106 protein-coding genes, 1 tRNA gene and 6 pseudogenes (1 of these 113 cut by a window edge) are annotated in these 111,003 nt (G+C 65.4%); 40 read left to right on the forward strand and 73 right to left on the reverse strand.

Going from position 1 to position 111,003, the window contains the following annotated elements:
• The 4 genes from galU to cysQ all read right to left on the reverse strand — a co-directional run.
• Positions 1 to 632 carry the 5' portion of a UTP--glucose-1-phosphate uridylyltransferase GalU gene (galU, locus tag C4S70_RS09035; RefSeq protein ID WP_104007792.1) on the reverse strand. 262 nt of this gene lie to the left of the window's left edge, so only the first 632 of its 894 coding nucleotides appear in the window; its start codon is at positions 630 to 632; its stop codon lies off the left edge, out of view.
• A 132-nt stretch (positions 633 to 764) separates the two neighbouring features.
• Positions 765 to 2,030: a glycosyltransferase family 2 protein gene (locus C4S70_RS09040; protein WP_104007793.1), complete on the reverse strand. Its 1,266-nt coding sequence runs from the start codon at positions 2,028 to 2,030 to the stop codon at positions 765 to 767.
• Entirely contained in the window at positions 2,027 to 2,827 is an 801-nt protein-coding gene (locus tag C4S70_RS09045; RefSeq protein ID WP_104007794.1) for a 3-deoxy-manno-octulosonate cytidylyltransferase, read from the reverse strand. The genes C4S70_RS09040 and C4S70_RS09045 overlap by 4 nt, the downstream gene beginning before the upstream one ends.
• Entirely contained in the window at positions 2,827 to 3,624 is a 798-nt protein-coding gene (gene cysQ / locus C4S70_RS09050) for a 3'(2'),5'-bisphosphate nucleotidase CysQ (RefSeq protein WP_104007795.1), read from the reverse strand. Before cysQ ends, C4S70_RS09045 begins: the two co-directional genes overlap by 1 nt.
• A gap of 120 nt (positions 3,625 to 3,744) precedes the next feature.
• Between cysQ and C4S70_RS09055 the strand changes: the two genes are divergently transcribed.
• On the forward strand, positions 3,745 to 4,566 hold the full coding sequence (locus C4S70_RS09055) for an ABC transporter permease (RefSeq protein WP_104007796.1): 822 nt from the start codon (positions 3,745 to 3,747) through the stop codon (positions 4,564 to 4,566).
• Between the two features lie 9 nt (positions 4,567 to 4,575).
• Here C4S70_RS09055 and C4S70_RS09060 read toward each other — a convergent pair whose 3' ends face one another.
• Entirely contained in the window at positions 4,576 to 5,193 is a 618-nt protein-coding gene (locus tag C4S70_RS09060; RefSeq protein ID WP_104007797.1) for an alpha-ketoglutarate-dependent dioxygenase AlkB family protein, read from the reverse strand.
• 198 nt (positions 5,194 to 5,391) lie between these two features.
• Between C4S70_RS09060 and dnaK the strand changes: the two genes are divergently transcribed.
• From dnaK to radC, 3 genes are all read left to right on the forward strand, one after another.
• Entirely contained in the window at positions 5,392 to 7,320 is a 1,929-nt protein-coding gene (gene dnaK / locus C4S70_RS09065) for a molecular chaperone DnaK (protein ID WP_104007798.1), read from the forward strand.
• A gap of 80 nt (positions 7,321 to 7,400) precedes the next feature.
• Entirely contained in the window at positions 7,401 to 8,543 is a 1,143-nt protein-coding gene (dnaJ, locus tag C4S70_RS09070; RefSeq protein ID WP_104007799.1) for a molecular chaperone DnaJ, read from the forward strand.
• A gap of 107 nt (positions 8,544 to 8,650) precedes the next feature.
• Positions 8,651 to 9,412 (forward strand): RadC family protein, encoded by a 762-nt coding sequence (gene radC, locus C4S70_RS09075; RefSeq protein WP_104007800.1) that lies wholly within the window; start codon positions 8,651 to 8,653, stop codon positions 9,410 to 9,412.
• A gap of 107 nt (positions 9,413 to 9,519) precedes the next feature.
• On the opposite strand, the gene C4S70_RS09080 is transcribed toward radC, so the two are convergent.
• The 3 genes from C4S70_RS09080 to secA all read right to left on the reverse strand — a co-directional run bounded on the left by C4S70_RS09080 (position 9,520) and on the right by secA (position 14,880).
• Entirely contained in the window at positions 9,520 to 11,079 is a 1,560-nt protein-coding gene (locus C4S70_RS09080) for a substrate-binding domain-containing protein (RefSeq protein ID WP_104007801.1), read from the reverse strand.
• 22 nt (positions 11,080 to 11,101) lie between these two features.
• Positions 11,102 to 12,046: a hypothetical protein gene (locus C4S70_RS09085; RefSeq protein WP_146064190.1), complete on the reverse strand. Its 945-nt coding sequence runs from the start codon at positions 12,044 to 12,046 to the stop codon at positions 11,102 to 11,104.
• Between the two features lie 98 nt (positions 12,047 to 12,144).
• Positions 12,145 to 14,880: a preprotein translocase subunit SecA gene (secA, locus tag C4S70_RS09090; RefSeq protein WP_104007803.1), complete on the reverse strand. Its 2,736-nt coding sequence runs from the start codon at positions 14,878 to 14,880 to the stop codon at positions 12,145 to 12,147.
• Between the two features lie 177 nt (positions 14,881 to 15,057).
• On the opposite strand from secA, the gene C4S70_RS09095 reads away from it, so the two are divergent.
• The 4 genes from C4S70_RS09095 (at position 15,058) to C4S70_RS19315 (ending at position 17,797) form a co-directional block, all read left to right on the forward strand.
• Positions 15,058 to 15,906, forward strand: a complete 849-nt coding sequence (locus tag C4S70_RS09095) for a peptidylprolyl isomerase (protein WP_104007804.1) — start codon at positions 15,058 to 15,060, stop codon at positions 15,904 to 15,906.
• A gap of 2 nt (positions 15,907 to 15,908) precedes the next feature.
• The gene (gene argJ, locus C4S70_RS09100) at positions 15,909 to 17,135 is read left to right on the forward strand and encodes a bifunctional glutamate N-acetyltransferase/amino-acid acetyltransferase ArgJ (RefSeq protein ID WP_104007805.1); all 1,227 of its coding nucleotides are present in this window, start codon (positions 15,909 to 15,911) and stop codon (positions 17,133 to 17,135) included.
• Entirely contained in the window at positions 17,132 to 17,530 is a 399-nt protein-coding gene (gene mutT / locus C4S70_RS09105) for an 8-oxo-dGTP diphosphatase MutT (protein WP_104007806.1), read from the forward strand. The genes argJ and mutT overlap by 4 nt, the downstream gene beginning before the upstream one ends.
• Positions 17,531 to 17,662: 132 nt before the next feature.
• On the forward strand, positions 17,663 to 17,797 hold the full coding sequence (locus tag C4S70_RS19315; protein ID WP_268807780.1) for a hypothetical protein: 135 nt from the start codon (positions 17,663 to 17,665) through the stop codon (positions 17,795 to 17,797).
• Positions 17,798 to 17,867: 70 nt separating this feature from the next.
• On the opposite strand, the gene infB is transcribed toward C4S70_RS19315, so the two are convergent.
• From infB to pip, 6 genes are all read right to left on the reverse strand, one after another.
• Positions 17,868 to 20,354, reverse strand: a complete 2,487-nt coding sequence (gene infB, locus C4S70_RS09110) for a translation initiation factor IF-2 (protein WP_104007807.1) — start codon at positions 20,352 to 20,354, stop codon at positions 17,868 to 17,870.
• Positions 20,355 to 20,362: 8 nt separating this feature from the next.
• A complete protein-coding gene (locus tag C4S70_RS09115) occupies positions 20,363 to 20,986 on the reverse strand; it encodes an RNA-binding protein (RefSeq protein ID WP_104007808.1) in 624 nt (207 codons plus the stop codon).
• Between the two features lie 24 nt (positions 20,987 to 21,010).
• The gene (gene nusA / locus C4S70_RS09120; RefSeq protein WP_104007809.1) at positions 21,011 to 22,693 is read right to left on the reverse strand and encodes a transcription termination factor NusA; all 1,683 of its coding nucleotides are present in this window, start codon (positions 22,691 to 22,693) and stop codon (positions 21,011 to 21,013) included.
• Positions 22,693 to 23,298, reverse strand: a complete 606-nt coding sequence (rimP, locus tag C4S70_RS09125) for a ribosome maturation factor RimP (RefSeq protein WP_104007810.1) — start codon at positions 23,296 to 23,298, stop codon at positions 22,693 to 22,695. The genes nusA and rimP overlap by 1 nt, the downstream gene beginning before the upstream one ends.
• A 189-nt stretch (positions 23,299 to 23,487) precedes the next feature.
• Positions 23,488 to 24,333, reverse strand: a complete 846-nt coding sequence (locus C4S70_RS09130; protein ID WP_104007811.1) for an ABC transporter substrate-binding protein — start codon at positions 24,331 to 24,333, stop codon at positions 23,488 to 23,490.
• Positions 24,330 to 25,307: a prolyl aminopeptidase gene (pip, locus tag C4S70_RS09135; RefSeq protein WP_104007812.1), complete on the reverse strand. Its 978-nt coding sequence runs from the start codon at positions 25,305 to 25,307 to the stop codon at positions 24,330 to 24,332. Before pip ends, C4S70_RS09130 begins: the two co-directional genes overlap by 4 nt.
• A 49-nt stretch (positions 25,308 to 25,356) precedes the next feature.
• On the opposite strand from pip, the gene ubiG reads away from it, so the two are divergent.
• Positions 25,357 to 26,103 (forward strand): bifunctional 2-polyprenyl-6-hydroxyphenol methylase/3-demethylubiquinol 3-O-methyltransferase UbiG, encoded by a 747-nt coding sequence (ubiG, locus tag C4S70_RS09140; protein WP_104007813.1) that lies wholly within the window; start codon positions 25,357 to 25,359, stop codon positions 26,101 to 26,103.
• A gap of 160 nt (positions 26,104 to 26,263) precedes the next feature.
• On the opposite strand, the gene C4S70_RS09145 is transcribed toward ubiG, so the two are convergent.
• The 4 genes from C4S70_RS09145 to C4S70_RS09160 are packed head-to-tail and all read right to left on the reverse strand — an operon-like array spanning position 26,264 to position 28,574.
• Positions 26,264 to 26,707 carry a MarR family winged helix-turn-helix transcriptional regulator gene (locus C4S70_RS09145; protein WP_104007814.1) on the reverse strand — a complete coding sequence of 148 codons (444 nt, stop codon included), beginning with the start codon at positions 26,705 to 26,707 and terminating at the stop codon, positions 26,264 to 26,266.
• A gap of 13 nt (positions 26,708 to 26,720) precedes the next feature.
• On the reverse strand, positions 26,721 to 27,551 hold the full coding sequence (locus tag C4S70_RS09150; protein WP_104007815.1) for a carbon-nitrogen hydrolase family protein: 831 nt from the start codon (positions 27,549 to 27,551) through the stop codon (positions 26,721 to 26,723).
• Positions 27,551 to 27,808 carry a glutaredoxin 3 gene (gene grxC / locus C4S70_RS09155; RefSeq protein ID WP_104007816.1) on the reverse strand — a complete coding sequence of 86 codons (258 nt, stop codon included), beginning with the start codon at positions 27,806 to 27,808 and terminating at the stop codon, positions 27,551 to 27,553. The genes C4S70_RS09150 and grxC overlap by 1 nt, the downstream gene beginning before the upstream one ends.
• A gap of 37 nt (positions 27,809 to 27,845) precedes the next feature.
• A complete protein-coding gene (locus C4S70_RS09160; RefSeq protein WP_268807781.1) occupies positions 27,846 to 28,574 on the reverse strand; it encodes a ComF family protein in 729 nt (242 codons plus the stop codon).
• 17 nt (positions 28,575 to 28,591) lie between these two features.
• On the opposite strand from C4S70_RS09160, the gene C4S70_RS09165 reads away from it, so the two are divergent.
• A complete protein-coding gene (locus tag C4S70_RS09165) occupies positions 28,592 to 29,410 on the forward strand; it encodes a methyltransferase domain-containing protein (RefSeq protein WP_104007818.1) in 819 nt (272 codons plus the stop codon).
• 55 nt (positions 29,411 to 29,465) lie between these two features.
• Complete coding sequence (gene hemH / locus C4S70_RS09170) at positions 29,466 to 30,515, forward strand: ferrochelatase (protein WP_104007819.1); 1,050 nt, start codon at positions 29,466 to 29,468, stop codon at positions 30,513 to 30,515.
• Positions 30,516 to 30,599: 84 nt separating this feature from the next.
• Here hemH and C4S70_RS09175 read toward each other — a convergent pair whose 3' ends face one another.
• Together C4S70_RS09175 and C4S70_RS09180 are read right to left on the reverse strand one after the other, a co-directional pair.
• Positions 30,600 to 30,782 (reverse strand): hypothetical protein, encoded by a 183-nt coding sequence (locus tag C4S70_RS09175; RefSeq protein WP_104007820.1) that lies wholly within the window; start codon positions 30,780 to 30,782, stop codon positions 30,600 to 30,602.
• Positions 30,783 to 30,918: 136 nt separating this feature from the next.
• Positions 30,919 to 31,539, reverse strand: a complete 621-nt coding sequence (locus tag C4S70_RS09180; protein WP_104007821.1) for a L,D-transpeptidase — start codon at positions 31,537 to 31,539, stop codon at positions 30,919 to 30,921.
• Positions 31,540 to 31,711: 172 nt separating this feature from the next.
• Between C4S70_RS09180 and dalA the strand changes: the two genes are divergently transcribed.
• Positions 31,712 to 32,224 (forward strand): divisome-associated lipoprotein DalA, encoded by a 513-nt coding sequence (gene dalA, locus C4S70_RS09185; RefSeq protein ID WP_104007822.1) that lies wholly within the window; start codon positions 31,712 to 31,714, stop codon positions 32,222 to 32,224.
• Positions 32,225 to 32,234: 10 nt separating this feature from the next.
• Here the strand turns inward: dalA and C4S70_RS09190 are convergent, their stop codons facing one another.
• The 6 genes from C4S70_RS09190 to hslO form a co-directional block, all read right to left on the reverse strand.
• The gene (locus C4S70_RS09190) at positions 32,235 to 32,735 is read right to left on the reverse strand and encodes a L,D-transpeptidase family protein (protein ID WP_104007894.1); all 501 of its coding nucleotides are present in this window, start codon (positions 32,733 to 32,735) and stop codon (positions 32,235 to 32,237) included.
• A 68-nt stretch (positions 32,736 to 32,803) separates the two neighbouring features.
• Complete coding sequence (locus tag C4S70_RS09195) at positions 32,804 to 33,607, reverse strand: ion transporter (RefSeq protein WP_104007895.1); 804 nt, start codon at positions 33,605 to 33,607, stop codon at positions 32,804 to 32,806.
• Positions 33,608 to 33,638: 31 nt separating this feature from the next.
• Positions 33,639 to 34,859, reverse strand: a complete 1,221-nt coding sequence (locus C4S70_RS09200) for a class I SAM-dependent RNA methyltransferase (RefSeq protein WP_104007823.1) — start codon at positions 34,857 to 34,859, stop codon at positions 33,639 to 33,641.
• A gap of 43 nt (positions 34,860 to 34,902) precedes the next feature.
• On the reverse strand, positions 34,903 to 36,069 hold the full coding sequence (locus C4S70_RS09205; protein WP_104007824.1) for a CCA tRNA nucleotidyltransferase: 1,167 nt from the start codon (positions 36,067 to 36,069) through the stop codon (positions 34,903 to 34,905).
• Positions 36,066 to 36,674 (reverse strand): CoA pyrophosphatase, encoded by a 609-nt coding sequence (locus tag C4S70_RS09210; RefSeq protein ID WP_235003770.1) that lies wholly within the window; start codon positions 36,672 to 36,674, stop codon positions 36,066 to 36,068. The genes C4S70_RS09205 and C4S70_RS09210 overlap by 4 nt, the downstream gene beginning before the upstream one ends.
• Positions 36,667 to 37,653, reverse strand: coding sequence for an Hsp33 family molecular chaperone HslO (hslO, locus tag C4S70_RS09215; protein WP_104007826.1), 987 nt, complete (start codon positions 37,651 to 37,653; stop codon positions 36,667 to 36,669). The genes C4S70_RS09210 and hslO overlap by 8 nt, the downstream gene beginning before the upstream one ends.
• A gap of 77 nt (positions 37,654 to 37,730) precedes the next feature.
• Here hslO and C4S70_RS09220 point away from each other — a divergent pair, with 77 nt between their 5' ends.
• Positions 37,731 to 38,174 (forward strand): NUDIX domain-containing protein, encoded by a 444-nt coding sequence (locus C4S70_RS09220; RefSeq protein ID WP_104007827.1) that lies wholly within the window; start codon positions 37,731 to 37,733, stop codon positions 38,172 to 38,174.
• 15 nt (positions 38,175 to 38,189) lie between these two features.
• Here the strand turns inward: C4S70_RS09220 and C4S70_RS09225 are convergent, their stop codons facing one another.
• Positions 38,190 to 39,410: a PP2C family protein-serine/threonine phosphatase gene (locus tag C4S70_RS09225; RefSeq protein ID WP_235003771.1), complete on the reverse strand. Its 1,221-nt coding sequence runs from the start codon at positions 39,408 to 39,410 to the stop codon at positions 38,190 to 38,192.
• A 232-nt stretch (positions 39,411 to 39,642) separates the two neighbouring features.
• Between C4S70_RS09225 and C4S70_RS09230 the strand changes: the two genes are divergently transcribed.
• Positions 39,643 to 39,963 (forward strand): Hpt domain-containing protein, encoded by a 321-nt coding sequence (locus C4S70_RS09230; RefSeq protein ID WP_104007829.1) that lies wholly within the window; start codon positions 39,643 to 39,645, stop codon positions 39,961 to 39,963.
• Between the two features lie 7 nt (positions 39,964 to 39,970).
• Here C4S70_RS09230 and ilvA read toward each other — a convergent pair whose 3' ends face one another.
• On the reverse strand, positions 39,971 to 41,206 hold the full coding sequence (gene ilvA / locus C4S70_RS09235; RefSeq protein WP_104007830.1) for a threonine ammonia-lyase IlvA: 1,236 nt from the start codon (positions 41,204 to 41,206) through the stop codon (positions 39,971 to 39,973).
• 107 nt (positions 41,207 to 41,313) lie between these two features.
• Between ilvA and C4S70_RS09240 the strand changes: the two genes are divergently transcribed.
• The gene (locus C4S70_RS09240) at positions 41,314 to 42,540 is read left to right on the forward strand and encodes an argininosuccinate synthase (RefSeq protein WP_104007831.1); all 1,227 of its coding nucleotides are present in this window, start codon (positions 41,314 to 41,316) and stop codon (positions 42,538 to 42,540) included.
• 4 nt (positions 42,541 to 42,544) lie between these two features.
• Complete coding sequence (locus C4S70_RS09245; protein ID WP_104007832.1) at positions 42,545 to 42,970, forward strand: DUF1810 domain-containing protein; 426 nt, start codon at positions 42,545 to 42,547, stop codon at positions 42,968 to 42,970.
• 68 nt (positions 42,971 to 43,038) lie between these two features.
• Here C4S70_RS09245 and C4S70_RS09250 read toward each other — a convergent pair whose 3' ends face one another.
• The 4 genes from C4S70_RS09250 to C4S70_RS09265 are packed head-to-tail and all read right to left on the reverse strand — an operon-like array spanning position 43,039 to position 47,829.
• Positions 43,039 to 43,758: a sulfotransferase-like domain-containing protein gene (locus C4S70_RS09250; protein ID WP_104007896.1), complete on the reverse strand. Its 720-nt coding sequence runs from the start codon at positions 43,756 to 43,758 to the stop codon at positions 43,039 to 43,041.
• On the reverse strand, positions 43,755 to 44,666 hold the full coding sequence (locus C4S70_RS09255; RefSeq protein WP_104007833.1) for a D-amino acid aminotransferase: 912 nt from the start codon (positions 44,664 to 44,666) through the stop codon (positions 43,755 to 43,757). The genes C4S70_RS09250 and C4S70_RS09255 overlap by 4 nt, the downstream gene beginning before the upstream one ends.
• A gap of 28 nt (positions 44,667 to 44,694) precedes the next feature.
• The gene (locus C4S70_RS09260) at positions 44,695 to 45,570 is read right to left on the reverse strand and encodes a ribokinase (protein ID WP_104007834.1); all 876 of its coding nucleotides are present in this window, start codon (positions 45,568 to 45,570) and stop codon (positions 44,695 to 44,697) included.
• 3 nt (positions 45,571 to 45,573) lie between these two features.
• Positions 45,574 to 47,829, reverse strand: coding sequence for an NADP-dependent malic enzyme (locus C4S70_RS09265; RefSeq protein WP_104007835.1), 2,256 nt, complete (start codon positions 47,827 to 47,829; stop codon positions 45,574 to 45,576).
• Positions 47,830 to 47,984: 155 nt separating this feature from the next.
• Between C4S70_RS09265 and mutS the strand changes: the two genes are divergently transcribed.
• On the forward strand, positions 47,985 to 50,606 hold the full coding sequence (gene mutS / locus C4S70_RS09270) for a DNA mismatch repair protein MutS (RefSeq protein WP_200822747.1): 2,622 nt from the start codon (positions 47,985 to 47,987) through the stop codon (positions 50,604 to 50,606).
• A gap of 76 nt (positions 50,607 to 50,682) precedes the next feature.
• Here mutS and C4S70_RS09275 read toward each other — a convergent pair whose 3' ends face one another.
• Positions 50,683 to 51,246 (reverse strand): nucleotide exchange factor GrpE, encoded by a 564-nt coding sequence (locus C4S70_RS09275; protein WP_104007836.1) that lies wholly within the window; start codon positions 51,244 to 51,246, stop codon positions 50,683 to 50,685.
• A gap of 9 nt (positions 51,247 to 51,255) precedes the next feature.
• Positions 51,256 to 52,320 carry a heat-inducible transcriptional repressor HrcA gene (gene hrcA, locus C4S70_RS09280; RefSeq protein ID WP_104007837.1) on the reverse strand — a complete coding sequence of 355 codons (1,065 nt, stop codon included), beginning with the start codon at positions 52,318 to 52,320 and terminating at the stop codon, positions 51,256 to 51,258.
• A gap of 115 nt (positions 52,321 to 52,435) precedes the next feature.
• Here hrcA and rph point away from each other — a divergent pair, with 115 nt between their 5' ends.
• Genes rph through C4S70_RS09295 form a run of 4 tightly spaced genes read left to right on the forward strand, consistent with a single transcriptional unit; the run spans position 52,436 to position 55,262 of the window.
• Positions 52,436 to 53,149 carry a ribonuclease PH gene (gene rph / locus C4S70_RS09285; protein WP_104007838.1) on the forward strand — a complete coding sequence of 238 codons (714 nt, stop codon included), beginning with the start codon at positions 52,436 to 52,438 and terminating at the stop codon, positions 53,147 to 53,149.
• Positions 53,146 to 53,757: an RdgB/HAM1 family non-canonical purine NTP pyrophosphatase gene (rdgB, locus tag C4S70_RS19070; protein WP_146064191.1), complete on the forward strand. Its 612-nt coding sequence runs from the start codon at positions 53,146 to 53,148 to the stop codon at positions 53,755 to 53,757. The genes rph and rdgB overlap by 4 nt, the downstream gene beginning before the upstream one ends.
• The gene (gene hemW / locus C4S70_RS09290) at positions 53,750 to 54,907 is read left to right on the forward strand and encodes a radical SAM family heme chaperone HemW (RefSeq protein ID WP_235003772.1); all 1,158 of its coding nucleotides are present in this window, start codon (positions 53,750 to 53,752) and stop codon (positions 54,905 to 54,907) included. Before rdgB ends, hemW begins: the two co-directional genes overlap by 8 nt.
• Position 54,908: 1 nt before the next feature.
• Positions 54,909 to 55,262 (forward strand): YbaN family protein, encoded by a 354-nt coding sequence (locus C4S70_RS09295; protein ID WP_104007840.1) that lies wholly within the window; start codon positions 54,909 to 54,911, stop codon positions 55,260 to 55,262.
• On the opposite strand, the gene C4S70_RS09300 is transcribed toward C4S70_RS09295, so the two are convergent.
• The 7 genes from C4S70_RS09300 to hemJ all read right to left on the reverse strand — a co-directional run bounded on the left by C4S70_RS09300 (position 55,252) and on the right by hemJ (position 62,643).
• On the reverse strand, positions 55,252 to 56,136 hold the full coding sequence (locus C4S70_RS09300; protein ID WP_104007841.1) for a ParB/RepB/Spo0J family partition protein: 885 nt from the start codon (positions 56,134 to 56,136) through the stop codon (positions 55,252 to 55,254). The two genes, C4S70_RS09295 and C4S70_RS09300, sit on opposite strands and share 11 nt — an antisense overlap.
• Before the next feature lie 20 nt (positions 56,137 to 56,156).
• Positions 56,157 to 56,966, reverse strand: coding sequence for a ParA family protein (locus C4S70_RS09305; protein WP_104007842.1), 810 nt, complete (start codon positions 56,964 to 56,966; stop codon positions 56,157 to 56,159).
• Positions 56,959 to 57,579 (reverse strand): 16S rRNA (guanine(527)-N(7))-methyltransferase RsmG, encoded by a 621-nt coding sequence (gene rsmG / locus C4S70_RS09310; protein ID WP_104007843.1) that lies wholly within the window; start codon positions 57,577 to 57,579, stop codon positions 56,959 to 56,961. Before rsmG ends, C4S70_RS09305 begins: the two co-directional genes overlap by 8 nt.
• On the reverse strand, positions 57,576 to 59,444 hold the full coding sequence (gene mnmG, locus C4S70_RS09315) for a tRNA uridine-5-carboxymethylaminomethyl(34) synthesis enzyme MnmG (protein WP_104007898.1): 1,869 nt from the start codon (positions 59,442 to 59,444) through the stop codon (positions 57,576 to 57,578). Before mnmG ends, rsmG begins: the two co-directional genes overlap by 4 nt.
• 12 nt (positions 59,445 to 59,456) lie before the next feature.
• Positions 59,457 to 60,743: a tRNA uridine-5-carboxymethylaminomethyl(34) synthesis GTPase MnmE gene (mnmE, locus tag C4S70_RS09320; RefSeq protein WP_104007844.1), complete on the reverse strand. Its 1,287-nt coding sequence runs from the start codon at positions 60,741 to 60,743 to the stop codon at positions 59,457 to 59,459.
• Between the two features lie 28 nt (positions 60,744 to 60,771).
• Positions 60,772 to 62,043 carry a transcription termination factor Rho gene (rho, locus tag C4S70_RS09325; RefSeq protein WP_104007845.1) on the reverse strand — a complete coding sequence of 424 codons (1,272 nt, stop codon included), beginning with the start codon at positions 62,041 to 62,043 and terminating at the stop codon, positions 60,772 to 60,774.
• A 150-nt stretch (positions 62,044 to 62,193) separates the two neighbouring features.
• Positions 62,194 to 62,643 (reverse strand): protoporphyrinogen oxidase HemJ, encoded by a 450-nt coding sequence (gene hemJ / locus C4S70_RS09330; RefSeq protein ID WP_104007846.1) that lies wholly within the window; start codon positions 62,641 to 62,643, stop codon positions 62,194 to 62,196.
• Between the two features lie 393 nt (positions 62,644 to 63,036).
• Here hemJ and C4S70_RS09335 point away from each other — a divergent pair, with 393 nt between their 5' ends.
• Genes C4S70_RS09335 through dnaQ form a run of 4 tightly spaced genes read left to right on the forward strand, consistent with a single transcriptional unit; the run spans position 63,037 to position 65,741 of the window.
• Entirely contained in the window at positions 63,037 to 63,636 is a 600-nt protein-coding gene (locus C4S70_RS09335) for a Maf family protein (RefSeq protein ID WP_104007847.1), read from the forward strand.
• The gene (locus C4S70_RS09340) at positions 63,633 to 64,466 is read left to right on the forward strand and encodes a shikimate dehydrogenase (protein ID WP_104007848.1); all 834 of its coding nucleotides are present in this window, start codon (positions 63,633 to 63,635) and stop codon (positions 64,464 to 64,466) included. The genes C4S70_RS09335 and C4S70_RS09340 overlap by 4 nt, the downstream gene beginning before the upstream one ends.
• The gene (gene coaE / locus C4S70_RS09345) at positions 64,463 to 65,062 is read left to right on the forward strand and encodes a dephospho-CoA kinase (RefSeq protein ID WP_104007849.1); all 600 of its coding nucleotides are present in this window, start codon (positions 64,463 to 64,465) and stop codon (positions 65,060 to 65,062) included. The genes C4S70_RS09340 and coaE overlap by 4 nt, the downstream gene beginning before the upstream one ends.
• Positions 65,055 to 65,741: a DNA polymerase III subunit epsilon gene (dnaQ, locus tag C4S70_RS09350; RefSeq protein WP_104007850.1), complete on the forward strand. Its 687-nt coding sequence runs from the start codon at positions 65,055 to 65,057 to the stop codon at positions 65,739 to 65,741. The genes coaE and dnaQ overlap by 8 nt, the downstream gene beginning before the upstream one ends.
• Before the next feature lie 33 nt (positions 65,742 to 65,774).
• Here dnaQ and secB read toward each other — a convergent pair whose 3' ends face one another.
• Positions 65,775 to 66,272 carry a protein-export chaperone SecB gene (gene secB, locus C4S70_RS09355; protein WP_104007851.1) on the reverse strand — a complete coding sequence of 166 codons (498 nt, stop codon included), beginning with the start codon at positions 66,270 to 66,272 and terminating at the stop codon, positions 65,775 to 65,777.
• Positions 66,273 to 66,326: 54 nt separating this feature from the next.
• Positions 66,327 to 66,827 carry an FxsA family protein gene (locus C4S70_RS09360; protein ID WP_104007852.1) on the reverse strand — a complete coding sequence of 167 codons (501 nt, stop codon included), beginning with the start codon at positions 66,825 to 66,827 and terminating at the stop codon, positions 66,327 to 66,329.
• Positions 66,828 to 66,938: 111 nt separating this feature from the next.
• Between C4S70_RS09360 and C4S70_RS09365 the strand changes: the two genes are divergently transcribed.
• Genes C4S70_RS09365 through C4S70_RS09375 form a run of 3 tightly spaced genes read left to right on the forward strand, consistent with a single transcriptional unit; the run spans position 66,939 to position 69,240 of the window.
• The gene (locus tag C4S70_RS09365; RefSeq protein WP_104007853.1) at positions 66,939 to 67,595 is read left to right on the forward strand and encodes a Tim44/TimA family putative adaptor protein; all 657 of its coding nucleotides are present in this window, start codon (positions 66,939 to 66,941) and stop codon (positions 67,593 to 67,595) included.
• A 41-nt stretch (positions 67,596 to 67,636) separates the two neighbouring features.
• The gene (gene mltA, locus C4S70_RS09370; protein WP_235003774.1) at positions 67,637 to 68,647 is read left to right on the forward strand and encodes a murein transglycosylase A; all 1,011 of its coding nucleotides are present in this window, start codon (positions 67,637 to 67,639) and stop codon (positions 68,645 to 68,647) included.
• Entirely contained in the window at positions 68,644 to 69,240 is a 597-nt protein-coding gene (locus C4S70_RS09375; RefSeq protein WP_104007855.1) for a Smr/MutS family protein, read from the forward strand. The genes mltA and C4S70_RS09375 overlap by 4 nt, the downstream gene beginning before the upstream one ends.
• 7 nt (positions 69,241 to 69,247) lie before the next feature.
• Here C4S70_RS09375 and C4S70_RS09380 read toward each other — a convergent pair whose 3' ends face one another.
• The 11 genes from C4S70_RS09380 to regB all read right to left on the reverse strand — a co-directional run bounded on the left by C4S70_RS09380 (position 69,248) and on the right by regB (position 84,318).
• A complete protein-coding gene (locus C4S70_RS09380; protein WP_104007856.1) occupies positions 69,248 to 70,339 on the reverse strand; it encodes an alpha/beta hydrolase in 1,092 nt (363 codons plus the stop codon).
• A gap of 54 nt (positions 70,340 to 70,393) precedes the next feature.
• Entirely contained in the window at positions 70,394 to 71,701 is a 1,308-nt protein-coding gene (gene hslU, locus C4S70_RS09385; RefSeq protein ID WP_104007857.1) for an ATP-dependent protease ATPase subunit HslU, read from the reverse strand.
• Positions 71,698 to 72,255 carry an ATP-dependent protease subunit HslV gene (gene hslV / locus C4S70_RS09390; RefSeq protein ID WP_104007858.1) on the reverse strand — a complete coding sequence of 186 codons (558 nt, stop codon included), beginning with the start codon at positions 72,253 to 72,255 and terminating at the stop codon, positions 71,698 to 71,700. The genes hslU and hslV overlap by 4 nt, the downstream gene beginning before the upstream one ends.
• A 217-nt stretch (positions 72,256 to 72,472) precedes the next feature.
• Complete coding sequence (gene trxA, locus C4S70_RS09395) at positions 72,473 to 72,793, reverse strand: thioredoxin (RefSeq protein WP_104007859.1); 321 nt, start codon at positions 72,791 to 72,793, stop codon at positions 72,473 to 72,475.
• Between the two features lie 37 nt (positions 72,794 to 72,830).
• Positions 72,831 to 76,205, reverse strand: coding sequence for a double-strand break repair helicase AddA (gene addA, locus C4S70_RS09400; protein ID WP_104007860.1), 3,375 nt, complete (start codon positions 76,203 to 76,205; stop codon positions 72,831 to 72,833).
• On the reverse strand, positions 76,202 to 79,132 hold the full coding sequence (gene addB / locus C4S70_RS09405; RefSeq protein WP_104007861.1) for a double-strand break repair protein AddB: 2,931 nt from the start codon (positions 79,130 to 79,132) through the stop codon (positions 76,202 to 76,204). The genes addA and addB overlap by 4 nt, the downstream gene beginning before the upstream one ends.
• On the reverse strand, positions 79,125 to 79,817 hold the full coding sequence (locus C4S70_RS09410; protein WP_104007862.1) for a nucleotidyltransferase family protein: 693 nt from the start codon (positions 79,815 to 79,817) through the stop codon (positions 79,125 to 79,127). Before C4S70_RS09410 ends, addB begins: the two co-directional genes overlap by 8 nt.
• Positions 79,814 to 80,821 carry an aminoglycoside phosphotransferase family protein gene (locus C4S70_RS09415; RefSeq protein WP_104007863.1) on the reverse strand — a complete coding sequence of 336 codons (1,008 nt, stop codon included), beginning with the start codon at positions 80,819 to 80,821 and terminating at the stop codon, positions 79,814 to 79,816. Before C4S70_RS09415 ends, C4S70_RS09410 begins: the two co-directional genes overlap by 4 nt.
• 1 nt (position 80,822) lies before the next feature.
• Positions 80,823 to 81,290: a tRNA (adenosine(37)-N6)-threonylcarbamoyltransferase complex ATPase subunit type 1 TsaE gene (gene tsaE / locus C4S70_RS09420; RefSeq protein WP_104007864.1), complete on the reverse strand. Its 468-nt coding sequence runs from the start codon at positions 81,288 to 81,290 to the stop codon at positions 80,823 to 80,825.
• Positions 81,291 to 81,331: 41 nt separating this feature from the next.
• Positions 81,332 to 82,834, reverse strand: coding sequence for a PAS-domain containing protein (locus C4S70_RS09425; protein ID WP_235003775.1), 1,503 nt, complete (start codon positions 82,832 to 82,834; stop codon positions 81,332 to 81,334).
• 86 nt (positions 82,835 to 82,920) lie between these two features.
• Positions 82,921 to 84,318 (reverse strand): sensor histidine kinase RegB, encoded by a 1,398-nt coding sequence (gene regB / locus C4S70_RS09430; RefSeq protein ID WP_104007866.1) that lies wholly within the window; start codon positions 84,316 to 84,318, stop codon positions 82,921 to 82,923.
• An 89-nt stretch (positions 84,319 to 84,407) separates the two neighbouring features.
• Here regB and C4S70_RS09435 point away from each other — a divergent pair, with 89 nt between their 5' ends.
• From C4S70_RS09435 to C4S70_RS09445, 3 genes are all read left to right on the forward strand, one after another.
• A complete protein-coding gene (locus tag C4S70_RS09435; RefSeq protein WP_104007867.1) occupies positions 84,408 to 85,040 on the forward strand; it encodes an SCO family protein in 633 nt (210 codons plus the stop codon).
• 79 nt (positions 85,041 to 85,119) lie between these two features.
• Positions 85,120 to 85,674 carry an ActR/PrrA/RegA family redox response regulator transcription factor gene (locus tag C4S70_RS09440; protein ID WP_104007868.1) on the forward strand — a complete coding sequence of 185 codons (555 nt, stop codon included), beginning with the start codon at positions 85,120 to 85,122 and terminating at the stop codon, positions 85,672 to 85,674.
• Between the two features lie 3 nt (positions 85,675 to 85,677).
• On the forward strand, positions 85,678 to 86,871 hold the full coding sequence (locus C4S70_RS09445) for a glycosyltransferase 61 family protein (RefSeq protein ID WP_104007869.1): 1,194 nt from the start codon (positions 85,678 to 85,680) through the stop codon (positions 86,869 to 86,871).
• A 189-nt stretch (positions 86,872 to 87,060) separates the two neighbouring features.
• On the opposite strand, the gene C4S70_RS09450 is transcribed toward C4S70_RS09445, so the two are convergent.
• Positions 87,061 to 87,660 carry an HD domain-containing protein gene (locus C4S70_RS09450; protein ID WP_104007899.1) on the reverse strand — a complete coding sequence of 200 codons (600 nt, stop codon included), beginning with the start codon at positions 87,658 to 87,660 and terminating at the stop codon, positions 87,061 to 87,063.
• Between the two features lie 350 nt (positions 87,661 to 88,010).
• On the opposite strand from C4S70_RS09450, the gene ahcY reads away from it, so the two are divergent.
• The gene (gene ahcY, locus C4S70_RS09455) at positions 88,011 to 89,405 is read left to right on the forward strand and encodes an adenosylhomocysteinase (protein WP_104007870.1); all 1,395 of its coding nucleotides are present in this window, start codon (positions 88,011 to 88,013) and stop codon (positions 89,403 to 89,405) included.
• A 165-nt stretch (positions 89,406 to 89,570) separates the two neighbouring features.
• On the forward strand, positions 89,571 to 90,206 hold the full coding sequence (locus C4S70_RS09460; RefSeq protein WP_235003776.1) for a transporter: 636 nt from the start codon (positions 89,571 to 89,573) through the stop codon (positions 90,204 to 90,206).
• A gap of 50 nt (positions 90,207 to 90,256) precedes the next feature.
• Here C4S70_RS09460 and C4S70_RS19075 read toward each other — a convergent pair whose 3' ends face one another.
• Positions 90,257 to 90,448 carry a hypothetical protein gene (locus tag C4S70_RS19075; protein WP_235003777.1) on the reverse strand — a complete coding sequence of 64 codons (192 nt, stop codon included), beginning with the start codon at positions 90,446 to 90,448 and terminating at the stop codon, positions 90,257 to 90,259.
• 36 nt (positions 90,449 to 90,484) lie between these two features.
• On the opposite strand from C4S70_RS19075, the gene C4S70_RS09465 reads away from it, so the two are divergent.
• A complete protein-coding gene (locus tag C4S70_RS09465) occupies positions 90,485 to 90,826 on the forward strand; it encodes a DUF2853 family protein (protein ID WP_104007871.1) in 342 nt (113 codons plus the stop codon).
• A gap of 240 nt (positions 90,827 to 91,066) precedes the next feature.
• On the opposite strand, the gene C4S70_RS09470 is transcribed toward C4S70_RS09465, so the two are convergent.
• The 5 genes from C4S70_RS09470 to tsaD are packed head-to-tail and all read right to left on the reverse strand — an operon-like array spanning position 91,067 to position 94,259.
• Positions 91,067 to 91,462: a DUF1761 domain-containing protein gene (locus tag C4S70_RS09470; protein ID WP_104007872.1), complete on the reverse strand. Its 396-nt coding sequence runs from the start codon at positions 91,460 to 91,462 to the stop codon at positions 91,067 to 91,069.
• A gap of 42 nt (positions 91,463 to 91,504) precedes the next feature.
• On the reverse strand, positions 91,505 to 91,927 hold the full coding sequence (locus tag C4S70_RS09475) for an EVE domain-containing protein (protein ID WP_104007873.1): 423 nt from the start codon (positions 91,925 to 91,927) through the stop codon (positions 91,505 to 91,507).
• The gene (locus tag C4S70_RS09480; RefSeq protein WP_104007874.1) at positions 91,927 to 92,199 is read right to left on the reverse strand and encodes a YciI family protein; all 273 of its coding nucleotides are present in this window, start codon (positions 92,197 to 92,199) and stop codon (positions 91,927 to 91,929) included. Before C4S70_RS09480 ends, C4S70_RS09475 begins: the two co-directional genes overlap by 1 nt.
• A 3-nt stretch (positions 92,200 to 92,202) precedes the next feature.
• Positions 92,203 to 93,165, reverse strand: coding sequence for an NAD(P)H-dependent glycerol-3-phosphate dehydrogenase (locus C4S70_RS09485; protein WP_104007875.1), 963 nt, complete (start codon positions 93,163 to 93,165; stop codon positions 92,203 to 92,205).
• Positions 93,162 to 94,259, reverse strand: coding sequence for a tRNA (adenosine(37)-N6)-threonylcarbamoyltransferase complex transferase subunit TsaD (tsaD, locus tag C4S70_RS09490; RefSeq protein ID WP_104007900.1), 1,098 nt, complete (start codon positions 94,257 to 94,259; stop codon positions 93,162 to 93,164). The genes C4S70_RS09485 and tsaD overlap by 4 nt, the downstream gene beginning before the upstream one ends.
• 76 nt (positions 94,260 to 94,335) lie before the next feature.
• Between tsaD and C4S70_RS09495 the strand changes: the two genes are divergently transcribed.
• The 4 genes from C4S70_RS09495 (at position 94,336) to C4S70_RS09515 (ending at position 98,161) form a co-directional block, all read left to right on the forward strand.
• Positions 94,336 to 95,064 (forward strand): uroporphyrinogen-III synthase, encoded by a 729-nt coding sequence (locus tag C4S70_RS09495; protein WP_104007876.1) that lies wholly within the window; start codon positions 94,336 to 94,338, stop codon positions 95,062 to 95,064.
• A 54-nt stretch (positions 95,065 to 95,118) separates the two neighbouring features.
• Entirely contained in the window at positions 95,119 to 96,447 is a 1,329-nt protein-coding gene (locus C4S70_RS09505) for a COG4223 family protein (protein ID WP_160114861.1), read from the forward strand.
• Positions 96,448 to 96,457: 10 nt separating this feature from the next.
• Positions 96,458 to 97,966 carry a heme biosynthesis protein HemY gene (locus tag C4S70_RS09510; RefSeq protein ID WP_104007878.1) on the forward strand — a complete coding sequence of 503 codons (1,509 nt, stop codon included), beginning with the start codon at positions 96,458 to 96,460 and terminating at the stop codon, positions 97,964 to 97,966.
• Between the two features lie 119 nt (positions 97,967 to 98,085).
• Positions 98,086 to 98,161 (forward strand) — tRNA-Ala (locus tag C4S70_RS09515).
• A 178-nt stretch (positions 98,162 to 98,339) separates the two neighbouring features.
• Here C4S70_RS09515 and C4S70_RS19525 read toward each other — a convergent pair.
• The 12 genes and pseudogenes from C4S70_RS19525 to C4S70_RS09575 form a co-directional block, all read right to left on the reverse strand.
• A pseudogene (locus tag C4S70_RS19525) lies at positions 98,340 to 98,546 on the reverse strand (IS256 family transposase); the annotation flags it as partial.
• 303 nt (positions 98,547 to 98,849) lie between these two features.
• A complete protein-coding gene (locus C4S70_RS09525; RefSeq protein WP_235003778.1) occupies positions 98,850 to 100,787 on the reverse strand; it encodes a multiheme c-type cytochrome in 1,938 nt (645 codons plus the stop codon).
• A gap of 112 nt (positions 100,788 to 100,899) precedes the next feature.
• Positions 100,900 to 102,075 (reverse strand): BatD family protein, encoded by a 1,176-nt coding sequence (locus tag C4S70_RS09530; RefSeq protein ID WP_160114862.1) that lies wholly within the window; start codon positions 102,073 to 102,075, stop codon positions 100,900 to 100,902.
• Complete coding sequence (locus C4S70_RS09535; protein WP_104007881.1) at positions 102,072 to 103,607, reverse strand: vWA domain-containing protein; 1,536 nt, start codon at positions 103,605 to 103,607, stop codon at positions 102,072 to 102,074. The genes C4S70_RS09530 and C4S70_RS09535 overlap by 4 nt, the downstream gene beginning before the upstream one ends.
• Complete coding sequence (locus C4S70_RS09540) at positions 103,604 to 104,587, reverse strand: VWA domain-containing protein (RefSeq protein WP_104007882.1); 984 nt, start codon at positions 104,585 to 104,587, stop codon at positions 103,604 to 103,606. The genes C4S70_RS09535 and C4S70_RS09540 overlap by 4 nt, the downstream gene beginning before the upstream one ends.
• Positions 104,584 to 105,066 carry a DUF4381 domain-containing protein gene (locus tag C4S70_RS09545; protein WP_104007883.1) on the reverse strand — a complete coding sequence of 161 codons (483 nt, stop codon included), beginning with the start codon at positions 105,064 to 105,066 and terminating at the stop codon, positions 104,584 to 104,586. Before C4S70_RS09545 ends, C4S70_RS09540 begins: the two co-directional genes overlap by 4 nt.
• Positions 105,063 to 106,042 (reverse strand): annotated as a pseudogene (locus C4S70_RS09550) (DUF58 domain-containing protein). The gene C4S70_RS09545 and the pseudogene C4S70_RS09550 overlap by 4 nt, the downstream one beginning before the upstream one ends.
• Positions 106,043 to 106,052: 10 nt before the next feature.
• Positions 106,053 to 107,047: pseudogene (locus C4S70_RS09555) on the reverse strand (AAA family ATPase).
• Between the two features lie 14 nt (positions 107,048 to 107,061).
• On the reverse strand, positions 107,062 to 107,523 hold the full coding sequence (locus C4S70_RS09560) for an alkaline phosphatase family protein (RefSeq protein WP_104007884.1): 462 nt from the start codon (positions 107,521 to 107,523) through the stop codon (positions 107,062 to 107,064).
• Between the two features lie 182 nt (positions 107,524 to 107,705).
• Complete coding sequence (locus C4S70_RS09565) at positions 107,706 to 109,175, reverse strand: arylsulfatase (protein WP_235003781.1); 1,470 nt, start codon at positions 109,173 to 109,175, stop codon at positions 107,706 to 107,708.
• A gap of 425 nt (positions 109,176 to 109,600) precedes the next feature.
• Positions 109,601 to 109,774, reverse strand: a pseudogene (locus C4S70_RS09570) (transposase); the annotation flags it as partial.
• A 159-nt stretch (positions 109,775 to 109,933) separates the two neighbouring features.
• A pseudogene (locus tag C4S70_RS09575) lies at positions 109,934 to 110,164 on the reverse strand (transposase); the annotation flags it as partial.
• A gap of 366 nt (positions 110,165 to 110,530) precedes the next feature.
• Here C4S70_RS09575 and rpmG point away from each other — a divergent pair.
• Together rpmG and C4S70_RS09585 are read left to right on the forward strand one after the other, a co-directional pair.
• A complete protein-coding gene (gene rpmG / locus C4S70_RS09580; protein WP_039682682.1) occupies positions 110,531 to 110,698 on the forward strand; it encodes a 50S ribosomal protein L33 in 168 nt (55 codons plus the stop codon).
• Positions 110,699 to 110,816: 118 nt separating this feature from the next.
• Positions 110,817 to 111,003 (forward strand): annotated as a pseudogene (locus C4S70_RS09585) (hypothetical protein); the annotation flags it as partial.

Consider the following 111,003-nt stretch of genomic DNA (forward strand, 5'->3'; position numbering starts at 1 on the left):
AGAATATAGCGCCCGATCACCGCGAGGTTCGACGGCGCCTCGCCGGGATCGGGCTTTTCCACCATGCCCTTGGCCGACAGCACCGACCCCATGTCCTGATCCACGTCGAGGATCCCGTATGAACTGGCCTTTTCCGGTGGCACCTCCATCGCCGCGACCATGTTGCCGCCGGTTTCCTCGTAGGCCTCGACCATCTGCTGCAGGCAGGGCTTGTCGGCGGCAATCACGTCGTCCGGCAGGATCACCGCGAAGGGTTCGTTGGCGATCAGCCGCCGAGCGCACCAGACCGCGTGGCCCAGGCCCAGCGCCTGATGCTGGCGGATATAGGCAATCGCCCCGCTTTCCATGTTGGTGGCCTTGAGAACCTCCAGAAGCTCGGTCTTGCCCTTCTTGCGCAGTTCCTGTTCGAGGTTCGGGGACTGGTCGAAGTAATCCTCCAGCGCGCCCTTGCCGCGCGAGGTGACGAAAATGAACTCCTTGATGCCGGCGGCGCGGGCCTCGTCGATCGCATATTGGACCAGCGGGCGGTCGACCAGCGTCATGATTTCCTTGGGAACCGACTTCGTCGCCGGCAGGAACCGCGTTCCCAGACCCGCAACTGGAAAAATCGCCTTGGTAACTTTCTTTCTCATTTTTCACCCAATAATCCGGGAAACATGCCGCCGCATGCAGTTTTCGGGGTAATACAAATGCCCCGCGGAAACAATGTGCGCCGCAGAGAAAAGCGCCCCGCTGTTTCGTTTTCGGCAACAGGGCGCCAACCCCTACAGCACCGCCCGCCTTTCGCCGACATATTCATCCAGCCCGCGCACCAGACGCACGCGTTCGGCCTCGGCATGGACCCGGGCCGCGAAGGTCCAGAAGGTGAAAAGGCGCTGGTCGCGGTCGCTTCGGCCGAACAGGCCGCCGGTATGTTCCCAGAATCCTTCGTCGCGGAACCTGACGGTGTGAAACAGGGCCGTGTGGGTGAAACGCATGACGGTGACGATATTGCCCGCCTCGACCGCGGCACGGGCGCGGGCGCGCTGGCGGCGTCGGGTCCAGAACCGGCCCGAGATCAGCACGGGGCGCGCGCCGTGGCGGCCCGGAAAGGGGCGGAACGGCTGTTCTGGCCGTGGCGGCAACGCGACCGGAACCTCGACCCGCGCAAGACCCTCGGCATGGCCTTCGCGCAGCCCACGCAACAGGCACCTCACGTCCCTGGGCTCGAGCGTGCCGGCCACCATGTGCTCGACCAGCCTTTTGCGCTGTTCGGCCTGCACGCGCCGCCATGCGGCTTCGCGCTGACCGGTCGCGGCGTGCTCATGCAGGAACACCGCCCAGCTGGCTCCGATCTGGCGCAGATCTGTCGGCGTCCGGTCCGCTCGGCGCCGCCGGCTGGGGGCAAAGCCGTGATGCACCTCCGCCAGCGGCGCGACCGCGGTGACATGCGCGCGGGCCGCCAGCCGGAGGTTCAGGTCGGTTTCGTCCAGAAAGAACCGGAACCGGGGATCGAACCCGCCGATATCCACGAGGCAGGCCCTGCGAAAGGCCATGTTGGTGCCCTCGGTCTTGACCGCGTGATCGTCGGGCAGCTCGGGGATCGACATCCGGTTGGGCGGCACCCGCAGCGGGGTTTCCCGGCCGGTCCGGTCCACCATCGCCGCGCGCGACTGGAAGGAAATCCCGTTTCGTCCGCGCACATAACCACCCACGGCCATCACGACCGGTTCGGCGAACGGCTCGGTCAGGTAGTCCAGCCAGGTCGGTTCGGGCACCGCGTCGTCGTCGATGAAGGCGACGATCTCGCCGGCGGCATAGGCAATGCCTGCGTTGCGCGCGGCCGAAATGTTGGCCTCGCCGAACTCGACGATCTTGGTATGCGCCGCCTGCGGCAGGCCGCGCAGGGCGGTGCACGAGGCATGATCGGCAACCACCACCACCTCGAACCGCGGGTAGCAGAGCTGCGACACGCCCAGGATGCAGCGGCGCAGATATTCGGGCCGGTCCCGGCTGACGATCACCACGCTGACCGCCAGCGGATCTCTCATTCCAGCCCCATGCCGGCCATCATGGCCTCGATCCGGGCGACGTCCTCGGGGTTGTTGAGCTCCCAGAACTGGCGGCCGCGCGCCTCGACCTCGACGCACAGCACCTTGCGGCCGTTTTCCATGAAGCGCAGCTGTTCCAGGCCTTCGAGCTCTTCCAGTGGTCCGATCGGCCATCCGGGGTAGGCGGCCAAGGCGTCGGGGCGGTAGGCATAGACGCCCACATGGTGAAAGACCGGGGTCGGTTCGTCGTCGGCATATCTCCGCGAAGTGAAGGGGATCACCTCCTTGGAAAAATAGAGCGCCGTCCGGTCGGCGGCAAAGACGGCGGTGGTGCCGCCCACGCGCCCGTGCCGGCGGTCGTTGAGAAACCCGTTCAGAGCAGCCCCGTCGCAGCGCAGCACGGGCGTCGCCACGCCCGCATCCGGCGCGCAGCGCAGGCCCGCCACCAGATCCTCGATGAACCAGTGCGGGGTCAGCGGCGCATCGCCCTGCAGGTTGACCACGATATCGTAACCCCCGCCCAGGCGGTCATGGGCCTCGGCGCAGCGTTCGGTGCCGTTGCGGCAGTCGGACGAGGTCATCACCACTTCGGCGCCGAAGCCTTCGGCCGTCTCGCGGATGCGGTCGTCGTCGGTCGCCACGACCACCCGGTCGATGCCGGACACCGACATCGCCGCGCGCCAGGACCGTTCGATCAGCGTACGGCTTTCCCCCGTCGCGCCGGACAGCGCGACCAGCGGCTTGCCCGGATAGCGGGTCGAGGCATAGCGGGCGGGGATGACGATCAGGACCGGCATCAGGCTTCCTTCAGTTCCACGCCCGGAGCATAGGCGATGAAATAGGGATTGGCATAGCCGTCCTTGCCATAGGTAAGGGGGGTATGATCATCGAACCGCACAACCTGCCCGCCCGCGCCCAGAAGCACGGCATGGCCGGCGGCGGTGTCCCATTCCATCGTGCGGCCGACACGGGGATAGAGGTCGGCTTCGCCAGAGGCCACCAGGCAGAATTTCAGCGACGACCCGGCGCTCTTGAAATCCTTGACCCGGTATTTCGCGATATAGTCCTTGGTCTCGTCGGTCAGATGCGACTTGGAGGCCACAACCATCAGCGCATCGTTGTCCGGGGTCGAGACATGGATTGGGCGCAAGTTGCCGGGGCGGTCCTTGTCGAACGGGCCATCCTCTTCGACCGACTGGCCGTCGGCCAGGGTGTAGAACATGCGCCCCTTGGCCGGGGCATAGACCACCCCGCGCGTGGGCACGCCGTCCTCGACCAGCGCGATGTTCACGGTAAAATCGCCGCGACGGTGGATGAACTCCTTGGTGCCGTCCAGCGGATCGACGATCAGGAAGGTATCGCCGGTCGTGGAATGCGACGCGGCCTGTTCCTCGGTCACCAGCATGATGTCGGGAAAGGCCGCGCGCAGCCCGGCCGAGATGATCGCGTCCGCGGCCTCGTCGGCCTCGGTCACGGGACTGTCGTCCGACTTTACCTTTACCTCGAAATCATCCGAGTTGTAGATCTCCATGATCCTTTCCCCGGCTTCCAACGCCAGCCTGCGGATCACGGGAACGAGCTGCTCGTAGGTCACAAAAAAGCTCCAATTCCTTGCAATGTTGATTAGGCGTCCGCCGCTTCTTATGGTGTGCGGGAAACGGAACGGCAAGAAATCCGTGCGAAATCGGGCAAAGTTGACGGGACTGCAGGCGAGATGTTCGGTTACAGACACGCAAATTCCAGACTGGGCGCGGCGCTGGCAACCGGCGAGGTGATCTTTCACAACGCCGCCCGCAAGGTCCGGGCAAAGCACAACAACGCAATTCTGTCGCTGGTCATCAGCGTCCTCCAGTCGCTGATCCTGATCGCCGTGTTCTATGGCATGTTCGAACTGCTGGGGATGCGGCGCACGGCCGTCCGCGGCGATTTCCTTCTTTATTTGATGTCGGGCGTTTTCCTGTTCCAAGTGCATATCAAGGCGGTGGCCGCGGTCCAGGGGGCCGAGGGACCGACCAGCCCCATGATGCTGCACGCGCCGATGAATACCTTCATCGCGATCGCCGCTGCCGCGCTTTCTGCATTGTATCTCCAGATACTGACCGTGGCCGTGATCCTGTTCTTGTATGATGCGCTGGTGAACCCGATCACGATCGAACAGCCGGTCCCGGCGCTGGGCATGCTCTTGCTGGCCTGGTTTTCGGGGATCGGCGTCGGGCTGGTCTTTCTGGCGATCAAGCCCTGGTTCCCGACCGCCTCCGGCATTTTGTCCACCATCTACCAGCGCGCCAACATGCTCTTTTCCGGCAAGATGGTGCTGGCCAATTCGCTGCCGGCCTACATGCTGCCGGTGTTCGACTGGAACCCGCTGTTCCACGCCATCGACCAGGCGCGCGGCTTCGTCTTCATCAATTACTACCCGCATGTCACCAGCTGGCACTACACGCTGTGGGTCGGCCTCGCGCTCTGCATGATCGGGCTGATGGGCGAATTCTACACCCGCCGGCACAGCTCGCTCAGCTGGTTTGCGCGGCGCTGATCGCCGGGATCAGTCCACGACGCGCAGGGTGAGGTTGATCCGGCCACCCTTGGGCAGCAGGTCCGACGATCCGAAGCGAATCCGATCGATGCCGTGATAGGCCAGCCGGGCCGCGCCCCCGAGAACCGCCAAGTCCCCCGATTGCAGCCAGATCGATTCGGTGGAGCCCCCGCGCTCGGCGCCGCCGACCCGAAACAGCGCCGCGTCCCCCAGCGACACTGAAACCACCGGCCAGTCGAAATCGGCTTCGTCCCTGTCCTGGTGCAGCCCCATCCGGGCGCCCTCGCCATAATAGTTCACCAGACAGCAGTCGGGCGCCCTGTCCAGCCCGGCGATGGCGCGCCAGATCTCCAGCACCGGCGCGGGGATTGCCGGCCAGGGACGTCCCGAAGGATGACGGTCCACATAGCGATAACCGCGCCGGTCGGAAAACCATCCATAGCGTCCCGCCGCCGTCATCCGCACCGACATCGGCCGCCCCCAGCGGGTAACCGGCGAAAACGGCGGAGCGGCGCGCGCGAGCGCGCGGATCGCCTCGACCAGCGCCTCTTGCGATGGCCGGTCAAGGGCGCCCCTGAACACCCGGACACCCCTGATTTCCAACGCCTCGGACAGGTTCAGCCTCATCGCTCTCGGCCCGTTGACAAAATAGGCACAGTTTCGTGAAAACCGGCTGTTTCGTATGGTTGCAGGCGGTTTCGCGTCTCCCTATATACGCCGGGAAGCGCCGACATGCAGTCATGAAAGCGCGCAAAGAGTCGGGGCCGGGATGCCGCAACGGGTCCGGGTCTCGGGAAATCGCCTTGAATTGAAAGGGATCGAAAAATGAGCAAAGTCATCGGCATCGACCTTGGGACGACCAACAGCTGCGTTGCCATCATGGACGGGTCGCAGCCGCGCGTGATCGAAAACGCGGAAGGCGCGCGCACGACCCCGTCGATCGTTGCCTTTACCGACGACGAAATCCTGGTCGGCCAGCCGGCAAAGCGCCAGGCCGTCACCAACCCCGAAAACACCATCTTCGGCATCAAGCGTCTGATCGGCCGTCGGTTCGACGACCCGGATCTGGCCAAGGACAAGAAGAACCTGCCCTACAAGATCGTTGACGGCGGCAACGGCGATGCCTGGGTCGAGATCAAGGGCAAGAAATACTCGCCCGCACAGATTTCCGCCTTCATCCTGAAGAAGATGAAGGAGACCGCCGAGGCGCACCTTGGCGAAGAGGTCACGCAGGCCGTCATCACGGTTCCGGCCTATTTCAACGACGCCCAGCGTCAGGCCACCAAGGACGCCGGCAAGATCGCGGGCCTGGAAGTGCTGCGGATCATCAACGAACCGACCGCGGCGGCGCTGGCCTATGGCCTGGACAAGGAAGAAAGCCACACCATCGCGGTCTATGACCTGGGCGGCGGCACCTTCGACATCACCATTCTGGAGATCGACGAAGGCCTGTTCGAGGTGAAGTCCACCAACGGCGACACCTTCCTGGGCGGTGAAGACTTCGACATGCGGGTGGTCAGCTACCTGGCCGAGGAGTTCAAGAAGGAACACGGCGTCGATCTGACCAAGGACAAGATGGCCCTGCAGCGCCTGAAGGAAGCCGCAGAAAAGGCCAAGATCGAACTGTCCAGCACCAGCCAGACCGAGATCAACCAGCCCTTCATCAGCATGGACCCGAACAGCGGCCAGCCGCTGCACCTGGTGATGAAGCTGACCCGGGCCAAGCTGGAATCGCTGGTCTCCGACCTCATCAAGCGCACGATGGAGCCCTGCAAGGCCGCGCTCAAGGATGCCGGCATTTCGGCCTCTGACGTGGACGAGGTGGTTCTGGTCGGTGGTATGACCCGGATGCCGAAGGTCATCGAGGAAGTGACCAAGTTCTTCGGCAAGGAGCCGCACAAGGGCGTGAACCCTGACGAAGTGGTCGCCATGGGCGCCGCGATCCAGGCCGGTGTTCTGCAGGGCGACGTGAAGGACGTCGTTCTGCTGGACGTGACCCCGCTGAGCCTGGGCATCGAAACGCTGGGCGGCGTCTTCACCCGTCTGATCGACCGCAATACCACGATCCCGACCAAGAAGTCCCAGGTCTTCTCGACCGCCGAGGACAACCAGTCGGCCGTGACGATTCGCGTGTTCCAGGGTGAACGCGAAATGGCCGCGGACAACAAGCTCTTGGGCCAGTTCAACCTGGAAGGCATCCCGCCCGCGCCGCGCGGCGTGCCGCAGATCGAGGTGACCTTCGACATCGACGCCAACGGCATCGTGCATGTGTCGGCCAAGGACAAGGCCACCGGCAAGGAGCAGAAGATCACCATCCAGGCCTCTGGCGGTCTGTCCGAAGAGGACATCGAGCGCATGGTCAAGGATGCCGAGGCCCATGCCGAGGAAGACCGCAAGCGCAAGGAGCTGGTCGAGGCCCGCAACCAGGCTGAAAGCCTGATCCACACGACCGAGAAATCGATCGAGGAGCATGGCGACAAGGTCGATCCGTCCACCATCGAGGCGATTGAGCTGGCCGTGGCTGCGCTCAAGGACGACCTCGAAAAGGACGACGTCACCGCCGAGAAGCTGCGCGCCGGCATCCAGAACGTGACCGAAGCGTCCATGAAACTGGGCGAGGCGATCTACAAGGCCACCCAAGAGGCTTCCGGCGGCGCCGAGGAAGAGCCCGCCGCAGCCGAGGGCGCCGGTCCCGGCGAGGATGACATCGTCGATGCCGAGTTCGAAGACCTCGACGATGACAAGCGGAGCTGAGGCGTAGGAACTGGTCAGGCGGGTCGGCCCGGAAAACGGGCCGGCCCGCTTCCTTTGCCACTGAAAGGGCAAACGAACCGATGTCGAAACGTGACTATTACGACGTTCTTGGCGTCTCCCGTGGCGCATCGGCCGAGGAAATCAAGAAGGCCTACCGCCGCAAGGCCAAGGAACTGCACCCCGACCGGAACCACGACAACCCCGATGCCGAAGCGCAGTTCAAGGAGGCCAACGAGGCCTACGAGGTTCTGAAGGATCCCGACAAGCGCGCGGCCTATGACCGGTTCGGCCATGCGGCCTTTGACGGCGGCATGGGGGGCGGTCCGCGTCCGGGCGCCGGTTTCGGCAGCGGCGATTTCTCCAGCGCCTTCTCGGACGTGTTCGAGGATCTTTTTGGCGACATGATGGGCACGCGCGGCGGCGGGCGCCGGCGGGCGATGCGCGGGGCGGACCTGCGCTACAACCTGCGCGTGACGCTGGAAGAGGCCTACACAGGCGTGCAGAAGACCATCAGCGTGCCGACATCGGTATCCTGTTCGGAATGCTCCGGCACCGGCGCCGAGGGCGGGGTCGAACCGACCACCTGCCCGACCTGTTCCGGCATGGGCAAGGTGCGGGCGCAGCAGGGCTTTTTCACCGTCGAACGCACCTGCCCCACCTGTTCGGGCCTGGGGCAGATCATCAAGAACCCCTGTTCGGCCTGTGGCGGCTCGGGCCGGGTTCAGAAGGAACGCTCGCTCAGCGTCAACATCCCGCCCGGGGTCGAAACCGGCACCCGCATCCGGCTTTCGGGCGAGGGCGAGGCCGGGATGCGTGGCGGCCCGCCGGGGGATCTGTATATCTTCATCGACGTGGAGCGCCACGAGTTGTTCGAACGCGACGGCGTGAACCTCTATTGCCGGGTGCCGGTCAGCATGGCTACGGCGGCGCTGGGTGGGTCGATCGAGGTGCCCACCATCGACGGCGGCCGCGGCCGCGTGCAAATCCCCGAAGGCAGCCAGTCGGGCCGCCAGATGCGCCTGCGCGGCAAGGGCATGCCGGCGCTGCGCGGGGGCGGCGTTGGTGACATGTTCATCGAGCTGGCCGTGGAAACGCCGGTCAATCTGACGCCCCGCCAAAAGGAGCTGTTGCGAGAATTCGAAGGGCTGAGCGCCGACAATCACCCCGAATCCAAGTCCTTCTTTTCTTCGGTCAAGTCGTTCTGGGAAAGCATGAAGAGTTGACCGCCTGACTTGCGAATCGGACAAGGGGCGCCGCGCCAGGGATGGCCGGCGCCCCTTTTTCATCTTCGTTAACCCCTTGTTCACCCTGTGCGAGCGAGGCTTACCGCATGAGTCGGGCATCTGCATTCAACGAGGCGCAAAGGCCGCTGTTTGACCCGGATGAAGCGGTGGTTCAGCCGCTGCCGCAGGGGCGGCTGCCGTCCTACATCGCCGATCACCGCCGCCGTCTGCGCGAAAGGTTCATGTCGGGCGGCCCCGACGCGCTGCCCGATTACGAGATGCTGGAACTGGTTCTGTTCCGCGCCATCCCGCGCCGCGACGTGAAGCCTCTGGCGCGGGCCCTGCTGGACGAATTCGGCGATTTCAACCATGTGCTGTCGGCCGCGCCGGAGCGGCTTGCCCGCGTCAAGGGCGTGGGCGAGGCCGTCGTTACCGAACTCAAGATCGTCGAGGCTGCCGCCCATCGCCTGGCGCGCGCGCGGGTGTTGAAACGGCATGTGATTTCAAGCTGGGACGCGGTGCTGGACTATTGCCGCACCACCATGGCCCACCGCGAGATCGAGCAGTTCCGGGTGCTCTATCTCGACCGCAAGAACACGCTGATCGCAGACGAGGAACAGGCCCGCGGCACGGTCGATCATGTTCCCGTCTATCCGCGCGAGATCGCCAAGCGGGCGCTGGAGTTGAACGCAAGCGCGCTGATCCTGGTGCACAACCACCCGTCGGGCGACCCGACCCCCTCGCAGGCCGATATCGACATGACCGCGCGGATCGAAGCCGCCTGTGTCGCGCTGGGGATGACCCTGCATGACCATCTGATCATCGGCAAGTCGCGGGAACTGAGCTTTCGTGGCGAAGGATACCTGTGACGCGTGTCTGGCCGGGTAGAAGGGGGCCCTGCCCCCGTCCGCGCCGGGCGCGGACTCCCCCGGAGTATTTTTTAGCAAGATGAAAGTGCATGGGCTTCGGGAACCGGTCAGTCCACCCAGACTTCGACGCGGCGGTTCACCTGCCGGCCCCAGCCGCTGTCGTCGCAGGCCATCGGAAGCGCCTCGCCGAAGGCTTCGACGCCGATCTCGATCTGGTCCAGCTGTGCGGCCTCGGCCGCGGCCAAGACCGCGTCGCGCACCGCCTCGGCCCGCTTCAACGCGATCCTGCGATTGCCTTCGGCCGGTCCCTGCCCGTCGCTGAACCCCACGAACAGCAGCCGGTGGCCGTCATGAAGCCCCGCCTCCAACGCGCGGGCGAGCTGGTCCACGTTGTCCCGCGATTGCGCGTCTGGACGCGACGATCCGGCTTCGAAACGGAAAGAAGTCGTCAGTCGCCGCATCGGGCCGAGGACACCGACCATCCGCTGGAGTTCTTCCAATTTCACGTCGTTTCCGGCGGCGGCGATAGCATTGGCCAGGCGGTCACCCTGCAAGCCGATGGGGATGCGTTCGGGCGCCTGATCGACAAAGCCCGCGCGGCGGATCACGATCTGCGCGGCCGGCCCCCGCGTGTAGTCCAGAAAGTCCCGCCCGATCCGGGGCAGGCGCCGCATTGGCAGATACAGGAACATGGGCGACGTCAGGGGATAGTCTTCGGCCTTGATGGTCTGGCGCGTGGCATTGAGCGCGAACCCGCACGCGCCCTCAAGGGTCAGAACGCGCGCGGTTCCCGTTTCGGCAAAGCTGGCCAGTCCAATCGCGAAGGGCTGGACGGACACAGCACGGGCCAGGTCGCTGCTACGGGCGTGCCGCACCACCTTATCCGAAAGAGTCAGGCCGACGGGGTGCAGGAGCCTGTCCTCCACGGCCTGGGTCAGACCGGATCCCTCGGCCGCGAGATGCAGGGTGATCGGCGCGTCCGGTCCGCCCAGTTCGGCCCAGTTGTCGATCTCGCCGGAAAACACCTGCGCGAGTTCAGGCAACGAGATTCGTCGCACAGTGTTGCCGGGTGAAACGACCGGCACCATCGCGTCCAGCGCCAGCACCCGGCTGCGCCCCGGGGCGGTCATGTCGCCCAAGCCCGCCTGCCGGGCCAGGTCGCGTTCCCTGGGGCGAATTTCACGCAATGCCATCACGACATCGGCCTCGTTGGCCAGAAGGTCGGCAAAGCCTTCCTCGGTATTGGTGAGGTGGAACCGGAACCGGGCGGCCTGCCGGCCGGTTTCGGCATAAGTCAGCACATAGACGAAATCCGCCGCATCGATGTCCTGCCGGTCCGTGCGATATCCGTTGCGCAGCGCGAAGCCTTCGACCAGCGCCGGCAACAATACCTCGGCGATGGTCGAGGAACCCGAGAACGAAATCTCTGCGACGTAGTCGGTCAGGCTGGGGCAGCCGGGGCCGTCGCAGGACACGCCCGAGCTGTCCACCGTCAGCTCTCCGAACTGCGTATCGACACGGTAGAATTCACCGTCGAAACCCAGCAGGGTGCCGGTGATCTCGACCGCGCCATCGGGCGAGGTCAGCGTGACGTCCTGAGCCGCCGCGCCCAGCACCGCACTGCAAAGAAGAAGTGCGGCGCAGCCCGCCGCACGCAGCAATCGCATCGTTGTTCCTGAACCGTCTGCGTTATCTCGCGGCGATTTTCAGGTCATCGACCAGATTGTTCAATACCAGAAACGTCCCCACCGCATCGCAATCGGGCATCGACAGCATCAGATCGCGCGGGTTGCGCAGGCGGCCGCCCTTCAGTTCCACCGTCTGGGCCGAAATGTCGCGGCCGCAATTGTTCTCTGTCACCTCGGCTTCGACACTGACGGCGACCGCGCCCGCGCGCGGCGCATGGCCGGCGGGAAAGCTGTAGATGTCGGCCAGTTTGGCGTTGAAGACCTCCGGGTTGCCCAGACGGATCAGGCGGCCCACGGCCCCGTCGCCCCTGTAACCGAACCAGACATGGCCCGGATCGCCGTAGTTTGCGCCGAACTCCCGCGCATGCAGTTCAAAGCCGGCTTGGCCACCCCATTGCAGGACGATCCGGTCGATCTCGTTCAATCCCTGGACCCGGGTGGTTGCCGCCGCACCCTTGCCATCGGCGAAAGCGACGATGAACACGGCCCGTTCGGACAGCGCCGGAATGTCCGCGGCAAAGATTCCGTTGGCGTCCGTCCTGTCGGAGAAGATCATGCCGCCGTGGTGAACGGTCAACCGCTCGCCGCGATGACAGGGGGCCTGAACCTGCAGATGCACCGTCGCCATCTCGCCCGGCGCGGCAGTGGCCGTGACCGCACAATCGGTGTCGCGTCGCGCCTCCTGCTCGGCCCCCTGGGGCAAAGGCAGCGGGGCGGGGGCGTGGAACCCGGGCAGGGGTTCGCCGTGCCGCAGCCCGTCCAGATCGGCCGGCGCATCCTCGCGCAAGGCGCCGTTCGCGGCGGGCGTCGGAACCACCTGCTGCATGATGGACGGCTGCGGCGCGATGGCGGCCGCTGGGGCCTTTCCGGCCTGTGTGAAATACACGATGCCCAGCGCGCACAGGATCGTGCCGCCAATCGTGGTCATGTAGCGTCTGCGGGACATGGCGTATCCTCCGATCATCCATTGGATCGGAAACAGCCTTGCGAAAAAAGGCGGCCAAGATATGGCCGCCCCTTGGAGTCATTCTGACACGAACCGCCTCAGACCAGCCGGCCGTGGCAGTGCTTGAACTTCTTGCCGCTGCCGCAGGGGCATTTCTCGTTCCGACCCGGATTGCCCCAGGTGCTGGGATCGTCCTCGACAAAACCGGGGGCGGCGCCCGACGACGCGGGATCGGCGTCGCCGGCCCGTTCCAGCGCCTTCGCCTCGCTGGCCGCGGCGGCCTGCTCCATCTGGCGCTGCATCTCGGCTCGCTGGGCCTCCATCTGCGCCAGCATCTGCTGCTGCTCCTCTTGCGTCAGCGGGCGCACATGGGCCAGCTGACGGGTCACGTCCACGCGCAGGCTGTCCAGCATTCCCTGGAACAGCTGGAACGCCTCGGATTTGTATTCATTCAGCGGATCGCGCTGCGCATAGCCGCGGAACCCGATGACCGAGCGCAGATGCTCCAGCTTCAGCAGATGTTCGCGCCACTTGGTGTCGATCACCTGCAGCAGCACCTGCTTTTCGATCGTGCGCATGGTTTCCGGGCCGAAATCGGCAGCCTTCCTGGCCATCATTTCGTCGGTGGCCTTGATCAGGCGTTCGCGGATCTGTTCGTCGTCCACGCCTTCCTCGGCCGCCCATTCCATCACCGGCACGTCCACGCCCAGCTTTTCGATCACCTGGGCATAGAGCCCTTCGGTGTTCCACTGGTCGGCATAGGTCCTGGGCGGCATGTATTCGTCCAGCAGGTCGTCGATGACCTCTTCGCGCATGTCGCGGACCACGTCCGACAGATCCTCGGACCCCATGATCTCGCGCCGCTGCTTGAAGATCACCTTGCGCTGGTCGTTCATCACGTCGTCGAACTTCAGCAGGTTCTTGCGGATGTCGAAGTTGCGCGCCTCGACCTTGGCCTGGGCGCGTTCCAGCGACTTGTTCACCCAAGGGTGGATGATCGCCTCGCCTTCCTTCATTCCCAGCGTCTTGAGCACCTTGTCCAGCCGTTCCGACCCGAAGATCCGCATCAGGTCGTCTTCGAGCGAAAGGTAGAACGCCGTGCGCCCCGGATCGCCCTGACGGCCCGACCGGCCGCGCAGCTGGTTGTCGATGCGGCGGCTTTCGTGGCGTTCCGAGCCCATTACGAACAGGCCGCCGGCCTCGATCACCTTCTGTTTTTCCTCGGCGTGTTTCGCCTCTTCTGCGGCGCGCAGTTCTGCGGGGTCGGCCTCGGGGTTCTCGGCCAGCGCGCGCAGCACCTTCAGTTCGATATTGCCGCCCAGCTGGATGTCGGTGCCGCGCCCGGCCATGTTGGTGGCGATCGTCACCGCGCCGAAACGGCCGGCCTCGGCCACGATCTCGGCCTCCTGCTCGTGGTGGCGGGCGTTCAGCACGTTGTGCTTGATCCCTTCCGCCGTGAGCATCTGCGACAGCATCTCAGACTTTTCGATCGAGGTGGTGCCGACAAGTATCGGCTGGCCCTTTTCGTGAGCCTTCTTGATGTCCTCGATCATCGCGCGATATTTCTCGGCCGCGGTGCGATAGACCTTGTCGTCCTCGTCGATCCGGGCGACGGGTCGGTTGGTCGGAACCTCGACCACGCCAAGCCCGTAGATTTCCATGAATTCCTCGGCCTCGGTCATCGCCGTGCCGGTCATCCCGGCCAGCTTGTCATAAAGCCGGAAATAGTTCTGCAGCGTGATGCTGGCCAGCGTGACGTTCTCGGGCTGGATCGCCACGCCTTCCTTGGCCTCGATCGCCTGGTGCAGGCCCTCGGACAGGCGCCGGCCCGGCATCATGCGGCCGGTGAATTCGTCGATCAGGATCACCTCGCCATTGCGGACGATGTAATCCTTGTCCTTCTGGAACAACTTGTGCGCGCGCAGGCCCTGGTTCAGGTGGTGCACGATCGTGGTGCTTTCGGGATCATACAGCGGCTGGCCCTCGGGCAGCAGGCCGCGCGCCACCAGTTGCTGTTCGAGAAACTCGTTGCCCTCGTCGGTGAAGGTGACGTTGCGGGTCTTTTCGTCGATCTCGTAATGGCTTTCCTCGAGCAGCGGGATGATCTGGTCGATCGTCTTGTAAAGATCGGTCCGGTCATCCGCCGGCCCCGAGATGATGAGCGGCGTCCGAGCCTCGTCGATCAGGATCGAGTCCACTTCGTCCACGATCGCGTAATGGTGATGCTTCTGGTAAAGCTGGCTGAGTTCGGCCTTCATGTTGTCGCGCAGATAGTCAAAGCCGAACTCGTTGTTCGTGCCATAGGTGACGTCGGCGGCATAGGCGGCCAACTTTTCGGCATCGGGCATGTTGGACCAGATCACGCCGGTGGTCATGCCCAGCGCGGCAAAGACCTTGCCCATCCATTCGCTGTCGCGTTTGGCCAGATATTCGTTGACGGTGACGACGTGAACGCCCTTGCCTTCCAGCGCGTTCAGATAAGCGGGGAAGGTGGCGACCAGCGTCTTGCCCTCGCCCGTCTTCATCTCGGAGATGTTGCCCTGATGCAGGAAGATCCCGCCCATCAACTGCACGTCAAAGGCCCGCAGGCCCAACGCCCGTTTCGCCGCCTCGCGGCAGTTGGCAAAGGCTTCGGGCAGCAGGTCGTCGAGGCTCTCGCCCGCTTCCAGACGCTTGCGGAACTCGTCGGTCTTTTCCTTCAGCCCCTCGTCGCTGAGCTTTTCGAATTCCGGCTCCAGCGCGTTGATCTTTTCCACCAGCGGGCGGATCGCCTTGATCTTGCGGTCGTTCGGCGTCCCGAACACCTTTCTGGCGAGTGCTCCAAAACCCAGCATGTTCTCTCCCGAGGAACTGTCAAAATGCGTGTGACTGACAGGCTTGCCCGCCGGTCACGCAACCCATAGATACGGGGGTGTCAGACGGTCCTGTCTCAAGGCCACAAGGCGATGTAAGGGTCAGGTCCAACAGTGTCAACGCCGCGCCCTGACGCGGCCCCCGAATAGGAAGAATTCATGCGCAAAGGCCTCACTTTCCTGCCGACTCTGGCGCTTGCCGCCGCTCTTGCCCTGCCGGCAGCCGCCGAGCCCCCGACCGCCGATACGGTGGTGGCGCGGGTCAACGGCACCGAGATCAAGCTGGGCCATGTGATCATCGCCCGCGCGCAACTGCCCGCCCAGTATCAGCAGATGCCCGCCGAGCTGCTGTATGAGGCCATCGTCAACCAGCTGATCCAGCAGGAGGCCCTGCGGCAGGCGTTCGACGGCCCGTTGCCCCCGCGCGTGACCATGTCGCTCGAAAACGAAAAACGGTCCCTGATCGCCGGGGAAGAGATCGAAAAACTGCTGGGCACTGTCGGCACCGAGGACGAGATTCGCGCCGCCTATGACGCCAAATATGGCGAAGGCTTCGGCGGGCAGGAATACAACGCCTCGCATATCCTCGTGGAAACGAAGGAAGAGGCCGAGGCGATCAAGGCGGAACTGGACGGTGGCGCCGATTTCGCGGAACTGGCCAAGGCCAAGTCCACCGGCCCTTCCGGCCCCAATGGCGGCGCGCTGGGCTGGTTCGGCGAAGGCGCGATGGTGCCGGAGTTCGAAGCGGCCGTGAAGGCGCTCAAGGTCGGCGAGGTGTCCGGGCCGGTGCAGACCCAGTTCGGGTGGCACATCGTCAAACTGAACGATTCCCGCAAGGCCGAGGCGCCCAAGCTGGAGGATGTCCGCGACGAGATTCTGGACCAGATCCGGCGCGACGCGATCCAGAAGCGGGTCGAAGAGTTGACCGATGCGGCGCAGGTGGAGCGGGTCGAGATCGAAGAGTTCGACCCCAACGCCATTTCCGACATTTCGCTGCTGGGGAACTGATCATGGCGGGCGCGTTGCCGGTATCCCCGCTGGCACCGGCGGGTTTTCCCGAACTGCCGGTGATCGGCGGCGTGCGTTTCGCCGCGGCCGAGGCCGGCGTTCGCTACAAGGGCCGCACCGACGTGATGCTGGCGGTGATGGATCCGGGCACGTCCGTGGCCGGGGTCTTCACCCGCTCGGCCACGCGGTCGGCGCCGGTGCTGGACTGTCAGGCCAAGATCGGCGGCGCCTCTGATTCAGGCGCGGCGATCTTGGTCAATTCCGGCAATGCCAATGCCTTTACCGGCCGCTACGGCGAAGAGTCGGTGGCCGCCATCTGCGCGGCTGTGGCCAGTGCTACCGGCGTGCCGCAGGGGCGCGTTTTCACCGCCTCGACCGGCGTGATCGGAGAACCCCTGCCGCATGACCGGATCCTGGCGCGGTTGGACACTCTGACCGGCGCACTGGCACCGGGCGCGATGGAACAGGCCGCCCGCGCGATCATGACCACCGACACCTTCCCCAAGGGATCGGCCGCTCAGGTCGAGATCAAAGGCAGGGCCGTCTCCATCGCCGGCATCGCCAAGGGTTCGGGCATGATCGCGCCGGACATGGCGACGATGCTGGTCTATATCTTCACCGATGCCGGATACGATCAGGCAGCGCTGCAATCGCTGCTGGCGGAACTCACCGACCGGACCTTCAACTGCATCACCGTGGACAGCGACACCTCGACTTCGGACAGCCTGATGCTGTGCGCCACCGGCGCGGCGGACGTCGATGCCACCGGCAACCCCGCCTTTGCCGAGGCTTTGCACGGCGTGATGCTGGACCTTGCGCAGCAGGTTGTGCGGGACGGCGAAGGCGCGACCAAATTCGTCGAGATCCGTGTGACCGGCGCGGCCAGCGATGCCGACGCCAAGATCCACGCCATGTCGATTGCCAATTCACCGCTGGTCAAGACCGCCATTGCGGGCGAAGACCCCAACTGGGGCCGGGTCGTGATGGCGGTGGGCAAATCCGGCGCAGCCGCCGACCGCGACCGGTTGACGATCCGGTTCGGAGACATCCTCGTGGCGGAAAATGGCTGGGTCAGCCCGGACTACCGCGAAGAGGACGCCGCCCGCTTCATGAAGGGCCAGGAACTGGTGATCGCTGTCGATATCGGGCTTGGCGCGGGTGCGGCGACGGTCTGGACCTGCGACCTGACCCATCAATACATCGCGATCAACGCGGATTACCGGTCGTGAAAACCGTTCTCGTCTCTGCCGTTGCCCTGATCGACCGCGACGGGCGGGTGCTGCTCGCCCAACGGCCCGAGGGCAAATCCATGGCCGGCCTGTGGGAATTTCCCGGCGGCAAGGTCGAACCGGGCGAAACTCCCGAGGCCGCGCTGATCCGTGAATTGCAAGAGGAGTTGGGCATCGACACCTGGGCGTCCTGCCTGGCGCCGCTGACCTTTGCCAGCCATTCCTACGACGATTTCCACCTGCTGATGCCGCTTTTTGCCTGCCGCAAATGGGAAGGCATCCCGCAATCGCGCGAAGGTCAGGCGCTGAAATGGGTGCGCGCGGTCGAGCTGCGCGACTATCCGATGCCGCCGGCGGATGTCCCCCTGATCCCGATTTTGCGGGACTGGTTGTAGCCCCGCTTTCGCGCGCCGCGACCGTCTTGGGGCTCCGTTTCTCCTGCCGTCAAGAAAATGGTCGTTTTCTCAGCCGATTGTGTATAAATTCAGCAATCATTCATCATGTCCTGCTCATGGGGGGATCATGGCATGTTGGTGACGGTGACGATCGGATCGTGCGTATCGGTCCAGGGAACATATGTGCGCACCCTGCCCGATGGCCGGGTCGAGGTGCGCGTCGGCGACAAGATACACCAAGGCCAGCCGGTGAAAACCGCAGCGTAAAAAGCCACCACTCACCAACTGACAGAGGCAGCCCGAAGGCTGCCTCTTTTTTCATTCCGCGTGATGCGCGTCAGTCCAGCGTGCGTTCCACCGTTTCGCGCTCGAAGATCTCGATCACGTCGCCCTGGCGGATATCGTCGTAGTTCTCGAACGCCATGCCGCATTCCTGACCCGACTGGACCTCGGCGACCTCGTCCTTGAACCGCTTGAGCGTCTTCAGCGTGCCTTCGTGGATCACCACGTTGTCGCGCAGCAGACGCACCCCGGCCGAACGGCGGGCGACGCCTTCGGTGACCAGACAGCCGGCCACCTTGCCCACGCCCGAAACCTTGAAGACCTCCTTGATCTCGGCGTAACCGATGAACTTTTCGCGCACCTCGGCCTCGAGCAGGCCGCTGGCGGCCTTCTTCACGTCGTCCACGAGGTCGTAGATCACGCTGTAATAACGGATCTCGACGCCCTTCTGGTTGGCGGCCTGACGAGCCGGGGCGTTGGCGCGGACGTTGAAGCCGATGATCGGGGCGCCCGATGCCTCGGCCAGACCCACATCGGTTTCGGTGATCGCGCCCACGCCCGAATGCAGCACGCGCACGCGCACCTCTTCGTTGCCGATCTTCTCCAGCGCCTGGACGATCGCCTCGGCCGAACCCTGCACGTCGGCCTTGACCACCACGGGCAGTTCCTTGACGTTGGCATCCGCCTTGGCCTTGGCCAGGAGCTGATCCAGCGTCGTGCCGGCACCGGCGGCGGCGCGTTTTTCCTTGGCCTTTTCCTGCCTGTATTCGGCGATCTCGCGCGCCTGCGCCTCGTTTTCGACCACGTTCAGGATGTCGCCGGCCTCGGGCGTGCCCTGCAGGCCCAGCACCTCGACCGGAACCGACGGACCAGCTTTCTTGACGCGTTCGCCTTTGTCGTTCTCCATTGCGCGGACGCGGCCCCACTGTTCGCCCGCGACGAACACGTCGCCCTGATGCAGCGTGCCCTTCTGGACCAGCACCGTCGCGACGGGCCCGCGGCCCACGTCCAGCTTCGCCTCGATCACCGCGCCCTCGGCCGGGCGGTCGGGATTGGCCTTGAGTTCCAGGATCTCCGCCTGAAGCGCGATCGCCTCGAGCAGCTCGTCGATGCCCTGGCCGGTCACGGCGGAGACTTCGACATCCTGCACGTCGCCCGACAGCTTTTCGACGATCACTTCGTGCTGCAGCAGTTCGGTGCGCACCTTGTCGGGGTTCGCGGCCGGTTTGTCGATCTTGTTGATCGCCACGATCATCGGAACGCCGGCGGCCTTGGCGTGGTTGATCGCCTCGATCGTCTGCGGCATCACCGAATCGTCCGCAGCGACAACCAGCACCACGATATCCGTCACCTGCGCCCCGCGCGACCGCATCGAGGTAAAGGCCGCGTGGCCCGGCGTGTCCAGGAAGGTCAGAACCTGCCCGTCCTTGGCCTTGACCTGATAGGCGCCGATATGCTGCGTGATGCCGCCGGCTTCGCCCGAAGTGACGTTTGTGTTGCGGATCGCATCCAGCAGCGACGTCTTGCCGTGGTCCACATGGCCCATCACGGTGACGACCGGCGGGCGCGGCTTCAGATCCTCGGGCTTGTCCTCGATCTGCTGGATCACGTCCTCGACATCGGCATCCGACACGCGCACGGCCTTGTGACCGAATTCCTCGATGATGAGCTCCGCCGTATCGGCGTCGATCGACTGGTTCTGCGTGACCATCATGCCCATCTGCATCAGCGACTTGACCACGTCGGCCACGCGCTCGGCCATGCGGTTTGCCAGTTCGCTGACCACGATGGTTTCCGGCAGCTGAACCTCGCGGATCACCTTTTCGCGCTGCACCGGGCCGCCCATCGCCTTTTGCCGGGCGCGTTCCTGCTTGCGCTTCATCGCGGCCAGCGATTTCTGCCGGCCATCACCGCTGAGCGCCTGATTCAGCGTCAGCTTGCCGGAGCGGCGGCCGCCTTCGTCGCGCCCCTTGCCGCGGCGCTGCTCGCGTTCGCGTTCGGGCTTGCGGGCCGGTTGCGGCGCGGCCTTGGCGGCGGGCCGGGCCGAGTCCTGCGCCGGCGCGGTCTTGGCGGTCTGCTCGGCCTGAGCCGCACGGCGCGCGGCTTCTTCCGCCTCGCGGCGCTGGCGCTCTTCCTCTTCAGCCTTCCGCCGGGCGCGTTCCTCGGCCTCGCGCTGTTCGCGCTCCTTGGCCTCCTGCTCGGCGCGGCGGCGTTCCCGCTCTTCGGCACGCGCCTTTTCCTCGGCCGCACGGCGCGCGGCTTCCTCGGCCTCGCGGGCCTTGGCGGCCTGCAGCGCCTTCAGCCGGCGCTCCATTTCGGCATCCGAAATGCCCGCGGGGCGCTTGGACTTGTCGCCAGCCTTCGCGGTTTTTGCCGTTGGTGCGGTGGGCTTGGCTGCGCCGGGCTTGGGCACCACAACGCGTTTGCGCTTGGTTTCCACCACGACGTTCTTGGTCCGTCCGTGGCTGAAGCTCTGTTTCACGCTACCCGAGCGCGCTCCGCCCCGCAGGCCCAATGTCTTTTTGCCGTCACTATCGCTCATAAAGCTACTTACCCTTCCGCGCGGCCCTTGCCGCCGTCTTTCCATCCGCGCACAGCACGCAGGCGTTGCGCTTCCTCTACAACACGTTTGCCGAGTCCACCAGAGGCGAGCGCCGCATGTATCACGGTTTGACGCCCAAATGCCATGCCCAGTTCCTCTGCCGTCAGCCAGCCGATGTATCGGCCGCGATACGGCGTGCTCAGCTTCGACTTGCCACGCGCCGATCCGTCCATCGCCTGGATCAGCACATGCGCCCGGCCCTGATCGAGCCAGGACTTGACCTTTTCATAGCCCGCCACCGCATCGCCGGACTTGCGCGCCAGGCTGATGAGGTCCACCACGCGGCGCGCCAGCTGACGCTCGATCTCGTCCACCATGCCATCGGGCACGGTGACCGGCCGCTTGAAGCCGCGCGCGAACAGCCGCTTGGCCACCGCCTTTTCCAGCGCGGCGCGATCGGCCGACACATAGACCCCGCGCCCCGGCAGCTTGCCCGCGATGTCGGGCACGACCACGCCGTCCGGCGTCGCCACGAACCGGATCAGCCTCGCCTTGGGCTGAACCTCGCCCGTGACGATGCATTTCCGCTCGGGCCCGTCCGACCGTTCCTTTTTCGCGCCGCCGCGGCTCATGCCGGCTGCTCCCGGGGCCTGCGATCAGGCCCCGGCCTCCTCGGCGGTTTCCTCAGCCTCGGCGTCTTCCTCGTCCGCCTCCAGATCCGCCGGATCGACCCAGCCCAGCTGGACCCGTGCGGTCATGACGAGATTTTGCGCCTCTTCCAGCGATACGTCAAAGGGTTCGAGAATGCCGTCATCCTTGACCCGTTCGCCGTCCACCGTGGTCCAGCCGCCGGCCAGCTCCCAGTCGGCGCAGGTGGCAAAGTCCTCGAGCGTCTTGATCCCTTCCTTGGCCAGCGCCTCGATCATCTGGGGGCTGAGGCCCTCGAATTCAATCAGGCTGTCCTCGGCGCCCAGTTCGCGGGCATGTTCGATCGCCTTGCGGGCCTGCTCGTCCAGATAGTCGCGGGCACGCGCCTGCAATTCGCGGGCGGTGTCCTCGTCCACGCCGTCGATGACCAGCAGCTCGTCAAGGTCCACATAGGCGACTTCCTCGAGGCTGGTGAAGCCTTCCGACACCAGCAGCTGAGCGAAGAATTCGTCCAGATCCAGCGTGTCCATGAACAGCTTGGTGCGTTCCTCGAACTCCTTCTGACGGCGGGCGCTTTCCTCGGCCTCGGTCAGAATGTCGATGTCCAGACCCGTCAGCTGCGACGCCAGACGCACGTTCTGACCACGGCGGCCGATGGCCAGGGACAGCTGGTCCTCGGGCACGACCACCTCGATCCGGCCGGCATCCTCGTCCAGCACCACCTTGGACACCTCGGCCGGCTGCAGCGCGTTCACCAAGAAGGTGGGCAGATCCTCCGACCACGGGATGATGTCGATCTTTTCGCCCTGAAGCTCGTTCACCACGGCCTGCACCCGGCTGCCGCGCATGCCGACACAGGCGCCGACCGGATCGATCGAACCGTCATGGCTGACCACCGCGATCTTGGCCCGGCTGCCGGGGTCGCGGGCGACGGCCTTGATCTCGATGATGCCGTCATAGATTTCCGGCACTTCCATCTTGAACAGCTCGGCCATGAATTCGGGCGCGGTGCGCGACAGGAAGATCTGCGGCCCGCGCGTCTCGCGCCGGACGTCCTTGACATAGGCGCGGATCCGGTCGTTCGGACGATAGCTTTCGCGGCCGATCTTTTCGTTGCGGCGCAGGATCGCCTCGCCCCGGCCCACGTCCACGATGACGTTGCCGTATTCCTCGCGCTTGACGACGCCGTTGATGATGGTGCCGATGCGGTCCTTGAACTCTTCATACTGCCGGTCGCGCTCGGCCTCTCGGACCTTCTGCAGGATCACCTGCTTGGCGCTCTGCGCGCCGATCCGGCTCATGTCTACCGGCGGGATCTCTTCCTGGAAGATGTCGCCCACCTGCGGCCCGCCCGAAAAATCCTCGATCGGCTGGCCGTCGCGCAGCCACACCGCGCGCCCGTCCTTGCTGGGCTCGAAATAGGCGCGGGCCTGATCCACGGTCATCTCGGCCTGGTAGTTCTCCATATCCTCTTCTTCGACCACGGTGCGCACGCGGGTAAAGGTCGCCCGGCCGGTCTTGCGGTCGATCGACACGCGAATGTCCATCTCGCTTCCGTAACGGCTCTTCGCCGCGCGGGCGAGGCTTTCCTCCATCGCCTGGATCACCAGATCCGGGTCGATCATCTTTTCGCGCGCCACCGCCTCGGCGGTCTGCAGCAGCTCCAGCTGGTTGGCAGAGGTGATTGCCATCAGTCGTCCTCCTTCCCGGACCCTTCGGTTTCGGTCTCGATCTCGTCAAACTTGGTTTCGTCGATTGCGCCGGTGGCCTTGCGGGCCTTCAGCATGTCGCGGATCAGGTCGTCGGTCAGCACCAGCTTGGCGTCCGACAGCCAGTCGAATTTCAGCCCGATCGTCACTGTGCCCTCGCCCGATCCCGGCGCCGCCACGTTGATCAGCACCTCGTCGCCCTCGACACCCGCCAGAACACCGCGAAACCGGCGGCGACTGTCGATCGGCTGGTTCGTCTCGATCTTCGCCTCATAGCCCTCGAAGGCCTCGAAATCCTTCAGCCGGGTCAGCGGGCGGTCGATGCCGGGGCTGGAGACCTCCAGCGTGTAGGCATCCAGGATCGGATCCTCGACATCCAGAACCGCGCCCACCGCATTGGAAATCTCGGCGCAGTCATCCACTTCGATCCCGCCCTCGGGCCGGTCGGCCATGATCTGCAGCGTCGTGGCCTTGCCCGACATCAGCCGCACGCGCACCAGCTCGAACCCCATGTCCTCGATGACGGGGGTGATGATCTCGGCCAGGCGCCGGTCGATGGCGGATTTGGCGATCAGGTCGTTGGTCATTCTGTTCCAGACACAAAAAAACGGGCCCGCGGCCCGTCACAACGTTTCCGGTGGAGCCTCGGGTGTGGACCCCAAGGCGCCGCTGTTGAAGCCCATATAGGCCGTTGTCCGCGACTCTGCAAGCCCTGCTTCTTTCTGGTCCCAAATACCCTCGCCGAAGGCATCGCGCCGCAGGCGCGATTCTCGCCCTCAGCCGACCCACCACCGCTCGGCGATGCGGAAGTCGTCCAGCGGCGCGCGCGTCCCGATGGCCTTCGGCACGCCCAGCCCCGCGCGGGCGGCAAGCGCCATGTTGTCGCGCGAAGGGTGGTAGAAGAACTCTCCGCGCTCCAGCAGCCCGTCCGGCTGCGGCAACGCCGCCACATCCACGAATCCATCGCGCAGGGCCTCGGCCCGCACGCCCGGATCCGGGATCACCACAATCTCGAACTCATCGACCCAGCCCGCGCTGCCCGCACGATAATGCCCCTCGACCTTGCGGCCCAGGAAATGCCGACCGGCATCGGCGCGCACGGTGCGATAGGCGCCTGTGCCCACGGCCTGCGACAACTCGCCCGCCACATGACCACCCGGCGCCACGATCAGGGCCGAATCAGCCAGCAACAACGGTAGTTGCGGATTGCCCTCGCGCAGCGAGATGCGCAGAACGCCGGACTCTTCGGCCTCGATCCGCGCGCCCCGCAACGCGGGCGATTCATGCGCGACGAGCGACTCGGCCACGTCCCGCGCCACCAGCCGCCGCCCGTCGTGAAACCTCACCCCTTCGTGCAAGGTGAACAGCCAGTCCCGCGCGTCCGGGCCGCACTGCCAGCTCTTCGCCAGTTCGCCGCGCAGCACGCCGTCGGGCGCGACCTCGGTCAGTGTGTCGAACACGGCCGCCCGCGCCACGGCGCAGAGGCTGCTGTCGTCGCGCGGCACCGCCAGACGCAACCGTCCGCCGGGCCGGGGCGTGGCTGCCAGCGACACGCCCGAGGCCGCCAGCAGCGCCGCGGCGGCACCCGAGGTGAACAGGGCGCGGCGGTCGATCCGGCTCATGCCAGCTCCTCCGCCAGCGCGTCCATCTCGCGGACCAGTTCGGCGCTGATCCCGGGCTCCGACAGCGCGTGCCCTGCGTTGCGCACCATCTTCAACCGCCCCGCGGGCCACAGCTCGTTCAACCGCCAGGCCGAGACCGGCGGGCAGATCATGTCATAGCGCCCTTGCACGATCACGCCGGGGATATGCGAAATCCGGCTCATGTCGGCAAGGATCTGCCCGTCGCGTTCGAGAAACGCCTTGTTGTGGAAATAGTGATTCTCCAACCGGGCAAAGGCGCGGGCATAGTCCGGCGGGCCTTCCCCGGCCTGCCCGTTGGAATGGATCGAGGCCAGCGCGTTCTCCCAGTGCGACCAGGCGCGCGCATATCTGACCTCTTCGCCCATGTTTCCGGAAAAAAGCCGCCGGTGATAGGCCGCGATCAGGTCGTGGCGCTCGGCCTCGGGGATGGGGGCCACGAACCGCGCCCACTGTTCGGGCCAGAACCGCCCGGCGCCGCCGCCATAGAACCAGTCAAGTTCCGCCTGGGTGGCCAGGAACACTCCGCGCAGCACGAGCCGCATCACCCGGTCCGGGTGGGCCTGCGCATAGACCAGCGCCAGCGTCGCCCCCCAGCTTCCGCCAAAGGCGATCCAGCGGTCGATCCCGAGGACCACCCGGATTCGCTCGATGTCATCAACCAGATGCCAGGTCGTATTGTCCTTGACCGACGCGTGCGGGCGCGACCGGCCGCATCCGCGCTGGTCGAACAGCACGACGCGATAGACGCGGGGGTCGAAATAGCGGCGCATCGCCGGGCTGCATCCGCCGCCGGGGCCGCCATGCAGAACGACGACCGGGATCCCGCGCGGATTGCCGCATTGCTCCACGTAGATGTGATGACCCTGCCCGACATCCACCATGCGCTGATCGAAAGGGTCGATCGGCGGATGCAGATATTGCACTGCGCGCTTTTGATCCGGGTATTTGTCCATTACTGACCTATATAAGCCGCAACCGATAAAACAGCGAACGGAGCCCGGAATGCAAGCGCCTCAGTTCACCGTCGATCCCGCCGAGGTCGCCAAGTTCGAGGCGATGGCCGCCGAATGGTGGGATCCGCACGGCAAGTTCAAGCCGCTGCACATGCTGAACCCTTGCCGGCTGGACTATATCACGACGCAGATCGCCGGCGAGTTCAGCCGCGATTTGTCGCAGCCCCGCCCGTTCGAGGGACTCCGGCTGCTCGACATCGGCTGCGGTGGCGGCCTGCTGAGCGAGCCCATGGCGAGACTTGGCGCGCAGGTGGTGGGCGCGGATGCCGCCGAAGGCAACCTGCCCGTCGCCCGGATCCATGCCGAACGATCCGGACTTGTGATCGACTATCGCCACACCACGGCCGAGGCGCTGGCCGAAGCGGGCGAGACCTTCGACGTGGTGCTGAACATGGAAGTGGTCGAGCACGTCGCCGACCCGCTGGCCTATCTCACGGCCTGCCGGCAACTGGTCAGGCCGGGGGGGGTGCATCTGTGTTCCACGATCAACCGAACGGCCAAGTCCTTTGCCGCAGCGATCGTCGGCGCGGAATACGTCATGCGCTGGTTGCCGCGCGGCACGCATGATTGGTCGAAATTCATCACGCCGGATGAACTGTACGACCTGCTGCGCCGGGCCGGGTTCGAGCCGGTGGACCGCAAGGGGTTCGTGTTCAACCCCATTTCCTGGCAATGGCGCCTGTCCGACCGCGATCTGAGCGTGAACTACGTCACCGCCAGCGTCGTTCCCGGCTGAGCGCGGCCGGCGGCGGAGCGCGGGGCCTCTCCCGTCGCGCCGGAGGCCCGCCATGGTTGCGAGGGGCTCTGCCCCTCGCGCTCCCCGGAGTATTTTCGGCAAGATGAAGGAGCGGGGGTCGGAGAGTTCCGGCCTCCGGTCCGCCCGCCCCTGCGAAGCGCTAGTCGAGGCTTTCCAGGCGCAATCTCAGGTCGCGCAGCACGGGCAGCACCGCGCGCACCCGAGCCACGCCGAGATCCCCCACCAGTTCGTCGATCAACGGGGCAATGACGGAAATAGCCTGATCGCGCGCGCGGCGCCCGGCCGGGCTGATCGCGACCAACTTGCGGCGCGCGTCGTCCCAGTCGGGGCGGATATGCACGTAACCGGCCCATTCCAGTTTGTTGAGCGTGTTGGTCATCGCCCCGCGCGTGACGTGGAACACGTCGGCCAGCTGCGCGGGCGTGCGTTCGTCGGCGACGAAGGCCAGGTGATTCAGAACCGAGAAATGCGAAATCTCCATGCCCTTGGGCAGCACCCGGCTGAGCCGGTTCCTGAGGAGCTGATCGGCGGTCAGAATCTCGCTGAAGAGCGCGACCGCCAGGGCGTGGGGTTCGTCATTCATGGGCTCTGGCCGATCATGGACCGCGAAAGGGTCGGATGTGGCTCAGCGACGGTACGCGCCGCCGGGCTTCGTCCACTGCTTTATCATCCATGTCGGAAATGTGAACGCCCGGTTCGGTTCCGGCATCCACGACCACCTCGCCCCACGGGGCAACGGCCAAGCTGTGGCCATGGGTTCGGCGGGGACGGCCGCGGCTGATCGGGTGATTGCCGGTCTGGGCCGGCGCCAGCACCCAGCAGCCGTTCTCGATCGCGCGGGCGCGCAGGAGCGGCTCCCAGTGCGCCGCGCCGGTGACCGGCGAGAACGCCGCGGGAACCGTCAGGATCCGCGCCCCGGCTCGCGCCAGCGCCTGGTGCAGATGCGGAAAGCGGATATCATAGCAGACGGTCATCCCTACCCGCCCGAACGGCGTGTCAGCCACCACCGCCCGGTCGCCGGGCCGGTAGCCGTCCGATTCGCGAAAGGTTTCCTCGGGCGTCACATCGACGTCGAACATGTGGATCTTGTCATAGCGCGCGATGATCGACCCGTCCGGCCCGATCAGGAAGGACCGGTTCGCGAACCGCCCGTCCGAGTCGTCGGTCTTCAGCGCCAGAGAACCGATCAGCAGCCAGATCCCCAGATCCGACGCCTGCGCCCGCAGCGCGGCCAGCGTGGGGTCGTCGGCCTCGTGGCGCAGAACCTCGCTCTGATGGCTGCGACTGTTGGAGACGCAGTTCGTAACCTCGGGCGTGAGCACGAAGCGCGCGCCCTGCCCGGCCGCCTGCGCCACAAAGCCCATGGTCTGTTCCAGGTTGGCTGTCGGGTCATCGCCCGAGCACAATTGGACCAGCGCCGTTCGCATCACGAGGCCAGCAGAGCGTCGAGCTTGCCGTCGCTTTCCAGCTCATACAGATCGTCGCAGCCGCCCACATGGGTTTCGCCGACAAAGATCTGCGGCACCGTGCGGCGGCCGTTGGCGCGCTGGATCATCTCGGGCTTGCGCGACGGGTCGCGCAGCACGTCGATTTCGGTATAGCGCACGCCCTTCTTGTCCAGCAGCCGCTTGGCCGCGTGGCAGAACCCGCAGAGCGGCGAGGTGTAGATTTCGACCGGTTTCATTCATTCATCCCCAATGGCCGCATTCCTTGTCGGGGATTTAGTCATCCTTTGCAACACGTGCCAGTGTCAGAATGTGAACTTCCGCCGCACCCGCGTCCAGCGCCGCGTGGGTGCAGGCGGCCAGGGTGGCGCCCGATGTCATCACGTCATCGACCAGCAGAACCGCGCGGCCCTGCGCCCGACCCGCGCGGCGGGGATGCGGGCGGATCGCCTGCGTCAGCAGCGCGAAGCGATCTTCGGCGCCCAGTCCTTCCAGCATCGGCATGCGCCGCATGCGTTGCAGCAGGTCCGGGCAGACCTCCAACCCCACGGCCCGCGCCAGCGATTGCCCCAGCAGCGCGGACTGGTTGTAGCGCCGCCGCCATAGGCGCGACCAGTGCAGCGGCACCGGGGCTACCAGCATCCGCTCTTGCAGGATCTCGCGCCCGGCGCGGGCCATCCAGGCGCCGGCGGCGCGGGCGATCTCGGGCCGGTCGCCGTGTTTCAGCGCCAGCACCAGTTCGCGCGCCTTGTCACGATAGAGCAGCGTGGACCGGCCGTTGCGCCAGGGCCGGGGGCGGTCCATGCAGTCGTCGCATTCGATGCGGAACCCGTCGCGCTCGCCCGGCAGGGGCGTTCCGCAGGAGTCGCAAACCGTGCCGCCGATGAAGGGCGTATCGCGCCAGCAGGTCGCGCAAAGGCCAAAGTCGCTTTCGACCATCGCGCCGCAGCCCAGGCAGCGGGGGGGATAGACGACCTCGATCGCGGTTTGAATCCGCGCCCTGATCCGCTTAGGTTGCGCCCATGTCACACGCCGCCCCCCTGTTCGACCGTTCTGCCCTGCTGGCCCATCGCAAACGGGTCCGGCCCGAAGCGCTGTTTCTGCACCGCGCCGCGCAGGACGAGGTGCAGGATCGCCTGTCGATGGTTAACAGAACCTTTACTGCGCCGGCCGTGGTCACGCCCTTTCCCGATCTCTGGGCGTCACTGTTCCCGACAGCGGCGATCGTTTCCGACGAGGAAACGCTGGACCTGGCGCGCGGTGTGCATGACCTTGTGATCCACGCGATGGCGCTGCACTGGGCCAATGACCCGGTGGGCCAGCTGATCCAGTGCCGGCTGGCGCTGAAGCCGGACGGGCTGTTGCTGGCGATTCTGCCGGGGGGTGAGACGCTGCGCGAGTTGCGCGCCGCGCTGGGGCAGGCGGAGATCGAGATCGCCGGAGGGCTGTCCCCGCGCGTAGCCCCGATGGGCGAGATCCGCGACCTCGGCGCGCTGCTGCAACGCGCGGGCCTGGCGCTGCCGGTGGCCGACAGCCTGACGCTGACGGCCGAATACCGCGATCTGCGCCACCTGATGCACGACCTGCGCGACATGGGCGAAGCCAACGCGCTGAGCGACCGCCTGCGCCACCCGACCCGCCGCGCGGTCTTCGACCGGGCCGAGGCGCTCTATCGCGCGGCCTTTGCCACGCCCGAGGGCCGTCTGCCCGCCACGTTCGAGCTGGTCTGCCTGACCGGGTGGTCGCCCTCCGACAGCCAGCCCAAGCCGCTGCGGCCCGGATCGGCGCAGGCAAGGCTCGCGGATGCGTTGAAAACGACCGAGACCAAACTTTCCGATTGACCGACAGGCCGGCGCCGCTAACTCACGACAGACGCAGAACGCTCAAGGACCGACCATGACCGACCGCAGCCGCCCAGCGCATGCCCCCGAAGACCACCCGGCCCTGCCGTCCGACAAAATCGGCATCCTGCTGGCCAATCTGGGCACACCGGACGCCACCGATTACTGGTCGATGCGGCGCTATCTGAACGAGTTCCTGTCCGACAGGCGGGTGATCGACCTGCCGCGCTGGAAATGGCAGCCCATCCTGCAGCTGATCGTGCTGACCAAGCGGCCGTTTTCCAGCGGCGCCGCCTATCGGTCGATCTGGAACACCGAGCTGGACGAAAGCCCCCTGCTGACCATCACCAAGGCACAGACGGCCAAGTTCGCCGCACGCATGGCCGATCGGTTCGGCGACCGCGTGATGGTGGATTTCTGCATGCGCTACGGCAACCCCTCGACACCGGCGAAGCTGCGCGAGATGGTCGAGGCCGGATGCCACCGCATCTTGTTCTTTCCGCTCTACCCGCAATATGCCGGCGCCACGACCGCCACTGCAAACGACCAGTTCTTTCGCGCGCTGATGGCCGAGCCCTGGCAGCCAGCCAGCCGCACGGTGCCGGCCTATTTCGACGACCCGGCCTATATCGACGCGCTGGCCCGGTCGATCGAACGCGCCTATGCCGAAATCGCCGGCCGGCCGGAGATCCTCGTCTGCTCCTACCACGGGATGCCGGAACGATATCTGACGCAGGGCGATCCCTATTACTGCCAGTGCCAGAAAACCACGCGGCTGCTGCGTGAACGGCTGGGCTGGGACGAGACCGAGATCATCAGCACCTTCCAGTCACGCTTTGGCCGCGAGGAATGGCTGAAGCCCTATACCGTGGAAGAGGTCGCCCGGTTGGCCCGCGCCGGCAAGAAACGGATCGCGGTCTGTGCGCCGGCCTTTTCCGCCGACTGCATCGAGACGCTGGAGGAAATCAACGTGGAAATCCGCGACGCGTTCCTCGAGGCGGGCGGCGAGAGTTTCACCTATATTCCCTGCCTGAACGACGATGATGCGCATATCGACGCGCTGGCCGGAATCGCTGCGCGCGAACTGGGCGGCTGGCTGGACTGATCCGCACGACGCCCTGAGGTCGGACCGGAAACGAAGAAAGGCGGGGATCTCTCCCCGCCCTTCGAAATTCGCAAGTCGCGTCGCTTAGTTGGAAGCGACAGCCGCGCCGACCAGCACCAGCAGAAGGACGGGCAGAACCCAGCCGCTCGACGCGCTTTGGGACTCTTCCACGATGACCGGCGCTTCGACGACCGGCTCGGCCAGCGAACCAGCGTTGGCGGACGAAGCGGCAGCAGCCAGAGCAGCGGCGAGAACGAGTTTCTTCATGTTAACCTCCAGAAATCGCGCGCCCCAAAAAAGAGCACGCTTTCAAGTCTTACCTCGTGGGTTTGTTCTAAGCAGCGAATCGGCTCGATTGCAAACGCTTGTTGGAAATATCGCGCTTTGCCGGCCCGAAATGTCGTCAAATAAGCAACACTTGCGTTCCCACCTTGGTCAGACCGAACAGCTCTTCGATATGGTGGTTGTAAAGCCCGATGCAGCCGTTCGATGACCGCCGCCCGATCTTGCGCGTGTCGTGGGTTCCGTGGATGCGATAATACTGCCAGCTGAGATAAAGCGCATGCGTGCCCAGCGGGTTGTCCGGCCCCGGCGGGATGTAGTCCGGCCATTCGGGATTGCGTTTCTTCATCGAAGGCGTGGGCCGCCAGCTGGGGCCGACGACCTTTTGCACCACCTTCGTCCGGCCGCGGCGGGTCAACTCGTCCGTCAGCGGCACGCTGCAAGGGTAGAGTTTGTAGATCGTCTGATCCTCGGACCAGAAATGCAGCGCCCGCGAAATCGTATCCACAAGGATCGCACCGTTGTGCAGATCGCTGAAATAGGGCTGCCACTGCTGCGTCTTGAAGCTCGAGATGTTGTGGCGCACCGGCGGCTCGGGATCCGGCGGCGGGCGCAGGGGATCATAGGCCTGCTCTGCGGTGTCCTGATCTTCGCTCGCCGCGACGGCGGGAACACCCAGCAAGGCCGCCGACCCGGCAAGAAAGCCGCGGCGCGTCGGTGATTTGAACGGATTGTTCGTCATGTCTCGACCCCTCGGACGCTCGGACCAGTCAACTTCCGGCGGCATGATAAGGCCCCGCCTCGACAAGCGCAATTCACACCGCCGTCACGCACGCCCCGACGGCAAAGGGCGAATTGCGCATCCCCTATCGACCCTGTAAACCCGATGAAAATCTTGCTTCCGGGTGCGTGTCATGGGACGTCTCGTTGTCATACTCTTGGGTCTGTTTGCGTTGGCGGCGTGTGATCCGGGCTACGACTCCACCGTCCTGGACTCCGACGGAAAACCGCTGCCCAAGGTCTATCGGATCCGGCCCGGCCAGACCGCGGAAATCCAGTATCGGATGCTGGACGCGGTCAACGCCCTGCGTGCCTCGGCCGGGGCCGGGCCGGTGCAACTGGATCCGGCGCTGAACGCCGCCGCGGCGACCCATTCGCGCGACATGTCGGTTCAGAACCGGCCGTGGCACTTCGGATCCGACGGGTCGTCTCCGCTCGACCGGGTTCAACGGGCGGGATATGCCGGCACGCTGCTGGGCGAAAACATCTCGGAGACCTTCGAGACCGAGATGCAGACACTTGCCGCCTGGATGGAGGAACAGGGCACGCGCGAGGTGCTGATGGACCCCCGCGCGACGAAGATGGGATTCGCCTGGCATCAGGAACGCAGCGGAAAGCTGTGGTGGACCCTGTTGATGGGAACCTGACCGGCCCGCGTCACGCCCGGATCGTGATCGGGGTGCCCAGCCGGACCATGGCATAGATCTCTTCGATCTCGCGGTTCTTCACCGCGATGCAGCCGGCTGTCCAGTCCGGTCCCTTGCCCTTTTTCACGCCGGGGTTGGGCTGTCCGTGGATGAAGATGTCGCCGCCCGGATCCATGCCCATCGCCCGGGCCAGTTCGATGTCGCGCCGGTTGGGATAGGAGATGCCGACTGACAGGTGAAAGTCGCTGTTGGGGTTGCGGCGGTCGATCACATAGGTGCCCTCGGGCGTCTTGCCGTCGCCCCTGACCCGCTTGGGCCCCACCGGAGCAAAGCCCAGCGCAACCTTGTAGGATTTCAGCACCTCGTTGCCGTGCAGCAGGTAAAGGCGCCGCGCGCCCTTGTTGAGTACGATTGAGGTCACCTCGGGGCCGTTGTAGGTTCTGAACTTGCTGCTGCACCCGGCCACCGCGAGGGTCGCCAACGCACCCAGACCGAACGTCCTGCGCTTCATCATCGTCCCTGTCCCGTTCGTCCTGCCTCGTTGCCGCAGGGATACCGCAAATCGCCGACGCCGGGAAATCACTTTTCCGTCCCTGTGCGGCGGTCGGGTTGCGCCACGCGGTCCAGCCGGCGCTCGATCGCCTCGAGCCGCGCCAGCACCTCGTCGCGATAGGCATCGGTGCGTTCGGCCTCGCCTTCGTGATGGGCCTCCTGCATCGAATTGACGATCAGACCGACCAGCAGATTCACCATGACAAAGGTCGTCGCCATGATGAACGGCACGAAGAACGCCCAGGCGTGGGGGTGAACCTCCATCACCGGGCGCACGATGCCCATCGACCAGCTTTCCAGCGTCATGATCTGGAACAGCGAATAGGCGCTGCGGCCCAGGTTTCCGAACCAGTCGGGAAAGGTATCGCCATAAAGCGTCGTCGAGATCACCGAGCCGATGTAGAAGATGATCCCCAGCAGAAGAAATACGCTGCCCATGCCGGGAATGGCGGTGACGAAGCCCTCGACAACGCGGCGCAGGCGCGGCGTCACCGACACCACCCGCAGCACCCGCAGGATGCGCAGCGCTCGCAGCGCCGAAAACGCCTGCGCCGCCGGGAACAGCGCTATGCCGACGATCACGAAGTCGAACAGGTTCCATGGGTTCACGAAAAACCGCAGGCGGTAGGCGGCCATCTTCAACGCCAGCTCGGCCACGAAGATCGCAAGGCAAAGCGTGTCCAAAAACCGCACTGCGGGACCGATCCGCGCCATCAGGCCGTCCGATGTCTCCATGCCCAGAAGCATGGCGTTGAACAGGATGACGCCCATGATCGCCTGCCCGAAGATCGGCGCCTCGACAAGCGCCACCAGCCGTCTGGAAAATCCCATCGTCCCGCGTCCCTGCATTGTTCCTGCCTCGTCACGCCAGCCGAAAGGCCGCCGCCAATTCCAAATGGGCCGACCAGCGGAACTGATCAACCACCTGAACACGGTCCAGCCGATAGCCCGCATCCACCAGCGCCCGCGCGTCACGGGCGAACGTCACCGGGTTGCAGGACACATGCGCGATCACCGGAACGCGGGAGCGGGCCAGCTCGGCGACCTGCGCCTCGGCCCCAGCGCGGGGCGGGTCGATCACCACGGCGTCGAACCGGTCCAGTTCGTCGGCCAGAAGCGGGCGGCGGAACAGATCGCGCGCCTCGGCCGTCACGCGTTTCAGACCCTGCGTTTCGCGCCAGCTGCGGTCGAGCGCGCGGATCATCGCCGCGTCGCCTTCGACCGCATGCAACTCTGCCGCCTCGGCCAGTGGCAGGGCAAAGGTGCCGCAGCCCGCGAACAGATCGGCGATCCGGGTGGCCCCGGCGACCGCTTCGCGCACGGCATGCAGCAGCGCCGCCTCGCCTTCGGGGGTTGCCTGCAGAAAGGCGCCGGGAGGCGGGATCACGCCCGCCCGCCCGAACCGCTGAATCGGCGGCAGACGGGTGGCGATTACCTCGTCGTCCCAGGCCAGCCGCGCCAGCCGGTGTCGCGCGGCCAGCTGCGCCAGTTCGGCCCGAAACGGCCCGTCCAGCGGCTTGCCGCCGCGCACCGCCGCGTCCAGCCCGCCTTCGGACCGGGTGACGCTGACGGCAAGCTCGTGCCGGCGGCTCGCCCCGATCATCGCAAGGTCGCGCGCCAGCGGCAGGCCCGCCAGAAGGTCGGGATGCAGCAGCCGGCAGTCAGGGATCTCGGTGATCGTGCCCGATGCCCGCCCGTGGAACCCGGCCAGCGCCCCCTTTTTGGTGCGCCGCGCGGCAAACGTGGCTCGCCGCCGCGACTGGGGCGGCGAGGTCACGGTGGGCGGCAGATCCGCCTCCAGCCCCTGCGCGGCCAAGGCAGCGCGGACAACCTCGCGCTTCCAGTCGGCAACGAATGGGTCCGAGGCATGCTGCAACTGGCAGCCGCCGCAGGATCTGTAGTGACGGCAGGGCGGCTGCACGCGGTCGGGCGATGGCGTCTCGATGCGGATCTCGGTCAGCCGGGTGCCGTCGCGCAGCCCGCTTACCACCTCGCCCGGCAGTGCGCGCGGCACGAAAACCGGCCCGGCGGCGATGCCGTCGCCCTGATGGCCCAGACGTTCGATCGTGACTGACTCTCGCATGGCGCCCAGATAGACCGAAGAGCCGCCGCGGAAAACCGGAATGTCAGGCGCGGCCCAGCAGCTCGTCGCGCGTCAGCGCAAATCCCGAGGCGATCCATTCCCTTTCCAGCCGTTTCAACGCCGCGCCCAGCGCCGGGCCCTGCAACGCCGGCATCAGATCTGCGGGCCTGACCGGAAACCGGGCCCGCGCCCCGCGCTCTGCCGCCTTTGCGGCCTCGACGTCCCAGGGCTGGCCCAGCATCGCCGCGCGCAGCAGAAGCACATCGCGCGCCTCGTCGGCCCCCAGCCGATAGCCCAGCTCGGCCGGCCCCATGTCGCTGCCCACCGCGTCGCGCAGCCGTTCCAGCCGTTTCGCCTGCGCCCGGCTGAGCCGCAGCCGGTCGGCCACGTCCACCCCGCCCAGGATCGCCAGCCGCCGCAGGGCATCCGGCGCGACGCCGGCCTGCTGCTCCAGATGCACCAGCGCAGCGAGGTATCGGTCATCCGCCCCCGGCAGGAACTGCCCCAGCGCCCCGGTGGACCGCATCGCCGCGACCGAGGGCGCCGGATCGGGTGCCGCCAGCAGCTTGAGCATCTCGGTCCCGACCCGTTCGCGCGACAGAGTCGAAAGCCCCTCCAGATTGGCCGCGATCGCCGCGAGCGCGTCGGGATCGAACCCGCCTTCGGGGTCGCCATACCAAGCGTGGAACCGGAAATAGCGCAGGCTGCGCAGATAGTCCTCGCGGATGCGGTCATTGGCATCCCCGATGAACCGCACCCGCCGCGCGCGCAGGTCCGGCAACCCGCCCAGCGGATCGACGATTGTGCCGTCAGGCCGGGCATAAATCGCGTTCATGGTGAAATCGCGCCGCGCGGCGTCTTCCTCAATGGTTCCGGCATAGGCGATCACCGCCCGGCGCCCGTCGGTTTCGACATCGCGGCGAAAGGTCGTGACCTCATGCGGGATGCCGCCATTGACCAGAGTCACGGTGCCGTGGTCGATCCCTGTGGGCACCGCCTTGATGCCGGCGGCCTCGGCCAGTTCCATCACCCGTTCCGGCGGGGCGTCGGTGGCGATGTCGATGTCGCTGACCGGCGCGCCCAACAGCGCATTGCGTACGCAGCCGCCCACGAACAGCGCCTGCGCGCCGCCATCCTGCAAAGCCTTGCACACGCCTTGCGTGGCGGGGTTGGTCAGCCAGTCTTCGGTAATGCGGGTGTCGTCGGTCATGTCTCCATCCGGGCGGCCAGTCCGCGCAGGATACGCGCGGTTGCACCCCAGATGTAGTAGGGACCGTAGGGAACCGTGAAGTAATACCGTCGCCGTCCGCGCCAGATGCGCGATTCCACGCGGAAGTTCCGCGGATCGATGACATGGGACAGCGGGACCGAGAACACCTCGTCCACCTCGCCGGGTTCGGGCACCGGCGCAAAGGCCGACCGCAGCACCGCCACCACCGGCGTCACGCGAAAACCGGTGACGGTTTCGTGCTCGGGCAGGTGGCCGATGATTTCGGCGAGTCCGGGCGGCAGCCCGATCTCTTCGCGCGCCTCGCGCAGCGCGGCGGCGGTGGGGTCGGCGTCGCCTTCGTCCACCTTGCCGCCGGGAAAGGCGATCTGACCGGGATGGTGTTTCAGGGCCGAGGACCGCTTGGTCAGGATCAGGCGCGGCGTGCCGAAGGCCAGCGACACCGGCACCAGCACCCCCGCCGGGCGCAGCCGGCGGTCGGGCGGCAGAACCGTATCCGGGTTCAGGTCAAAGTCGGACGATTCGTCCCCCGGGCGTTCCAGCGCCGCCCGCAACCGCTCGATCACCTCGGCGGCTCCGTCACTCACCGTCGCGTTTCTCCGCTTCGAATCCCAGCGTCTTGGGGTCCAGATCGTAATGCGCTCCGCAGAACTGGCAATCGGCGGTAACGCGGCCATCCTCGGTGGTCATCGTTTCGATGTCGCGGGCCGAATAGATCGACAGCGCCCGGCGCACACGTTCCTCCGAGCAGGTGCAGCCGAAGCGCACCGCCTGTGCGTCGAACACGCGCGGGGATTCCTCGTGGAACAGGCGCACCAAAAGGTCCGGGGTCGGCAGCGACGGGCCGATCAGTTCCATGTCCTCGACCGTGTCCAAGAGGATGTTGACGCGGTTCCAGTTCTCGCTGTCATCGCCCTGCACCAGATCGCGCGCCTTCAGAACGTCGCCCGTGCCGGGGCCGGTGGCCGCAAAGGGCGACGCCTTGGGCATGTGCTGCACCATGATCCCGCCGGCGCGCCAGTGATCCTCGACACCGGGTCCGGACGACTTGCCGAACCGCAGAACGAACCGCGTCGGAAGCTGTTCGGACTGGGCAAAATAGGACTCGGCACTGTCCGTCAGCGACTTGCCCGTCAGCGGCGTGATGCCCTGATAGGGGGCCATGCCTTCGCCTTGATCGATCAGGATCGCAAAATACCCCTCTCCCAGCTGCGCGAACGGGGCGTCGTCGGTCAGACGCTCGGCATCATAGCCGGCATAGGCACGGATGCGGGCCGAGCGCCCATCTTCATCCGGCGCGAAATAGTCGGTGGCAATCATGCGCACGGGGCCGTTGGTCTGCACCTGCAGAGACAGCTTCCAGCGCAGCTTGATCGTCTGGCCGATCAGCGCGGTCAAAAGCGCCATTTCCGCGATCAGCGCCTCCACCTGCGGCGGGTAGTCATGCTGGCTCAGGATACCGTTGAGCACTCCGTCAAGCCGCGCCACGCGGCCACGCATGTCGGAAGCGTCGAGCTGGAAAGGCAGGACCGTATCGTCCCACGCGATTTGCGATCCGGATTTCATGGGGGTTTCCTTGCACGCCCGTCATTGGCATATCGCGCTATATAGGCAGAACCCACCGGGATGGAAGAGGCAGGCGCATGATCAGGCGATTCGGCGAGTCCCCCGAACCCGGCCGCCGGTATCGACTGCGGCGCGGGGTCTACGCGCTGTTGCCCATCGGCCGGCGGCTGCTGCTGACCGTGCAGCATCAGCCGCATCCCGACCTGCAGCTGCCCGGTGGCGGAATCGACGCGGGCGAATCGCCGGTCGCGGCCTTGCATCGCGAGGTGAGAGAGGAGACCGGCTGGAAGATTGCCGCCCCCCGCCATGTCGGCACCTTTCGCAGGTTCGCCTACATGCCCGAATACGATCTCTGGGCGGAAAAGATCTGCCTGATCTTCACCGCCCGACCGGTGCGGCGCCTCGGGCCGCCGACCGAACCGTTTCACGAACCCCTCTGGATGGACGCAGGGCAGGCAGCACGGCACCTGGGCAATGCCGGCGATCGCCATTTCGCCCGCGCGTTGGCCCGAAAACCGTGACCTTGGATGTCCCGATCAGACACCGTTGTATTCCAAAAGCAGGGCCGACACGTCATCCTCGATCCGGCGTCCTTTCGGCATCGATTCCCGCATACGCCAGTAGAGATCGTCCAGAAATTCCCGGCCGCTATGGGCCGGATCCGCGGCGCGCACCAGGTCGAGCAGGCCATCCCGCCCCAACATGTCGCCGTCGGCCGTCGGGCATTCCGTGATGCCGTCGGAATAGATCAACAGCCGGTCCCCCGGCTTCAACTCAAGCTCGAAACTGTCGCAGACCAGATCCGGCAACAGCCCAATGGGCATGCCGCCACCGCCGAGGAATTCGGCCGACCCGTCCGCGCGAAGCAGCAACGGATGCGGATGTCCGCATTGAACGAGCCGCAACGTTCCGTCATAAAGGTTCACCGTGCCATAGACCATGGTGAAATATTCGTCGGTGCCGACATCGGCAAGCAGCCGGGCGTTCAGCATCCGCGCCACCTCGACCGGCGGCTTCAGACCGTAGAACGCATATTGCAGCCGCTCCATCGCGACGTTCTGATCGAAATGCGTGCCGGACAGATAACCGGCCAGCCGCGCCGTCATCAGCGCCGACGTCACGCCATGCCCGGAGACGTCAATGCCGTAAAACCCCACTCGGTTCACGCCCGGCGAGAACAGCCCGACCAGATCGCCGCCGACATGCCCGCACGGCTTGAGCAGCAGACTGAAACGTGATGCACCGAAAGACCGTTCCAGCTCGGGAACCAGAGATTTCTGGATTTCCCGCGCCTGCCTGAGATCCTGATTGATCCGTCCATAGACGGACTGGAGTTCTTCCAGCGTCTCCGAGATCACACGATTCTTCTCGGACAGTTCGCGCTGCATTGCGAGAATCCGCATTCCGGCCTTGATCCTGGCGCGAAGCTCTCCGGAATTGACGGGCTTTGTCAGGAAATCGTCGGCCCCGGCGTCCAGCCCGCGCGCAATCTCCGCCTTTTCGTTCTTGGAGGTGAGGAGGATGAAGTATCCGTAGCCGTCGCGCGGCAATTCCCGGAAGGCACGACAGAATTCCGGACCGCTCATCCCCGGCATCACCCAGTCCGACAGCACGAGATCCGGCGGTGACGTCGCGCAAAGCGCGAGCGCCGCCTCGGCACTTTCGGCCTCTTCCACCCTGAAGCCCCATTTCCGCAAAGAGCCAACCAGAATCCGGCGCTGCAGGCGGCTGTCATCGACAACCAAAATCCGGCGCACGGTGTCCGTTCCCGACCTGGAGTCCGACCGAAGCCCTGCCTGCACCGCTGTCGCCACTGTATCCGGTTCCAAACCCAAAATCCGTCTCACGTCGCGGTAACGCTGGCAGTGATTCCCTAACAGGGACTGAAAATTAAAACTCGAACCGACCGGCTGCCGCCCTTAACCCGAGCTTTACACTTGGCGCCTTATCGCTGGTCGCGATGCGGCGTGTGGCGACGGCAGGTGGAACATGATCGAATGGTCACGTGTAAATGAACTGCGCGAAGAGGTCGGAGAGAGCGACTTCAAGGAAGTCGTGGACCTTTTCCTGGAAGAAGTCTCCGAGGCTCTCGATCGACTGAGCAGCTCACAGGGCAGCGCGGAAGAACACCTCCATTTCCTGAAAGGCTGTGCTCTCAGCCTCGGATTCGAAACCCTGGCGCAATTGTGCGAACGATACGAGAGGCAGGCGGCCGGCGCCCAGCCCGTGGACGTGAGCGCGATCGTCGCCTGCTTTGACCGGTCCAGGTCGGAATTTCTTTCCGGTCTGTCTCGCGACACCGCGGCCTGAGCGTCAGTCAGATCACGAATTGAGCCAGCAGTTCATCGTTGGTGATGTCGGTATAGACGAATCCGGCTGCGTCCAGTCGCTCGAACAGCCGGGCAAAGTTCTGGGGCTGCGATGTTTCGATCCCGATCAGGACGGAACCGAAGTTGCGCGCGGATTTCTTCATGTATTCAAAGCGGGCAATGTCGTCATCCGGCCCAAGCACGTTCAGAAACTCGCGCAACGCACCAGGCCGCTGTGGCAGGCGCAGGATCAAGTATTTCTTTACGCCCGAGTAGCGCTGGGCCCGCTCCTTGACCTCGGGGAGCCGCTCGAAGTCGAAATTCCCACCGGACGTCACGCAGACCACCGTCTTGCCCCTTATCTGGCCTTCGATGTCCGCAAGAGCGTCGATCGACAGGGCCCCGGCCGGCTCCAGAACGATACCCTCGACATTCAGCATCTCGATCATCGTGGTGCACAGGCGGTCTTCGGGAATGGACAGCACCGACTGCGCCGGAACGTCCCGCAGCCGCGCAAAGGTCCGCTCCCCGACCCGCGCCACCGCCGCGCCGTCAACGAAATTGTCCACCTTTTTCAACGTCACCGGATGGCCGACCCGCAACGCGGCCGCCAGGCTGGCGCCGCCAGCCGGTTCCGCGAGTGTCAACAGTGCGTGGGGAAAATACGAGTGCACGCCTGCAGCCAGGCCGCCGCCACCGACCGGAAGCACCAGCCGGTCGGGCGCACGGCCGAACTCCGCCTCGACCTCGACCGCAACGGTGGCCTGACCCTCGATCACGTCGTCGTCGTCGAATGGCGCGAGGAAATGCGCGCCCTTGTCGGCACAGAACGCCTGCGCCGCGGCCAACGTGTCATCGAAATAGTCGCCGGTCAGGTGGATCTCGACATTCTCTCCGCCGAACATCCGGGTCTTCATGATCTTCTGCTGCGGCGTCGTCACCGGCATGAAGATGTCGCCCCGCACCCCGAAATGGCGGCACATGAAAGCCACCCCCTGCGCGTGATTGCCGGCACTGGCGCAGACGAAACGGTCAACCGACGGATTCGCCGCGCGCGCCTTGCGCATCGCATTGAACGCGCCGCGCAGCTTGTAGGAGCGCACCGGGCTCAGATCCTCCCGCTTGAGCCAGATGTCGGCCGCAAACCGTTGGGAAAGATGCGCGTTGCGCTGCAGCGGCGTGGCCGGGAAAACCGCCCTCATCGCTCGCTCTGCGGCGCGCGCCATGTCGCGAAAATCACTCATGGCCTCTCTGTGGCCCAGCATCGCCGCCCGTGCAAGCCCGACCCGCCTTGCCCCGGCAGGGAAAACCGGCTAACCGACCCCGGATCCACGTTGATAGGGAGTGCCCCATGTCCGCGCCCAAGAAAGTTGTCCTCGCCTATTCCGGTGGTCTCGACACCTCGATCATCCTGAAATGGCTGCAAACCGAATACGGTTGCGAGGTGGTGACCTTCACCGCCGATCTCGGCCAAGGCGAAGAGCTGGAACCCGCCCGCAAGAAGGCCGAGATGCTGGGGATCAAGCCCGAAAACATCTATGTCGAGGACATCCGCGAAGAGTTCGTGCGCGACTTCGTCTTCCCGATGTTCCGCGCCAACGCGCTCTACGAAGGGCAGTATCTGCTGGGAACCTCGATCGCCCGCCCGCTGATTTCCAAACGCCTGATCGAGATCGCCGCCGAAACCGGCGCCGATGCGATCGCCCACGGCGCCACCGGCAAGGGCAACGATCAGGTGCGGTTCGAACTGGCAGCCTATGCGCTGAACCCCGACATCAAGGTGATCGCGCCGTGGCGCGAATGGAACCTGACCAGCCGGACCAAGCTGCTGGAGTTTGCCGAAGCGCACCAGATCCCGATCGCCAAGGACAAGCGGGGCGAGGCACCCTTCAGCGTGGACGCCAACCTGCTGCACACCTCCTCCGAAGGCAAGGTGCTCGAAGACCCGGCAGTCGAGGCGCCCGATTACGTCTATCAGCGCACCGTCCATCCCGAGGACGCGCCGAACGAGCCGGAGTATATCGAAATCGGTTTCGAACAGGGCGACCCCGTCAGCATCAACGGCGTGGCCATGTCGCCCGCCACCCTGCTGACCGAACTCAACGAATACGGGCGCAAACACGGCATCGGCCGGCTTGACCTGGTCGAAGGCCGCTTCGTCGGCATGAAATCCCGCGGCATCTACGAAACCCCCGGCGGCACAATCCTGCTGGCGGCGCATCGCGGCATGGAATCCATCACGCTGGACCGCGGCGCGATGCACCTCAAGGACGAGCTGATGCCGAAATACGCCGAACTGGTCTATTACGGCTTTTGGTATTCGCCCGAACGCGAAATGCTGCAGGCCGCGATCGACCTAAGCCAGAAACACGTCACCGGCACGGTGCGGATGAAACTCTACAAGGGTCTGGCCTCCTGCGTCGGCCGCTGGTCGGATCATTCGCTCTATTCCGAAGAACACGTCACCTTCGAGGAAGACGCCGGCGCCTACGATCAGAAGGATGCCGCCGGCTTCATCAAGCTGAACGCCCTGCGCCTGCGGCTTCTGGCGATGCGCGACCGGCGCACGGCCGGCTAACACGATGACGCCCGAGCGGGCCGCCGAATTCCTCGACGCGCAGGATCGCGTCTGGACCGCGGTCCGCTCGGAGCTTGCGCAGGGCCGCAAGACCAGCCACTGGATCTGGTTCGTCTTTCCGCAGCTGGCCTCGCTCGGCCGCTCGCCGACGTCCCGCCGCTTCGGCATCCGCGACCTTCGGGAAGCCGCCGACTACCTCGCCAATGACCGCCTCCGCGCCCGTCTGGAAGAGGCCGCCACCCTGATGCTCACCCATGCGGGCAAGAGCCCCGAGTCGGTCCTCGGCCCCATCGACGCGCTCAAACTCCGCTCGTCCATGACGCTCTTTTCGCGCGTGCCCGGTGCCAGCCCCCTGTTTCGCCAGGTTCTGGATACCTTCTACGACGGAACCCCCTGCCCGCTCACGCTGAAGGCCTTGGAAGAATCATGAACCCGGCTTCTTTCTGGTCCGAAATACCCTGGGGTGAATGCCCCGCAGGGGCAGAGGGGCAAAGCCCCTCACACACCGACCTTCACCGCCCGCAACCGTTCGTAGAACGGCATCGCAGCCTCCGCCAAACCCGCATATTCAGGCTCTAATCCGGGCAATTTGCCCTCCGGCCCCGCAAACCCGGTCGATCGGTGCACCGCCCCATACCAATGTGCGGCCCAGACCCCGTCTTCGGGGATGCCGCCCGCCGGCCAGCGCAGCATCTGCGGCCGCCAGTCCAGCCCGATCACCGCGCACAGCGCCCGCAATGCGGCCTCCGGGTTTTCCCGGATATCGTGACTGTCGATCACCACCGGCTCCTGCCCCAGCGCCTCGACGTGGTCGAACAATTCCACCTGCTGCCGGAACCCCAGATCGTCCAGCTCCGGCCCCTCGCGCTTGGCCGCATAACTCGCGACGACCCGCGCCGGATGGCGGATCAGGAACACGTTGACCACTTCGGCCATCCAGTCTCGCGGCATGCCCGGCACCATGTGATGCGTCATGTGCTTCTGGTAGTAATGCGCCTTTCCGCCCGGATTGGGTCCGACCAGTCCCTCCGCCACGATATCCGGGTCGGTGGGCTGCGAGGCCAGGATCGCCTCGCGCATGGGATGCTCCAGACCGGTCCGCGCCAGATAGGCCGCATAGAAGGGCTCGTCCACCACGGCGCAATCGCCGCGCGCAGCAAAGGCATACATCATCGCCGTGGACAGGTTGCGCGGCCCGGACCACATCGCGATCTTCATGCCCCGCACTCCCGTTCGATCAACGCCTTGTAAAGATCCCGAATACGCTTCGTTACCGGCCCCATCTCGCCGGTTCCGATCACCCGGCCGTCGATTTCGCCCACCGGAGTCTGCGCGCCGAACGTGCCGGTCAGAAAGGCCTCGTCCGCGCCATAAGTGTCTACGAGGCTGAAATTGCGCTCAAAGACCGGGATGCGGTTTTCCCGGCACAGCTCGATCACCTTGCGCCGGGTGATCCCGTTCATGCAATAGTCGCCGGTGCTGGTCCAGACCTCGCCACCGCGCACGATGAAGAAGTTGCAGGCATTGGTCGTGTTCACGAAACCATGCACGTCCAGCATCAGCGCCTCGTCCGCCCCGGCCTTTTCCGCCGCGATACAGGCCAGGATGCAGTTCAGCTTGGAATGGCTGTTCAGCTTGGGATCCTGCGTCATCGGCAGGCCCCGGATATGCGGCACGGTCGCCAGCCGCACGGGGCGCGGGATCTTCGGCCGGGAATGTTCCATGATGATGACCATGGTCGGACCCGACCGGCTGAGCGACGGATGCTGGAACGGACGCTCCTTGACCCCCCGCGTCACCATCAGCCGGGCATGGGCATCCGTGGTCATGCCATTCGCCCTTTGCGTCTCCAACAGGGCCGAAACCACGCCGTCGCGGTCCATCCCGATATCCAGGTCGATGGCCTTGGCCGCCTCGAACAGCCGGTCCATGTGCTCGTCGAGAAAGGCCCATTTGCCGTTGTAGAGCCGCAGCCCCTCCCAAACGCCGTCACCCAGCATGAAGCCGCTGTCATAGACGCTGACCATCGCTTCTGCCTTCGGCACGATACGACCGTTGACGTAGATCAGGATCTCTTCGTTCCGGGCGTCCTCTTCGGCCTGATGCGTGGTGATCTTGTCGTTCATCCTGTTCCCCAGGTTGCAATGATTGCATTCAACCGAACCGGGCTTCGTTGACGTCCTTCAGATCCGGTATCACGTCCGCCGTTCCCTGCCGCGTCACCATCAGCGCAGCCGCGCGGCTGGCAAGGCCGATCGCCTGCGGCATCGGCAGCCCCCGGTCCATCCCGGCCAGCACATAGCCGGTGAAGGTATCACCCGCCCCGGTGGTGTCCACCGGCGTCACCGGCATGGCGGGAAAATCACGCGATTCGCCCTTTTCAGTGTCTATGTAACGGGCCCCGCGCGCGCCCATCGTGACGATCACCTGCTTCACCGGCAGATCCTCGGGGCGTTTGCCGGTGGCGGCCTCGAGCTGCCCGGCCTCGACTTCGTTCAGGATCAGGAAATCCAACCACGGCAGCAGCGCCCGCACCGCGCCTGCATCAAAGGGTGCGGCAGCATAGCAGACGCGCAGACCCAGATCGCGCCCGATCCGCGCGGCGTCCTCCTGCCGGTTGGTTTCGTTCTGCAGCAGAAGAATGTCGCCCGCCTGCGCGGAACTCAGCGCAAGCCCCAGCGCATCGGCGGAAATCGCATGATTTGCCCCGGGATAGAGTATGATGCTGTTCTCGCCCCCCGGCTCAACGGCGATGATCGCGTGGCCGGTGGGTTCGGGCACCGTGGCGATGTGAGTGGTGTCCACACCGTATTCCATGAGCCGGTCCACCGCCCATTTCCCGTCGTGACCCACCGCGCCGATGTGATGCACCCTCGCCCCTGCCCGCGCCGTGGCGACGGACATGTTGGCCCCCTTGCCGCCGAGGAAATAGCGCAGCCCGTCCGAGGCCAGCGTTTCGCCCGGACGCGGCAGGCGCGGCACGGAATAGACCATATCCGCATTGATAGAGCCGAGATTCCAGATCGCCATGGCCTATTTGATGCCGCAGGCGGCCAGCACGGCCATGTTCAGGATGTCGTTCGCGGTCGCCACGGTGGAGCAGATCTGGATCGGCTTGTCCACGCCGGCCAGGATCGGCCCGATCACCGTGGCGCCGGCCATCTCCTGCATCAGCTTCGTCGAGATGCTGGCCGAATGCCGCGCGGGAACGATCAGGATGTTGGCCGGGCCGGTCAGCCGCTGGAACGGATAGGCCGCCTGCGCCTGCGCGTTCAGCGCAACGTCCACGGTCATTTCGCCTTCATATTCGAAATCCACCCCGCGCCGGTCCAGAACTTCGGGCGCGAGGTGCATCTTCTCTGCGCGTTCGGACACCGGATAGCCGAAGGTGGAAAAGCTGACGAAGGCCACGCGCGGCTCGAGCCCCAGATAGCGCGCCACGGTCGCGGCGCGTTCCGCGATGTTGGCCAGATCTTCGGGCTCCGGCCATTCATGCACCAGCGTGTCGCCGATCAGCACGATCCGACCCTTGTGCAACAGCGCGGTCACGCCCGCCGCCCCATGCGCCGCATCGGCGTCAAAGACGTGGTTGATCCGCTCCAGCACATGCGCCGACTTGCGGGTGGCGCCGGTCACCAGCGCGTCGCCATGCCCATGCGCCAGCATCAGCGCCGAGAACACGTGCCGGTCCCGCGCCGCCAGCCGGTGCACGTCCTTCTGGTCGAAACCCTTGCGCTGCAGCCGGCGATAGAGAAAGTCCCTGTAAGTCTCCAGGTGATCGGTATTGGCGGCGTTGACGACCTCGAGTTCGTCCACCGCATCGCCCAGCCCGGCGGCTTCCAGCTTGCGCTTCACGTCGTCCTCGCGCCCGACCACCAGCGCCTTGCCGAAACCGGACCGCTGATAGGTGACGGCGGCACGCAGCACGCGCGGATCGTCGCCCTCGGCAAAGATCATCCGCGACTGCGCGGCACGGGCGCGGACGTTCAGGCTGCGCAGGATGCTGGCCGTGGGGTCAAGCCGCGATTTCAGGCCCAGCTCATAGGCCTCCATGTCGATGATCGGCCGCCGCGCCGCCCCGGTATCCATCCCCGCCTTGGCCACGGCCGGCGGGATCCGGTGGATCAGGCGCGGATCGAAGGGCGTGGGCAGGATGTAGTCGCGGCCGAAGCTCAGCGTCTTGCCATAGGCCAGCGCCACCTCGTCCGGCACGTCCTCGCGGGCCAGTTCGGCAAGCGCATGGGCGCAGGCGATCTTCATTTCGTCATTGATCGCGCGCGCGTGGATGTCCAGCGCCCCCCGGAACAGGTAAGGAAAGCCCAGCACGTTGTTCACCTGGTTGGGATAGTCGCTGCGCCCCGTTGCCACGATCGCGTCGGGCCGCACGGCGTGCGCGTCTTCGGGGGTGATCTCGGGATCGGGGTTGGCCATGGCAAAAATCACCGGGTTTTCCGCCATGCTTTCGACCATCGCCTGCGTCACCGCGCCCTTGACGCTGACGCCCAGGAACACGTCGGCACCGACCATCGCCTCTTCCAGCGTGCGCAGGTCGGTCTTGACCGCGTGGGCCGACTTCCACTGGTTCATGCCCTCGGTCCGACCCTGATAGATCACGCCCTTGGTATCGCAAACGAAGCAGTTTTCATGCCGCGCGCCCATCCGCTTGAGCAGCTCGATGCAGGCGATCCCAGCCGCGCCGGCGCCGTTCAGGACGATTCTGACGTCCTCGATCTTCTTGCCACTCAGGTGCAGCGCGTTCAGCAGCCCCGCCGCGCAAATCACCGCCGTTCCGTGCTGGTCGTCGTGAAAGACGGGAATGTCCATCTCTTCCTTGAGCCGCTGCTCGATGATGAAACATTCCGGCGCCTTGATGTCCTCGAGGTTGATGCCGCCAAAGGTCGGCCCCATCAGCTTGACAGCGCAGATGAACTCTTCGGGATCTTCGGTGTCCAGCTCGATGTCGATGGAGTTCACGTCGGCGAACCGCTTGAACAGGACCGATTTGCCCTCCATCACCGGCTTGGAGCCCAGCGCGCCCAGATTGCCCAGCCCCAGTACCGCCGTGCCATTCGAAATCACCGCGACCAGGTTGCCCTTGTTGGTATAGTCATAGGCGGTTTCGGGCTTTTCGGCGATCACCTCGCAGGGCACCGCCACGCCGGGCGAATAGGCCAGCGACAGGTCGCGCTGGGTGGTCATGGGCACGGTGGCCTGCACCTCCCATTTGCCGGGCTGCGGTTCGTGGTGAAAGGCAAGCGCCTCTTCGGCGGTGATCTTGGTTTTGGTCATGGTCCGGCGTGATGTTCTGTTGCGGCTGCGGCGTCTTACCGTAGGGAGGGTTTGCCCTCAACGGCAAGTCGTTTTCGCCTTTCGTCGCAGGGGCGGCATTTGTTATGTCCCGTGGCGTCACGAACCGGGGGTCCGTTTTGTCCAACGTCACGCCGATGATGGCGCAATATCTCGAAATCAAGGCCGCGCACCCTGATGCGCTGCTGTTCTATCGCATGGGCGATTTCTACGAGATGTTCTTTGACGATGCCGTGGCCGCGGCCGAGGCGCTGGACATCGCCCTGACCAAGCGCGGCAAGCATCAGGGCGCCGACATTCCGATGTGCGGCGTGCCAGTGCATTCCGCCGAGGGCTATCTGCTGACGCTCATCCGCAAGGGCTTTCGCGTCGCCGTCTGCGAACAGATGGAAGATCCGGCCGAGGCGAAGAAGCGCGGCTCCAAGGCCGTGGTCCGGCGCGAGGTGGTGCGGCTGGTCACGCCGGGCACGCTGACCGAGGACTCGCTGCTCGAGGCGCGGCGGCACAACTTTCTGGCGGCATGGTCGGTGGTGCGCGATCAGGCCGCGCTGGCCTGGGCCGACATTTCGACGGGCGCGTTCCACGTCATGCCGCTGGCCGCCGTGCGGCTGGGGCCGGAACTGGCACGCCTCGCCCCGTCCGAACTGATCGTGTCCGAGGCGCAGGAACCCGAGATCCGCGAAACCGCCACGGACATGGGCGTGCAGGTGACGCCGCTAGGGCGCGCGAGTTTCGACAGCACTGCGGCCGAGAAACGGATCTGCGAACTGTTCCGCGTCGGCGCGCTGGACGCGTTCGGCAGTTTCACCCGCGCCGAAGTCTCCGCGATTGGGGCACTGATCGACTATCTGGACATCACGCAAAAGGGCAAGCTGCCGCTTTTGCAGGTGCCGCAGCGCGAAACCCAGGATCGCGTGGTGCAGATCGATGCGGCCACGCGGCGCAACCTGGAACTCACGCGGTCGCTGTCGGGGGGTCGGACCGGCTCGCTTCTGTCGGTGATCGATCGGACCGTGACGCCGGGCGGCGCGCGGCTTCTGGAACAGCGGATCGCCAGCCCCTCCCGCGATCCGGACACGATCCATGCGCGGCTGGATGCGGTGCAGTTTTGCGCCGAACAGAGCCTGATTTCCGACGATCTGCGCGCGGCCCTGCGCAAGACGCCGGACCTTGACCGTGCGCTGTCTCGGCTGTCGCTGGACCGGGGCGGCCCGCGCGATCTGGCCGCGGTCCGCAACGGGCTGGCGCAGGCCGAGGCGATCTCGCAGATCTGCGCCGGTGCCGATCTGCCCCCGCTTCTGGCGCAGGCCGCCGAGCAGCTATCCGGGTTCGAGGATCTGTCGGCCCTGCTCGACTCCGCCCTAGTTGCCGACCCGCCGCTGCTGGCGCGCGATGGCGGGTTCATTGCCGCCGGCCATGACCCCGAACTGGACGAAGCGCGCCAGTTGCGCGACGAAGGCCGTTCGGTGATCGCGGGCCTGCAAAGAAAATATGTGGAGCTCACCGGTATCCAGTCGCTGAAGGTCAAGCACAACAACGTGCTGGGCTATTTCGTTGAAACCACGGCAACCCATGCCGACCGGATGATGTCCCCCCCATTGTCGGAGACCTTCATCCACCGCCAGACCACGGCCAATCAGGTGCGTTTCACCACCGTTGAACTCAGCGAGCTCGAAACGCGTATCCTGAACGCTGGCAATCGGGCGCTCGAGATCGAAAAGCGGCTCTATCAAGGTCTTTCCGACGCCGTTCTGGCCGAAGCCGCCCGCCTGCACCAGGCCGCGCGCGCGCTCGCGGAAATCGACCTCGCAACCGCGCTGGCCGATCTTGCGGTGGCGGAAAACTGGTGCCGTCCCCGCGTGGACGACAGCCGCGCCTTTGCCATCGAGGCCGGCCGCCACCCAGTGGTGGAACACGCGCTTCGCCAGCAGGGGGGTGAGCCGTTCATTGCCAACGACTGCGACCTGACCGCGACGGACGGCGCGGCGATCTGGCTGCTGACGGGTCCGAACATGGCGGGGAAATCTACCTTTCTGCGCCAGAACGCCCTGATTGCCCTGCTGGCGCAGATGGGCAGCTTCGTGCCTGCCGACCGCGCCCATATCGGGCTGGTGAGTCAGCTGTTCAGCCGGGTCGGTGCGTCCGACGACCTCGCGCGCGGGCGCTCCACCTTCATGGTGGAAATGGTGGAAACCGCCGCCATCCTGAACCAGGCCGATGACCGCGCGCTGGTGATTCTCGACGAAATCGGCCGCGGCACCGCGACATGGGACGGGCTGTCGATCGCCTGGGCCACGCTGGAACACCTGCACGCCGCCAACCGCTGCCGCGCGCTGTTCGCCACCCACTACCACGAATTGACGGCGCTGGCCGGCAAGCTCGAGGGCGTTGAGAACGCCACCGTCGCGGTCAAGGAATGGGAAGGCGAGGTGATCTTTCTGCACGAGGTGCACAAGGGCGCGGCCGACCGCTCCTACGGCGTGCAGGTCGCCCAGCTGGCCGGGTTGCCGCAATCGGTGGTGGAGCGCGCCCGCGTTGTGCTCGAGGCGCTGGAAAAGGGCGAACGCGAAGGCGGCGCCTCCAGCAAGACCCTGATCGACGACCTGCCGCTCTTTTCCGCCGCCCCCGCCGCGCCGCCCCCTGCCCCGGCCGGCCCCAGCGCCGTGGAACGGATGCTGGCGGAGATCCACCCCGACGAGCTCACGCCGAAACAGGCGCTGGATCTACTCTACAAACTGAAAGAGGCGGCCAGTTCCTGACCGCCCCGTTCTTCATCTTGCTGAAAATACTCCCGCCGGAGGCTCCCGAACTCTCCGCACGCGCCCCCGGTCCGGGTCAGCTTTCCTTCATCGACGACACGCCCACTTGCGCCGGGCGCAGCAGGCGGTCGTGCAACATGAAGCCTTCGGCCTGAACCTGGATGATGTCGCCGGCCTTGGTGCCCGGCACCGGGGCCTCGAACATGGCTTCGTGCAGCTGCGGGTCGAACTTGTCGCCGACCTCGGGGGCAATCACCTGGATGCCATGTTTCGAGAACACGTTGAGCAGCTCGCGCATGGTCAGTTCCACGCCCTCGATCAGCGCCGCAGACACCTCGCGCTGTTCGTCGGTCGCCGAATCCAGCGCGCGCTTGAGGTTGTCATAGATCGGCAGCATGTCGCGCGCCAGGCGCGATCCGCCATATTGTTCTGCTTCGCGGCGGTCCCTCAGCGACCGCTTGCGCGTGTTCTCGGCCTCGGCCAGCGCGCGCAGCAGCTTGTCCTTCAGCTCGTCCCGTTCCGCCCGCACCGCATCCAGCTCGGCCTGTTCGGGGTCGATCTCCTCGGCCTGAACGGCCTGCTCCTCGGCCTCGGCCTGTTCGATGTCGTCCAGAAACTCTTGGTCCTTCGGCTCTGCCATGTTTCACCTCTAACTCCGGTCGGACAGCATCTTGCCGACCAGTTGAGCCGTGTAGTCCACGATCGGAACGATCCGGCCGTAATTCAGCCGCGTCGGCCCGATCACGCCCACGGCGCCAATAATCTTTCGGTCCGCGTTCATATAAGGAGAAACCACCAGAGATGAACCCGAAAGTGAGAAAAGTTTGTTCTCCGAGCCGATAAAAATGCGCACCCCGTCGCCCTCTTCGGTGAGTTCGAGGAATTCGGCGATGTCGCGCTTGCGTTCCAGGTCGTCGAACAGCACGCGGATCCGTTCCAGGTCCTCTTCATCGCTGGCGTCGTCAAGCAGGTTCGACCGGCCGCGCACGATCAGCCGGGTCGGCTCTTCGCCGCGGTCCTCCCAGACCACCAGCCCGCTTTCCACCAGTTCGCGGGCCAACTGGTCGATTTCCTGCCGGCGGGCGGCGATCTCTTTCTGGATCACCTGCCGGACCTCGCCCAGGGTCCGCCCCTCAATCATCGCGTTCAGGAAATTCGCCGCCTCGCGCATCGAACTGGGGGTCTGCCCCGGCGGCGGCGTGAACAGCCGGTTCTCCACATGCCCGTCGGCAAAGACCAGCACCACGAGCGCCCGATCGGGCGCCAGCGAAACGAATTCGATGTGGCGAATGGGCGCGTCATGCTTGGGCGTCAGCACCAGCGACGCCCCATGCGTGATGCCCGACAGGACCGACCCGACCCGATCCAGCATCTGATCCACATCCGCCGTGTTCGAGGACAGCGTGGCATCAATCTTCTCCCGGTCCTGCTCGTCCAAGGTGCGCACCTCGAGCAGACCGTCCACGAACATCCGAAGCCCCATCTGCGTGGGCACCCGGCCCGCGCTGACATGGGGGCTGTCCAGCAGTCCCAGATACTCCAGATCCTGCATCACGTTGCGAACAGTGGCGGCGCTGACCTTCTCGCTCATCGAGCGGGTCAGGGTGCGGCTGCCGACCGGATCGCCGGTTTCCAGATACGCCTCGACAACAAGGCGCAGGACTTCACGCGATCGGTCGTTCAATTCGTCCAGCAGTCTTGTCGTGTCGTTCATGGGCGTTACTCTCGGCTGAACAGCCGGAAAATGCTACAGGAAACATGCGTCGATCGGGGTTGCATCGCCCCATCTCCGGGCTGTATCCCCGCCGCGGCCAACAAAGGATTTCCCAATGCGACCGTCTGGAAGAGATTTAAGCGAAATGCGTCCGGTTTCAATCGAGACCGGCGTCACGAAACATGCCGAGGGATCGTGTCTGATCAGGATGGGCGACACCCATGTGCTGTGCACCGCCACGATCGAAGAGCGCGTGCCGCCCTTCATCAAGGGTTCGGGCCTTGGCTGGGTGACGGCGGAATACGGGATGCTTCCGCGCGCGACCAACACCCGGATGCGGCGCGAGGCCGCAGCGGGGAAACAGGGCGGTCGCACCGTCGAGATCCAGCGCCTGATCGGCCGCGCCCTGCGCGCCGGCGTTGACCGCGTGGCGCTGGGCGAACGGCAGATCACCATCGACTGCGACGTGATCCAGGCCGATGGCGGCACCCGTTGCGCCGCGATCACCGGCGGCTGGGTGGCGCTGCGGCTGGCGGTGGACAAGCTCATCAAGGCCGGGATCATTGCCTCCGATCCGCTTGTCGATCATGTCGCGGCGGTCAGCTGCGGCATCTATGCGGGTCAGCCGGTTCTCGATCTCGACTATCCCGAAGACAGCGAGGCCGGGGTGGACGGCAACTTCATCATGACCGGCGCGCACAAGCTGATCGAAGTGCAGATGAGCGCCGAAGGCGCGCTGTTTTCGCGCGATCAGATGAACACCCTTCTGGATCTTGCCGAAAAAGGCGTGTCGCAACTGGTCGAAGCGCAAAGGGCCGCGACGACATGACCCGCAAGTTCTCGGGCGAACGGCTTCTGGTCGCCACCCACAACAAGGGCAAGCTGGAAGAGGTCGCGCATCTGCTGGAACCCTACGGCGTCTCGGTCGTGGGGGCGGCGGAGATGAACCTGCCCGAGCCCGAGGAAACCGAGGAAACCTTTGTCGGAAATGCCCGGATCAAGGCGCATGCGGCGGCCAGGGCCACCGGCCTGCCCGCCCTGGCCGACGATTCGGGGCTCGAAATCGACGCGCTGGGCGGAGCGCCCGGCGTGCACACCGCCGACTGGGCGGAAACCCCGCAGGAGCGCGACTTCGTCATGGCGATGGAGCGGGTGCATCGCGAACTCGCCGCCTTGGGCGCGCCCGAGCCTCATATAGCCCGGTTCCGATGCACGCTGGTTCTGGCCTGGCCCGATGGGCATGACGAGGTATTCGACGGCACGATCGAGGGCCGGATCACTTGGCCCATGCGTGGCGATCAGGGCCACGGCTACGACCCGATCTTCATTCCGGAAGGCCACGACCTTACATTTGCCGAGATGGACCGCTGGGAAAAGAACAAGATCAGCCACCGGGGGCGCGCGGTCGCGGCCTTTGTCAAGGGCTGCTTTGGCTGAGGATTGGACAGAAGGGGGCTTCGGCCTCTACATCCACTGGCCCTATTGCGCGGCCAAATGCCCCTATTGCGACTTCAACAGCCATGTCGCGCGCCAAATTGACCAGGCGGCCTGGACCCGCGCCTATCTGGCCGAAATCGACCGGGTCGCCGGAGAATTGCCCGGCCGTGTTCTGAACAGCATCTATTTCGGCGGCGGCACGCCCAGCCTGATGCACCCCGACACGGTCGCCGCCGTGATCGACGCGGCGCGCGGGCGCTGGACGTTCGCCAATGACATCGAAATCACGCTCGAGGCCAATCCGGGCTCTGTCGAGGCCGGCCGTTTCGCCGGATACCGCGATGCCGGCGTCAATCGCGTGTCGATGGGGATTCAGGCGCTGAATGACGCCGATCTGCGCCGCCTGGGCCGGATCCACACCGTGGCAGAGGCCCGCGCGGCGTATGACGTCGCGCGGACCCGTTTCGACCGGGTGAGCTTCGACCTGATCTATGCCCGGCAGAATCAGTCCCTGGCCAACTGGCGTGCGGAACTGACCGAGGGCCTGGCGATGGCCGCCGATCACCTTTCGCTGTATCAGCTGACGATCGAGCCGGGCACCGCGTTCGGCGACCGCTACAAGCGAGGCAAGCTGAAGGGATTGCCGGCCGATGAATTGGCCGCCGACATGTATGACCTGACGCAGGAGCTTTGCGAAGCCCGCGGCCTGCCGGCCTACGAGGTGTCGAACCACGCCGTCCCCGGCATGGAATCGCAACACAATCTGATCTATTGGCGGTATGGCGACTATGCCGGAATCGGCCCCGGCGCGCATGGGCGGGTAACGATCCGGGAACAGCGGTTTGCCACGGAAACCCAGCTATCACCGACTGACTGGCTGCAAGCCGTGGCGCGCGGGTCCGGCGAATCCTTGCGCACGCCGCTGACTGGACCCGAACAAGCCGAAGAATACCTTATGATGGGCCTGCGGATTACCGAAGGCATCGACCTGCGCCGATACGCGGCACTTGCGGGCGATCCGCTTTCGGCCGAGGCGATCGCGGAACTGGAGTCGCTGGGCATGATCGCAACCGACGGAACGCGGCTGGCACCCACCCGGCAAGGCCGCACCGTGCTGAACGCGGTGTTGGCCAAACTGCTGGCGGGGTAACATGCGCTATCTCTGGGCAGGTCTGGGCATTGTCTGCGTGGCGCTCGGGGTCATCGGCGCCTTTCTTCCGCTTTTGCCCACGGTTCCCTTCCTGTTGCTCGCCGCATTCCTCTTTGCCCGGTCATCGGAGAGGTTGCATCACTGGATTCTGTCCCACCGGACATTCGGACCCATGATCGACGACTGGAACCGGTCAGGGGCGATCCGGCCCCGCGCGAAGCGGATCGCGACCCTGTCCATCATTGCCCTTCCGGCGCTGTCGATGCTGGCATCAGCCCCTATATTTATTGTTGTAATTCAAATACTTATACTGGCAACCGTTCTGATATTCATCTGGACGCGTCCTAACGGCTGAGCCGCGCGCACAGATCGTCGAGCTGCTCCAGGGTCTCATACGAAATCACAACCTTGCCGGATTCACCTCCTGCCTTGTGGTCGATCGACACCTTCATGCCCAGCATCGCCGACAGATCGCCCTCGAGCGCGCGCGTGTCGGCATCTTTTTCCGGCTTGGTTTTCTGTTTCGCGGGCTTTTCGGTTTCGCCTGCCATCTGCTTCTTGACCAGAGCCTCGGTCGCGCGGACCGACAAACCGCCGCGCACAACTTTTTGTGCGAGCTCCGAAGCATTCTCGGCCGTGATCAGCGCCCGCGCGTGACCTGCGGACAGGCGACCGTCACGCACCATGTCCTGCACGTCGTCCGGCAGGTTCAAAAGCCGCAAAAGGTTGGCGATGTAGCTGCGGCTCTTGCCCAGGGCCTGGCTGAGCCGTTCCTGAGTGTGGCCGAATCGGTCCATCAGCTGCCGGTAGCCGATCGCCTCTTCCAGCGGGTTCAGATCGGCGCGCTGGATGTTTTCGATGATCGCGATCTCGAGAACTTCGGTATCGTCCAGTTCGCGCACCAGAACCGGGATTTCGTGCAGCTGCGCCAGCTGCGCCGCGCGCCAGCGGCGTTCTCCGGCGACAATCTGATACTGCCCCTCGCCCATCGGCCGGACGATCAGGGGCTGAATGATCCCCTTTTCCCGAATCGAATTCGCGAGATCCTCCAGATCCTGCTGGTCGAAGGTTCTCCGTGGCTGGTCCGGGTTGGCGCTGAGCTGTTCGATCGGCACCATCATGTCCGGGCGCCGGGGCGTGGCGGTCGCCTCCGGTTCGGGCTTTACGTCAGCCATCAGCGCGGACAGTCCGCGACCCAGGCCCCGGGGCTTTGTCTTGTTGTCTGCCATTGCAACCTCCTCCGTGCCGATCAGGCGGCTACTGGTTTGTGTTTCTGGATCATCTCGCGTGCGAGCGCCCGATACGCCTCGGCGCCCTGCGAACCCGGGTCGTAGTTCAGAACGGGCATGGCAAAAGATGGGGCCTCGCTGACGCGGACATTGCGTGGGATCACCGTTCGAAAAACCAGCTCGCCCAGATTGTCGCGTGCGTCCTGCTCGACCTGACGCGACAGGTTGTTGCGACGGTCATACATGGTCAACAAGACACCTTCGGTGCGCAGATTCGGGTTGGCCGTCTGGCGAATTTCCCGGATCGTCAACATTAGTTGCGACAGCCCCTCCAGAGCAAAGAACTCGCTTTGCAGCGGGATCAGGACGGAATGCGCGGCGATCAGGGCGTTGACTGTCAACAGATTCAGGGACGGCGGGCAATCGATCAAGATATAGTCAAAGCCGAAGGTGTCGATCGCAACCTGTCGTAGCGAGTCATGCAACAGAAAGCTGCGCTTTTCGTTCGAGATCAGCTCGAGATCCGCGGAGGACAGATCGATATTGGCCGGAATGATGAAAAGACCATCGACAGATGTCGGGCGAATGACATCCTGCAACGGCGCCTCGTCGATCAGAAGGTCATATGTCGTGAGCGCGCGATCCGATGCCTCTATCCCCAGCCCGGTCGAGGCATTTCCCTGCGGGTCCAGATCAACCAGCAACACCTTTTGGCCGATTTCGCAAAAAGCCGCCGCAAGGTTGATCGCGGTCGTGGTCTTGCCGACACCCCCCTTCTGGTTGGTGACCGCGATGATTTTCGGCCCCTTGGGACGAAAAATGTCAGACACGCTCGACTCCCTCAATTCTTAGTATGACCGCTTTGGGATCTGTCTTGCTTTTAACGGTCTTCAGATCGAATTTCCACACTGCCCTTGCCGCCGATACCTCATTCTCCCAGTTCTCGCCCTTGGGAAAAACTGCGGTTCCTCGCCTATCCATGTGGCGCTCCGCATACTCAAGAAGCTTTGGAAGCGGCGCGAGGGCCCGGGCGGATAGGATCCCGACTTGCAGAGGGTCAAGTCGCTCAATTCTTTCACAGATCACCTTGGCCGCCACGCCCGTCTCACGGATCACGGTTTGAAGGAACACCGACTTTCTTCGGTCGCTCTCGACGAGTGTCACGGTCGTCTGCGGACTCGTTTCGGCACAAAGAATTGCGATGACCAGGCCGGGAAAGCCGCCGCCACTGCCAAGATCCACCCAGGAGCTCTGCGGCGCGACGATATCCAGAAGCTGCGCCGAATCCGAAACGTGCCGGGTCCAGAAGTCGGGAAGCGTGGACTTGGCGACAAGATTTATTCGCGGATTCCACTTGGACAGCAGTCGTTCGTAGTGCTCGAGACGCTCAATTGTTTCACGTGAAACATCACAGGACGCCAGGCCGATTTCCTGCCTCGTCATGCCGTGCGTACCTTTCCCGCCCTTTTCAGCCTGGATAGAATCAGCGCCAAGGCGGCCGGTGTCATGCCCTCGATCTTGGCGGCTTGGGCCAGATTGCCCGGGCGAGACTCAGACAGCTTGCTTTGCAACTCGTTCGACAGACCATCCACCGCCGAATAGTCGAAGTCTTCGGGGATCAGGTACCCCTCATCCCGCCGCAGCGCCTCCACATCCTTCTTTTGCCGTTCTATGTAGTTTGCATACATCGCGTCACGCTCAATCTGCTGACGGATCTCCGGCGGCGTATCCGCGAGGTTCGGCAGCAGGCGAAAAATGTCGTCAAAGCCCACTTGCGGGAACGCCAGAACGTGCAACCCTGTCCGGCGCGTTCCGTCCTGGTTGATGTCGATTCCGGCCTCGGCAATTTCCTTCGGAGTAAAGGTCGCTGATTCCAGCCGATTGCGAACGTGCAGCAGGGCTTCCATTTTCTGATGGAAAGCCGTCTTGCGAGCCTCGGAGATGCATCCAATCCGCTCGCCGATCGGGGTCAATCGCTGATCGGCATTGTCCGCGCGCAACGACAGACGAAACTCGGCCCGAGACGTGAACATCCGATAGGGCTCCGTGACGCCACGCGTAATCAAATCATCGATCATGACGCCGATATAGCTGTCTGCGCGGCTGAAACGAACGGGATCGCGGCCCAAGGAAAACAGGGCCGCATTCAAGCCGGCAACCAGCCCTTGCGCAGCAGCTTCCTCGTAGCCGGTCGTGCCGTTGATTTGGCCCGCCAAATAGAGCCCTGGAACCGTTTTGACGCGCAAGTCTTCACCGAGCGCGCGAGGGTCAACGTAATCGTATTCAATGGCATAACCCGGCTGCAGGATCGTCACATTCTCAAGCCCACGGATCGAACGCACATACTCGTGCTGAACGTCTTGGGGAAGCGACGTCGAAATCCCGTTCGGATAAACCGTATGGTCATTGACCCCTTCTGGCTCCAGAAAGACCTGGTGAGAGTTCTTTTCGCCAAAGCGAACGATCTTGTCTTCGATGGAGGGGCAATATCGCGGACCAATTCCATCGATGCGTCCACCATACATAGCCGAGCGCGACAGGTTTTCGCGGATTATTTCGTGCGTCTTCTCATTCGTATGCGTGATACCACAGGCGACCTGCGGTGCAGTTGGACCCTTTGACATAAAGGAGAACATCACGGGATCTTCGTCGCCGGGCTGTTCTTCCAAAATGTCCCAGTTGATGGTTCGGCCATCCAGCCGCGGCGGCGTTCCCGTTTTGAGACGCCCCAGCGGTAGCCCGAAATCATCGATTCGCTCCGCCAGCCGCACGGAGGGGCGATCTCCCATTCGTCCGCCCGGCCTCGAAACGTCCCCGATGTGAATAACCCCGCGAAGAAAGGTGCCTGACGTCAGAATCACAGCTTTGGAATGAATGCGCGGGCCCTCGGCTAGGACGACGCCGCAAACGGTGCCTTTCTCCATCAGGAAGTCCACGGCTTCGCCTTCGATTATCGTCAATCCCTCGCGGGCTTCCGTCAGCGCCAGCATCGTCTCACGATAGATCTGACGGTCAGCCTGGGCCCGCGGCCCCTGAACGGCCGGCCCCTTTTTTCGGTTCAACAGACGAAACTGGATGCCTGCACGGTCGGCAACCCGACCCATGACACCATCCAGCGCGTCAACTTCGCGGACCAGATGCCCCTTGCCCAGACCGCCGATGGCCGGGTTGCAGGACATCACCCCGATATCTCTCTTTCGCAACGTCACCAACGCCGTTCGGGCGCCCATTCGAGCCGCTGCATGTGCCGCTTCGGTGCCGGCGTGGCCCCCGCCGATCACGACCACATCAAATTTGGGATGTTTCACGTGAAACACTCCTCATTTACCCAGACAGAAGCTCGAGAATATCTCGTCCAACAAATTCTCGACGTCTATTCGCCCCAGCACCGTTTCAAGCGCCCGAATCGCCGAGCGCAACTCCTCGGCAGCGATATCATACTCCTCCGGACCCCGTTCAAGAACCTTACGTGCGCTCTCGAGCCGCTCCAACGCCGACGACATCGCATGGCGATGCCGCTCTCTGGTCGCCAGTCCCGCGCTCGCCGAGCGGTTCGTCAGTTCCTTGGTGATCTGTTCGATCAGACGATCGACCCCCTGCCCGGTTTTCCCCGACACGGCATTGTCCGGGTTTTTCCTGGCATCGGCCTTCGGTCGAACTCGAATGTCTCCAGGACGAAAGACCACGCTCAGTTCCTCGTCGTCCTCAGCCAGGAACACCCGCAAATCCGCAGCCTCGGCTCTTTCCTGTGCAAGCGATATACCGATTTCTTCCACCGCGTCCTGAGTTTCTCGCAGCCCGGCCGTGTCCAGCAACGTGACGGGCAAACCGTTCAGATCCATTCTGACTTCGATCACGTCCCGCGTCGTTCCGGCATATTCCGACGTAATCGCGGCCTTTCGTCCGGCCAGTCGATTGAGCAACGTGGATTTTCCGACATTCGGCGCGCCGACGATTGCGACTTCGAATCCCGACCGAATTCGTTCCGCCACCCGCGAACCCGCTACTTCCCGTTCCAAGTCATCGGCAACACGGAAAATCAGCGAATCCACCTCCGGCGTCACATCCGTTGGCACGTCCTCGTCGGCGAAATCAATGGTCGCCTCGATCAGCGCCGCCGCGCGAATCAGATCCCGCCTCCAGCGTTCGACCACGTCCCCGAACTTGCCGAGAAAGACCGCCTGGGCCTGCTTCCTCTGCGCTTCGGTCTCAGCGTCGATCAGATCTGCCAGTCCCTCGACCTGCGTCAGATCCAATTTTCCGTTTTCCAAGGCGCGCCGCGTGAACTCTCCAGGTTCCGCAAGCCGAAGACCATCCAGCCCACCCAGAGTGCCAAGAATGGCCGCCACCGTGGCCGTGCTACCATGCACCTGAAGTTCCGCGACATCCTCGCCGGTGAAACTCGCCGGAGCCGAAAAGGTCAGAACGACTCCCTCGTCCAGCAATTCGCCGGCGTCATTTCGTAGCTTGCACACGGCCAGTCCCCGCGGCGCAAGGCGCCGGCCGACAAGCCGTTCCGCCGCCTCTCTCGCCTGTGGTCCTGAAATGCGAATGACAGCGACCCCCGCCTTGCCGGGGGCGCTGGCCAAGGCAAAGATCGTGTCCATGTCGCGCCTTTGTTGACCGGCTTCGGGGTCAGGTATTCATCGAATCGAAGAACTCTCCGTTCGTCTTCGTCTGCTTGAGCTTCGACAGCAGGAACTCGATTGCGTCCGTGGTGCCCATCGGATTCAGGATCCGGCGCAGCACATACATTTTCTGCAAGTCCTTCGGCGGCACCAGAAGATCCTCTTTACGCGTGCCCGACTTGAGAATGTCGATGGCGGGGAAGACCCGCTTGTCCGCGATCTTGCGGTCCAGGACGATCTCGCTGTTGCCGGTGCCCTTGAATTCTTCAAAGATCACCTCGTCCATGCGGCTGCCGGTGTCGATCAGCGCCGTGGCGATGATCGTCAGGCTGCCGCCCTCTTCGATGTTCCGGGCTGCACCAAAGAACCGCTTGGGCCGCTGCAGCGCGTTGGCGTCCACGCCACCGGTCAGAACCTTGCCAGAGGATGGAACGACCGTGTTGTAAGCTCTACCAAGTCTTGTGATCGAATCGAGAAGAATAACAACATCTCGTTTATGTTCGACCAGACGTTTTGCCTTTTCGATCACCATTTCGGCCACGGCCACATGGCGCGATGCCGGTTCATCGAAGGTCGAAGAGACGACCTCGCCCTTCACCGAACGCTGCATGTCCGTCACCTCTTCGGGCCGTTCGTCGATCAGCAGGACGATGAGGTAACATTCAGGATGGTTGGTTTCGATCGAATGCGCGATGTTCTGAAGGATGACGGTCTTGCCCGTCCGCGGCGGGGCAACGATCAGCGCACGCTGTCCCTTTCCGATCGGAGCGACCAGATCGATCACGCGCGCCGACTTGTCCTTGATCGTCGGATCCTCGATTTCCATCTTCAGCCGCTCGCTCGGATAGAGCGGCGTCAGGTTGTCAAAGGCGATCTTGTGACGTGCCTTGTCCGGATCCTCGAAATTGATCTGACGAACGCCGGTCAGGGCGAAATACCGTTCGTTGTCCTCGGGTGCCTTCATCGGGCCGGACACCGTGTCGCCGGTGCGCAGCGAATATTTCCGGATCATCTCCGGCGAGACATAGATGTCGTCCGGACCCGGCAGATAGTTTGCCTCGGGCGAGCGCAGGAAACCGAATCCGTCCTGCAGAACCTCGAGCACGCCGTCGCCGCCGATTTCCCATCCTTCGTCGGCGCGTTCCCGCAGGATCTGGAACATCATGTCGCCCTTGCGCAGGGTCGATGCGTTTTCGATTTCCAGCTCCTCGGCCATGGCCAGCAGGTCTTTGGGGCTCTTGGCCTTGAGATCAGACAGGTTCAGAACTTGCGCGTTCATGGAAATTTCCTTCGGGGCAGCACCTGAGCGGGAGCTGGCGGTTATCGGTCCGGTCTTGAGTCACTTCCAGGAGGACGCCCACCCGGACGGGTGAGCCGGTGGACTAGATAATCGCCCCGCCGCCCCGAGTCAAACTCTGTCGCAATCCGTTCAGAACTTGACCACGACAGAGATCACGATGACGGCCATCAGAACGGTCGGCACCTCGTTCATGATCCGATACTGCCGGCCCGTCAGCCGGTTGCGACCCTGTTCGAAATCGCGCCGCCGCGCGGCCAGCCACATGTGAAACCCGGTCATTGCCAGCACGGCCGCACCCTTGGTCCACGGCCAGATCCAGGACCAGTCCACGATTCCCGGCGTGGCCACCAGAAGCAGCCCGAGAATCCAGGACGCAAACATGGCCGGCCGCATGATAAAGCGCAAAAGCTTGTATTCCATGGTGTCGAAAATCGCGCCGGCGCCTTTCACCTCGCCGGCCCTTTCGACGTGATAGACGTAAAGACGCGGCAGATAGAACAGCCCCGCCATCCACGACATGACCGCCATGATGTGAAATGCCTTGATCCAGGGATATAGCGTTATCAGCGCGTCCGACATGTCGTGCTCCGTCCGTTTCCGTCCACGTAAAGAAAAATAAGAAAAGAGAAAAGAATGTAGGACTCTGTAGTGATGACAAATCCTGTGGATTATCCGGTTGACCCCGACGTTCTCCACAGGTGGAAAAGCGATCAAAAGACATCCACAGGGTGGGGAAAAATAAATTTTATAAAATAAAACAATATGTTAGATGATTATTACCTGTGGGAATATCGCGGATGAACGAGGGGCAAGCCATTTTTCCATCGGAGTCGGGTTTTCCCGATCCTCACGGGGAACCGGTCCGGGCGAATCCCGGATGACTGGGCGTCTCCGCGGCAGGCTTGCAGTCAAGAGGGGAAATCGGGCAAACCAGTCACCATCCGACACACGCTTTGCCAACGGGTTTTCCACATGACCGTCCCCATCATTCTGGCCTCGGGATCTGCGGTCCGCGCGCGGATGCTCGAAAGCGCCAATGTCCCGTTCCAGGTCCAGGTGCCGCGCGTGGACGAGGAAGCGGTCAAATCCGCGCTGCTGGCCGAAGCTGCCCCCCCGCGCGACATTGCGGACGCCCTGGCCGAGATGAAGGCACGAAAGGTCAGCGCCAGTCATCCGCGGGCGATGGTGATCGGGTGCGACCAGGTTCTGGATTTTCGTGGCCGGCTGATCTCGAAACCCGAAAGCCCGGAAGATGCGCTTGGGCTCTTGCAGCAGATGCGCGGTGATCGGCACACGCTGCTGTCGGCCGCCGTGATCTGCCAGGACGGACAGCCGATCTGGCGCCATGTCGGCAAGGTGCGTTTGCACATGCGTGCGCTGTCGGACACCTATCTGCAGGACTACGTGCGCCGCAATTGGGACAGCATCCGCCATGCCGTTGGTGCTTACAAGCTCGAAGAAGAAGGCGTTCGACTATTCACGGCCATTGACGGAAACTATTTTAACGTTTTGGGTATGCCCTTGATGGAGCTTCTCGGCTTCCTGATGGTGCGAGGCGTGATCGAACAATGAGCAGTGACAAGATTCCCTTGGCCGGCGTGATCGGGTCGCCGATCGCACATTCGCGGTCGCCACGCCTGTTCCGTTACTGGCTGAATACCTACGGTGTCGCGGGATACTACATACCGATGGATGTCGCGCCGGGAAATCTGAAAAAGGTTCTGCGCAGTTTGCCGTTGATGGGCTTCGTCGGCGTCAATGTCACCCTTCCGCACAAGGAAGAGGCATTGCGGATCGCCGACCGGGTGTCGGATCAGGCAACCCTGATCGGGGCGGCGAACACGCTGAATTTCGGCCCCGACGGGCAGATCTATGCCGACAACACCGACGGATACGGTTTCATCGAGAACCTCCGGCAGGGCGCGCCGGACTGGGATCCCGCCGCCGGGCCGGCTGTGGTTTTCGGAGCCGGCGGTGCTGCGCGGGCGGTCGTTGCCTCTCTGCTGCAACAGGGGGCGCCCGAGATCATCCTGACCAACCGCACCCGCGCCCGCGCCGAAAAACTGCAAAGCGACTTTGGCGCCAAGGTTCGGGTAGAGGACTGGGTCCAGGCCGGAAACCTTGTGGAAGAGGCTGCTCTGCTGGTGAATACAACGTCGCTGGGGATGGTCGGGAAATCTCCGCTGCGGGTGCCGCTGGACGGGTTGCGAAAGGGCACGGTCGTCACCGATCTGGTCTATACCCCGCTCAAGACCCAGCTGTTGCAGGTCGCCGAAGAGGCCGGCTGCATCACCGTGGACGGGCTGGGAATGCTGCTGCATCAGGCGGTGCCCGGGTTTGAACGCTGGTTCGGCCTGCGTCCCACCGTGGACAAGGCCACCCGCGCCGCGGCGCTCAGATGAGTTTTCATCTGGGTCTCACCGGGTCGATCGGCATGGGCAAATCGACCACGGCGCGGATGTTCGCCGAAGAGGGCTGCGCCGTGTGGGATGCCGATGCCGCGGTGCATCGGCTCTATGCGCCCGGTGGCGCGGCGGTGGAGCCGATCCGCGCCGCCTTTCCCGAGGCGATCGTCGAAGGCGGCGTCAGTCGGCAGAAGCTAAAGGAGATCATCGCCCGCGACCCGGAGGCCCTCCGCCGGATAGAGCAGATCGTGCATCCGCTTCTGGCCGAGGATCGGGAAAGCTTTCGAAACCACACCGAGGCCGACATCCTCGTCTTCGACATTCCCCTGCTGTTCGAAACCGGTGGCGACAGGGACATGGATGCGGTGGTGGTCGTAACCGCGCCCGAAAAAGTCCAGTTCCAGCGGGTGATGGAGCGCGGCACCATGACGCCCGAGCAATTCGAACAGATCCTCGCCAAACAGATGCCCGATGCCGAGAAACGCGCGCGGGCGGATTATATCGTCGTCACCGACACGCTGGACCATGCACGCGCCCAGGTGCGCGACATCGTGGCGCGGATCAGGGCCGAACTGGAGCAGAAGGATGCGTGAGATTGTTCTTGATACGGAAACGACTGGTTTCGATCCGGAAACCGGCGACCGGATCGTCGAAATCGGCGCGGTCGAGCTCTACAACCACGTTCCGACCGGGCAGACCTATCATCAATACATCAACCCCGAACGCGACATGCCGCAGGACGCGTTCGAGGTGCACGGGCTGAGCACCGAATTCCTGGCGGACAAGCCGAAATTCGCCGAAATCGCACAGGCGTTTCTGGAATTCGTAGGCGACGCGAAACTGGTGATCCACAACGCGGCTTTCGACATGAAGTTCCTGAACGCGGAACTGCGCTGGGTCGGGCTGCCGCAGATCCCGTGGGAGCGGGCGATCGACACCCTGGCCATCGCGCGGCAGAAATTCCCCGGCTCGCCGGCGTCGCTGGACGCGCTGTGCCGGCGGTTCGGGATCGACAACTCGGCGCGAACCCTGCACGGCGCGCTTCTGGACTCGGAAATCTTGGCCGAAGTCTATCTGGAGCTGATCGGCGGCCGGCAGCCGGATTTTGGACTGGCCGGGACCGGTACGGTGACCCGGTCCGACGCGTCCGACACCTGGCGCCCGAAGCCGCGCCCTGCCCCGCTGGCTTCGCGTCTGACCGAAGAGGAAAAGGCGGCGCATGCCGCCTTTGTCGAGTCGCTGGGCGATGATGCCCTGTGGAAACGGATCTGATACGGTCAGGCGACCGCCCGCCGGATCTCGGCGTCAGGCATTCGCCGTCTGCTGTCCCGCGGCCTGACGGCGCGCCAGTTCGGCACGGTAGATGCCGACAAAGTCGATCGTGTCCAGGTTCAGAGGCGGGAATCCGCCGTCCGCTGTCACATCGGCCACGATCCGGCGCAGGAACGGGAAAATCTGGCGCGGGCACTCGATCATCAGGAAGGGGTGCATCTGGTCCGCCGAGACGCCGGTGATGAAGAAAACCCCGACATAGTCGATTTCCAGCAGGAACAGGACGTCGCCGGATTCCTTGGCCTTGGCCTCGATGTTCAGCTTGATGCTGGATTCAAAGGTGTTTTCCTGGTCGCGCGGCTTTGCGTCCAGATTGACCTGCACGTTGATGTCCGGTTGCCCTTCGGCCTTGGCGCCCTTTTGCGCCATCACGTTTTCAAAGGACATGTCGCGGATGTACTGCCCCAGAACGCGCAGCTGGATCTGCGGCGGCTGTTGCTGGGCGTTTGCCTGTTCGCCGTTTTCGGCCATGGGGATCTCCTCGTTAACTCTTTGCCGATCTCATACCAGTTGGCCCGCCAGGCCTCAACGCCGATCGGGGCCGGAAACCCAGCCGGAGGGATCCTGACGGGGCCGGCGCGGGCGAATTTCCTCGAACTCGCCATCGATAACGTCGCCATCGTCAAAGGGGCCGTGACGCATGTCGTAGGCCATTCCGCCGCCCATATGGAAATGCGTGACCGTCATGCGCGACCGGATCCAGCGAAACACCGCCTGCCGGACGGGCGGCGCCAGCAGGGCAAAGCCGACCGCATCCGTGAAAAATCCGGGCGTGAGCAAAAGCGCGCCCGCGATCAGGATCATCGCGCCATGCGCCAGCGGTTCGGTCGGGTCGTCAAGCTCGGCAAAGGATTTTTGCAGCCGGCTCAGAGTCATGAGCCCCTGCGTGCGCACCAGCCAGGTGCCCAGAATGGCGGTCAGAATGACGATGGCGAGTGTCGGCCACAGCCCTATCGCGCCGCCGATCTGGATGAACAGCGCGATTTCGATGAGCGGCACCAGGACGAAGGCCAGAAACAGAAGCATGCGAATATCCCTTGTGATGGATGCGGACCAGTGGACTTGGCCCGGAACGTCCCCTACATAAGAGCGCAACACCACGCTTACAAAGCCCCGTCCGCGGAATCGAGGAATTGCATGAACTCTCCCCTGATCCAGCTTCTGGTGCTCGCCGGCATCGCCGTGTTCCTGATCCTGCGCCTGCGCAGCGTTCTGGGCACGCGGGAAGGCTTTGAAAAACCGCCGGTTCCCGACCAGACGGCCCGCAAGGCGACGCGCGATTTTGAAGTCATCGAAGGTGGGCCGGACACCGACATTTCGGATTATGTCCCCGCCGACAGCAAGGCCGCGCGGGAACTCGCGGCGATGAAGCGGGTCGAGCCCGATTTCCTGCTGGCCGATTTCGTGCAGGGCGCGCGCGCGGCCTACGAGATGATCGTGACCGCCTTTGACAACGGCGACGTCGAACAGATCCGGCCGTTTCTTGCCGATGACGTCTACCAGGCCTTTGCCGAAGTGGTCGAGCAGCGCAAGGCGCAGGGCCTGACCGTCGAATCCGACTTCATCGGCGTGCGGGAAACCACCATTGTCGACGCCAGCTTCGACAAGGCGACGAACATGGCGGAAATCACCGTCCGCTTTGTCGGCGAGCTGACCACCGTCGTTCGCGACCGCGACGGCAATATCGTCGAGGGCAGCGAAACCGGCGTCAAACGCCAAAAGGACGTCTGGACCTTCGCCCGCGAGATGGGCAGCGACGATCCGAACTGGCGGCTCATAGCCACGGACGAATGATTGCACGCCTCCGATGGATCCTGTTTACGGGAGCCATGATCATGGCGACCCTCCCGACGCGCGGAACCGGAGAAACGATCACCCATCGGATCCTGGACTTCGACGACCTCGACGGGTGGGCCCAGGACGACCATGCCGCGGCGCTGACCACTTTCCTTGTAACCTGCCCGGATCTGAAGGATCCTGACTGGCAGGCGATCTGTGCCGTGGCTCAGCACCAGAAACCTGAGGCCGCCCGCACGTTCTTTGAACTCTTCTTTCGCCCGGTCCTGATCAGCGACGGGTCGGAATGTCTGTTCACCGGCTATTTCGAACCGGAACTCGAGGGATCGCGCACGCGCACGGCCCGGTTCCGCTATCCGGTCTATCGTATGCCGCCCGAGGCGCAAGCCCGCAGTCCATGGCTGACCCGCCGCGAGATAGAGGAAAGCGGCGTGCTGGACGGGCGCGGGCTGGAAATCGCGTGGGTGGACGATCCGGTCGAGCTCTTCTTTCTCCAGATCCAGGGATCGGGCCGCATTCGGCTACAGGACGGCTCGACGATCCGTGTCGGCTATGGCGGGGCGAACGGCCATCCCTATCGGTCGGTCGGAGTCGAACTGATCCGGCGCGGGATCTACAAGGCGCACCAGGTCAGCGCCCAAGTGATCCGCAACTGGGTGCGCAGAAATCCCGACATCGGTCTGGACCTGTTGCGGCACAACCCGTCCTACGTGTTCTTTCGCGTGCTCCGCGCCATGCGCGAAGCCGACGGGCCGCGGGGGGCGATGAACCGGTCGCTGACGCCGCTTCGCAGCATCGCGGTGGATCCGGCGTTCGTCCCGCTGGGCGCGCCAGTCTGGATCGAAAAGGAAGGCCACGGCAAGATGCACCGGCTGATGGTCGCGCAGGATACCGGTTCGGCCATCAAGGGCCCGCAGCGGGCCGACATCTTCTTTGGCACGGGCGATGCGGCGGGACAGGCGGCCGGACAGTTGCGCGATCCGGGGCGGATGGTCGTTCTGCTGCCGATCCAACGCGCCTATGCGATGGCGGCCGAGGACCGGCAATGACCCGCAGACGGCTGACACCGGATGAGATTGAGCTGTGGCGTCGGGTCGCCCGCACCGCCCAGCGCGCGCACCCGGAATGCGAAGACCACCCGCGCCCGACCCCGCTGCCAAAACCGAAACCGCGCAAGCCGCTTGCTCAGCTTTCGCGACGCATCGAACCCTTTGCAGTCGGCGACTCCGCCGGCACTGAGCCGCCGTCCCATGACCTGCGATCATCCGTGACGCGCGAGTTGATGGATGCGCCCATGCGCATGGACCGCAAGACCTATCAGCGCATGACGCGCGGCAAGCTGAAACCGCAGGCGCGGCTTGATCTGCACGGGCACCGGCTGGACTCGGCCCATTCCCGGCTGATCCGCTTCGTGCTGTCGTCTCAGGCTTCGGGGCATAGGCTGGTGCTGGTGATAACCGGCAAGGGAAAATCGCGCGACCGCGACGAGGGGCCGATCCCGTCGCCGCGCGGCGTGCTGCGTCATCATGTGCCGCAATGGCTGTCGCTGCCGCCTTTAGCGCAGGCGGTGCTGCAGGTCACCCCGGCCCATCGCAGCCACGGCGGCGAAGGTGCCTATTACGTCTACCTGCGGCGGCCCTGATTGCGCATCAGACGGGGCTGTCCAAAGTGATCGCCACCGCCCGCGAACCCTTGACCACCGTGCCGGGCAACACGTCCTGAAGGCGCACCACATCCATCGTCTTGGCCACCTTCGCCGCCTGATTGAGCAGGCGGACCAGCGCGGGCGACGCAGCGGCGACAAAGTGCGGATTTGTCGTCAGCGTGGCAAAGGCCGACACGTCCAGCAACACGATCGGCAGATCGCTCACCTCGTCGAAATTGGCGATATTGCCCAACCGGTCGCGCTCACTCCCGCCGCGCAGGGCCGAGGAAAGCAGCAGCACGGGATCCTTGCGCGAGGCGACCACGACCATAGGCTGTGGCGGCGCCTTGAGCGCGGCCAGTTGCGACCGAAAGACATCGATGTCCAGATCCGGCGACACGAACATCACGCCATCTATGCTGCGCGCCGACCAGCCCGGTTGGCGCAAATCGGCCTGTCTCAGCGTTTCCATAACCAGAAGGCTGCCCATCGAATGCGCCACGATCACCAGGTTGTCCGGACCGACCTGATCGATCAGCCTCAGCATGTGCTCCAGCCCGTCACGCGCGAAAAGCACCGAATCGGTGTCATAGGCATAGCCCGTCACGCTGCCAAGGCTGGGCCAGGAATAGACCGCCTGTGCCCCCGGCAGATCCAGATCGTGCCCGATCTGCGCCGCGCGATAGGACGCCTCGTAAAGCGTGGCGTTGTATCCGTGAACATAGACGGTCACGTCACGCTGCCCTGGCGGCAGTCGGCGCAGCTCGGCGCGCAAAGCGTTCTGAAAGGCGCGGTCGGTGTCGAATTCCCGCCGCGCCGCGACGCTGAACTCGTGCGCGGGATCGGGATTGGCAAAGCCGAAATCGGCGTTGCCCGGCTCATGGTCGGGCGGCACGGAAATTGTCAGCGCCATGGTGGTCGCCGTTTGCGAGCGGCGATAGCTGAAACCGCCGTCGGCTTCTCGCGCCCGCGTCGTGGCGACAAAAACCGTCTCGGGTTCGCCGATGGACAAAGCCTGCGGCAAGACAGGCGTGTAAGACTTGTTTTCGCAGGCTCCAAGACCCAGAAAGAGAACGAAAACCATCAACGCGCGCATGAACAAATCCTCTGAACCCGGGGCAACGCCATCGACTCTGGCCGCGGCCCGCGCCTAAAGAACGTAGCGGCTCAGATCCGTCGAGCGGGCCAGCTCGCCAAGGTTCTTGTCGACAAAGGCCGCATCCACCACGACCGTCTCGCCCGCGCGATCGGGGGCGGTAAAGGACAGCTCCTCGAACACCCGCTCCATCACGGTATACAGCCGGCGCGCGCCGATGTTTTCCACCGTCCGGTTCACGTCGGCGGCGATCCGCGCCAGCGCGGCGATGCCGTCCTCGGTGAAGGTGACCTCGACCTCTTCGGTGCCCATAAGGGCGGCATATTGCCGGGTCAACGCGTTGTCCGTCTCGGTCAGGATGCGCACGAAATCCTCTTCGGTCAGCGCCCGCAGCTCGACCCGGATCGGCAACCGGCCCTGAAGCTCGGGCAGCAGGTCCGCCGGCTTGGCGATATGGAACGCGCCGCTGGCGATGAACAGGATATGGTCGGTCTTCACCGGGCCATGTTTCGTGGACACCGTGGTGCCCTCGATCAGCGGCAGCAGATCGCGCTGCACGCCCTCGCGGCTGACATCACCGCCCCGCACGTCGGCCCGTGCGCAGACCTTGTCGATCTCGTCCAGGAACACGATCCCGTTCTGCTCGACCGCCTCCAGCGCCGTGCGGGTGACGGTTTCGTCGTCCAGCAGCTTGTCGGCCTCTTCGTCGATCAGCACCTCATAACTCTCGGCCACTGTCATCTTGCGCCGCACCTTGCGCCCGCCGAAGGCCTTGCCGAACAGGTCGCCAAGGTTGAGCATCCCCATGCTGGCGCCGGGCTGACCGGGAATGTCGAACATCGGCATCGGGTTGGAGTGATCCTCGACGTCCAGTTCGATCACGGTATCGTCCAGCTCACCGCGCTTGAGCTTGTCGCGAAACATCTCGCGCGTGGCCTCGCGGGCGTTCTCGCCGGCGATCACGTCCAGAACGCGCTCTTCGGCCGCCTTGTGGGCGCGGGCCCTGACCTCTTCGCGCATCCATTCGCGGGTCTGCATGATCGCGGCATCGACCAGATCGCGGATGATCTGTTCCACGTCCCGGCCGACATAGCCGACCTCGGTGAACTTGGTCGCTTCGACCTTGATGAAGGGCGCCCGCGCCAGCCGTGCCAGCCGGCGACTGATCTCGGTCTTGCCGACGCCGGTTGGGCCGATCATCAGGATGTTCTTGGGATAGACCTCCTCGCGCAGGTCGTCCGGCAGCTGCTTGCGCCGCCAGCGGTTGCGCAGCGCCACGGCCACGGCGCGTTTGGCATCCTTCTGGCCGATGATGAAACGGTCCAGTTCGCTGACGATCTCGCGAGGGGTCAGGTCGGTCATTTGGAAATCTTCTCCACGGTCAGGTTGCCGTTGGTATAGACACAGATGTCGGCGGCAATCGCCATCGCGCGGCGCGCGATCTCCTCGGGATCGCGGTCGCTGTCCATCATCGCCCGCGCCGCCGCCAGCGCATAGTTTCCGCCCGACCCGATCGCCGCTACGTCATGTTCGGGCTCCAGCACGTCGCCCGCGCCGGTGATCACGAACATGTCGGCGCCGTCGGTGACGATCAGCATCGCCTCGAGATTGCGCAGATACTTGTCGGTGCGCCAGTCCTTGGCCAGCTCAACGCAGGCCCGCGCCAGTTGTCCCGGCGTCGCCTCCAGCTTCGACTCCAGCCGCTCCAGCAGCGTAAACGCATCCGCTGTCGAACCCGCGAACCCGGCCACCACCTCGGACCCGCCGGGGGTCAGTCGGCGCACCTTGCGCGCGCTGCCCTTGATCACGGTCTGACCCAGCGATACCTGTCCGTCGCCGGCCACCACCACCTCGCCGCCCTTGCGGACGCCGATGATCGTGGTGCCATGCCAGCCGGGAAAATCCTCTTTGCTCATGGGCGGCCTCCTTGTCAGGTCCACGCCTATATGGAACGCGGCGAAACCCGGCACAAGAGCGCATGACCCTGCGTCAGGACATGCGCCCTTCCTGCTTCTTTCTGGTCCCAAATACCCGTTGCGATTCCGGCGCCTCAGCCCTGACACCACCCGCGCAGCGCCGCAACGAAAAAGGGCGCCCCGTTGGGACGCCCCCGGCGATCCGACCGTTCAAAGGTCAGATCGACTCGTCGATCCAGCTCTTCAGCGCCGCCTTGGGTGCCGCACCCATTCGGCTCGACACCGGCTGTCCGTCCTTGAAGATGAACAGGGCCGGGATACCGCGCACGCCCAGGCCGGCGGCAACGTTCGGGTTCTGGTCCACATCCACCTTGGCGATCTTGACCTTGCCGGCATATTCCGCCGCCAGCTCTTCCAGCGCCGGGCCGATCTGCTTGCAGGGGCCGCACCACTCGGCCCAGAAGTCCACCACCACGGGGACATCGGAATTCTTCACTTCGGCGTCGAAAGTGGCGTCGCTGACGGCTACGGTGGACATATTCTGTCTCCTGAATGAACCTTGGTTGCGGTCGAACCTAGGTAGGGGCGTCGGCATCGTCAAGACACGCCGCGCGTTCGACCGCCCGCGTCACGAGATCGTGCGGCAGCGGCATCAGCGCCGCGGTTCGGGTCCACAGGATCGCCGTCTCGACTGCGCGCCCCGGATAGATCTGTTCCAGCGCCGTCGCATAGGCGCCCATTTGCCGCAACAGCCCCTCGGGGCAATCCTCGGGACGCTCCGGCACCACGGCATTGGTCTTGAAATCGACCACGCGAACCCGGTCCGGCGCGACGATCAGCCGGTCGATCACGCCGTGAATCCGCCGCCCCCCGATCGTTGCGGATACCGGCACCTCGGCCAGCGTATCCGGCGCGAAGACCTCGGCCAGATGCGGGGCGGTCAGAACTTTCCGGGCTTCGGCCAGCGCGGCGGCGCGATCCGCAGGATCGGCATCGGCCAGCAGGTTTTCCGCCGCCCGTGCCCAGTCGGCCTGCGGCAGCAGCGGAAAATGCTCCAGCAACAGGTGCACCCGCGTGCCCCACAGCTTGGCGGCCTCTTCGTCCTGCCCGGCCTCGCCCGGCAAGGCCTTGGCGCCGCCCAGATCCGACGGGCTCAGAACCTCCGGCCGGGCGCGCGGGGCGGGCGGTGGGCGCAGAAACGGGTCGGACAACGGCGCGGTCCGGTCGTCCTCTGCGCGCGGCGCGGTCAGCGGCGGCGCGTGCCAGTCGCCATGGGCAAGGCGCAGCACGCCGTCTTCCTCCACCGCGCCGGCGCGAAGCAGCGCTTTCTCGACCCGCTGATACCAGCTGTCACCGGATTTCGGCAGGTCGCCTGCACCGGCCACGATCAACCACTTTTCCGCCCTTGTCAGAGCCACATACAAAAGCCGCAACCGTTCCTGTTCCTGCTTTTCGCGCGCCTCGTCCAGTGCCGCGGCCATTACCTCGGGCGGTGCGTCCAGCCCCGCCTTCCACAGCGGCACGCCATCGGCCGGCACCACCGTATCGCGGTTGCGGTATCGCCAGGTTGTCGTATCGGGCAGTATCACGATCGGCGACTCCAGCCCCTTGGCCCCGTGCACGGTCATCACCCGCACCATGTTGCCGGCGCTGCCCATCTGGCGCTTGATCTCCAGATCGTCGGTCTCCATCCAGGTCAGAAACCCGGTCAGGCTGGGAATGTCCGACCGTTCATAGGCCAACGCCTGCGACAAGAGCGCGTTGATCCCGTCCTCGGCCTCGGCACCCAGCCGGCCCAGCAGCTTTTCGCGCCCGCGATGACGGATCAGAATCCGCTCGATCAGATCATAGGGGCGCAGGAAATCCGCCTGACCCAGCAGGTCGGTCAGGATCGCGTGGGTTTCGGCGTAATCCGCCGCGCGCTTTCGCAGGGCCTCCCACAGCCAAGCATGGCCGCGCCGATGGGCGAGATCGAACAGCTGCTGCTCGCTCCAGCCAAACAGCGGCGACTTCAGCGCGCAGGCCAGCGACAGGTCGTCCTCGGGCGTGGCGAGGAACCGCAGCACCGCCGCCAGATCCCGCACCGCCAGTTCCGCCCCGACCTTGAGCCGATCCGCCCCCGCGATCGGAAGGCCCGCGGCCTTGCAGGCGCGAATGATCTCTGCGAACAGGTCGGACCGGCGGCGGACAAGGATCAGGAAATCTCCCGCCCGAACCGGGCGGCGGACAAAGGTGCCGGGCTTCGGCCCATCATCCGGGATCGTCTCGCCCCGGTCGATCAGGTCGCGGATGGTCTGGGCGATCCGCTCGGCCAGAACCACCGCGTGATGGCGCGGGCTGCGGCGGTCCAGCGGCTCGAACCAGGCCCGGTCGTCCTCGTCCTTTTGCTTTTCCACCAGCGGCCACAGATCCACCCGGCCCGGCAGGTCGGACTTGAACGCCCGATGCAGCGAGTCGCGCCGGAAACCGGCGGCTTCCTGCCCTTCGAACACGAGATCAACCAGATGCAGGATCGCGGTCGAGGAGCGGAAGGAATATTCCAGCGACAGATCCTGCAAGGGCTGGCCGGCTTCGCGCAGGCGCCGGCCGAATTCGGCCTGCATCCGGTCAAAGGCCGACGGGTCCGCGCCCTGAAAGGAATAGATCGACTGTTTCTTGTCGCCCACGACGAAAATCGTCCGCGTGACTTCCTGGCGCGCGCCTGCGCCGCTGGTGAATTCCTGCGCGAGCTTTTCGATCACGTCCCACTGCGCGGGGCTGGTGTCCTGTGCCTCGTCCACAAGGATATGGTCGATGCCCCCGTCCAGCCGATACAGCACCCACGCGGCGACGGCGGGGTCGTTCAGCAGCTGCCGCGCCTTGGCGATCAGATCGTCGAAGTCCAGCCAGCCGCGCAGCTGCTTGCGCCGTTCGTATTCCGGCAGAAAGGCTGCGGCAAAGCGGTGCAGCGCCAGCGCCCGGTGCGCGGCGGCCAGCGCGAGCCGGCGGGGGCGCGCAGCTTCGACCCGCAGCATGAGCGGCTCTAACAAGGGCATTTGCGTCGCCAGCGCGCCCTCGCGCAGTCCCTTGGTGGGAAAGCTGCCGATCTTGGCGGTGAAGGGTTCCTTGGCCTTGGCCCCTGTCAGAAAGACATCCTCAAGGATTGGCAGAGCCGCCATGTCCGGCGCCTTGATCCCGGCCAGTTTGGCTGCGGCCTTCTGGTCGTTGGCGCCGCTCACCGACAGCGCGGGCAGCAGGCTGCGGATCAACTCCATTTCACCGCCCAGAAACACCTCGGCCAGCAGGGTTTTCTCGTCGAAACCCTCCGGCAGACCCAGAAGGGTCAGAAGACCGGCCCAATCCAGCGGCCGGGCGAAGCCTTCACGCTGGGCGACGATCGCGGCGGTAAGCTCGTCTAGCGAAGAGTCCGTCAGATATTGCGCCACCCCGTCGATCAGCGGCGCTTGCGGGCCGTCGGCGAACTCTTCGACGATTTCGGCCCGCAACAGGGCGGCGGCGCGGTCCTCGACCTCGGTGAATTGCGGGCTGACGCGCGCCTCGAGCGGGAACCGCCGCAACAGCGAGGCGCAAAACGCATGGATGGTCTGGATCTTCAACCCGCCGGGCGTTTCGATCGCGCGGGCAAAGAGCGTGCGGGCATGGGCCAGCCGGTCGGCATCCAGCGGACCCGCCACGCCCAGCGCGTCCAGCGCCTTGCGCAGCCTGTCATCCTGCAACATCGCCCATTCGCCCAGCCGCCGGAACAGGCGGTTCTGCATCTCGCCTGCGGCGGCCTTGGTATAGGTCAGGCACAGGATGCGCTGGGGCGGCACGCCCTCCAGCAGCAGCCGCGCCACGCGATCGGTCAGCACCCGCGTCTTGCCCGATCCGGCGTTCGCGGCAAGCCAGGTCGAGGCATCGGGCCGCGCCGCCTGAATTTGGCGTTCGGTGGCGTCGTTCGGGGCCGTCATTCCAGATCCTCCGGGGTCGGGTCGGTGCTGGGATCCCATTCGCCATAGCGGGCGAGATGGTCGAAATCCCCCGTATCAGTGTCTTTCTGCAGCATGCGGCGCGCGGTGAACCCCTGCTCGGGGTTCTGATAGGCGGCGATCAGCTGGCGGAATTCGTCCCAGACCTTCTCGGGCGGGTCTTGGTCCAGAGGCGCGGGCACCTCTTCGGGTTTCGTGCTCAGCCCGATAAAGACCGCATTGGCCACTGGCGCGGGGCCGATCCCCTCGAACGCGCCCTTCTCGGCCATCGCGGCCTCGAGCAGCAGCTGCTTGTCGAACGCGGCCTGTTCCTTCTTCGACGGCGGTTTGCCGGTCTTGTAGTCGTAAAGGATCAGCCGGCCATGGGCGTCGCGGTCGATCCGGTCGGCCTTGGCCGTGAGGGTAAAGCCCAGATCGTCGATCGTGACCTTGCCGCCGGCCTCGAACCCGACCGGGATGGCGCGGGTCTGTCTTTCGGCTTCGCCTTCGAGGAACCAGTCAGCCGCCCGCGCCAGCCGCGCCAGCCACAACCGCCGCGCCGCGGGCCAGGGCACGTCGCGAGTCAGGATTTCTTCGGCCAGCGCAAGAAAGCGGTCGCGGCCCAGGTCGCCATCGGACAGGCTGGCCTTGACCAGCCGTTCCAGCACCTCGTGCATCACCGTGCCACGCAACAGCGCGTCGGGTTCCTGCACCAGCGGTTTCAGTGGCTCCAGCCGCAGCACCTTGCGGGCGTAGATCGCATAAGGGTCGCGGATCAGCGTCTTGACCTGCGTCACCGACAGCCGGTCGGGCCGCGCCGCTACCGGCGGTCGGGGCGAGGGGCGCGGCGCGGGCGGCGCGGGCTCGGGGCGCTCAAGCTGATGCGCCCAGTCCAGCCAGGTGCGTCCCCGGTCGCGCATCGCGCGCAAGGCCGCCCTGCCCCCGTTGGCCTCCAGCCCGTCCAGAAGGTTGGTCAGCCGGTTCAGCCAGCGCGACGGCACCGTTTCCGCGTCGTCCGAACGGATCGAGCGGGTCAGCCAGACTTCGGGCGCGGCGATGGCCTGCTGAAAGTCGTGCGCCGACAGCCCGATCCGGCGTTCGGGCAGCAGCAGACCCGCATCGTGCCGCATCTTGCGGTTCAGCCACGGGTCGGGGGGCGGCGATTCCGGCCAGCTGCCTTCGTTCAACCCCGCCAGGATCATCAGGTCGGCGCCGTGCACCCGCGCCTCGATCGTGCCCCAGATCATGATATGCGGATGCGGCGTGTCGCGGTCGCGGACCTCTTCGCCCGACAGCAGCGCGCCCAGCAGCTCGGCAAAGTCGCGGGCGGTCATCTGGCCCCCTGCCCCGGCCTCGGCTGCGAGCATGTCCATCACCTCGCGGGCCTTCTGGCCGGCATTCTTCTGCCACAGAGCGCCCGACCCATCGGCGGCGGCGCCGCCGGCAATCGCCTCGGCCAGCCTGCGCAGCCGCGTCACCCAGTCTTGCAGAGGCAGCCGCGCCGGCAGTTCCTGCGCGCAGAAACAGCGCACCACCCAGTCGATCCATTCCGGCGTCGCCGCCTTGTGCGTGCCGCCCCAGGCGCGCAGCGCCGTCTCGTCGGGAAATGGCGGCCCGTTGCGGCGCAGATGCAGCTCCAGATCACGGGTCAGCAACAGATGCGCGCCCCGCCCGTCCGCGCTGTGGGTCAAGGGATGCTTGAGCAGCGTCAGCAGCGCCTCGCCGGTCAGAGGGCCGGTAAACAACTCGGCCACATGGCGCAGGAACCGCCCCGGCGCCGAAAGCTGCAACGGCATGCCCGCGCTGTCGTCGGGTTCGATCCCCCAGCGATCCAGCGCCGCGGTGACCTGCCGCGTCAGCATCCGGTCCGGCGTTATGAGCGCGGCGCGCTGCCCGTCCTCGGCCGCCTGCCGCAGGCGCAGGGCTATGGCCAGCGCCTCTTCGCGCGGGGTCGGGGCCTCGATCAGGGTTACATTTTGCGTGGCGCGGTCGATCCCTTCCAGCTGTGGCCCCTCGCGCATCCAGGCATCCGTCACGGGCGCAGGCCGCAGCGCCAGCGACACCAGCCGGTTGCGTTCTGGCGACGCGGGGGCGGTGTCCGTCCAGCGCCGGACGTCACCGGGACCGATGCCTAGTCCATCCATCAGCTTGCGGAACCGGTATTGCGGGTGGTCCTCGGCGGTCAGCGCGTCGTCCAGTCCATCCCAGACCGGCGCGGGCATGTCAAAGTCGAACCCCGGGAGGATGACGGCCCCCTGCGGCAACCGCGCCACCGCCTGCATCAGCATCAGCGTCGTCCCGCGCGAGCCCGTCGAACCGGCGACGATCACAGGGTGATCGGGCGGGTCGGTTTCCCACCGGGCGACCATCCGCTCGACCATTCGCCGCAGCCGGCCCTGCGGGTCAAGCCCGTCATCGGCGGCCCCGGCGAATGCCTCGGCGATACCGATGAAGGCCTGCGCGCGCGCCCAATGACCTGACAGGTCGGACACGTCCAGATCGCGGATCGCCTTCGGCGCGACACCTTCGCCATGCATCTCGTCGATCAGCGCCGCGAGGCTGTCGGCCAGCGCAAAGACGGATTCGCGCGCGGCCAGATCGGGTTGCCGGTCCAGCAGGTCGGCCACCAGCTGCGCCAGCTCAAGCCGCCGCCGCAACGGCGGGATCGCGGGCGGCATCGCAGCGGCGTCCCGCGGGTCGAACGGATCGGCCACCAACGACAACCGTGGCAAAAGGCGTGGCGGCCCCTGATCGAACAGGTCGCGAATGCGGCGCGCCATGCGGCGGGTGTTGACGACCAGATGAACGCGGGCCATGGTCTCGGGCGGGTGCCCGGCCAGGCGCGACGCCAGCCCATCGATCAGCGCCCGGGGAAAATCCACGCCAACCGGCAAGGCAAAAACGCGCGGGGCCTCGGTCGGGTCAAACATCCTGGTCCTCCAGCAGGGCTTCGGCCAGCGCGATACCGCCGGGATGGCCCACGTCGCACCACCGGCCGGGATAGGTTACGGCATGCAGCCGGCCGGCCCGCTGCATCCGATCCCAGAGTCTGTTCAGGGAAAAAGCGGCCTCTTCAAAGTCGTGCAGCCCTTCGGTCCTGACGATCTGAACGCCGCCATAGACCAGCCCCGGCCCGCGCCGGATCCGGCCCTTGTCGTCGGCTGCAAAGTCGCCGGGTCCGTCATGCCCGACCGCGCGCGCCACCGGCACACACATCAACAACGCATCCATCCGGGCCGGGTTCCAGGCGCTCGCCAGCAGCGCCAGCGGGTTCGGCCCGACCCAGATCGCGTCCGTATTCATGGTAAAGACCGGCCCCGGCCCCAAGAGCGGCAACGCCGCGCGCAAGCCGCCGCCGGTCTCCAGGATTTCGGGTTCTTCGCGCGACAGCAGCACGCCGCGCGGGCCCAGATGGGCGGCCAGCATGTCTGCGTGATAATGGACATTCGCAACGATCCGCGTTGGTCGGGTCGCCTGTGCCAGATCCAGCGCATGGTCGATCAGGGGCCGGCCGGCGACCTGGATCAGCGGCTTTGGCCGGTCCTTGGTCAGCGCTCCCATCCGGGTGCCGAAGCCCGCGGCAAACAGCATCACGGCCCGTGGCGTTTCGGTCATTGACGTTTCAGCCTTTGCAGGTTGTCGGGCGTGGGCTCGGGCAGCGCCGCGCGCAGCAGGGTGGCGACGGGGTCCAGCGCCGGGTGATCGAGGTCGTGCTGCAGCAGACGCCAGACCCTGGGGATCAGGTCAACGTAATGCGGCTTGCCATGTTCCATGCCGAGTCGCGCGAAAACGCCCAGGATTCGCAGGTTGCGCTGGGCGCCCAGCACCGCATAGGCGGGCAGGAACGCGGCCCGGTCCGCGCCGGTCCGCGTCACGAACCTGTCGATCATGGCGGTTTCGATCGCGGGCGGCACGTCGCGGCGGGCATCCTGCAACAGCGACACGAGGTCATAGGCCGGATGCCCCAGCATCGCGTCCTGAAAGTCCAGAAGACCGACGCGGGCGGGGCCGGATCTTTCCGGCAGCCACAGCAGGTTCTCGGCGTGATAGTCACGCTGGATCAGGACCGGCCGTTCCGGCGTTGCGGCATGTTCCAGAAGCTGCCGGAAACGGGCGACGAACTCAGCGCGGATCCCGTCGTTCGCGTCTCCGACGACGCCCGAGCGATACTTGTCAAAGGCCAGTGCGGCAAGTTCGCTCATCAGAGCGGGATCGTAGGACGGAAGGTCGGGCGGATCGACCGCATGAAGTGCGGCAAGAACGTCGATTCCGGCTTCATAGAGACTGTTTTCCAAGTCGGGCCGCCGCTCCAGAACCCGGGCGAAGAGGTCATCGCCCAGATCCTCGAGCAGCAGGAACCCATAAACGGTATCTTCGGCGAAGATCTCTGGCGCGCTCAGCCCGGCGCCGCGCAGGAACTGCGCGATGCGGACAAAGGGGCGCACGTCCTCTCCCTTGACTGGCGGCGCATCCATCAGAACGGCGGTGCGCCCGGTGGCCGGGTCGGTCAGTCGCTCGTATCGGCGGTTCGAGGCATCGCCGGCCAGCGGCGCGCGGCGGGCGCCGGCCCAGGCCGTTCGTGACAGGAAATCTGCGATCAGCGAGTCGCGGTCGGCCATGTCAGAGCTTCTCCACCACCGCTTTCCACCGCGGGTCGGTCCAGCCAAATGCGATCCGGCGGGCAAGTTCGTCATCGGGGTCGGACTCAAACCTCACCGTCAGGGCGCCCGGCGGCGACAGTGGACCCAGGCGGTCGGGCCATTCGATCAGACAGATCGCCGACTCGAAGGCTTCGGCGAGTCCAAGCTCCTCGATCTCATCAAGGCTGGTCAGGCGATAGAGGTCGGCGTGCCAGATTTCACCGGCGGCCGTGTCATAGGTCTGCACCAGCGTGAAGGTGGGCGACGGCACGTCTTCGGGCGTGTCCATCAACGACTGGATCAGGCAGCGGGCAAAATGCGTCTTGCCCGCGCCGATCGGGCCTTCGAGCAACAACACGTCCCCGGGTCGGAGGCGGCGTCCGAGCCGTTCGGCAAGACGTGCGGTGTCCTCGGGCGTCCGGGCTGATATTTCGGCGGTCGCGGTCATGGCGCCACAATGGCGAGGCGCTCCGCCACCTGCAAGCCGGATCAGGCCGTGGACGGGGCGGGAAGGGCCTGCAGGGCCCTGGCTGCCGACCGTTCCGAGAGACCGAACCGGACCATGGTGGCGCCGTCCTGTATCGGCTGGACGTGGCAGGTTACCGATCGACCGTCGCGCATCCGGATCTCGGCCCTCCAATCCGCGCGGTTGTCACTTTGCATGACAAAGTCCTGCAACTCGCCCCAGACCGGCGTGGGCAAGCTATGTTCCTGCCAGACCTTTGTCGCGTCGATGATCGTGGTCTGCCGGAGCGTCTGATCGGGGTCGATGTCCCAAAGGCGCCGGAACCCCCGGTTGGTGATCGCCAGTATCCCTTCGGCGGAAAACACAGCGATCGCGTCGTCCAGTTGATCCAGCACCGCCTGTCCCATTTCCAGGTCGGCCCGAAAGCGTCGGGTCAGGGTCACCTCGGCGGTGATGTTTTCGAACATGAACGCCACGGCGCCGTCCGGATGGGGCCGCCCGCTGATCGAGTAGACCGCGCCCGAAGGGAGAGTCCACGTTTCCTGATATTTGCCGTCGCTGGCCGCGGCGTCCAGTTCCGCCATCTGTCGGCGCCAGCTTCGGTAGTCGCGCGGTTCGGGCATCATCCGGCAGTCCCGCAACCGGTCGAAGAAGTCGAACAATGTCGGGCGGGCCGACAGGAAGTCGGCGGGCAGCGCAGTCAGGTCCACGAGCGCGGGGTTGAACAAGGCCAGTTGCCGGTTTCGGTCAAAGATCGCCAGCCCGATCGAGAGCTGCGCAAAGGTCTTGGCAAGGGTCTGCACAAAGTTGCGCTGGGCGGCCTCGGCCTCGACAACGGCGTTCACGTCCGTCGCAAAGAACAGGGTTTCGTCCTCTTGCGGAACGGCCGTCACGTCGAACCACAGTTTCCGCCCCGCGACGCGTTCGGGCTGATCCAGCGACAGGCGAACCTTGCGCCCGACCCGGTCCACGGGTGGAAAGATCGGCCGGGACAGATCGACGTGGCGCCCGCGGATCCGGGTAACGAGGGCCTTGTAGGCGGCATTGTGCCAAATGACCGTGCCGCCCATGTCGACGCGCCAGGCCGGGTAGGGCGCGACCGCAAGCCCCGTGTCGCCGGCGGGACGATGCGCCGGCCGGAGCGCGGCGGCGGGCAGGGCGACGCGGGTGACATTGCCCAACCGCTCGATCTCGACCGGGCCGGCGGGAGTCGCGCAGAACAGGCGTTCCCGATCCTGTAGCCCGGCGGGGGTTTCGGGAAAGTCGGGACAGGCCTGTTCGAGATCGGCGCGCAGGGATGACCAGCTCGTCGGGAGTTCCGGTATTTCGGCGGCATCGAAGGCCGACGCCGATCCGTCGATCAGTTCGTCACCGTCAAACAGAAACACCGTGTCATGCACGGGGGAGGCGGCGGCCGATGGGTTCTGCGCCGCCGGGCGTGGGACCAGATAGACCACGGTCCCCGCCGCCGCGGTCACGCAGGCCACCACCGTCAACATGACCTCAAGACTGAAAATCTGCTCCAAGCCCACCGTCCCCGGATCCGAGTCGCGGGTTCATGGTGGTGGCGAAAAGGTTAACGGGCGATTAATCCGGCTCGGTCAGCGGCGTGTCACACCTGAATCGGCTGGTTCTGCCCGATCGGCACCGCGTTTTCTCCATGCACCGCGTCGATCTTGGCGCGCGGCCAGGTGACCTCGACCACGGCACCGCGTTGCTCGGGGCGGGCGCGAAAGCGGTGGAACGAATCGCGCGCGTTGCCGAAGGCAAGTGTTGCGCCGGACCGTTCCAGCAGCGTCTTGGCGATGAAAAGCCCCAGCCCCATGCCTTCGTATTCGGGGCGTTGCTTGCGATCGGAGGCGGCGCGTTTGCGGCGCACGAAAGGGTCGCCGATGCGGCCGATCAGATGCGAAGGATAGCCGCGCCCGTCATCGAGGATGCGCACCGTGATCCGGTCCTCGCTCCACGAGGTTTCGACCCAGACATTGGCGCGCGCGAAATCGACCGCATTCTGGACCAGGTTGCGCAGGCCGTGGATGATTTCGGGCATGCGCAGGATCTGCGGCTGCTCGACGTCACCGCCGTCGGCGGGCCCTTCCTCGAAATGGATGGTCTTGCCGCGCTCCATGTGCGGTTCGGCCGCTTCGTGGACGACGGTTGAGAGCGGCGCCTGACGCAGGTGCAGATCGCTCTTGCCGGCGCGCCCCATGCCGCGCAGGATGTCGCGGCAGCGATCGGCCTGTTCGCGGATCAGCGCAACATCCTCGCGCAGGTCGGGGCGGTCGTCGAGCTCCTCCATCAGTTCCGAACTGGTCAGCTTGATCGTTGCAAGCGGCGTGCCCAGTTCATGCGCGGCGGCCGCCACGACGCCGCCCAGGTCGGTGAGCTTCTGTTCCCGCGCCAGCGCCATCTGGGTCGCGGCGAGCGCATCCGACATCGATCGCATCTCGGAACTGATCCGCCAGGAATAGGCGCCCAGAAAGCAGATCGCGATGATCGTTGCGACCATGTTGCCGAACAGGAACAGATCCGGCACGCGCAGGACATAGCCCAGTTCGGTCCTGAGCGGCAGATGGAACTTGGCCAGCAGCACCACCAGCGCGATCGCGACCGCGCCGATCGGAACGGTCGAGCGCAGCCCCATCATGTTGGCCGAGATCACCACCGGCCCCAGCAGCAAGAGCGCAAACGGGTTGTGCAGCCCGCCGGTCAGATAGAGCAGAAAGCCCAGCTGCAACAGGTCGAACAGGATGGTGACGAAACCTTCGGATTCCGACAGGCGCTTGTTTTCGGGGAAAATCAGCATCGCCAGAAGGTTGGCGGCGACCGAAACGCCGATGGCGACATAGCACAGGCCCAGCTCCAGCTGCAGATGATACCAGCGCTGGGCGACGGTGATGGCGATCACTTGGCCCGCGATGGCGACCCAGCGCAGCCAGATCAGCGTGCGCAGGCGGATCCAGCTGCTGCGCTCCTGTCCGCGCCAGAGGCCAAGCTCGGTATCGGGCATGTGATGGTTCGTCCGGTTGCAAAGGCTGAAATTGTTGATAGGTGTCCGGGGCAGAAGGTTCAACACATTCAACACGCGGAAGGTTTCCCATGACCCGCCAGTTCGCGCTTGCCGCCTCTGCTCTTCTCGTCGCCCTCGTCGGAGGCATGTGGGTTGCCACCCAGTTCGGGGGCGGCTCGGAGGATGATCCCTTTGCAGACTGCCGTCGGGGACAGGTGGCCGGCGGGCTGGACAAGATCGGCGGGCCGTTCACGTTGGTCAATTCCAAGGGCGAAACGGTGACCGACAAGGACGTGATCACCGGGCCGTCGCTGATCTATTTCGGCTATACCTTCTGTCCTGATGTGTGCCCGCTGGACAACACCCGCAATGTCGAAGCCGTGGACATTCTGGAACGGCGCGGGATCATGGTGACGCCGGTCTTCATTTCGATCGACCCAAAACGCGACACGCCCGAGGTGGTCGGCGATTTCGCCTACAACCTGCACGAACGGATGATCGGGCTGACCGGCTCGCCCGAGCAGGTCAAGGCGGCGAGCAAGGCCTACAAGACATACTACAAGTCGCACGAAGGCGAGGGGGATGACGAATACTACCTCGTCGATCACTCCACCTTCACCTACCTGGTGCTGCCGAGACATGGCACGGTTGAGTTCTTCCGCCGCGACGTGACGCCGGAACAGATGGCCGACCGCGTGGCCTGTTTCGTGAAGCATATGTGAGCCTCGCAACTGCCCGGTTTGACCTTTGGGCGGGGGCTGGTAATACTCGGGCGCGCGCAATCGCCACGAGGGAGAGAGCATGGCCCAGTCAGCCCTGCAGGAGATAGGCCCCGACAATTCGCTGCTGCTGGTGGATGACGACGAACCGTTTCTGCGGCGTCTGGCAAAGGCGATGGAAAAGCGGGGGTTTTCGGTCGAAACCGCGCCATCCGTCGCGGCTGGCAAGGCGATCGCGACGGCCCGCCCGCCGGCCTATGCGGTTGTGGACCTGCGGCTGGAGGACGGCAACGGGCTGGACGTGGTGGAAACCCTGCGGGAAAAGCGGCCCGATGCGCGGATCGTGGTTCTGACCGGTTACGGCGCGATCGCCACGGCGGTGGCGGCGGTCAAGATCGGCGCGACGGACTACCTGTCGAAACCCGCCGATGCGACCGATATCACCAACGCGTTGCTGGCCAAGGAAGACGAGCTGCCCCCGCCGCCGGAAAACCCGATGAGCGCCGACCGCGTGCGCTGGGAGCATATCCAGCGGGTCTATGAGCTGTGCGATCGCAATGTCAGCGAAACCGCGCGGCGGCTGAACATGCATCGACGGACCCTGCAGCGCATCCTGGCCAAGCGCAGTCCCCGCTAGGCAATGGACGATATCGACTGGGATCCCAACGATCCGAACACCCAGCCCTTGCCGCAGGGTGGCTGGTCGGAATCCGTCACGGTCGTCAGGAACGCCACCGTGGTGCCGCCCGCGGTCAGCGCATTCGTGCAGGAGGCCGGGGTGCTGGACGCCGACGGGGCGTATGTCCCCCAAGGCGCGCTGTGGCGGCGGTTCCGGCCGATCACGGTGGAACCCGCGCAGCCCGCCGAGATTGCCGAAACCATTCCCGGCCGCTGGCTGTGGGGCGGGGTGCTGTGGGTGCATTTCGGGCATTTCCTGGTCGAGAGCACGTCGCGCCTTTGGGGATTGACGGAACTTGACGGGCCGGTCGATGGCGTTCTTTTCATCCCCAAGCGGCCCAAGGTCGGCGAGACCGTGCAGCCCTATCACCGACATTTCATGGATCTTATGGCGCCCGAACTGCAGATTCGCGTGATCGCTTCGCCCGCGCGGGTGGAGGAGCTGGTGGTGCCGGGACAGGGCTTTGGCATCGGCAAGATCATGGCCGGCACGGAAAAGTTTCGCACCGCGATTCATGAGCGGTTCGCCCGTGAGGTTGAACCGGACGGGCCGGAGCGGCTGTATGTCTCGCGTTCGGCGCTGGGGCTGGGCAAGGGGGGGCTTTTGGGCGAGGAATTGCTGGAAAGCCTTCTGGAACGCGAAGGGTATGAGATATTCCATCCGCAGAAGCACCCGATGCAGACGCAAATCGCCCGCTACAAGGCGGCGCGCCAGATCGTTGCGGCGGACGGGTCGGCGCTGCATCTTTATGCGATGGTCGGGCGCGCCGATCAGCGGGTTGCGATGATTTCGCGCCGGGAGTCGGGGGCCAAGAACCAGCTGGCGCTGAACGTGGCGTCGTTCTGTGGGCGAGAGCCGGTGTTGATCGACGCCTTGCGAACGGAATGGGTGCGGGCGGATCGGGGCAAGTCCGACCGGTTGTCCTTTGGCGAACTCGACCACGCTGAACTGGGCTGCGGGCTGGCCGACGCGGGTTTCGTGGAAGGTGGCCGGGACTGGCCGGCGCTGAGCGAAAGGCAGCGTAGGCAGATTCTGGCGGACCGCAGGATTTCGGGCGGGTCCGGATTCGTGGAGTCGCCGGAGTTCAAACGCCGCCGGATCCGCCGGGAGCGGCGTGCGCGGCGGGCGGCGCGCGAAGCGGCAAGGGCAAGGTAAGGTTTCCCGAACCGTCGGTCACGGCCTCGGCCGGCCGGTCGGAACGGTTCGGATCGCTGGCGCGATCCGACCGGGGCGAGGGGCGCTGCCCCTCGCGCTCCCCGGAGTATTTTCAGCAAGATGAAGGGGCAGGGCGCGTTCGGGTGGGTTGCTGCGTCGAGCGGGGCCTGGCGTGGCCTTGGCGGGGGTTCAGCCGCCGAACGCGGCCATCAGTTCGGCGTGGCGGGCGGTGTAGGCGGCGCGGACCTCGACCGGAGGGCGCAGGCGGATGTCCAGACCTTCGATCAGCCGCGGGTCGGGCTTGCCAAAGAACCGATTGGCTTCGGTTTCGGAAAAGCCGGCGATCCGGGTCGCTTCCATCCAGGCGCTCAGGCGGTCGGCCTTCTTGATCTGCCGCTTGACCCGTGCGGGGATCACCGCGGGCAGGCCGAACCGGATATGGATCGCCGCCGTGAGCCGCGCGTCGAGGTCGCCATAGCCAGGACCGACCGCCGCCTTGACCGGGGATATCATGTCCCCGATCACATATTCCGGCGCGTCGTGCAAAAGGGCGGCAAGCCGCCACCGGGCCGGAGCGCGCGGAACGATCCGACCGAAGATCTGTTCGACGAGAAGGGAATGTTCGGCCACCGAATAGGGGAAATCCCCCATCGTCTGGCCGTTCCACCGTGCGACAAAGGCCAGCCCGTGGGCGATGTCCTCGATTTCGATGTCAACCGGCGTCGGGTCCAGAAGATCCAGCCGCCGCCCCGAAAGCATCCGCTGCCAGGCTCGTTTGGGTGTTGCCATTCCGCCACTCTTGCGCCAAGACGCCACGTTTTTGCCACATTTCCGACGCATCATCGATCCTGCACGGATCACGAGCATCCACAGGGTCTTTACCCCCCGTGTTTTGAACTCGGCCATGAAGAACACGATATGGCCAAAGAGAGGGGGGCGCGCTTCCTCCTTCCGGCGCGCTCTCCTCGGATCCGAACCACTAGATATCGCGCGCGTCGAGTTCAAGCGATTGATCGCCCTTTCCCTGACCTTGGGCTTGGCGGCGGCAACCAACCGGCAGGCCAATCCGCGTTGCCTGTTGCCCGCGGGGATGCTAGGGGCACTTCGAACCCTGCATGACGAGGCAACGGAGCGCGCAAATGGCCGCCGATTATATCGTAAAAGACATCTCTCTGGCCGATTTCGGCCGCAAGGAAATCGAGATCGCCGAAACCGAGATGCCGGGGCTGATGGCCCTGCGCGAGGAATATGGGGATTCAAAGCCGCTCAAGGGCGCCCGTATCGCCGGCAGCCTGCACATGACGATCCAGACCGCCGTGCTGATCGAGACGCTGGTGCATCTGGGCGCCGACGTGCGCTGGGCGTCGTGCAACATCTTCTCGACCCAGGATCACGCGGCGGCCGCGATTGCCGCGGGCGGCACGCCGGTCTTTGCCATCAAGGGCGAGACGCTCGAGGAATATTGGGATTACGCCGACCGCATCTTCCAGTTCGCGGAAGGCGGCGCCAACATGATCCTGGACGATGGCGGGGACGCGACGCTGTACATCCTGCTGGGCGCTCGCGTCGAAGAGGGCGAAACCGACCTGATCGCCACGCCGACTTCGGACGAGGAAGTGGCGCTCTTCAATCAGATCCGCAAGCGGATGGAGCAGAGCCCCGGGTGGTTCGTGAAACAGCGCCACATGATCAAGGGCGTCAGCGAGGAAACCACCACCGGCGTGCACCGGCTGTATCAGCTGATGGAAAAGGGCCAGCTGCCCTTCCCGGCGATCAACGTCAATGACAGCGTCACCAAGTCGAAATTCGACAACAAATATGGCTGCCGCGAAAGCCTGGTGGACGGCATCCGTCGCGCCACCGACACCATGCTGGCCGGCAAGGTGGCCGTGGTCTGCGGCTATGGCGATGTCGGCAAGGGTTCGGCCGCATCCCTGCGCGGCGCCGGCGCGCGGGTGAAGGTGACAGAGGTCGATCCGATCTGCGCGCTTCAGGCGGCGATGGACGGGTTCGAGGTCACCACGCTTGAGGACGAGGCGGCCACCGCCGACATCTTCATCACCACCACCGGCAACCGCGACGTGATCCGCATCGAGCACATGCGGCAGATGAAGGACATGGCGATCGTCGGCAATATCGGCCATTTCGACAACGAAATTCAGGTGGACGCCCTGCGTAATCACAAGTGGACCAACATCAAGGACCAGGTGGACATGATCGAAATGCCTTCGGGCAACCGCATCATTCTGCTGTCCGAGGGGCGGCTGCTGAACCTGGGCAACGCCACGGGGCATCCGTCCTTCGTGATGTCGGCGAGCTTTACCAACCAGGTTCTGGCGCAGATCGAGCTCTTCACCCGCGGCGACAGTTACGAAAACAAGGTCTACGTCCTGCCCAAGCATCTGGACGAAAAGGTCGCCAGCCTGCACCTGGCCAAGGTCGGCGCCAAGCTGACGAAGCTGACCAAGGAACAGGCGGACTATATCGGCGTCAACCCCGAAGGGCCGTTCAAGCCGGAGCATTACCGCTACTGACGACCCGTCCATCGTTGGAGCGAAAGGCCGCCTGTCGCCGGGCGGCCTTTCTGTTTTTTTGGTAACAGCCGGCGCGGAGATCGGCTCCTTTCGGCCCCTTTTCTGTGTCAAGGGCCGGATCCGGCTGCCAGGCTTGTCGCGACTGTTTCAGATCCAAAGTTTGCCATGTCGCGTTTGTCCCGGCTGATCGCCGCCGCGATCTTTGTAGTTTCGCCTGTTTCCGGCGTTGCCGACGAAGCCGCGGATCTGGCCAAGCAGCTTTCAAATCCGATCTCTTCGCTCATCAGCGTGCCGCTGCAATACAATTACGACCGGGGCATGGGGGCGACCGGAACGGGGCATCGCCAGACGCTGAACATCCAGCCGGTGGTGCCGATTTCGACAGGTCAGGACTGGAACCTGATTTCGCGCACGATCATCCCCGTGATCCGCCAGAAGGACGTGGTGCCCGGCACGCGGCGATCCGGTGTCGGGGATATCGTGCAAAGCTTTTTCTTCTCGCCCAAGGCGCCGACGGCGGGCGGCCTGATCTGGGGCGCGGGGCCGGTGCTGCTCCTGCCGACTCATTCAAAGGTCAGCGGCAGGCAGGCCGCGGCGGGGATCACTGCCGTGGGGCTGAAGCAAGCCGGCCCGTGGACCTATGGCGCACTGGCAAACCACCTGTGGTCGATCGGAGAGACGCGCAACAGCGGCACCAGGATCAGCAGCACGTTCTTTCAGCCGTTCGTGAGCTATTCGACCCCCGACGCCTGGACCTTCACGCTGAACTCGGAGACGACCTATGACTGGATTGGCGACTAGGCATCCATTCCGATCAACGTCATGGTCAGCAAAGTGGCAACGTTCGGCCGTCAGCCGGTGAGCATCGGGGCCGGGGTGAAATACTGGGCGGATTCGCCACCGGGCGGGCCGGAGGGTTGGGCCGCGCGGGTGGTGTTCACCTTGTTGTTCCCCAAATAGGGGGCCGCGCTGCCGGGCTTTCCCCGGAGATTTTTCTTGTTCCCCGGCGCGTGGCGGGTAAGCTTTTCGTGACGCAACGCCATTCAAAGTTCTTCAAGACATGAAAAAGGGGAGGGACCATGGGCAAGAGAGACGAACTGATCCAGAAATACGCCGACGACCTGCGCAACAAGTGCGGGATGGAGCCGGACATGGACCTGCTGACCAAGGTCACGATCGGCTGCGGGCCGTCGATTTATGACGCCGACGCCTCAACCGTCGCCGCGACGCAGGAAGGTGAGCTGGAAACCGTCAAGAACAACTTTCTGATCAAGAAACTCGACCTGTCGGACGGGCCCGAACTGATGGAGGCGATCAACAAGGCGATCGACACCTATGGCCGTTCCGAACGCAACAAGTATCGCGCCGTGATCTACTACATGCTGGTCAAGCATTTCGGCAAAGAGTCGGTCTACGGCTGACCGGGAACGGGTTTCCTCGGGGGGCGTCTGCGCGGAATCGCGTGGGCGTCTTTCATTTTAGACGATTTCTCGGGGCTTCGCATTTGCGGCCGGACGGCGATTCAGGGTATCAATGAGACACGGCCAGGACGGCCGGAACCTGAGATTTCTTTACGCGTGTGGTGTGTGGGCACGCGGGGTGAGGGAAGGTTCCGGCGACGGCCGGGGCCTTCCCGGTTTTTCCGATCGCATCGCCGTCTGTCAGAACAGTGCCAGCACGACCCCCATCGCCGCGCAGGCCAGGGTGGCATAGCCGCCGTCGATTGCCGTCAGCGCGACCGGCCGTTGCCCATACATGTTGTTCAGAGCAATCCACGGGGCGATGAAGAACAGCCCGATTCCGACCCCGCCCATCAGCCCGCCGATTACGGTGTCGATCCCCGACATGGCAAAGACATGGCGCATCATGCCGGCCACGAAAAGCTGCAACACGAAGCTTGCCACGAAAAGCACCGGGCTCTGCCCGCCCTTGGGCCGGCCGTTCTCGTCGCACGCGACCCCCGCCGCGCGGACCCACGGCCCCGACAGGGCACCATACCACAGCGCCCCAAGCACCCATGCTGCGGCCGTGGCGGCCAGAACGTTCAGAATTTCCACGATCTTTCCCCTGTTCGCGCTGTTCCGGGGAATGATGCCCGATCAATCGGGGTCTGTCTGCCCCATTTCGCAGATGATCCGCCATTCCTCCTCTGTCACCGGCTGCACCGACAGCCGCGAGTTGCGCACCAGCATCATCTCGGCCAGTCGTGGATCGGCCTTGATTTCATCGAGCGTCACCGGCCGGACAAAGGGCCGAACCGCCCGGACATCGACGCATTCCCAGCGCGGGTCGTCGGTGGTGCTGTCGGGATGCGCCTCGGCGCAGACCTCGACGATGCCGACCACGGATTTCTCTTTCATCGAGTGGTAGAAGAAGCCGCGCTCGCCCACCTTCATCTGGCGCATGAAATTGCGCGCCTGATAGTTGCGCACGCCGTCCCATTCCTCGCAGTCGGGGGCCTTGGCCATCTGATCCTGCCAGCTCCAGGTGGACGGTTCGGACTTGAACAGCCAATACGCCATCAGCCGATCACCTTCTTCCAGGGGATCAGTTCGACGGATTCAAAGAGCCCGGCCTTTGCGTAGGGGTCGGCCTCGGCCCAGTCGCGGGCGGCGTCCATATCCTCGACATCCAGGATCACCAGCGATCCGCACATCTGCCCCTGATCGTCCAGCAGGGGGCCGGCCTCGTGCACCACGCCGGTTTCGGCGATATGCGCAAGATGCGCGTCCCGATTGTCCAGCCGCAGTTGCAGCGCGCCCGGCTTGTCGCGTCCGATCAGGGCAACCAGCATCCGTCATTCCTCCTTCAGCGGCCGGGCCAGCAGCCGGGCCATGGCTTCGTCGATGGTCAGATTGTGGTCGAGCATGCCCACGACGCAATCGGTAATCGGCATCTCCAGTCCCATGCCGCGCGCTTTTTCAGCGACGGCCTGCGCCGTGGCCGCGCCTTCGACCGTCACCGAGGGGTCGAAGCAGTCGCCCCGGCCCAGCGCCAGTCCCAGCCGGTAGTTGCGGGACTGGTCAGAGGTGCAGGTGAGCGCCAGATCCCCAAACCCCGACAGGCCGGCCAGCGTTTCCGGTCGCGCACCCAACGCCAGCGCCATGCGCTGCATTTCGGCATAGCCGCGCGTCATCAGGGCAGCGCGGGCGCTGTCGCCAAGACCCGCGCCGATCACCGCGCCGCAGGCGATGGCGATCACGTTCTTCAGCGCTCCGCCCAGTTCCGCGCCGATCGTGTCGGTGGTGCGGTAGATGCGCAGATTTGCAGTGTTCAGAGCCTGTTGCAGGGTCTTTCCCAGGCCGGCGTCGGCGCAGGCCAGCGTCAGCGCCGTGGGCAGGCCGCGCGCGATGTCATGGGCGAAACTGGGGCCGGTCAGCAGGGCAGGGCGTGCGTCCGGCAGCGTCTCTGCGATGACCCCGACCGGGCCAAGACCGCTGTGCAGCTCGACCCCCTTGCAGCAGGCGACCAACACGCGTCCATCCAGCGCGCCGGCATGTTCCTCCAGCACCGACCGAAGCCGCTGCATGGGCACTGCCAGCAGTATCGTGTCGCAGGCCGCTATATCCGAGATGTCGGACGTCATCGCGATTGCGTCCGGCAGGCGCACCCCCGGCAGGCGCGCGGCATTTTCGCGGGCGGCGCGCATGGCGCGGGCGTGGTCGGCCGATCGCGCCCACAGGACCACCGGCCCGTTCCCAGCCAGCGAGATTGCCAGCGCCGTGCCAAAGGCGCCGGCGCCCAGCACGGCGACGGTCATGCCTTGGCCCCCTTCTTGCCGCCGCCCAGCATTCCCGCCGCGGCCCGGTCCAGCGGCCAGCGAGGGCGGGCCATCAGATCCAGCCCGTCGCGGACGCCCGCGCGGAACAGTTCCAGCCCCGCATAGGCGATCATCGCCGCGTTGTCGGTGCAAAGCGGCAGCGGCGGGGCGGTGAAGCTTGCGCCTTCGGCCGCGCAAACAGTTTCTAACCGGGCTCGAATGGCCTTGTTGGCCGACACGCCACCCGCGACGGCCACCAGCGGCCGGGACGGACCTTCGGCCATGTAGATCCGCACGGCCCGCCGGGTCTTTTCCGCCAGAACGTCCACCACCGCCTGTTGGAACCCCGCGCACAGATCGGCCCGGTCGGCGCGCGTCAGCCCGCCCTTTTCGGCCACGATCCGGTCGCGTTCGCGCAGAACGGCGGTCTTCAGCCCCGAAAACGAGAAATCGCAGCCCTCGCGGTCGAGCAGCGGGCGGGGAAAGCGGAACCGGGCGGGATCGCCCTTGGCCGCTTCAGCTTCGACCGACGGCCCGCCGGGCTGCGGCAGGCCAAGGATGCGGGCGACCTTGTCGAAGGCCTCGCCCGGCGCGTCGTCGATGGTGCCGCCCAGACGCGTGAAATCCTGACAGCCGCGCGCGATCAGGAACTGGCAATGCCCGCCGGATACCAGCAGCATGAGGTAAGGCCAGGCCGCGCCATCGGTCAGCCGCGGCGTCAGCGCGTGCCCGGCCAGATGGTTCACCCCGATCAGCGGCAGCCCGGTCGCCGCCGACAGCCCCTTGGCGCACATCACGCCGGACAGCACCCCGCCGATCAGCCCCGGCCCGGCGGTCACGGCGATCGCGTCCAGATCGCCGAACCCGACATCCGCCTGCGCCATCGCGTCCGCCACGCAGACATCCAGCTTTTCGGCATGTGCCCTCGCGGCGATCTCGGGCACGACGCCGCCAAAGGCCGCGTGCAGCTCGGTCTGGCCGAACACGACCGAAGACAGGATCTCGGCGCGCGCATCCCCCGCCTGCCGCACCACGGCGGCTGCGGTGTCGTCGCAGCTGCTCTCAAGCCCGAGGATCGTGAGTGTCTGTGCCATCCGTTCGGCCCGTTGCATCATCTGGGGCAGGGGGGTATCACTTGGGCCCTTGGCAAACAATCCCGGGGCGCGAGGAATGGTGACTCTGTTGATGACCCGCGCGCGCGAGGCATCCGACCGGTTCCTCGCCCTGCTGCCCGCCGAGACGCGCGCCGACCTGCGGGTGATCCATTCGCCGCTGATCGAAACCGTGCCGCTGGATGTCGAACTGTCGCTTGCCGGGGTGCGTGGGGTGATCTTCACCTCGGCCAACGGGGTCTCCGCCGCCGCCCGCCTGACCGAACGCCGCGACCTGCCCGCGTGGTGCGTGGGCGGGGCCACGACCGCCGCCGCCCGAGCCCACCGGTGGGGCGCGGAATGCGTCGGACGAGATGCGGACGAACTGGTGCGGACTCTGATCGCGCGCCGCCCCGAGGACCCCCTGAGCCACCTGCGCGGCGTTCACGCGCGGGGCGACATCGCCGCGCGGCTTTCGGCGGCGGGGATCGAAACGCGCGAGGCCGTGGTCTATGACCAACGCCTGCTGCCGCTGACCCCGCAGGCGGTGCAGGCGCTGGCCGGGGCAGACCCGGTGATCGTCCCGCTTTTCTCGCCCCGCGCCGCGCGACATTTTGCCAGCCTTGCGACAGGGCGCGCGCCCCTATACCTCGCAGCCATGAGCCATGCGGTTGCTGAACCCGTTTCATCGTTGAATTTCAACACGTTGAAGGTGTCTAAGGCCCCAACGGCCCAGACCATGGCGCAGGCGGTGACGTCGCTGGTCGCACGGGCGGGCCGGGTTGTGGGTGGGTCCGACGAGGATTAGTCTGCCAGACAGCTTGGTTGCAGGAAATTTGAGAATCGCAAGGGGGGCTGCCTGGTGGCGGACGAATCAAAACCCGGCACGGAAAACGAACAGGAAACGCCCAAGGCCGAGAGCGAGGCGCCGAATGCGTCCGTGGCGGAAGAGCCCTCTGCCGAAACGGACGGCGACACACCGGCCTCGGAAGAAACCGTTGCAGGCGAAGAGGTGACAGGGGACGTTTCTCCTGAGCCTGAGCCTGAGCCTGAGCCTGAGCCTGAGCCTGAGCCTGAGCCTGAGCCTGAGCCTGAGCCTGAGCCTGAGCCTGAGCCTGAGCCTGAGCCCAGCGCCGCGCGGCCTCCGACCGAGCGCGTTGTCGAAAAGCGGGGCGGATTCGGTGCGGCTCTGCTGGGGGGCGTGATCGCGGCGGCTCTGGGGTTTTTCGCTGCCCGCACCACGGTGATCGACCCCTGGCTGCCCGAGACGCTGCGCCGCGCCGACCCGGCGGAACTGGTCGCGCCGCTACAGGCGGGATTGAAGGAACAGGCCGATGCGCTTGCCGACCTTCGTGGACAGGTTGAGGCGCTCCCGACCACGCCGGATCTCGGGCCGTTGCAGACCCGCATTGACGAACTGGCCGGCCGGATCGAACCCCTGCCGGGGCAGATTGCCGACCTGTCAGGCACCCTTGCCGCGCTCGAAGGCCGGCTTGACGATCTTGAGGCCCGTCTGACGGCTGTGGAAAAGCGTCCCGTGACGCAGAATGTCGCGCCCGAAGTCGTTGCCGCCTACGAGCGCGAATTGGAGGCCCTGCGGGAATCCCTGGCCGCCCAGCGGGCTGAGGTGGACAAGATGATCGCCGCTGCCCGCGCCAAGGAGGCCGAAGCCCGCGCGCTAAAAGAGCAGGCGCAGGCCGAAGCCCGCCGCGCCGCGACCCGGGCGGTGCTGGCCCGGCTGACCACGGCGGTCGCGGCGGGCGAAGGCTACGCGCCGATCCTGTCGGAGTTGGAGTCCGCCGGGCTGACCATCCCCGCAGTCTTGTCCGAACAGGCTGAAACCGGCGTGCCCAGTCTTGCCGCGCTGCGCGAAGGCTTTCCGCCCGCCGCGCGCGCCGCTCTGGCCGCCGTGCGGGAAGAGGCCAAAGGCAGGGGCGATGTCCGCAGCTTTCTGGAACGTCAGCTGGGGCTGCGCTCGGTCAAGCCGCGTGCCGGCGACGACGCGGATGCGATCCTGTCGCGCGCCGAGGCGGCTCTGACCGGGGGTGATCTGAACCGGGCGCTGGCCGAACTGGATGCCCTGCCACAGACGGCCAGGGACGCCATGTCCGACTGGTTGGCCCAGGCTCGCACGCGGCAGGCCGCGATTGCCGCCGTGGACGACCTGATCCAAAGCCTGAACACGAACTGAGGGGCATCCCATGCTGTGGTCACTGATCAAGATCCTCGCCTTCGTCGCAATCGTCGCATTGGCGGCGCTGGGTGCGGGCTATCTGATGGAAGCCGAAGGCGGGATGCAGATCACCGCCGCCGGATACGAGATCAACCTGGGCCCCCTGCAGTCGGTCATCGCGCTGCTGGTGCTGGTGGCGCTGATCTGGATCGGGTTCAAGCTGCTGGGCCTGCTTGTGGCGGTCATCAAGTTCCTCAACGGTGACGAAACCGCGATTTCCCGCTGGTTCGACCGGGGGCGCGAACGGCGCGGCTATCAGGCCCTGACCGAGGCGATGAAGGCGCTCGCTTCGGGCGAGGGACGCAAGGCCCTGACTCGCGCGGCCAAGGCCGAGAAACTTCTGGGCAAGCCGGATCTGACCAATCTGCTGGTGGCGCAGGCGGCCGAGGCGGCCGGCGATGCGCGCAAGGCCGAAGACGCCTACAAAAAGCTCATCAGGGACCCGGAAACCAAATTCATCGGAATTCGCGGGATCCTGCGGCAACGCCTGTCGGCCGGAGATACGGAAACCGCGCGCAAGCTGGCGGAAAAGGCGCTGGAACTGAAACCGCAGCACGCCGAGACGCAGGAGGTTCTGCTGGAGCTGCAGACCAAGGCGCATGACTGGGCCGGCGCGCGCAGAACCCTGAAGGCGCGGCAGCGCGCCGGGCTCTTGCCGCGCGAGGTCTACAAGCGCCGCGACGCGGTTCTGGCGCTGGCCGAGGCGATGGAGTTGGAGAAGTCCGACCCCGGTTCGGCGGTGGCCCGCGACAAGGCGATCGAGGCGAACAAGCTGTCGCCTGATCTGGTGCCTGCCGCGGTGATGGCGGCGCGGGCGCATATCGCGATGGGCAGCCCGCGCACGGCCGCCAAGGTCATCCGCAAGGCATGGGAGGCCCAGCCGCATCCCGACCTCGCCGCCGCCTTTGCCGAGATCGCCCCGGACGAGACGCCCGATCAGCGGATCAAGCGTTTCGGGGCGCTGGCGAAGATCCACCCGCACCACCCGGAAACCCGCCTGCTGATGGCCGAGCTGAACGTGGTGGCCGAGGACTTCCCCGAGGCGCGCCGCGCTCTGGGCGATCTGGCGGAAAAGGGCGGCGACGCGCGCGTCTATACCCTGATGGCGGCGATCGAGCGCGGCGAGGGGTCGCCCGATACGGTGGTCAAGGGCTGGCTGGCGCGCGCCCTGACCGCGCCGCGCGGGCCGCAATGGGTCTGCGGCAAATGCCACCAGATCAATGCCGAATGGGGTCCGGTCTGCGAACATTGCGGTGCCTTCGACACGCTCTCCTGGACCACCCCGCCCACGCCCGAGGCGGTCAGCGCGACCAGCGCGCAGATGCTGCCGCTGATCGTCGGCGCGCTCGAAGAGCGCAAGGCCGAGGAACCGGCAGAGGAGGGCGCGGTCGTCGATGTCGCACCCGAACCGCCGGAAGAGGGCGAAGCCGAGACGGATCAGGAAAGTAAGGAGCCCACGGTCGCCAAGGCGAGTTGACCGGCGCGCGGGAATTCGATTCCGACCGACTGCGGCGAAAATCCGCACCAGTGGCGGGCATGAACTGTACATGGCCTCTTGACGAGTCGGCCGAAAATTCGCATTTAGCCTGTCGGATTGGGGCCGTAGCTCAGTTGGGAGAGCGCGTCGCTCGCATTGACGAGGTCAGGGGTTCGATTCCCCTCGGCTCCACCAATCGCCAAGAATCAAAAATTGATTACAAGCGAAAATTCTTTGTGCAAAAAATACGCAGATCCATTTTTCTACCATTTTCGTGTCCGCAAATCGATCAAGCGTGCGGGACTGCAGCATCCTCTGTCGTCTTGCGAATCTCAGAATGTGGACCGGCGTCCATGTCTGCGTGCTGATTGGCATCCCAAGCCCTGGTCCGATATCCGTTGTGACGGTTCATCCGGTCGGCGCTGTGCTCGTGCGCGCCCGCGCCACGGCACTGGTCAACGTCCAGGGCCATGAGGCGCTCAGCGACGAAGCCGGCCATCTTGGCCAAAAGCCGGGTGTCAGACGACTGAGACCAAAGCGCGTGCAGGACTGCGGTCCATGATAGGCTCGCCTTTGTCATGGTTGATCTCCTCGGTCAAACGTCGGTCGGCAAACCTGACCTTGGCCGAAGAACAACCATGGCCGCCAAGCGACCCGCGCGGGCCTCGCTTTTCTACGCGAAGGCTCCGCTCAGCCCGCGCTGCCGCCGGAAATTACACCACCCGATGGGACACTGCTCCCATAGGATCTGAGAGCAGCGAAAGGCCGAACTGCCCGGATGGCCGCATCATTGCAATTGGCACAGCCTACGCGCCGGGACAAAACGGAAACCACCCATCAGCCGATCAGGGCTGGATGTGAACAACCTCATGCGACTCCACGGCTAGCGCCCGATGCTGTCCCTCATCCGGGTCAACACGTCGCTCCCGGGGTTGGCGGCAAGGGCTTGGTCCAGAACGGCCCTGGTGGCCTCGCCCCCCTTGGTCGCGGCGGTGATCCGGGCGAGCATGACCCAGGCTTCCTCGCGCTGCGGATCCATGCGGACCGCCTCGCGGAACGCCCCCAGCGCCGCCGGGGTATTGCGCATCGTCAGCGCGGTGCCGCCGATCACCATGTGGGTTTCGGGAAAATCCGCCCGCGCCACCAGCGACCTCTGCCACTCCGACATCGCCCGCCGCATGGACGCGGCCATCCTTTCGGGCATGTGCGCGATCGGTACACCCAGAAGGGCCTTGGCGGCCTGAATGCGTACCATTTTCGCCGGGTCGTTCAGGCGCGGCAGAACCCGTTGCACCCGGTCCTGCTGGCCGGCGGCTTTCTGAACGCCGATGGCGGCGGCCCGGACCAGCGGATCGGGATCGTCGAGCATCGTCGCGGCGCGGTCCGCGGCGGGCCTGTCCGCCCGCTGTTCCACCAGCCACAGGGCCGTGGCGCGCACCACTCCCGGCTGGCCGGTATCGCCCGCCAGATCCAGCAAGGCCGTCCGCGCGGCCTGTGGGTCCGCCCGCCCCCGCGCCAGGGTCACCCCGTAATGCGGGCGCGCGGCGGATCGCGGATGGCGTTTGGCGATTTCCGCGGCCGCCCAGTCCGGCGATCTGTCGGCGTGGCAATCCGTGCAGGCATCCGGCGCCCCGGTCACCCGGTCAAGATCGGGTCGTGGAATGCGGAAGCTGTGATCGCGCCGGCCGTCGACGCCCATATAGGTGCGCTCGATCATGTGGCAGCTCTTGCATTGCGCACCCGGACTGCCGGTTTCGTGGAAATGGTGTGCCGGGTCGTCATAGAGCCTTTTCGGCAGAGTCGGGAAATCCGGATTGCCGGCGGGCGAGTGGCATTGCGTGCACAGCGTGTTGTCCGGCGCCCTGAGCGTCGCCGAATGCGGCTCGTGGCAATTCATGCAGCCGACGCCCCTGGCATACATCTTCGACTGAAGGAAAGAGCCGTAGACATAGACCTCGTCCAGGATCTGCCCGTCGGCGTGGTAGAGACCGGGGCGCAACAGCACCAGCCGATAGGCATCGCTGAACGCGGTGCCGGGCAGCGGGTTGCCGTCGCCCAGCGGTTCGCGCCGCGAATGGCAGCCGGCGCATTGCTGGATCAGGGCCTCGGTCCCGGCGGTGGCGAAATCCATCGTGAACCCGTAATGCTCGGGCGGTGCGACGGGTGTCTCCCGGTTGCGTTCGGCCCAGTCCACATGGCGCGATCCGGGGCCGTGGCAGGCCTCGCAGCCCACGCCCATCTCAGCCTGGGAGGAAGCATAGCGGCGCGTCCGCGGGTCATAGTTCTTGCGGAAGCCGGTGGCGTGGCATTCCGCGCAGCGCCCGTTCCAGTTCTTGTAGGGACCGGTCCAGTGCAGCCCGTCTCCGGGGTTCAGATCCTGATCGGGGTAGAGATCGTACCACCGCTGCCCCCGCGTATCCCAAGCCAGATCAAAGCTTTGCAGCCGCCCCGGTTCGGTTTCCAGCAGGTATTGCTGCAGCGGTCGCACGCCGGCCACCGAGTGAACGGGATAGCGGGCTTCGGTCCCGTCCGGCCGGGTGATCGAGACCATGTATGCCCCGCCTTCGGTTGACAACCGCACCCGCGCGCCGTCCAGCGTGGTCTCGGCATCGTCGAAATCACCCAGCACGGTATCGGGCGAAGGCTCGGTCCAGGCCAGCGCGTGGTCCGAGCCCTCCCAGGCGGCGGATTCGGTTGCGTGACAGGCGGCGCAGGATGCACTGCCGACGTAATGCGGCGCCTCCGTGGATTTCTGCTGGGCCGAGGCAGTGGTTGCGAGCATCGCTGCGACGACAGGCAACATGATAAACAGGTGGGTCATCGAGGGCTCCCCTGAGAGGTTGCCGGCATAAGCGCCGGATTGAGCGGTGGCAGCCGGTCGACACCGTCGTGCCCGGCCGCGCGGTGCGATCCATGGGTGCGCAAGGCGGACGTCAACTGCCGCCAGGCGGCATCGGTGTCGGGAGGCGCAGCGCGACCGTGACAGGCTCCGCCGATGGCAAGCAATGCGCCCGAAAGGCGGGGTCGGCGCGCGGATCCTCATCCGACCGACCGGCCCAGAGGTCGAGCGCCCGCAGCGTGGCATCCAGATCGCGCGCGGCGGCGGCGCGCAGGGCCTGCTTCCGCGCCCACCGCGTCGAGGCCCGATAGCGCGCGCGGCGCTCGGCCCGAACCCGCCGCCAGCGCCGCCACAGCCGGCGGGCGACGAACAGGATCGCCGCCAGCGCCGCAGCGGAGGCGACCGCCGCGGCAGCCACCAGTCGCGGATCGAGACTGCGCAACCCGGACGCGACGGGCGCATCCACCGTCAGATCGACCCCCGGCAGCCCGGCGGTTTCGATCCGGCCGGTGGTCAGGTTGAACCACCGCAGCTCGATCGGAGCCGCCGCGCCCGTCCCGCCGCCCTGGGCCAGATAGGTCACGCTCTCGCGGCGGGTGCCGGAGATTCCGTCTGGCCCGTCGTCTTCGGTCAGCACCGGCTCGGCCGGGTATTGCGCCACGCCCTGAACCGGCGTTGACGGGATGAGCGCGGGCAGCAGCATCGGCGGCGCCCCGTCGATGGTCGCGGTCACGACACGGGTCACGCTGTCTCCGGGCTTCAGCGGCGCTTCGGCGCCGGACAGATCTTGCGAAAGCGTCAACGCCGTGGCGGCAATGAACGGGTCGAGCGTTTCAGTGCCTTCGGGCCGCACCGCCCGGAACGCGATGCCGGGCATCGTCGCGGTATCCTTCCGCGGCTTGCCGGTGTCGGGGTCGGACCAGGTGACGATCAACGGCTGGTCGGGCACGGTGAAGCTGCCCTCCACCAGCGGCGTCAGCCGATAGCGCCGCGACACGCCGGACCATGTCTCGCCGCCGACCCTGCGGCTGATCGGCACCGTTGCGCGACCGGGTAGGCGGACCAGCAGGTTCGGGGCCTCGAGGCTGGGGAACACCACCGGCTGGGTCATCCATGTCGGCACCAGAACCGTCACCCGCAGATCGAGCGCCTGGCCGGGGATGGTTTCGGTCTGCTCGAAGGTCACTTCGGCAACCGGAGGGGCCGCATCCTGCGCGGCGGCGGAACCCGCCAGGATCAGCAGCGCAAGACAGAGAAGCGCGCGGATCATTTCCCGGCCTCCGCGGCTTCGATCTGGAAACGCATTCTCAGGAAATCCCCGGTGCTGGTTTCGACCGTGTTCATCCATTGCTCGGCCGTCATCAGACCACCGCCGCCGTCACGCGGCTGGCGGTCGGTGGTGGTATCGGCACCGCGCTTGTCCTCGTTGTCGAACACAACGTCATCCGCCCCGATGCCGGACTGCTCACCCGTGTCCGAGGCTTCGCGCGCAGCCTCGACATGCTCGACGATGCGGCGCGCCATGGCCAGGTTCTCGGCCGCGCCGGGGTAGTTCGGGTCGCGCTCCAGCGTCGTTTCGAAGGCCCGCACGCCGTCGCGGTATTGCCGGTTCTTGATGTAGGTCATGCCCAGCAGGAACGAGGCCTGCGCTGTTTCCATCGGCTCCAGCACCGCGATCGCTTCGTCATAGCGACCCGCGCGATAGAGCGCGTGCGCCTTCCACATCGGATCGACGAACAGATCCGCCGCGGTCGAAAAGTCGTTCCGGGCATAGGCGCGCGCGCCCTGCTGATCGGGGGTCCAGAACCAGTCGGCGATCCCGTCTGCGCGCGCCGCTCCGGGAGGGGTGAAGATCAGCGCGCCCAGCACCACCGCCCAGTGCATGGTCCAGCCGCGCCGAAACCAGATCAGCGTCAGGATGGCCGCCGGCACCGCCAGCCACCAGCCGCGATCCTCCCAGGGCAGATCCTCGTTGCTCAGCATCGCCCGGTGAAAGTCCACTTCGAAACTGCGGTCCAGCCGGCGGATGTCGGAGTCGTCTGCGGTGGTCCGCACCACGGTCGCCCTGCCCGGCCATTCGGTGCGCGGCGCGTCCGCGGGGAGCATTTCCAGCGCCATGGCCGAACCCTCCTCTTCGTTCCGCAGAAGAGCCGCGGCACCGCCCGGGTCGAGGGTGTCGAGCACCAGCAGGATTCCGCCCGGCGCCTCCTCCTCGGCCAGCATCTCGCGGGCCAAGGCCAAGGCGCGGGCCGCATCCGTCCCCGGCTCTGGCATGATTTCGGGCGTGAGCCCCTCGAGATAGGGCTGCATCAGCCCGGCGTCTTCGGTGAAGGGCACCACGCGGTGGGCGGTGCCGGCATAGGCCACCAGCGCCGTGCGCGCGCCCGCCCGCAGCGCCAGCAGATCGCGGATCTTGAACTTGGCGCGGTCCAGCCGCGTCGGGGCCAGATCGGTGGACGCCATCGACGGCGTCACCTTCAGCACCACCACCAGCGGACCGGCCTGCGCGGCAAACGGGTCGGCTTGCCGGGTCCAGCTGGGCCCCGAGGCGCCCACTACCGCCAGCCCCAGCACCAGTGCCACCCCGTCGATGGGCAGGATCCGGCGGCGGGCGCCGCCGCCCACGCTCAGCGCGGCGCGCAGATGCGGGGCGATGCCATCCATCGGTTCCGCCGCGCGCGTGGCAGCGCGCCGATTGACCCACCACAGGGCAAGGATCGGCACCAGCATCAGCAGCCACAGCGGGCGCAGCAGGTGGAACGCGCCGAGCGCCAGCGCCAGATCGCCGAACGGGTCGCTCATGCCCGCGTCCTCCGTGCCTTGCGCGCGGTCAGCAGCCCCAGCGCCGCCACGCCGATCACCGCCGCCAGCGCCAGCACATGATGCGCAAGCGGCGTGCGCGGGCGATAGCTCAGTCGCTCGACCAGGCGCGGGGTCAGGCGGTCGATTTGCGCGTAGGTGTCGCGCAGCGCCTCGGTGTCCGAGGCAAAGAAACTTTGCCCGCCGGTGCGCGCGGCGATGTCCCGCAGGGTCCGGGTATCGACCCGGTTCTCTCCGCCGCCCTCGGGATCGCCCACCGCGACGGTATGGATTTCCACCCCCCGGTCACGGGCGATCTCGGCGGCGTTGAGCGGGCTCATCCGGCTGCCCGTATCCGCGCCGTCCGACAGCAGGATCATCAGGCGCTGCTCCACCTCGCTGGCCTCGAATGTGCGGATCGCGAGCCCGATGGCGTCTCCGAGCGCGGTGTGCGGCCCCGCCATGCCGACCTGGGTCTGATCGACCAGATCGGCGATGGTGTCCAGATCCTCGGTCAGCGGCGCCTGCAGAAAGGCCCGCGTGCCGAACACGATCAGCGCCACCCGGTCGCCGTCGCGTTGCGCCACGAAGTCGCGCACCACCTGCTTGACCGCGGCGAGCCGTTGCTGCAGGTCGCCCTCGGGCGTGGCGAAATCCACCGTGTCCATGGATCCCGAAATGTCGATCGCCAGCACCACGTCGCGGGCCGAACGGACCTTTTCGACCGGATCGCCCAGCCGTTGCGGCCCAGCGATCGCCAGCACCAGCAGCGCCCAGATCGCGATCGCCGCAGCCATCTGTCCGCGGGTGCGCCTCCGCACCACCGCGCCGGGGCCGGGTTCGATATCGGCGGTCTTCACGATACGGCGGAAGAAGGGAAATCGCAGCGCCTCCACGCGCTCGCGATGCACCGGGGCAAACCGCCAGACCAGCCACGGCAAGGGCAGAAGCAGCAGAACCCAGGGGTGAGCCAGCGTGATCATCTCCCCCCCTCCCGCCGGTGGCGGCGGATCCATGTCTCGGCAATCGCGCGCAGCGCCGGCCCGCCGTCCTCGACCGGACGATAGGGCGCGATGGCCAGCACCCGCCCCGGCCCGTGGGCAAAGACCGCCTCGGGGCCGGTTTCGTCGAGAAAGGCCAGCCAGTCCTCGCCGATCAGCCCGGCCACGTCGCGGCGCGGATAGGCGGCCAGCGCGGCGCGGCGCAGGATTTCCGCGATGGCGGCGGGATCGCCCCCCGCCTGCCCCAGCGCGCGCAGCGCCGCCCGGCGATAGGCATTGGCCCGCCAGGTGCGCCACATCCGCCACGCCAGAAAGCCGAGTCCGGCCAGCGCCGCCGCCCCCAGCACCGCCCAGCCGGCGGTTTGCGGCATCATCGAAACGGGGGGCGGCTCGGCGGGCGGAACGAGCTGAGCGATCAGGCTGGTCAGGCTTTCCGCCGGCGCCGTGGCAGGGGTCGTCATCGTGGTCCCAACCCCATCAGGCGGCGCATCTGGCCGAGACTTTCCTTGCCGGTGCTGAGCGGCAGCACGGGCACGCCCAGACGCCTCTGCCAGTCCAGCACCTCGGCCAGCCGGCCGCGCGCCATTTCGCGCAGGTCGCGACGGACCGAGCTGTCGGCGGTGTCGATCTCGGCCTGCAATTCGCCGTCGGAGATTACCAGTTTCAACCCCTCGGGCAGATCGTCGGCCATCGGGTCGGACACCAGCCCCAGCACAAGGTCGTTGTGGCGTGACAGGCCCCGGATCAGCTTGTGCGTCAGGTCGTCGATCACGTCGAAATCGGAAAACACCAGGATCAGGTGGTTGCGCGGCGCGATGCGCATGACCGATTGCAGCACCCGGTTCAGCCCCAGCGGCGGGACGTTGGGCGCGTCGGCGCGCAGCAGCGCATTGGCCGCGGCAATCGCGGTCAGAAACCGCATCAAGGCCGCGCGACTGCGTTGCGGGCGGATCTCGGCGATGGTTTCGTCGCCGAACACGATGCCGCCGACCCGGTCGCCCTGATCGAGGATGGCAAAGGCGGCAAGTGCGGCGCATTCGGCGGCCGTCACCGACTTCATGTTCAGCACCGAGCCGAAAAACATCGACATGCGCTGATCCACCACGATCATCGCCGGGCGGTCCCTTTCCTCGGTAAACACGCGCACATGGGGCTGCCGGTGCGGGCCGTCACCTTCCAGTCGATCGCGCGCACGTCGTCGCCGGGCAGATAGCCGCGCAGTTCCTCGAAGTTCAGCCCCCGCCCCCGCATCCGCGAGGCGTGCCGCCCGTTCAACGCGCTGCGGGCCGGTTGCCGGGGCAGAAAGCTCAGCGCCCGCGCCCGTCCCTCCAGCCCGCGCAGATGGTCCAGCGTCACCGACACCCGCGGATCCACCCCCTCCTGCCGGGCGAAGCCCTCCAGGGTGGCGGTGCGGATGCGGGCGGCGCGGTCCTCCATCACGGCCCCCTCAGATCAGCGCGACCTGCGCGAGCAATTCCTCGACCACCCGATCCGGGCTCACTCCTTCGCCCTGCGCCTCGAAGCTCAGCCGCAGCCGGTGGCGGAACACGTTGGGCGCGATGGCGCGAATGTCCAGCGGATCGACATAATCGCGCCTCCGCAGCCAGGCATGGCGCGCCCGCATCTGTCCAGCGCCAGCGACGCGCGCGGGCTGGCGCCGATCTCGATCCAGCGGCCAAGGTCGGGGCCGAACGACCCCGGCTGTCGCGTGGCATGGACCAGATCGGCCATGTAGCGTTCCATCGCGTCCGAGACGTGAATGCCCGCGATCTCGCGCCGGGCTTGGAACACCGCCTCCTGCGGGATCGGCGGCGGCGGTTGCCTTTTCGGCCTGTCCCCGGACGCGTTGGCGTCGGCCTCTTCTCCGCGCACCAGCCGGATCACCTGCACCTCGTCCTCGACCGGCGGCCAGGTAATGAGAACGTGCATCAGGAAACGGTCCATCTGCGCCTCGGGCAGCGGATAGGTGCCTTCCTGTTCGATCGGGTTCTGGGTCGCCATCACCATGAACAGCGGCGGCATCCTGTGGGTCGTGCCGGCCACCGTGACCTGGCGTTCCTCCATCGCCTCCAGGAGCGCCGCCTGCACCTTGGCGGGGGCGCGGTTGATCTCGTCCGCCAGAACGATATTGGCGAATATCGGCCCCGGCGCGAACCGGAACTCGGATCCTGCGTCGGTCTGGTAGTAGATCTCGGTCCCGGTCACGTCCGAAGGCAACAGGTCCGGCGTGAACTGGATCCGGCTGAAATCGCATTCCAGGTTCTTCGCCAGCGCCTTGATGGCGCGGGTCTTGGCCAGACCCGGCAACCCCTCGACCAGCAGGTTGCCGTTGGCCAACAGGCCGATCACCAGCATGTCGGTCACGTCACGCTGGCCGATGATCGCCTGCCCCATCCGTTCCAGCAGCGCGTCGATCAAGGCGCGGGGATCGCCGCCGTCCATGTCGCCGATTTCCGTCATCCGAACACCTCCGGCAACGGCACCCCCACCGCGACGCCGGGCGGCTTGATGCCCGGATAGGCGGCGAGGGGCGGCGCGATGTCAACCGTTTCCACCCGCCCCACGGCCGTCTTGGTCCGGATGCCCGGTCCGGCAAAGATCAGCGGGTAATCGGGATCCTGCACGTTGTGGGCCTGCTGCCCGGTCTTGGCGTCGCACCGCAGGTTCGCGACCATGCCGTGAGGCGCCGGATCGGCGCCGGTGGACAGCGTTGCATGGCCGACGAAGGTTTCGTTGTTGGCGTGGCGGTGATCGGCGTTGACGAAAACCGCGCCGGTTTTCATCAACCGGGCGAAGCCGCCCTCGCCCAGCCTCTCGCCATAACGCGCGATCATGTCGCCGCGCAGCCGGTCCGCCGTGATTTCCGGATCAAGGCGGGGATGGTGCGGCAGGGACTGCGCCAGGACGGGCGCGCCCATACCTGCCGCGACTGCAACGGCGGCCGAAACCCGGGTTCGAAATTTGCCTGAAATTCCGAAATGTTCCTTCAACTATCGAGCGCCTGCAATACGGGCCGCGACGGCCCCGGGAAATGCAGCAACAGCCGGCGCGCCCCTTTCCGGCGGACCATAGGTCCGCTGGAAGAGATTCGACATGACCCTCAGTTCGGGTTGCTCCGCAGTTTCTCCAGCGCATCGCCAAGGTTGAAGCTACCCGGCTCCTGCCGCGGGGGGAAGTCGGTATAGGTCGCCAGGTGCTGCGAGACATAGGCCACGGCCGGCAGGACCAGGAACGCGCGGTTGAACCGCCAGAGCGCGTAGTTTTCGGATTCGTGATCGGCCCGTTCGAACGGGTCGCCGCGCATGTCGAACAGTTTGGGCAGGCGCAGCGTCACCAGCGGCTCTTCCCAGACGCTGAAGCCATGCGCGCGCTGCTCCATGAACACCATCTTCCAGCGGCCGTAACGCAGAGCGGCCAGATCGCCGTCATCGGTCCAGTAGAAGAATTCCTTGCGCGGCCCTTGCGCCACTTCGCCCTTGAAATAGGGCAGCAGGTCATAACCGTCGATATGCACCTTGAAGTCGCGCCCATTGGCGGAATAGCCCTTCATCAGCTTTTCCTTGATGTCCGGCTCGCCCACCGCGCTCATGATCGTGGGCAGCATGTCCTCGTGCGAGAACACGTTGTTGTAGACCGTGCCGGGCTTGATCACGCCGGGCCATTTGATGAGCGTCGGCACCCGATAGCCGCCGTCCCAGTTCGAGTTCTTCTCGTTTCGGAACGGCGTCATGCCGCCATCGGGCCAGGTGAACACCTCGGCCCCGTTGTCCGAGGAATACATCACCACCGTGTTGTCGGCGATGCCCAGCTCGTCAAGCTTGTCGAGAAGCTGGCCCACGTGGCCGTCATGTTCGACCATGCCGTCGGCATAGACGCCCAGGCCCGTCACGCCCTGCGATTCCGGCTTCAGATGCGTGTGAACATGCATCCGGGTCGAGTTCCACCACAGAAAGAACGGCTTGTTGGCCGCCGCCGCGCGTTCCATGAAGTCGATCGCGCCGGCGGTGACCTCTTCGTCAACGGTTTCCATCCGCTTCCGGTTCAGCGGGCCGGTATCCTCGATCTGTCCGTCGGCCGAGGACTTGATCACGCCGCGCGGGCCGAACTGTTCGTGAAACGCGGGATCCTTGGGATAGTCGGGATGTTCCGGCTCTTCCTTGGCATTGAGGTGATAGAGGTTGCCGAAGAATTCGTCGAACCCGTGATTGGTCGGCAGATGCTCGTCCAGGTCGCCCAGGTGGTTCTTGCCGTATTGCGCGGTCATGTAGCCGTGGTTCTTGAGCAGCTCCGCAATCGTCGGATCTTTCTCGGAGATGCCTTCCTTGGCGCCCGGCAGGCCGACCTTGAGCAATCCGGTGCGGAACGGGCTTTGCCCGGTGATGAAGGCGGCGCGGCCGGCGGTGCAGCTTTGCTGACCATACCAGTCGGTGAACAGCGCGCCTTCGTTTGCGATCCTGTCGATATTCGGGGTGCGATAGCCCATCATGCCCCGGTTGTAGGCACTGGTTTTGAAACAGCCTATGTCATCTCCCCAGATGATCAGGAAATTCGGCTTGTCGGTCGTTGCCAAGGCCGGGACAGCCAGTATCGCCGACAAAAAAACGAAACGATCGCGCCAAAACCGGCGCGCACCCTACCCAAAGGTCTAAACACAATGGTCCTTTCTCTCTCTCAGGCCAGCCACCCCCCCAGGGGGAACTAGCGGATTGGCCAGCGTCGACCGCAACGCACCCGCCAGGTTGACCGACACTGCCGACGACTTCTTGCCACCGCTCTGTTGCTGCCAATCAGCTTAGGGTCCGCCCGCATTATGTAAACCGCCACGGGATCCCCGTGACTGTGCGGCGGTAATCCGGCGCCGCAAGCCATTGACTGCAGGGACCGATCTCGCCGTCGCTGATCGAGATAGTGTCCCTGGAAATGGTGTAACTTTGCTCTTCGGCCTTGGCTTGGCCGGAGTTGCCGGGCGGCGATTTTCGCCGGCTCCATGGGGTCAGAGTCGCAGATGGCGGCGACGGTTTCCGGGGTCATGTATCGTCGCGTGATCGCCCACTCGTCATTCTGCTCGAGCATCAGGGTGCCGACGAGGCGCGTGACCGCAGCTTCGTTGGGGAAGATCCCGACCACGTTGGTCCGGCGCTTGATCTCCTTGTTCAGGCGTTCGAGAGGAATCGAAACCGGCATGAAGATCCCGGTGCCGATGTTCGGCCCCGTTTCTCGCATCAGGGTATATGCTGCGAGCATCCGGGACAGAGGCACGGGGAGTGCGAAGGTGCGGGCAGGTCGATCCATGCGACGAGCTGCGAGCTCGCGCGAGAACCTCGCGGCCACCGAGCGCGTCGAGAGCCCTTGGACATAGGCTTTCCGGATGACGGCCGTCATGGCCTTCTCCGCCGCCCTCCGCGGCTCCAGGAATTCGGGGAAGTAGCCGCCTTTGCGAAGCTTGGGAAGCTTGATGTCAACCTTGCCTGCACGGGTCTCCCAAGCTCTGGACCGGTAACCGTGACGGTAGTTCACCCGGTCGTCGCTTCGCTCGTGCGCGCCGGACGCTTGAGCTATCCGACGGCTTCGCGCCCGGCGCGCTTGCCCGAACCGAAACCGCGGATCATGAAATCCAAACCCGCAGACTCTCGTTATGAATGAGGAACCATTGGGGGCAGGTCAAATGGAGCATTCTTGAATGTTAACGATCTGATTTTTTATTGACATTATTGGCGGATAGGGTCTTCTGGAAGTGTAGTTTGGCGGACATCGGCTCCACCAAGCCCCTCGAGCCGCCGATAAAAGTCTCTGTGCCGCAGAGGCGCGATTTTCGTGGATTTCGCGGCCGATGCCTGTTGACTCTTGGGCCGCTGCGGGTAAAAGCGCAGCCTCAGACGAATTCATCCGAAAGGCTCCTGCCTTTTCGGGCGCAGGAGAGAACCGATGGCGAAACCGACGACGATCAAGATCCGCCTGAACTCGACCGCAGGCACTGGCCATTTCTATGTGACCAAGAAGAACGCGCGGACGATGACCGAGAAGATGGTTGTGCGCAAGTATGACCCGGTCGCGCGCAAGCATGTCGAGTACAAGGAAGGCAAGATCAAGTAATCTGCCTTGCCGGACGGAATGTCCGAATAGGCCGTGCCGGGTGGCGCGGCCTTTTCGCGTGTCCGGGGCTTGGCGCAACAGGGCGGCGCCCGACGCACCGACGGGCGGATCGGTCCGAATGACGGTTCGATGGACCGAAGAACTGGAAAAGCGAGCCCGTCGCCACATCTTTGGGCGGCTCAACCGGACGCTGGATGAAGGAGCATCGCTCATGAACGCCTTCGAACGCTACCTGACCCTCTGGGTTGCGCTGTGCATCGTGGCGGGGATCGTGCTGGGGCAGATGTTTCCCGGCTTCTTCCACG

It is taken from the genome of Jhaorihella thermophila (assembly GCF_900108275.1).
GTDB classification, from domain to species: Bacteria; Pseudomonadota; Alphaproteobacteria; order Rhodobacterales; family Rhodobacteraceae; genus Jhaorihella; species Jhaorihella thermophila.

Excerpts from the sequence above, each read along its gene's own strand:
- C4S70_RS09040 (WP_104007793.1), bottom strand. The coding sequence starts at position 2,030 with ATGAGAGATCCGCTGGCGGTCAGCGTGGTGATCGTCAGCCGGGACCGG.
- C4S70_RS09045 (WP_104007794.1), bottom strand. The coding sequence starts at position 2,827 with ATGCCGGTCCTGATCGTCATCCCCGCCCGCTATGCCTCGACCCGCTAT.
- C4S70_RS09055 (WP_104007796.1), top strand. The coding sequence starts at position 3,745 with ATGTTCGGTTACAGACACGCAAATTCCAGACTGGGCGCGGCGCTGGCA.
- C4S70_RS09060 (WP_104007797.1), bottom strand. The coding sequence starts at position 5,193 with ATGAGGCTGAACCTGTCCGAGGCGTTGGAAATCAGGGGTGTCCGGGTG.
- dnaK (WP_104007798.1), top strand. The coding sequence starts at position 5,392 with ATGAGCAAAGTCATCGGCATCGACCTTGGGACGACCAACAGCTGCGTT.
- dnaJ (WP_104007799.1), top strand. The coding sequence starts at position 7,401 with ATGTCGAAACGTGACTATTACGACGTTCTTGGCGTCTCCCGTGGCGCA.
- radC (WP_104007800.1), top strand. The coding sequence starts at position 8,651 with ATGAGTCGGGCATCTGCATTCAACGAGGCGCAAAGGCCGCTGTTTGAC.
- C4S70_RS09080 (WP_104007801.1), bottom strand. The coding sequence starts at position 11,079 with ATGCGATTGCTGCGTGCGGCGGGCTGCGCCGCACTTCTTCTTTGCAGT.
- C4S70_RS09085 (WP_146064190.1), bottom strand. The coding sequence starts at position 12,046 with ATGTCCCGCAGACGCTACATGACCACGATTGGCGGCACGATCCTGTGC.
- secA (WP_104007803.1), bottom strand. The coding sequence starts at position 14,880 with ATGCTGGGTTTTGGAGCACTCGCCAGAAAGGTGTTCGGGACGCCGAAC.
- C4S70_RS09095 (WP_104007804.1), top strand. The coding sequence starts at position 15,058 with ATGCGCAAAGGCCTCACTTTCCTGCCGACTCTGGCGCTTGCCGCCGCT.
- argJ (WP_104007805.1), top strand. The coding sequence starts at position 15,909 with ATGGCGGGCGCGTTGCCGGTATCCCCGCTGGCACCGGCGGGTTTTCCC.
- C4S70_RS19315 (WP_268807780.1), top strand. The coding sequence starts at position 17,663 with ATGTTGGTGACGGTGACGATCGGATCGTGCGTATCGGTCCAGGGAACA.
- infB (WP_104007807.1), bottom strand. The coding sequence starts at position 20,354 with ATGAGCGATAGTGACGGCAAAAAGACATTGGGCCTGCGGGGCGGAGCG.
- C4S70_RS09115 (WP_104007808.1), bottom strand. The coding sequence starts at position 20,986 with ATGAGCCGCGGCGGCGCGAAAAAGGAACGGTCGGACGGGCCCGAGCGG.
- nusA (WP_104007809.1), bottom strand. The coding sequence starts at position 22,693 with ATGGCAATCACCTCTGCCAACCAGCTGGAGCTGCTGCAGACCGCCGAG.
- rimP (WP_104007810.1), bottom strand. The coding sequence starts at position 23,298 with ATGACCAACGACCTGATCGCCAAATCCGCCATCGACCGGCGCCTGGCC.
- C4S70_RS09130 (WP_104007811.1), bottom strand. The coding sequence starts at position 24,333 with ATGAGCCGGATCGACCGCCGCGCCCTGTTCACCTCGGGTGCCGCCGCG.
- pip (WP_104007812.1), bottom strand. The coding sequence starts at position 25,307 with ATGGACAAATACCCGGATCAAAAGCGCGCAGTGCAATATCTGCATCCG.
- ubiG (WP_104007813.1), top strand. The coding sequence starts at position 25,357 with ATGCAAGCGCCTCAGTTCACCGTCGATCCCGCCGAGGTCGCCAAGTTC.
- C4S70_RS09145 (WP_104007814.1), bottom strand. The coding sequence starts at position 26,707 with ATGAATGACGAACCCCACGCCCTGGCGGTCGCGCTCTTCAGCGAGATT.
- C4S70_RS09150 (WP_104007815.1), bottom strand. The coding sequence starts at position 27,551 with ATGCGAACGGCGCTGGTCCAATTGTGCTCGGGCGATGACCCGACAGCC.
- grxC (WP_104007816.1), bottom strand. The coding sequence starts at position 27,808 with ATGAAACCGGTCGAAATCTACACCTCGCCGCTCTGCGGGTTCTGCCAC.
- C4S70_RS09165 (WP_104007818.1), top strand. The coding sequence starts at position 28,592 with ATGTCACACGCCGCCCCCCTGTTCGACCGTTCTGCCCTGCTGGCCCAT.
- hemH (WP_104007819.1), top strand. The coding sequence starts at position 29,466 with ATGACCGACCGCAGCCGCCCAGCGCATGCCCCCGAAGACCACCCGGCC.
- C4S70_RS09175 (WP_104007820.1), bottom strand. The coding sequence starts at position 30,782 with ATGAAGAAACTCGTTCTCGCCGCTGCTCTGGCTGCTGCCGCTTCGTCC.
- C4S70_RS09180 (WP_104007821.1), bottom strand. The coding sequence starts at position 31,539 with ATGACGAACAATCCGTTCAAATCACCGACGCGCCGCGGCTTTCTTGCC.
- dalA (WP_104007822.1), top strand. The coding sequence starts at position 31,712 with ATGGGACGTCTCGTTGTCATACTCTTGGGTCTGTTTGCGTTGGCGGCG.
- C4S70_RS09190 (WP_104007894.1), bottom strand. The coding sequence starts at position 32,735 with ATGAAGCGCAGGACGTTCGGTCTGGGTGCGTTGGCGACCCTCGCGGTG.
- C4S70_RS09195 (WP_104007895.1), bottom strand. The coding sequence starts at position 33,607 with ATGGGATTTTCCAGACGGCTGGTGGCGCTTGTCGAGGCGCCGATCTTC.
- C4S70_RS09200 (WP_104007823.1), bottom strand. The coding sequence starts at position 34,859 with ATGCGAGAGTCAGTCACGATCGAACGTCTGGGCCATCAGGGCGACGGC.
- C4S70_RS09205 (WP_104007824.1), bottom strand. The coding sequence starts at position 36,069 with ATGACCGACGACACCCGCATTACCGAAGACTGGCTGACCAACCCCGCC.
- hslO (WP_104007826.1), bottom strand. The coding sequence starts at position 37,653 with ATGAAATCCGGATCGCAAATCGCGTGGGACGATACGGTCCTGCCTTTC.
- C4S70_RS09220 (WP_104007827.1), top strand. The coding sequence starts at position 37,731 with ATGATCAGGCGATTCGGCGAGTCCCCCGAACCCGGCCGCCGGTATCGA.
- C4S70_RS09230 (WP_104007829.1), top strand. The coding sequence starts at position 39,643 with ATGATCGAATGGTCACGTGTAAATGAACTGCGCGAAGAGGTCGGAGAG.
- ilvA (WP_104007830.1), bottom strand. The coding sequence starts at position 41,206 with ATGAGTGATTTTCGCGACATGGCGCGCGCCGCAGAGCGAGCGATGAGG.
- C4S70_RS09240 (WP_104007831.1), top strand. The coding sequence starts at position 41,314 with ATGTCCGCGCCCAAGAAAGTTGTCCTCGCCTATTCCGGTGGTCTCGAC.
- C4S70_RS09245 (WP_104007832.1), top strand. The coding sequence starts at position 42,545 with ATGACGCCCGAGCGGGCCGCCGAATTCCTCGACGCGCAGGATCGCGTC.
- C4S70_RS09250 (WP_104007896.1), bottom strand. The coding sequence starts at position 43,758 with ATGAAGATCGCGATGTGGTCCGGGCCGCGCAACCTGTCCACGGCGATG.
- C4S70_RS09255 (WP_104007833.1), bottom strand. The coding sequence starts at position 44,666 with ATGAACGACAAGATCACCACGCATCAGGCCGAAGAGGACGCCCGGAAC.
- C4S70_RS09260 (WP_104007834.1), bottom strand. The coding sequence starts at position 45,570 with ATGGCGATCTGGAATCTCGGCTCTATCAATGCGGATATGGTCTATTCC.
- C4S70_RS09265 (WP_104007835.1), bottom strand. The coding sequence starts at position 47,829 with ATGACCAAAACCAAGATCACCGCCGAAGAGGCGCTTGCCTTTCACCAC.
- mutS (WP_200822747.1), top strand. The coding sequence starts at position 47,985 with ATGATGGCGCAATATCTCGAAATCAAGGCCGCGCACCCTGATGCGCTG.
- C4S70_RS09275 (WP_104007836.1), bottom strand. The coding sequence starts at position 51,246 with ATGGCAGAGCCGAAGGACCAAGAGTTTCTGGACGACATCGAACAGGCC.
- hrcA (WP_104007837.1), bottom strand. The coding sequence starts at position 52,320 with ATGAACGACACGACAAGACTGCTGGACGAATTGAACGACCGATCGCGT.
- rph (WP_104007838.1), top strand. The coding sequence starts at position 52,436 with ATGCGACCGTCTGGAAGAGATTTAAGCGAAATGCGTCCGGTTTCAATC.
- rdgB (WP_146064191.1), top strand. The coding sequence starts at position 53,146 with ATGACCCGCAAGTTCTCGGGCGAACGGCTTCTGGTCGCCACCCACAAC.
- C4S70_RS09295 (WP_104007840.1), top strand. The coding sequence starts at position 54,909 with ATGCGCTATCTCTGGGCAGGTCTGGGCATTGTCTGCGTGGCGCTCGGG.
- C4S70_RS09300 (WP_104007841.1), bottom strand. The coding sequence starts at position 56,136 with ATGGCAGACAACAAGACAAAGCCCCGGGGCCTGGGTCGCGGACTGTCC.
- rsmG (WP_104007843.1), bottom strand. The coding sequence starts at position 57,579 with ATGACGAGGCAGGAAATCGGCCTGGCGTCCTGTGATGTTTCACGTGAA.
- mnmE (WP_104007844.1), bottom strand. The coding sequence starts at position 60,743 with ATGGACACGATCTTTGCCTTGGCCAGCGCCCCCGGCAAGGCGGGGGTC.
- rho (WP_104007845.1), bottom strand. The coding sequence starts at position 62,043 with ATGAACGCGCAAGTTCTGAACCTGTCTGATCTCAAGGCCAAGAGCCCC.
- hemJ (WP_104007846.1), bottom strand. The coding sequence starts at position 62,643 with ATGTCGGACGCGCTGATAACGCTATATCCCTGGATCAAGGCATTTCAC.
- C4S70_RS09335 (WP_104007847.1), top strand. The coding sequence starts at position 63,037 with ATGACCGTCCCCATCATTCTGGCCTCGGGATCTGCGGTCCGCGCGCGG.
- C4S70_RS09340 (WP_104007848.1), top strand. The coding sequence starts at position 63,633 with ATGAGCAGTGACAAGATTCCCTTGGCCGGCGTGATCGGGTCGCCGATC.
- coaE (WP_104007849.1), top strand. The coding sequence starts at position 64,463 with ATGAGTTTTCATCTGGGTCTCACCGGGTCGATCGGCATGGGCAAATCG.
- dnaQ (WP_104007850.1), top strand. The coding sequence starts at position 65,055 with ATGCGTGAGATTGTTCTTGATACGGAAACGACTGGTTTCGATCCGGAA.
- secB (WP_104007851.1), bottom strand. The coding sequence starts at position 66,272 with ATGGCCGAAAACGGCGAACAGGCAAACGCCCAGCAACAGCCGCCGCAG.
- C4S70_RS09360 (WP_104007852.1), bottom strand. The coding sequence starts at position 66,827 with ATGCTTCTGTTTCTGGCCTTCGTCCTGGTGCCGCTCATCGAAATCGCG.
- C4S70_RS09365 (WP_104007853.1), top strand. The coding sequence starts at position 66,939 with ATGAACTCTCCCCTGATCCAGCTTCTGGTGCTCGCCGGCATCGCCGTG.
- mltA (WP_235003774.1), top strand. The coding sequence starts at position 67,637 with ATGGCGACCCTCCCGACGCGCGGAACCGGAGAAACGATCACCCATCGG.
- C4S70_RS09375 (WP_104007855.1), top strand. The coding sequence starts at position 68,644 with ATGACCCGCAGACGGCTGACACCGGATGAGATTGAGCTGTGGCGTCGG.
- C4S70_RS09380 (WP_104007856.1), bottom strand. The coding sequence starts at position 70,339 with ATGCGCGCGTTGATGGTTTTCGTTCTCTTTCTGGGTCTTGGAGCCTGC.
- hslU (WP_104007857.1), bottom strand. The coding sequence starts at position 71,701 with ATGACCGACCTGACCCCTCGCGAGATCGTCAGCGAACTGGACCGTTTC.
- hslV (WP_104007858.1), bottom strand. The coding sequence starts at position 72,255 with ATGAGCAAAGAGGATTTTCCCGGCTGGCATGGCACCACGATCATCGGC.
- trxA (WP_104007859.1), bottom strand. The coding sequence starts at position 72,793 with ATGTCCACCGTAGCCGTCAGCGACGCCACTTTCGACGCCGAAGTGAAG.
- addA (WP_104007860.1), bottom strand. The coding sequence starts at position 76,205 with ATGACGGCCCCGAACGACGCCACCGAACGCCAAATTCAGGCGGCGCGG.
- addB (WP_104007861.1), bottom strand. The coding sequence starts at position 79,132 with ATGTTTGACCCGACCGAGGCCCCGCGCGTTTTTGCCTTGCCGGTTGGC.
- C4S70_RS09410 (WP_104007862.1), bottom strand. The coding sequence starts at position 79,817 with ATGACCGAAACGCCACGGGCCGTGATGCTGTTTGCCGCGGGCTTCGGC.
- C4S70_RS09415 (WP_104007863.1), bottom strand. The coding sequence starts at position 80,821 with ATGGCCGACCGCGACTCGCTGATCGCAGATTTCCTGTCACGAACGGCC.
- tsaE (WP_104007864.1), bottom strand. The coding sequence starts at position 81,290 with ATGACCGCGACCGCCGAAATATCAGCCCGGACGCCCGAGGACACCGCA.
- regB (WP_104007866.1), bottom strand. The coding sequence starts at position 84,318 with ATGCCCGATACCGAGCTTGGCCTCTGGCGCGGACAGGAGCGCAGCAGC.
- C4S70_RS09435 (WP_104007867.1), top strand. The coding sequence starts at position 84,408 with ATGACCCGCCAGTTCGCGCTTGCCGCCTCTGCTCTTCTCGTCGCCCTC.
- C4S70_RS09440 (WP_104007868.1), top strand. The coding sequence starts at position 85,120 with ATGGCCCAGTCAGCCCTGCAGGAGATAGGCCCCGACAATTCGCTGCTG.
- C4S70_RS09445 (WP_104007869.1), top strand. The coding sequence starts at position 85,678 with ATGGACGATATCGACTGGGATCCCAACGATCCGAACACCCAGCCCTTG.
- C4S70_RS09450 (WP_104007899.1), bottom strand. The coding sequence starts at position 87,660 with ATGGCAACACCCAAACGAGCCTGGCAGCGGATGCTTTCGGGGCGGCGG.
- ahcY (WP_104007870.1), top strand. The coding sequence starts at position 88,011 with ATGGCCGCCGATTATATCGTAAAAGACATCTCTCTGGCCGATTTCGGC.
- C4S70_RS09460 (WP_235003776.1), top strand. The coding sequence starts at position 89,571 with ATGTCGCGTTTGTCCCGGCTGATCGCCGCCGCGATCTTTGTAGTTTCG.
- C4S70_RS19075 (WP_235003777.1), bottom strand. The coding sequence starts at position 90,448 with ATGGCGTTGCGTCACGAAAAGCTTACCCGCCACGCGCCGGGGAACAAG.
- C4S70_RS09465 (WP_104007871.1), top strand. The coding sequence starts at position 90,485 with ATGGGCAAGAGAGACGAACTGATCCAGAAATACGCCGACGACCTGCGC.
- C4S70_RS09475 (WP_104007873.1), bottom strand. The coding sequence starts at position 91,927 with ATGGCGTATTGGCTGTTCAAGTCCGAACCGTCCACCTGGAGCTGGCAG.
- C4S70_RS09480 (WP_104007874.1), bottom strand. The coding sequence starts at position 92,199 with ATGCTGGTTGCCCTGATCGGACGCGACAAGCCGGGCGCGCTGCAACTG.
- C4S70_RS09485 (WP_104007875.1), bottom strand. The coding sequence starts at position 93,165 with ATGACCGTCGCCGTGCTGGGCGCCGGCGCCTTTGGCACGGCGCTGGCA.
- tsaD (WP_104007900.1), bottom strand. The coding sequence starts at position 94,259 with ATGGCACAGACACTCACGATCCTCGGGCTTGAGAGCAGCTGCGACGAC.
- C4S70_RS09495 (WP_104007876.1), top strand. The coding sequence starts at position 94,336 with ATGGTGACTCTGTTGATGACCCGCGCGCGCGAGGCATCCGACCGGTTC.
- C4S70_RS09510 (WP_104007878.1), top strand. The coding sequence starts at position 96,458 with ATGCTGTGGTCACTGATCAAGATCCTCGCCTTCGTCGCAATCGTCGCA.
- C4S70_RS09525 (WP_235003778.1), bottom strand. The coding sequence starts at position 100,787 with ATGACCCACCTGTTTATCATGTTGCCTGTCGTCGCAGCGATGCTCGCA.
- C4S70_RS09530 (WP_160114862.1), bottom strand. The coding sequence starts at position 102,075 with ATGATCCGCGCGCTTCTCTGTCTTGCGCTGCTGATCCTGGCGGGTTCC.
- C4S70_RS09535 (WP_104007881.1), bottom strand. The coding sequence starts at position 103,607 with ATGAGCGACCCGTTCGGCGATCTGGCGCTGGCGCTCGGCGCGTTCCAC.
- C4S70_RS09540 (WP_104007882.1), bottom strand. The coding sequence starts at position 104,587 with ATGATCACGCTGGCTCACCCCTGGGTTCTGCTGCTTCTGCCCTTGCCG.
- C4S70_RS09545 (WP_104007883.1), bottom strand. The coding sequence starts at position 105,066 with ATGACGACCCCTGCCACGGCGCCGGCGGAAAGCCTGACCAGCCTGATC.
- C4S70_RS09560 (WP_104007884.1), bottom strand. The coding sequence starts at position 107,523 with ATGGGCGCGCCCGTCCTGGCGCAGTCCCTGCCGCACCATCCCCGCCTT.
- rpmG (WP_039682682.1), top strand. The coding sequence starts at position 110,531 with ATGGCGAAACCGACGACGATCAAGATCCGCCTGAACTCGACCGCAGGC.